The sequence below is a fragment of the Faecalibacterium prausnitzii genome, from assembly GCF_049532945.1.
Lineage (GTDB): Bacteria > Bacillota > Clostridia > Oscillospirales > Ruminococcaceae > Faecalibacterium > Faecalibacterium prausnitzii_N.
The window spans coordinates 1196507-1311849 of sequence record NZ_CP186691.1 but is presented as its reverse complement, the minus strand read 5'-3'; the positions used below and the strand labels follow the sequence as shown (position 1 = coordinate 1311849).

Genomic DNA, 115343 nt, shown 5'->3' with positions numbered 1-115343 from the left:
GCGCGGAGCATAGCGGTAGTGCATTCCTTTTGCAGCACACGGCCATTGCCCAGACCGTCGAACCGGGCGGTCAGGTCGAACACCGGGATGGGCTTGCGGCCGCAGGCCACCAACGCCCGGCAGAGCATCTGGCGGAACCGGCCTGTCTCGCCGGTCTCGCGGACCAGAATGGCACCCGCCAGCCCCTCAATGGGCTGCTGGACGCCCGGCGAGTTGACGCAGAACAGCACCTTCGGCCCCGTTTCGGTGGAGGTGCAGAACTGTTTTACCGCCTCGGCGTCGCGCAGGCAATCGCACTCGGCACGGTAGAAATGGGCATTCGGATCCACGGTGCGGAGGAACTCTTCCAGCTGTTCCTGCACCTCGTCGAGGTAGTCCTCCGACTCAAAGATGGCCAGATAGCGGCCCTGGGTGTCGGTCAGGACGCGGGGCATCAGGGCGATGGGGTTCTCGGCCTGCCGCACCGACCAGTTGATCTCATCGTATTGTGCGCTCAGCGCGTTGGTCTGCGCGGGCAGGTGCAGGTTCTTGATCCGGGCGCGGAGCAGGTTCATCTGCCCTTCCTGCGGCCAGAGCATCGCGGCGTAGTTCGACGGCACCGGCAGGGTGCCCAGCGCCATTCCCTTGCCGACCGTCATCCGGGAGACGACCGTCCCCTCGAAGAGTTCCGCAGCCGCCTGGCATTTCTGGTCGGTGCTGTTGGGCACTGTCAGGCCCAGCAGCTTTGCCTCCGGGCACAGACGGAGCAGCCGCTGGGCCGATTTTGCCCAGCAGGCCGCCGTCACTTCATGGTAGCAGTCGAAGATCAGGTAATCCGGCTTGCGTGAGGCCAGCCGGACCCACTCCTCGGCCGACGCCTCGGCCAGCACACCGCAGTCGCAGAAGATGAGGTTCTCCGGCAGCACACCGTCGTTGTAGCGGCGGACATCCTCCCTGCGCAGGGTCAGCCGCGCCGCACCGTACACCAGCCAGATGAACGACGCCTGCGGATGGTCCGCGATGAGCTGCCATGCAATGCAGCTCTTGCCCGTGCCGGTGGCATGTTCCACCGCCGCTTTTCCGTTTTGTTCCAACGCAGCGGCAACCTTTGCATATGCCTCCGCGTTGACCTTGTTCAAACTGATCGGCATCGTTTTTCTACCTCCAGGATCGATCTTCTTGCAAAGAATTTTTCTTATAAATCTATTATGGCAAAAAGCACTTTCTTGTCAAGCATTCCCGGCAAAAAAGAAGATTTCGGATAAAAAATACGATATTTTTTCCATTATTTTTTGGTCATCCCAACCAACTTCCGGCATAGCTTCGGGCATCCTCAAAACGAAACACCGCACAAACACCGAGCGCAGCCCTCCCGCAATACCCTGTTTTTCCGCAGCACAGCGCCTCCGCCTGCGAAATGTTCCGCCGCCCCGGAGGCAGCTGCAAACACAAAGACCGCCTGCCGAACGTTTCCTTCAGCAGACGGTCTTCAGTTGCGCCAGCGTGAGTCGAACACGCGGTGGGGGAGTCAAAGTCCCCTGCCTTACCGCTTGGCGATGGCGCATTGTCGTGAGTATAAGTATAGTAGAATGTTCCCCATTTGTCAAGCAAAAACATCGTTGACAAAACCGGCCCGGTCCCTTATGATAAAAGAAAAACGAAAGGGGGATGGTCTATGGGCCCCTGGTATTATGAGGTCGTCAGCTTTGACGGCGACTATGTCAACCTGCGCCGCACCGACATCGCCAGCGACGAGCTGAACCCCGTTGCGCTGGCGCTCCTGCCGCCGGAGATCGAGGTCGGCAGCAAGATCAAGTGCGAATACTTCCAGTACGAGATCATCGGCTGAACGCAGAAGAACGCCCGGAGTGCAGATCGTGCGCTCCGGGCGTCCGTTTTTGCTCTTCAGTTGCGGTAGCAGCGGTCCTGACCTACCAGCCAGTCCTCACACAGGCGCTGGGCTTCCTCCACGCTGCGGCTGACACAGTGGAACAATGCACCGTGGAGCGAGCAGTAGGAGTAGCGGACTTTGGGCACCCCATTGGGATCTCGGAATTTTTCACAGCGTTCCTGTCCGGGCATCAGAAAAAGTTGTTCCATAAAGCCGCAGCTCTCCTTTGTTTGATTTTTGGTGTGCCGTGCACACACTGCGTTCTATTGTAGCACTTCCCGCCGCCGGGCGCTATTCGCTGTTTCCACAAAAAACAGGACGGAACTTCGGGGCTTCTTCCCTCTTGACAATTCCAGATCTTGTGATAAGAAGCAGGCTGCAGCTGCTTTCCCTCTTGTAAAATCCGGCCAAAACGGTTATGATAGAACCAAATAAAAAACAAAGGAGCATCAACCTATGCGTGCTTATGAGCGACTGTTAAAATATGCCCGCGTTTACACCACCTCTGACCCCAATTCCGGCACCCACCCCTCTGCCGAACGGGAATTCGACCTGGCCCATATCCTTGTGGAGGATATGAAGGCCCTTGGCATGGAGGATGCCCATGTGGACGAGCACTGCTACGTCTATGGCACCCTGCCTGCCACGCCCGGCTGTGAGGATCAACACGCTCTGGGCCTGATTGCCCACATGGACACCGCACCGGACGCTTCCGGTGAGAACGTGAACCCCATCCTGCACGAGAACTACGATGGCCGCGACGTAACTCTGCCCGCCACCGGCATGGTGATGAAGGTCTCCACCTTCCCCTTCCTGAAAGACCTGAAGGGCGAGACCCTCATCACCTCAGACGGTACCACCCTGCTGGGTGCCGACGATAAGGCCGGTGTAGCGGAGATCCTGACCGCCGCCGAGACCCTTATCGCCGAGGGCCGCCCCCACGGCAAGCTGTGTATCGCCTTTACTCCGGATGAAGAGATCGGCGAGGGTGCAGAGCTGTTCGATATTCCGGGCTTCGGTGCCGACTTTGCCTATACGGTGGACGGCGGCGATGCCGGCTCCATTGAGTACGAGAACTTCAACGCCGCTTCCGCCACCGTGACCATCCGCGGCTTCTCGGTGCACCCGGGCACCGCCAAGGACACCATGATCAACGCTTCCAATGTGGCCATGGAGTTTCATCAGGCGCTGCCCATCACCGCCCGCCCCGAAACGACCGAGGGCCGGCAGGGCTTCTACCACCTGTGCCAGATGTACGGCGATGTGACCACCGCAAAGCTGGGCTACATCCTGCGCGACCACGATGCCGCAAAGCTACAGTTCAAGAAGGACAACATGCTGGATATTGCCGAATTTTTGAACGGAAAGTACGGCGAAGGCACTGTGACCGTGGAGATCAAGGACAGCTACCGCAACATGCTGGAAAAAATCAAGCCGCATTTCCACTTAGTAGAGACCGCCCGCAAGGCCATCGAAAAGGCCGGTCTGACCCCGGAGGAAGTCCCCGTCCGCGGCGGCACCGACGGTGCTATGCTGAGCTGGAAAGGCCTGCCCTGCCCCAATCTGGGCACCGGCGGCTTCAATTTCCACGGCGTATGCGAGTGCATCACCGTCGAGCGGATGGACAAGGCAGCCGAAGTCCTGCTGAATATCGTGGAGATCTACAGCAAGTAAATACAAAGACAGCAAAAAAGGAAGAGCGGCGGTGTCGCTCTTCCTTTTTTGTTTGTCAGCCCACGTTGATATGCCCCACCGGCATGATCTTCCGTTTGTTGTCGTCCGGCTTTGCTGTCAGGCTCATGGCCAGCGACACCGGGCCGACACGGCCCATGAACATGACCAGCATATACAGCAGCTTGGCCCCGACATTCAGCTGGCTGGTAACGCCCACCGAAAGGCCAACTGTGCCAAAGGCAGAGCAGGACTCGAAAATAGCGTCAATGACCGACACAGCGTCCGAGGTGTTATAGAACACCACCACAGCCGAGCCCAGCGATGCCACGATGCCCAGCATGATGATGGTCAGTGCGCGGTAAACCGTCTTGGACTCGATGTGGTGCTCTGCGATCACACAGTCGTCGCGACCCTGAGCCACACTGCGGATCGTCAGGATGATCACAGCGAACGTAGTCACCTTCACGCCGCCGCCGGTAGAGCCGGGTGCCGCACCAATGAACTGCAGCACGCTCATCAGCAGTTTGGTGATGGGGCCGCAGGCCGCAAGGTCGATGGTATTCATGCCCGCAGTACGAGTGGACACCGACTGGAACAGTGCCGCCATCAGCTTGCCGGGCACAGAGAGCCCGCCCATGGTGGCCGGGTTCGACCACTCCATCAGACAAATGAGCGCCGCGCCGCCGACCCATAGAATGGCCGAGAACGCCAGCACGACCTTCGCGTGGAGGGACAGGCGGCGTTTTTTGCGAAATTCGCCCAGCTCCACCCATACCATGAAGCCCAGACCGCCGGAAATGATCATGAACATCACAACGGCCTGAACATAGTAATTGTTCACATAGGGTGCCAGTGAGGAATACTGGCCGAACCGGCCAAACAGATCAAAGCCCGCGTTACAGAAAGCCGAGATGGCCGTGAACACGCTCACCCAGATGCCTTCCAGCCCGAACTGCGGCACAAAGGCGAACAGCAGCAGCACAATGCCAATGGCCTCGAACAGGAATGCCAGCCGGATGACGATCTTCAGCACCTCGGTCGCCTGCGAATAGCCGCTGGCCGAAACGCTCTCGCCCAGCAGCCGCAGATCGCGGAAGCCCATGCGCCGCTTGGCCGCCAGTGCAAAAAAGCTGGTCAGCGTGACCAGGCCCAGGCCGCCGACCTGAATGAGCAGCAGGATCACCGCCTGCCCGAACATCGTGAACTGCGTCCACGTATCCCGCACGACGAGGCCTGTCACGCAGGTCGCACTCGTTGCGGTAAACATCGCATCCACCACACCCAGCCGCCCGCTGCGGCTGGCGATCGGCAACGTCAGCAGCAGCGTCCCCAGCGCGATCACCAGCACAAAGCTCCCGCAGATGATCTGTGTCGCGTTGCTGCCCACCAGCCAACCTTTGGGGTGGTTCTTCTTTTTTCTGGTTTTTCCCATGAAGTGCTCCTTCTCCCGCACCGGCAGCCTCTGCGCTCCCGATGCAGCATCGTTCTTGCCTCCCCCGTTCCGGGGTCGGCATCTCCCTTATAGGATACACCTTTTTTCTTTTTCGTTCAACTTGATTTTCTCTCCAACTTGCGGTATTATAATGAGGTGTGGTTCTGTCTCTATACCTCAGCTGGATAGAGGGTTCGCCTCCTAAGAATTCGGTCAACCTGATACCTTGGGTGCAGAAGTGATTGCTCTAATCAAAAGCAAGACCGGGAATCGAAGTTTTCTCAACAATTTTTGATGCAACAAGTTTAACACCGTTCCGGTTGCAACGCAGTCGGTCACTTCGTTGTGAAAAGCATTCCACACATTTGTTTCCAAGTGCGTTGAATTTCAAAAAATCAACGATAATACATAATATGCCTCAGTAGCTTAGCTGGATAAAGCGCCTCCCTCCTAAGGAGGAGACCGCAGGTTCGAATCCTGTCTGGGGTATCCCTTTATGAAAATGCGAAGGTCATTTTTCCATGTGAAAGACGATCTTCGCATTTTTCATTTTGAACCTATCACCAAAATTAGCCAGCTAATGCCATTAGCAGAATTTTCAGTTCCAGCTAATAAAATCGGCTTTCCAGCTAATGAAGCCTCATAAAGCGCCTTTTGAACCCTGTTTTCTGGCTCTCTGCTAAGATTGGTAAACGCTTTCCTGTAAATCCATGTAAATACAAGATAATCTGTGTGAATCTATTTTCCACCTTTCTGCTGGAAGCCGTGCAAAACACTTTTCTCCATACATAGCGCGTTCACTCGCTGTTCTCTCGGAACAGAAAGAGGAACGCGCTTTTTTGTTTTCGGGCCGAACTTCCCGAATCCACCAAAGGAGGGTTTACCGATGAAAAAAGTTCTGACCGTCACGATCGACGGTATCCGCTACCATGCTTCCCGCCCGGCAGATTGCCGGCACTGCTTCTTCTGGAAGAATCGAAAGAAGGGCTGCGTTCTCGGCAAAGAGAACTGCTACTACCTGATCGAGCCGCCCAAAGGCCCCAGCAAGTGCGAAGGGTGCCCCTACAAGCGGGCAAAGCCCTGTGTGCTGGTTCCCTGCTACAAAGACCTGATGGCACCGCTGGAGAAACGAGGTGATGCCAAGTGAGCCACAAGCGAAACGAAGCCCTGCGCCATGTTCAGCACTCCATGCACCATGTGATCGCCGCTGGCGAAGGTTCCGACCGTGCCCCGGACAGTTGCAAGCTGTGCCCGTACTATCGACCCGATTTCAAGTTCCGCACCTGCCTGTATGCCCACTGCCCTTATAAGAAGCAGGTCAATGTATTCCGTTCCACACCTGAAAAATGGGATATTCTCTATGCCCGAAAAAAAGCCGACAAGAACCGCAGACCTTGATTACTTCTATGGGCAGTCCAGCGAGCTGTTCTCCTTCTACCGGATTCCCAAGCTGTTGTTTCAGGATAGCCGCTTCCAACCGCTTTCCACAGATGCCAAAACCCTGTACGGTATCCTGCTGGACCGCATGAGCCTTTCAGCCCGGAATGGTTGGTTGGACAAAGCTGGGCGGGTGTTCATCATCTATACTATGCAGGAGGTGCAGGATTCACTGGGCTGTGCCGATAAAAAGGCGACCAAGCTGCTGCGAGAACTGGAAGAGTACGGCCTGATTGAACGCAAACGGAGGGGGCTGGGCAAGCCCGATCTCATCTATGTGAAGAATTTTTCGTCAGAATCGTCAAAACTACGCTTTCTGAATCGTGATAATGACGATTCTGGAGTCGTCCAGAATACGCTTCAAGACCCGGCCAAACTACGATGTAATAAGACTGATAGAAATAACACAGAGGTAAGCGATACTGATCCTATCTATTCCGATGAAAACGACTGGATGAGCAAACGCGCCCAACTGGAAGAATATTTTTCACATTCTTTGGAGGTAGACCTTCTGCTCCGGCTTTGCCCGGATGATGAGGATACCATCTATCAGATCGTGGATTTGCTGGTGGACACCTGTGCCACCAACCGCAAGACGCTGCGCATTGCCGGGGACGATAAGCCCGCCGAGGTGGTACGCAGTCGGTTTATGAAGCTGAACGCTGACCATATCTACTTTGTGCTGAAGTGCCTTGCAGAGAACAGCAGCCCAATCCGAAACATGAAACAATATCTGCTCGCTTCTCTGTACAACGCACCCACCACAATGCAGCTTTTCTATCAGAACCAAACCAACCATGACTTAGCGATGCGGAGGTGATGAAAATTTCAAAGAAAGCAACCACGATTGCCATCGTCAACCAGAAAGGCGGCACCGGCAAGACCACCACCTGTGAAAATCTGGGCATCGGTCTGGCGATGGAGGGCAAAAAAGTCCTGTTGGTGGACGCTGACCCGCAGGGCAGCTTGACCATCAGCATGGGCTGGCAGCAGCCCGATGAACTGCCCACTACCCTTTCCACCCTGATGGCAAAAGCCATGAACGACCAGAGCATTCCGCCCGGCGAAGGTATCCTGCACCATGCAGAGGGCGTTGACCTGATTCCGGCAAACATCGAACTGGCAGGGATGGAAGTGTCTCTCGTTAACTGCATGAACCGGGAGAAGATGCTCAAACAGGTGCTGGAAGGCGCAAAGCGCGACTACGATTTCATTCTGCTGGATTGCACCCCTTCCCTTGGGATGCTGACCGTAAATGCACTGGCGGCGGCAGACACCACCCTGATTCCGGTGCAGGCGCAGTACCTGTCTGCAAAGGGTCTGGAGCAGCTTTTGCAGACTGTGCAGAAAGTCCGGCGGCAGATCAACCCCAAGCTGAAAATTGAGGGCATCCTGCTGACTATGACCGACAGCCGCACCAACTACGGGCAGCAGATTGACAACCTGATTCGAGGTGCCTATGGCAGCAAGATCAAGGTGTTCGACCAGACCATTCCCCGGTCTGTCCGTGCTGCGGAAATCAGTGCCGTGGGTAAGAGTATTTTCCAGCACGACCCCAAAGGCAAGGTGACAGAAGCCTACCGCTCTCTGACAAAGACTAACTATTAAAAGTCAAGCCCTAAAATAAAAAAATCCGCCAACCATCCGCTGCCCATGACAAACATCATTCAAATGCTGGCCTTGGAGTAGCGAGGGTGACGGAGAGAACAGCAAAGCAAGCCCAGCCAACCCTCGCAAAAACAGAATAGCATTTGAATGCTTCGGTTTGTCAAGGGTTCGCTGCGCCAGCTAAGTTGTTCTTAGGTTTAACTCAAGCTCTGGAGAAAATCAAGTGATGGCAAGATATGCTTTACCGGACTTCTGCAAAGCGTAAATAAGTCGTACGAGTTTCTTTGTGGCATGAGATAGGGCAACATTGTAGTGCTTGCCTTCAGCTTGCTTTTTGGTAAGGTATTCAGTAAAAACAGGATTCCAGTAACAGACGTATTTGGTTGCAGTGTAAAGAGCGTATCGAAGATAACGAGAGCCACGCTTTTCCATGTGTGCATAGCAGTTTGTGAGTTTTCCTGACTGGTATGTGGACGGAGAACATCCGGCATAAGCCAAAACTTTATCAGGAGAGTTGAAATTTGAAAAATCCCCCACCTCTGCAAGAATCATCGCAGCAGAATAAAATCCCATTCCGGGAATCGAAAGGATTGGCGGTTTCAATTCATCCATGATTTTCCGAATGGCATCTTCTATTTCGTTGATTTCGGAGGTGAGTTCTTGAATGAGCTTAATGGTGTGCTTTAATTCCAAAGACTTAGCAGGCATAACAGAACCAATGGATGTTCTGGCTGCATCTCGGATATGAGTAGCTCGGTCTTTTCGGTAATGGCCTCTGGATGTTGTCACGAGGATGTTAGCCAATCTGGTCAGATGAGCTTCTGAAATCTGCTTTGCACCGGGATATTCACTGAGAAGAGCATAGATTGAAGTGCCGTGGATAGACGAAACAAGCTGTTCTAATTCTGGAAACAGGATCGTAACCAATCTGGACACCGACTGCTTTAGTTTGGCGCGTTCCTGAACTTTATCAAATCGGTATCTCGTGAGTGACTTTAGTTCTTCGTTGTGATATGCTGTATCTGTGTAGGACTTGAGGTCTACATCGGACAATAGCATAGTTGCAATCGTTTTTGCATCCACACGATCGGTTTTAGTTTTGCGAAGACTGAGGCTCTTTCGATACAGGTTGGTATGCAAGGGATTCATGACATAGACGGGCAGGTCGTTGTCAAGAAGAAACCCAAGGATATTGCAGCTGTAATGTCCGGTAGCCTCAAGCCCTACTTTTATTTTGTCTGATTTTTGAGTACAGTCTTTAATCGTTTGCAGCAGCCTTTTAAACCCATCTAGGTTGTTGGGGATGGTAAAGCAGTCAGCGAGGGTTGTTCCTTCTGAATCAAGGATGCAGCAGTCATGCTTATCTTTGGCAACGTCAATTCCAACACAGATCACTTTTGATACCTCCGCTATAGTATTTAATGCTGCTTAGGACCACAGACTTCTTTGCAGTTGTAACCTCGTTCTAAATAAACCGTCTGGCGGTATCTAACTGATTAACATTTCAACAAAGAAGCTGTGGTTGGAGCCTTTGTCAAACCGTCTTTGCGGTAGGAGGTGTTCACCAATCCACAGCATCCTATACAGTGTAGCATACCGCTGGAGAGCGGTCTATAAATACTACTCTTTTATAATACGAGGAGGTGATGGCGAATGCCGAAAAACAGCTTAAACGTGTCGCTGAAAGGGGCAGATGACATCTTCTCCACCGAAGAATCCCGACAGGAACAGCAGCGGGAACAGGTTCAGCAAATTCCCATCGGGGAGCTGTTCCCTTTCAAGAACCACCCCTTTAAGGTCTTGGATGATGAGTCCATGCAGCGCACGGTGGAAAGCGTAGAACAGTACGGCGTGCTTTCTCCGCTGATTGCACGCCCACGCCCGGAAGGTGGCTACGAGATCATCTCTGGGCACCGCCGTCAGCACGCTGCACAGCTTGCTGGGCTGGATGCCCTGCCTGTCATTGTCCGTCACATGGATGATGATGCCGCAGTTTTGCTCATGGTGGACAGCAATCTCCAACGTGAAAACATCTTGCCCAGTGAAAGGGCTTTCGCTTACAAAATGAAGCTGGAAGCAATCGAGCGAACTGTTGGACAACCCAAAAATGTGGGACAAGTTGTCCCAGATTATTTCGGGAAACGCAGTACAGAGATTGTTGCTGAAGGAACAGGCGAAAGTTATAAGCAAGTCCAGCGTTTTATCCGCCTGACCAACCTTATCCCCGAACTGCTGGACATGGTAGACGAAAAGAAAATCGCTTTTAATCCCGCTGTGGAGTTGTCCTATCTGGACGAAAGCCAACAGCGGGATTTTTTAGAAGCGATGAATGACACCCAGAATGCGCCGTCCCTTTCTCAAGCGCAGCGGCTCAAAAAGCTGGCGCAGGAAGGGCACTTCTCGTATGACGTTGCCTTTGCAGTCATGGGCGAAGAGAAAAAGGACGAGCTGGACAAGGTGGTCATCAAAAACGACACCCTGCGGAAATACTTTCCTCGCAGCTACACCCCGAAACAGATGGAGGACACTATCATCAAGCTGCTGGAACAGTGGCAGCGCAAACTCCAGCGGCAGAACGAACGCTGACTTATACCGTAACGAAAGACCCGATGGGGCCTTTTTCTTTTGCAAACAAAAGGAGAAAAAACACTATGAACACTACTATTGATCTCAAGACCGCAAAGACCATCGAAGCCATGAACCAGAAGATCAACCACATGGACAATGCTGTGACCGACTTCTTCAACAAGATGAGCGATGTGCTGGAGCGGCAGCTCGGCGATGATGAAGTTTACGCCGCCGTGATTGCCCCGGAGATCGAACTGACCATCACCCCGCTGGCAAACGTTCGCAGTTACCTGCCTTGCTTCGATGAAACTGATTCCTGCTACAGCATCAGCGAAGATGTGCCGCTGGCACTCTGCTACGATCCTCGTCAGGTCATTACGCTGGCTGGCAAGCGTTACCTGTCCGGCGCAGTCATCTTTGTACGCTATGACACCGATGGCAACTTTGTTGCCCTTACCACCAGTGACCTGTACCTGATCCAGTGTTATCTGGGCGAGAACAGTGTTCCTCTGATGGCTGGACGCGAGAAGATGGTCTGCATCTGCATTGACTGAGAGATGCAGCATGGATACTGAAATGGCCTGCTATGAGAGTTTCGCAGAAGTCACGGAGGACTTTTACTGTTCCGCCGTTGATGTTTTGAAGATTCTGGTTCTCCGTCTGCACGACTACCATGCTCGTTGCTTCCATTCTCTGCGGGATGCTCTGTACAACTATTTTTCTACCGATGCCGCACCGCATACTCATACCAATGTTTTCACTAAGCATACCGTTGTCGCGTCTTGCGCTCCCCGTCCTCCCTGAGAGGATTCTTCTCACAGTTCAGTCAATGCAGGGGGTTCGCTATGAATTATATTTATTCGTTTATCATTTTTGAAGCCGGTGCCTTTTTCGGCTTCTTTGTGGCAGCTCTGTTGAACGCCGCCCGTGCCGGGCAGGAGATCACTATCAAATTCGAGGAGGAAGATAATGGAGCAGAACGAGAACACTCTGTCGGTGCTGAAAATTGCACCGGGACAGTATCCGCAGCAGGTCGAGATCGATAACGACCTGAAAGCCTTGCAGCAGGCGGTGGGCGGCTCCATCGGCGCAAGCTACCCTTTTGAAGATCCGGTCGCCATCGTCTACAACGATGATGGCAAGCTCATGGGTCTGCCGCTGAACCGTGCCCTGTGGGACGAGGACGGGCTGATGTACGATGTTATTGCCGGAACCTTTCTGGTGGTGGGGCTGGGAGAGGAAGATTTTGTGTCGCTCTCTCCGGAGCTGGCTCAGAAGTATGAAGAAGAATTCCATCAACCCGAAGCTTTTCTCCCTCTGGGGCGTCGCCTGATGGTCATTCCGGTGCCGGATGAATCGGTTCAGAATGACGCAGAAAAGGCCGTAAACAAGCCCCCGGTGGAACATGACCGCTAAGACGATTTTCTGCACAGGAGGTGGTAACGATGCAGGAAGAAATCGAGCATAAGACGGTCAACCTTGCCATCTCGACCACAAAACTGTCCGCCCGCACCCTGCTGCGCGGAATGCAGTTTCTGTTGCGGCAGTATGACAAGCACGCTTCGCAGGGCAAGCAGTCCATGAAGCGGTTGGTACGGCAGAACCGTGGCGTGACCAATGTGGAGATTCAGAAAACCGGCATCAAGGATTTTGACCGCTATGCTAAGCGGTATCACATCGACTACTCCATCCAGAAAGACCTGTCCTGCACGCCGCCCCGATATCTGGTCTACTTCAAGGCACAGGACACGGACGCTTTGAGCGCAGCATTCAAGGAATATTCGGCATCGGTGCTGGATAAAACCAAGCGTCCTTCCGTGCTGGCAAAGCTGCACGATCTGGCGCAGTCCGTTGCAAATCTGCCGGACAAAGTGCGGCACAAGCAGGAGGAGCGCGGCCTATGAGCAAAAAGAAGCTTTCCAAGCTGCTGGCGCTCTATCTGCCCTATGTGGTAATTGGCTTGCTGGCCACCAATCTGGGCGAGGCGTGGCGGCTGGCCGTGGGCAAGGAACTGGGCGATAAAATCGTATCGCTGATGGATACGCTCCCGGCTGCATTTTCCAATCCGCTGCCCAGCCTGCACCCGTTTGACCTGTTCATTGGTCTGTGCTGCGGTGCTGGAATGCGGCTGGCGGTGTACCTGAAAGGCAAAAACGCCAAAAAGTACCGGCATGGCATGGAGTACGGCTCTGCCCGGTGGGGCACACCCAAGGACATTGAGCCGTTCATGGCTCCGAAGTTTGCCGACAATATCATCCTCACCAAAACAGAACGGTTGATGATGAGCAATCGCCCACCGGACCCCAAGAACGCCCGGAACAAAAATGTGCTGGTAGTCGGCGGTTCCGGCAGCGGTAAGACAAGGTTCTTTATCAAGCCGAATCTGCTGCAATGTGATTCCAAGAATTTTCCGGTATCATTCGTGGTTACAGATCCGAAAGGTAGTATCGGCGTGGAATGTGGAGAAGCCCTGTTAAAGCACGGCTACAAGCTAAAATTCTTCAACACCATCAACTTTTCCAAGAGTATGCGCTATAACCCCATGGCGTACATCCACAGTGAAAAGGATGTTCTGAAACTCGTGACCGCACTGATGACCAACACCAAAGGTGAAGGTCAGGGCGGCGACCCTTTCTGGGACAAGGCTGAACGGCTTTTGCTGGTTTCACTGATCGCGTACCTCCACTACGAAGCCCCTGTCGAGGAGCAAAACTTCGCAACGCTGTTGGAAATGCTCAACACCATGCAGGTCTCGGAAGATGATGAAACTTACCAGAATCCGGTAGACCTGTTGTTTGAGGATCTGGGCAAGAAAAAGCCCAATTCCTTCGCTGTGCGCCAGTACAAGCTCTATAAATTAGCTGCCGGCAAGACGGCCCGTTCGATACTGATCTCCTGCGGTGCCCGGATGGCACCTTTCGACATTCAGGAAGTCCGGGATGCCACCATGTACGATGAGCTGGAGCTGGACAAGCTGGGCGACCGGAAAACGGCATTGTTCCTGATTATGAGTGATACCGACAGTACCTTCAACTTCTTGATCTCCATGATCTACACGCAGCTTTTCAATCTGCTCTGCGATAAGGCAGATGACCAATACGGCGGCAAACTGCCCGTCCATGTGCGGTGCTTGATTGACGAATGTGCCAACATCGGTCAAATTCCGCAGCTGGAAAAACTGGTGGCTACCATCCGCAGCCGTGAGATCTCGGCGTGTCTGGTCTTACAGACCCGCAGCCAGTTGAAAGCCATCTACAAGGACAACGCCGACACCATTGTCGGCAATATGGATTCGCAGATCTTCCTCGGCGGCAGCGAGCCTACCACCCTGAAAGATCTTGCCGAAGCACTAGGAAAAGAAACTATCGACAGCTACAACAATTCTGATACCCGTGGCAATAGCCCAAGCTATGGCACCAACTATCAAAAACTCGGCCACGAACTTATGAGCCGGGATGAACTGGCGGTGCTGGATGGCGGCAAGTGCATCCTGCAGCTTCGTGGTGTGCGCCCATTTTTGAGCGACAAGTACGACCTGACCCAGCACCCGAACTACAAGTACACCTCCGACTATGACCCCAAGAACGCACTCGATATCGAGAAGTTCTTGAAACGAAAAGAAAAAATCCACCCGGATGATACCTTCATCATGGTGGATGCCGATTCACTCCCGCCCGCCTGATAAGACGAGCGGTTATTTTTTACCCATTGACCCAACAGGTACACCGGAAAATCGGCCTTCGCCGTGGCTTTCGGCTTTTTGCAAACGGATTTCAGGTGTGTGCAGGGTCACTTTTTTCAAAACAAAGGAGATTTTACTATGGAATTCTTTAACAGTGCAGTGGACGTTCTGAAGACTCTGGTTGTGGCACTGGGTGCCGGTCTGGGCGTGTGGGGTGCCGTCAACCTGATGGAAGGTTACGGCGGCGATAACCCCTCCGCCAATGCTCATGTACGGTAGAGAAGCACAAAGCAAAACAAGGATAGCCAGCCCTGCCACTATTCCGAAGTCAGGGGAACGCAATAGAAAAATTCATAGCTGTATGCTATACTTAATTAGCATTTGAACATATCAAGCTGACACAGCAATCTCTTTACTTGCCGTTAATGCGCGTCTACCAATAGTCCGTACAAAGCAAGAGTAGCGTAAAGGTATAAAAATTTCAAACTTCTTTGTAACGAAATTCCGATTTCTCCGTCTAACCTATGAAGCTGAAGGAGGTGATGACAAGTATGGACTATGAAAAGCTCTATAAAGCCTACTATTTACAGGTATACTCGTATACTATTTCTCTTGCCAAAAATCGTGAGATAGCAGAGGAAATCACGCAGAACACATTCTATAAGGCAGTTTCTACAACATCACAATTCAAAGGTAAGTCAGATGAATTGACATGGCTCTGCTCCATAGCAAAAAACCTTTACCATGATGAAATGCGAAGCCGTCAGCGAGTAGCTGATGTGAGTGAAATCAATGACTTGCCATCAAATGAAAATGTTGAGAACTCAGTTGCAGATTCTGACATGGCGTTCCGCATACACCTCGTTCTTCACCGTTTGGAAGAACCATACAAAGAAGTCTTTCAGCTTCGCGTATTCGGGGAACTATCTTTTTCACAAATCGCTGCAATTTTTGGAAAAACAGAATCATGGGCGAGAGTTACTTATCATCGTGCAAAGCTAAAAATTCAAGAAAGGATGGATGAAAAGCATGAGTAAACAATGCGATATTGTTCGAGATATTCTTCCGCTGTATGTTGACGGTGCTTGCAGCGAAGCAAGCGCAGAGATGGTAAAAGAGCATTTGAACGCCTGTGCTGACTGTAACGTAATTTATCAGAAATTGCTTTCTCACACGAGCGAAGATGTTCTTCACGAAGAAAGCGAAAGCGTTATTATGCGCCATGAGGCAAAAGAAAAGCAGAGAGGCAGAAAAAAGATAACGATTGCTGTTCTCGTTTCCATCGCTCTTTGTATCATTGCAATTTTTACAGCTCTCTTTCTGTTACCTATAAACATTGCTTATGAGCCTGTCAAAATCGACTTCCCATTTGAGGTTGAAGATGTCGAAAACGTTGAAATGTACCACTATGACGGAGTGCCTGCATCAGCAGAAAAGAAAGTAGTTGTTGCTGAAAATGATATAAAGACCCTGTATGATAAGTTCAAGGGCTTATCCCTAAAAGACAAAACGACTGAGGAAACTGCCGGAGCAGATGTGACCAGCTTTAGATTTAACCTCTCAGATGGAACAAGCTACGATTTGATTTACGCCTGCTATGGGGTTAAAAACGGCGAATTGAAGTCAGCAGCAGGCGGTTTTAAGTATTTCACAAGTGCGGATATCGGCTCTTATTGGAACAATTTGAATACGGAACTTGAGGCAATTCCTATCAATGAGAGTGAATTGCCGTGAGCAGATAGCAAACCCAGCCGAGCCTGTCAACGGTCAAGATGAACGGCGCAAATGCGCCGCCGTTGACAGCCCCGCCCGTCTTTGCTGTTCGGTAATCAAGAGGGCGACAGCACAAGATGCTGCCGCCCTCTGCCATTATTCAGAAAGGGGGATTTTCCATGACCGAACACGAAAAGTATCAAGAACATATCCGGCATACACACGATGCCTTTTGCAAGACTGTTATTCGCCACGCTGCCATAGACGCAGCCCGGAGCATACGGAGCCGCCGCAAGCGGGAAATCTCGCTTGAATATCTGATAGAAGAAAAACACTATCCATTCAGTACCACAGATAAATACTTTGCGGAGCAATCCGGCATGACCAGCTATCCGCTTTTCGTCTGTGGTCAGATGGTGCTTTTGGAAAGTCCAGAGCTTGCCGCAGCCCTGTCCGCACTATCACAGATGGAACAGGAAATCATTTTCTTGTACTACTTCCAACGATTGACGCATAGGGAGATTGGACGGAGATATGGACGGGCTGGCAACACAACCGGGCGGCGTATTCAGATGATTTTACGGCGGCTACGGGCAGAGTTGGAGGGTTTGTCCTATGAGCCAGCTACTTCCTTATGAGACAATCGTTAAGGCAAGCGAGGGCGACCCGGAAGCTGTTGCCGCCGTCCTATCCCATTATGCGGGATATGTCCGCTCTTGTGCGAAAATGGACGGACAGATTAACACGGATATGCAGGAGCATATCGTCAGGCAACTGATAGAAAGCCTGTTGAAGTTCCGCTTTGACCGCTAAACAGAAAAGTTGTATAATTAGAGCCTGACAAATTAAACTTCAATGAGGGTAGAGCAAATGGAACAGATTATCAATTATAGAGACATACCCACAGATAAAAGGATTGACATATTAAATGCTCTTGAGCGAATAGGTTTTTTTCCGGCATACGGCGGCGTGAGAACAATGCAGCAAATTATGGAAAAGTCAGTTCCAGGTTCAGGCCCACAATTCTATTTCGTTTTCCGTGAAAATGAGTTGATAGGGTACAATTTTCTCATTGGGGACACTAAGAAATATAAAGCGTTCCCATGGCTTGCTATTAGCAATATGGATGAGCAGAAGTTGACTGTTTGTGAAGAACTGATGAAAATACAAATTGCCTTTTTTGAAGAACTCGGAATGCAAAAGATAGCAGATCATTGCGTTAGGATTATGGAAGATTACAGAAAAGGAATTGGAAAGCGGAAAGAAAGCGATTGCAGATAAATTCCATTTGAAAAACGGCTGACAATTTAATACCGCCGCCCATCACAGCGGCAGATAAGCAGTAAATCTTGAAAAGGTTTACTGCTTTTTTTGCGCCCATTTTCAAAAATCTTTGGCAAACCACACCGCCGGATTGTTGTAGGGAGCAGACAGGGAAAATAAAAAAATTTCCGCTGCGTTTGCCAAAACGCACCCTTTTCACCGTTGTAGTGGTGAACAGCGGGCAGAACACGCCGCCGCAATCGCTATATTGGTGGAGCAAGCCAGTATATCCGCAGACCAGAGCCGCCGAGGAAAGCGGTAGTTTTTTAGAGCAAGATTCTACCACGGTGCCAAAATCCGCATATCTGCGGTTTTGCCCCCTTTGGTAAATCTTGTTGGGGAGTGCCTTCCCCAAACCCTGCTTATGCGCCCTGTCGGGCGAGAAAGGAGGTCAACGCTTGAAGAAAAAATACAACACACCCCACCGCTGCCATGTGGTCAAAACCCGCATGACCGAGGAAGAATACGCCGACTTTACCGAGCGGCTGAAACACTATGACATGAGCCAAGCCGAATTTATCCGGCAAGCCATTACACGGGCAACCATACGCCCCATTGTTACCGTTTCCCCGGTCAATGATGAATTGCTTGCCGCTGTCGGGAAGCTGACCGCCGAATACGGCAGGATCGGCGGCAACCTCAATCAGATTGCCCGGTATCTGAACGAATACGGTGTGCCGTACAACGCCCTGTCCGGCGAAGTCCGAGTCGCCATTTCCGACCTTGCTGCCTTGAAGTTTGAAGTCTTGCAGAAAGTAGGTGACGCTGTTGGCAACATTCAAACATATCAGCTCTAAAAATGCGGACTATGGCGCAGCCGAGCAGTACCTCACCTTTGAGCATGACGAGTTTACCATGAAGCCCACCCTTGATGAAAACGGGCGGCTTGTCCCCCGTGAGGACTACCGCCTTGCCACGCTGAACTGCGGCGATGAAGATTTTGCCGTAGCCTGTATGCGCTCCAATCTCCGCTATGGCAAAAACCAAAAACGGGAAGATGTGAAAAGCCACCACTATATCATCAGCTTTGACCCACGGGACGGGACAGACAACGGCTTGACCGTAGACCGGGCGCAGGCGTTGGGCGAGGAATTTTGCCGGAAGCAGTTTCCCGGACACCAAGCCATTGTCTGCACCCACCCGGACGGACACAATCACTCTGGCAACATTCATGTGCATATCGTTATCAATTCTCTGCGGATAGAGGAAGTTCCGTTCCTGCCTTACATGGACAGACCGGCAGACACCCGCGCCGGGTGCAAACACCGCTGCACAGACGCAGCTATGGAATATTTCAAGTCCGAAGTCATGGAGATGTGCCACCGGGAAAATCTGTATCAGATTGACCTCTTGCATGGCAGCAAAAACCGCATTACTGAGCGTGAGTATTGGGCGCAGCGGAAAGGGCAGGCAAAGCTGGACAAGGAAGCTGCCGCCTTGCCAGCAGAGGAGCAGCCAGCCAAGCCCACGAAGTTTGAAACAGACAAGGAAAAATTGCGGCAGGCCATACGCACCGCGCTGTCCTCTGCCGCAAGCTATGGCGAGTTCGCCGCCGTTCTCTTGCAACAGGGCGTGACTGTCAAGGAGAGCCGGGGGCGGCTGTCCTATCTCACGCCGGACAGAACCAAGCCCATTACCGCCCGGAAGCTGGGGGATGATTTTGACCGTACCGCCGTCCTTGCCCTTTTGGAGCAGAACGCCCACAGAGCCGCCGAACAGACCACACCCATACCCGAATACCCCCGCAACATAAGGGAGCGTTTGCAGGGCAAAAAAGCTGTCCAAACCACCCCGGAAAAGGACGGTTTACAGCGCATGGTTGACCGGGAAACGAAACGAGCCGAGGGCAAGGGCGTAGGCTATGACCGCTGGGCGGCAGTCCACAATCTGAAACAAATGGCGGCTACCGTTGCCGCCTACGGGCAGTACGGCTATTCGCCGGAGGAGCTGGACGCAGCCCTTGTATCCGCCAATGCGGATTTACAGGACAGCACCGCCAAGCTGAAAGCCTTGGACGCTGCTATCCGGGAGAAAAAGGAGCTTCAGACACAGGTGCTTGCCTATGCCAAGACCAAGCCTGCCCGTGACGGTCTGAAAGCGCAGAAAACGGAAAAAGCCCGCAGCGCCTACCGGGAACGGCACGAAAGCGATTTTATCATAGCGGACGCAGCCACCCGTTATTTTCGGGCGCATGGCGTTTCCAAGCTGCCAAGCCATAAAGCCCTGCAAGCGGAAATCGAGCAGCTTACCGCCGAAAAGAACGCCCATTACAACGAATACCGGGAGAAAAAAGCCCGTGTCAAGGAGCTGCATACCGTGAAAAGCAATCTTTCTCAAATCCTGCAAGGCGAGAAAGACAGAGAGAAAAAGCACGAACATGAGCGTTAAAAACCGCCCCGAAACGATACCAAAACGGGGATATGCCCTGCACCCTATCCGCAATACTGCCCACCTTTGAAACGGGGCGCACAGCGCAGGAAATCCCCGAAAATGACACCGAGAAACTACATTTTTACCGACCTATCCGCTTATACCAGCGGAAACGGCAGAAAGGAGCGAGAAATGCCACGCATGAGCAAAAAGCGGCGGTTGGAATGGAGCTTTTTCCTCAACCACCGAAACCGTATTACCTACAATGACCTTTGCCGGGGCTGCACACACGGCTGCAAGCAGAGCTTCCGGGCGATTATCGTCCTTTGCCCCCGGTATTTCTCTAAGAGATGGAAACACAGGGAGGACACCGCCAATGGCAGATAACCGCAAATATTACTACCTCAAACTGAAAGAAAACTTCTTCGACAGCGATTCCATTGTGCTGTTGGAGGACATGAAAGACGGGATTTTGTATTCCAATATCCTCTTGAAGCTGTACTTAAAATCGCTGAAATACGGCGGCACTTTGCAGCTTGACGAGAATATCCCCTACACCGCCCAGATGATAGCCACGCTGACCCGTCACCAAATCGGGACGGTGGAACGGGCATTAGCCATCTTCCAGCAGTTAGGGCTTGTGGAGCAGCTTGATTGCGGGCTGCTTTATATGACCGACATCGAGCTGATGATCGGTCAATCCTCTACCGAAGCGGAACGGAAACGCGCCGCAAGGCTTGAAAATAAGGCACTTTTGCCGCCGCGGACAAATGGCGGACATTTGTCCGACATTTGTCCACCAGAGATAGAGATAAAGAAAGAGATAGATATAGAGATAGAAAAAGAGAGAGAGTTAAAGGGACAAGCCCTCGCCCGTAGCTATGGCAGATATGAGAATGTATTTCTGACTGATACGGAGCTTTCCGAACTGCAAGCAGAACTGCCCGACAAGTGGGAGTATTACATTGACCGGCTATCCGGCTATATCGCTTCCACTGGGAGGAAATACAAGAACCATGCAGCCACTATCCGCAGATGGGTGGCTGACGATACCGCTAAAGCTGCCCCGAAAAGGGGCATACCCGATTACAGCTACAAGGAGGGCGAGAGCTTATGAGTAATCTGTTTACAGAACGAGTTTTGAATATGGCGGCTGTTACCCCACAGCCGGAGGACTACACAGGTGAGGACGGTCTGCTCTACTGCGGCAAGTGCCGGACACCGAAAGAAGCCTATTTCCCGGATGATAAGGCTACCCTGTTTGGGCGTGACCGACATCCGGCTGAATGTGACTGCCAGCGGGCGCAGCGCATGGAGCGTGAAGCCGCCGAACAGCGCAGAAAGCACCTTGACACCGTGGAGGACTTGAAACGCCGGGGCTTTACCAATCCTACCATGCAGGAATGGACTTTCGCCAACGACAACGGGAAATGTCCGCAAATGGAGATTGCACACTTCTATGTGGAGCATTGGGAAATCATGCGCGAGGAAAATATCGGCTATCTGCTTTGGGGCAGCGTCGGCACAGGCAAAAGCTACCTTGCCGGATGTATCGCAAACGCCCTCATGGAGAAAGAAATCTCCGTCCGCATGACGAACTTCTCTGCGATTTTGAATGACCTGACCGCCAGCTTTGAGGGGCGCAACGAGTATATCGAGCGTCTTTGCCGTTTTCCTCTGCTTATCCTTGATGATTTTGGAATGGAGCGTGGCACAGAGTATGGCTTAGAGCAGGTCTACAATGTGATTGACAGCCGCTACCGCAGCCGCAAGCCCTTAATCGTTACCACCAATCTGACATTGGACAGCCTGCAAAATCCGCTGGACACCGCCCATGCCCGGATTTATGACCGACTGCTTGAAATGTGCGCCCCTATCCTCTTTACGGGAGAGAACTTCCGCCGTGAAACGGCGCAAGCCAAGCTGAACAGACTAAAAGAATTGATGAAATGAAAGGAGTTGCCTATGGCAGAGAACAAGCAGAACACCACCCCGGAACGCCGCCCGGACTGTGTGACGGAAATCCGCATGGGCAACTCCGTCCTTACCGTTTCCGGCTTCTTCAAGCAGGGCGCAACCGACACCGCAGCCGACAAGATGATGAAAGTGCTGGAAGCGGAAGCCGCCGCAGGACACAAAGCCCAGCTTTCGCCCTAACGCTACAAGCCGCACAGAAAAAACGTCATTTTGACGGGCGGTAAAGAAGCAGAAGCCGCTATACAGACAGCCGCCCCATGTGGTACAATCAAGGTACGGAATAGTGGGGCTGGCTGTCGGAAACGGAGGATTTTATGTTAAGACAGACCAACCAACAACCAATTACCGCCCTTTACCCAAGACTATCCCATGAGGACGAGCTGCAAGGCGAAAGCAATTCCATTTCCAATCAGAAGCGTATCCTTGAAACCTACGCAAAACAGAACGGCTTTACCAATCTGCGCTGGTACACCGACGACGGTTTTTCCGGCGCGAACTTCCAAAGACCCGGATTTCAAGCCATGCTTGCAGACATTGAAGCCGGGAAAGTGGCTACCGTTATCGTAAAGGATATGTCACGGTTAGGGCGAAACTACCTGCAGGTGGGAATGTATACCGAGATGATTTTCCCACAAAAAGGCGTCCGCTTTATCGCCATCAACGATGGAGTAGACAGCGCACAGGGCGACAACGATTTTACCCCGCTGCGTAATCTTTTCAACGAATGGATGGTGAGAGATACGAGCAAAAAAATCAAGGCAGTTAAGAAAGCAAAAGGCATGAGCGGTAAGCCTGTTACCAGCAAGCCCGTGTACGGCTACCTCATGGACGAGGACGAAAATTTCATCATTGACGAGGAAGCCGCCCCGGTAGTCAAGCAGATTTACCAGCTTTGCCTTGCCGGGAACGGTCCGACCAAGATAGCCCGTATGCTGACCGAGCAGGAAATCCCCACGCCGGGAACGCTGGAATACCAGCGCACAGGCAGCATACGCCGCTACCACCCCGGCTATGAATGTAAGTGGGCGACCAATACCGTTGTTCATCTGTTGGAAAACCGGGAATACACAGGCTGTCTTGTGAACTTCAAGACGGAAAAACCGTCCTACAAGATGAAGCACAGCATAGACAACCCCATTGAGAAACAGGCGATTTTCGAGAACCACCATGAGCCAATCATCGACTTGCAGACATGGGAACGGGTGCAGGAGTTACGCAAGCAGCGCAAACGCCCCAACCGCTACGATGATGTGGGCTTGTTCTCTGGTATGCTCTTTTGCGCGGACTGCGGCAGCGTCATGTATCAGCAGCGTTACCAGACCGATAAGCGGAAACAGGACTGCTATATCTGCGGGAACTACAAAAAACGCACCCATGACTGCACCGCACATTTTATCCGCACCGACCTTTTGACTGCGGGCGTTCTCTCCAATCTACGGAAAGTGACGAGCTATGCGGCAAAGCATGAAGCCCGGTTTATGAAGCTGCTGATCGAGCAGAACGAGGACGGCGGCAAACGCCGGAACGCCGCCAAGAAAAAGGAACTGGAAGCTGCCGAAAAGCGTATCGGTGAACTTTCCGCTATTTTCAAGCGGCTGTATGAGGACAGCGTAAGCGGTCGCATTTCTGACGAGCGTTTCACGGAGCTTTCGGCAGACTATGAAGCCGAACAGCAGGAATTGAAAGAGCGTGTTGCCAGAATACAGGCGGAGCTTTCCAAAGCACAGGAAGCTACCGTAAACGCAGAAAAGTTTATGAACATTGTCCGCAAGCACATGAACTTTGAAGAACTGACCCACACCCTCTTACGTGAGTTTGTAGAGAAAATCGTTGTGCATGAGTGCAGCTACGATGAAAACGGCACACGCAGACAGGATATTGAGATTTACTATTCTTTCGTCGGCAAGGTGGACTTGCCCGAATGACTGCCCGCCCTATCCGATACCAAAGACAAGTATCGGATAGGAACGGCAAAATTTTTTACACTTCTATTACTTCTTTATCACACATAAGCAAAGAGTCAGGGCATGAAGCAGCTCATGGCTGGCGGCGGTGTTGCCCTGATCGGCATCACCCTGATCCCCCTGCTGAGCGGTCTGTTCGGCTGATCTTTTCCGGGCGGCGATTGCCGCCCCGTACATATTTACTTGCAAGCATTTCCAGCCCCTCCGTGGCAAACGGATTCTTATTATAAAGAGGAAACGCATTGCAAATCGAATATTCACCTTTACTCTGAAAGGACGGTGCTATTTATGCAGATTCTGACTCACATTATTTTTCTGCTCAACCTGCTCAAGACCCTTATCAACCATTTTTCTTGATAGGTGGTGGCGCTGAGTGGAAACAGTTCTCAAAGCAATCTCTGATTGGATCAAGTCGCTGCTGACAGCGGCGATCATGTCCAATCTTTCCGGCCTGTTCGATGATGTGAACACGCAGGTGGGCAACATCGCACAGCAGGTGGGCACCAAACCATCCAGTTTTGAACCGCGCGTTTTCGCTATGATCGAAGCCCTCTCCCGGAATGTGGTGCTGCCCATTGCAGGTGTGATTTTGACCTTCATTGCTTGCTATGAATTGATTCAGATGATTACTGAACACAACAATATGGCACAGTTTGAACCGGCATTGATTTTGAAGTGGATTTTCAAAACTGCCATTTCGGTTTGGATGATCTCGAATACGTTTGACATCATCATGGCGGTGTTCGACGTGACGCAGCAGGTGGTGGCAAATTCCAGCGGCATTATTTCTGGCAACACGCGGGTGAACGACATCGGGCTTTCCATGCTGCAATCCAGCATGATGCAGATGGACGTCGGCCCCCTGTTCGGGCTGTTCTTGCAGTCCTTCTTCATCGGTATCACCATGCGCATCCTGTCCATCGTGATTTTCGTCATCGTCTACGGAAGAATGATTGAAATCTACATGATGGTCAGTCTGGCTCCGGTGCCCATGGCAACATGGGGCAACCACGAGCAATCCCATGTTGGACAGAACTATCTTCGTTCTCTGTTTGCGCTGGGATTTCAGGGCTTCCTGATCCTGATCTGCGTGGCGATCTACGCTGTTCTGCTCCAGAATGTTGCAATATCCGGGGATGCCATCAACTCGATCTGGAGCATCGTGGGGTACACGGTGCTGCTCTGCTTCTCGCTGTTCAAGACCAGCTCTGTCGCCAAAACTCTGCTGGGTGCCCATTGATTGGAGGTGAAATTTTGGCAGCTTATATTTCCGTGCCGCGCGATTTCAGCAAGGTGAAGTCCAAAGTAGCCTTCAACCTGACCGCCCGGCAGCTTATCTGTTTTGGTGCAGCGGCAGTCGTAGGCGTGCCGCTGTTCTTTGTTCTGCGGGACACCGCTGGCAATTCCGGTGCTACCCTCGGCATGATGGCGGTCATGCTGCCCATGTTCTTTCTGGCCATGTATCAGAAGAACGGTCAGCCCGCCGAAAAGATCCTGCGGTACTACTTTCAGGCGCGCTTTGTTCGCCCGAAGGTGCGTCCGTACCAGACCCGCAATTACTATGCACTGCTTATGAAGGGAGATGACGCCCATGATTCCGTTTCTGAAAAAGAATAAAGACGGCAAAAAGCCGCCCAAGCCCACAGTGCCCCGCACGGCACAGGAGAGCATCCCGTTCCAGCGGATGTTTGAGGACGGCACCTGCCGTGTCCGTCCCGGCTACTACACCCGCACCATCCAGTATCAGGATATCAACTATCAGCTGGCGCAGCAGGAGGACAAGACCGCCATCTTTGAGGAATGGTGCTCTTTTCTCAACTTTTTCGACAGCTCTATCCACTTTGAACTGTCTTTCGTGAATACCGCCACCGATTCGGCAGACTTCGAAAAGTCCATCCGCATCCCGTACCAGCAGGATGGCTTTGACGATGTGCGCGCCGAGTACAGCCAGATGCTGCGGCAGCAGCTTTCCAAGGGCAACAACGGCCTGACGAAAACGAAGTTTCTGACCTACGGCATCGAGGGCGACAGCATGGCGCAGGTCAAACCTCGGTTGGAGCACATCCAGAACGACCTGATGAACAACTTTCACAGGCTGGGCGTTCTGGCAAAGCCGCTGGACGGTACGGAGCGTCTGCGGCTGATGCACGGGATGCTGAACATGGATGGAGCCAACAAGTTCCACTTCAACTGGAAAGACCTTGTGCCCAGTGGTCTGTCCGTAAAGGATGCCATTGCCCCCACTGCGCTGGCGTTTAAGAACAGCCGCACCTTTCAGATGGGCGGCATCTTCGGAGCGGTCAGCTTTCTGAATATCACGGCTTCTGACCTGAGCGACCAGTTGCTGAAGGATTTTCTGGACATGGATTCCAGCCAGATCGTTACCATGCACATCCAGTCCGTTGACCAGAACAAGGCCATCAAAACCATCAAGCACACCATCACCGAACTCGATAGATCAAAGATCGAGGAGCAGAAAAAAGCCGTCCGCGCCGGATACGACATGGACGTGTTGCCGTCCGATTTAGCGACTTACGGGCGGGATGCAAAAGCCCTGCTGAAAGAATTACAGTCGCAAAACGAGCGGATGTTCCTTGTCACTTTTCTGGTGCTGAACACCGGCAAGACCGAGCAGGAACTGGAAACCAACGTGTTTCAGGCGGTCAGCATTGCGCAGAAGCACAACTGCGAACTGTGCCGTCTTGACTTCCAGCAGGAGCAGGGGCTGATGAGCAGCCTGCCACTGGCAGACTGCCAAATCGAGATCCAGCGGGGTCTTACCACCAGCAGCACAGCGATTTTTGTGCCGTTTACCACACAGGAACTGTTCGACAACGGCAAGGAAAGCCTGTATTATGGCTTGAACGCCCTGTCCAACAACCTGATTATGGTGGACCGCAAAAAGCTGAAGAACCCCAACGGTCTGATTTTGGGCACTCCCGGCTCCGGTAAATCCTTCAGCGCAAAGCGTGAGATCTGCAATGCGTTCCTCGTGACGGACGATGATATCATCATCTGCGACCCAGAATGTGAGGTGCGACACGAAGTCGCGTAATGTATTGTGTATAAACACTGCTCTATCCATTTGGAGTAACCCTACTGTGACCTGCACTGGTCAAAAGCCGGCGTTGGGAAGCTCACAGGACAATATGGGAAATCTGCCAGCCTAAAGCGGATGTACTGTTAGGGTAAAGAATGCTATGTCGAACGTAATGTGAATCATCGTAAGGATCGTTACAGGGAATAGGTGAAATAAGGCTGATACACCTACACCAAAAGGTGTTGGAGGTGACCGAGGGGCCTTTCGCTACCCCGAAGCAAATGGACACAAATCCTCCCGGTTCAAAGATGGCGGCTAAGGCATTCGAGAATTATGCATTACGTGGAACGTGGAAAACCCTATGCGTTCCTTGAACAAAGGTATCGACCTCGCAAGAGGAAGAAATGGCGCAGAGGGTATGAGATGGAATAAAAAGCGAAAGGTTCACTGTAACGGTGAGCATAGGGGTTCAAAATTTGCCCTGACCTGAAAGGGTGCTGACTTATTCCGGGTATTTCATGGCAAGATTGGAGGTATTCCTGTGAACGATAAGTATTCAACGACGGAAGGTAAAACTTCTGAGAAGCTGTCGGACGAAGCTATGTTGAGTGCCCAATGGAAAAACATTGACTGGCATAAGGCAGAGCGGGAAGTCAACAGGCTACAAATCAGGATTGTCAAGGCAACTCAGCAAAAAGACTACAACGCAGTAAAACGACTTCAGTATCTTCTGACACATTCCTTTTACGCCAAAGCACTGGCTGTCAAGCGTGTCGTAACCAACGACGGGCGCAGAACTCCCGGTGTGGATGGTGTTCTCTGGAACACTCCGGCGAAGAAAATGGCAGCGGCTCTATCGCTGACAGATAAAAGGTATCGTGCACGTCCTCTCCGTAGAGTGTATATCGAAAAGAAGGACAAGAAGAAAAAACGTCCGTTGGGGATTCCCACGATGTATGACCGCGCAATGCAGGCTCTTTATGCTTTGGCACTGGAACCGGTGGCGGAAACAACAGCAGATGGGAAATCCTTTGGTTTCCGAAAAGGAAGATGCGCACAGGATGCCTGCGAATATCTGTTCAATGCACTGTCGCGCAAGCACATTTCTCCGAAGTGGGTTTTGGAGGGTGACATCAAAGGTTGCTTCGACCATATCAGCCATGATTGGCTTCTGGCGAACATCCCCATGGACAAGAACATTTTGAAGCAGTTCTTAAAGGCGGGATTTATCTATCAGCGCGAACTCTTTCCTACCGAGGAAGGAACTCCGCAAGGTGGTATTATCTCCCCCATTCTGGCGAACATGACGCTGGATGGTATCGAGAAGAAGCTGGTCGAACGCTTTCACACGAACGCGCTCGGTAAGGTCGATTTAAGATTTAAGAATGCCCACAAAGTAAACTTCGTCCGCTATGCAGACGATTTTGTGGTCACAGCGGCAACACCTGAACTGGCTCTTGAAGCAAAGGAGCTGATTCGAGAGTTTCTCGCTGAACGCGGATTGGAACTTTCTGATGAAAAGACCGTTGTCACCAACATTGACGATGGTTTCGACTTCCTCGGCTGGAACTTCAGAAAGTATAACGAAAAGCTGATTATCAAGCCTTCCAAAAAGGCGGTCAAGGCTATCGTTTCCAATATCTCTGACACGATTCTCCGCAGAGGAAAAGCGTGGCAGCAAGATGTTCTGATTATGAAGTTGAATGAACAAATTCGAGGTTGGACTAATTACCACCAGTCCGTATGCGCAAGTGATGCGTTCGCGCATCTGGACTATGTCCTGTACGAACTGCTGTGGCGATGGGCTAAAAGACGGCACCCAAAGAAGAACAAGTGGTGGATTTCCACGAGATACTGGCATCGTGTCGGTAATCGGAACTGGGTGTTCTCTACGGAAAACAAGGAGCTGATACGGGTGGACAGCACAGCCATTGTGCGACATACCAAGATAAAAGCTACTGCAAATCCGTTCCTCGATGAGGCGTATTTCCAAAAAAGGAAATTCGATAAAGGAATGCACCGGCTGACTGGAAAATTCAAGATGATTTGGAAAAACCAGAACGGACTGTGCTACCACTGCGGAATGCCGATGGATGTAACGGAAGAAAGAGAAATCTTCTACCTTGCACCAAAGGCAAAGGCTGGCATGGAAGATGTTCGCAATATGCGCTACGTTCATTGCACCTGTCAGCGTATTTATGCTGAGAACCGCTTGAAGAAGTGATGAAATGCTTGAGCCGTATGACGGGAAACTGTCACGTACGGTTCTTAGGCGGGAAGGCGGTGGTAACACCGCTGACCCAGCCGATTACGCTCCGCTGGTGGAGCGTCTGCATGGGCAGGTCATCCACATCAGCCCTGCCAGCACCCAGTATATCAACCCGATGGACATCAACAGCAACTACTCGGAGGAGGACAACCCGTTGGCTTTGAAAGCCGACTTTGTGCTGTCCCTGTGCGAACTGGTGGTCGGCGGCAAAGAGGGCTTGCAGCCGGTGGAAAAGACGGTCATTGACCGCTGCGTCCATGTGGTCTACCGCAAGTATTTCGAGAACCCCATCCCGGAAAATATGCCGCTGCTGGAAGACCTCTACAATGCACTGTTGACGCAAGACGAACCGGAAGCCCGCCATGTGGCGGCTGCGCTGGAAATCTACGTCAAGGGCAGTTTGAACATTTTCAATCACCACACCAACGTAGATATCAATAACCGCATCGTCTGCTTTGACATCAAGCAGCTGGGCAAGCAGCTCAAAAAGCTGGGTATGCTCATCGTGCAGGATGCCGTGTGGGGGCGTGTGACCGCCAACCGCAGTGCCGGAAAATCCGCCCGGTACTATGCAGACGAGTTCCATTTGCTCTTGAAGGAAGAGCAGACTGCTGCTTATTCCGTTGAGATTTGGAAGCGTTTCCGTAAGTGGGGCGGCATTCCGACAGCCCTAACGCAGAATGTCAAAGATCTGCTGGCAAGTCCCGAAGTATCGAATATTTTTGAAAACTCGGACTTTGTGTATATGCTCAATCAGGCCAACGGAGACCGGCAGATTCTCGCAAAGCAGCTCAACATCTCGCCCCATCAGCTTTCCTATGTGACCCACTCCGGCGAAGGTGAAGGGCTGCTGTTTTTCGGTAACGTGATCCTGCCCTTTGTTGACCACTTCCCGAAAGACCTTGAACTCTACCGCATCCTTACGACCCGCCTTTCCGAAGTTGCGGAGGCGCAAAAGCATGAGTGAGAAACAGCCGAAGCTGAAATTCGAGGAGGAAAAGGAGCGCACGGCTACACGCTCCCCTCCGAAAAAGTCTAAAGTGGAGCAGTCGGTGCCCAAAAAGCAGAAACTGAAACAGGATGCAGACAAAGCTGCGGAGAAATCCCAGCATCTGCGTTTTGGCAAAGCCGAGATCACCCCGGATGAAGCATCCCGCATGACAAAGCAGCAGAAACGTGCTATGTATGCCGCTGCCGCCGCCCGGTCTGCGGTGCATCGGGAGGTTGACCAGTACGAGGACGATAATGTGGGCACGCAGGCTTTAAGCGAGGGCGAAAAGGCAGCAGGAAATGTCCGGGATATTTCCAAGAGCATCTATGCCCGGAAGCTGAAAAAGAAAGCCAAGATGCAGGGCAAGAAGGGTGCCAAAACCGCACAATCTTCCCCACAGAAGCCGACTGCGGCACAAGATGCAGGCGCATCCGGCACCGGCGAGGGCGGCTCCAACTGGCTTTCACGCTGGAAACAGCGGCAAGAAATCCACAAAAGCTACTATGCCGCTGCCCGTTCGGGCACGGCGGCGCAGACCGCAGGCGGCAAAGCGGCATCCAACGGTGCATCTGCCACCCGATCCGGCGTGGAGCAGGTCATCGACAAAGGAAGATCGGTGGTCAGCACCGCAGTCAACGGCATTGCCAATTTTGCAAAAAGCAACGCGCACGTTCTTTTGATCGTGGGCGTTTTTCTTTTGCTCTTGCTGCTGGTCATGTCGGCATTTTCGTCCTGTTCCATTCTGTTTTCCGGCACCACGCAGGTATCCGGTCAGACCATTTACACCGCAGAGGACCGGGACATCCGGGGAGCCGAAACCGACTACAAGAAGCTGGAAAAGGAACTGGATAAAAAGATCAAGCGCACCCCCACCGACCACCCCGGCTATGACGAATACCGATACCATCTGGATGCTATTGAACATGATCCTTGGCAGCTCACTTCGTTCCTGACTACTCTTTATGACGACTACACCCGCAGCGAGGTGCAGGCAAAACTCAAGGAGACGTTTGCCAAGCAATACAAGCTGACCACATGGGTGGAAGTCCAGACCCGGTACCGCACGGTAGTGATGATTGACATTTTTACTGGCATCCCCTACACCGTGCAAGTCCCCTATGAGTATCGAATTTTTCACACAAAGCTGGTGAATAAAGGGCTGGAGGTCGTTATCCGGGAGGAACTGGACAACGACCAATGGAAACGGTACGAGATCTTTCAGGATACCTTGGGTGGTCGGCCTTATCTGTTCAACGGCGGTCTGCCGCCCGGTGGCTCCGATGGCTCTGGCGCGCCGGGCATTGATTATCAGGTTCCGGCAGAAGCCCTGACGGATGAGGAGTTCGCCGCCATCTACAAGGAAGCCCAAAAGTATGTGGGCACGCCCTACGTCTGGGGCGGCTCCACCCCGGAAACCGGGTTCGATTGCAGCGGTTATGTCTGCTGGGTCTACAACCAGAACGGGTATAACGTGGGCAGGACGACCGCCAACGGTTTATGGAACAAGAGCCAGCACATCAGCGAAGCCGAAGCAAAGCCCGGTGACCTTGTTTTCTTCGAGGGAACGTATGATACTCCGGGAAAAAGTCATGTGGGCATCTACCTTGGCAACGGCATGATGGTCAGCGCTGGAGACCCCATCAAGTACGCAAACATTCATTCGTCCTACTGGCAGAAATATCTGTCCGGTTTTGGGCGGCTCTCAAAATGATTGGAGGAAGAAATGAGCGAAAAACTCGATAAGCTGCGCGCTTCTCTGGAAAAGGAAAGGGAGCGTCGCATTAAGATCAACACTCGCATTGAAAGCCTTGAACGGCGGATTCAGGAAGCAGAAGCTGCCGAGGTCAACGAGATGGTGCGCACCGCCAAGGTCACGCCGGAACAGCTTGCCGCCCTGCTGCGCCAGTCTGCAACTTCCACCCCGACCCCGGCTGCGTTGTCCGCAGTCGGTGCTACGTTCAACAAGGAGGAATCTGATAATGAAGATGATGAATAAGTTCTGTGCCCTGATGCTGTCGGTGGCACTGTGCGCTGGCATGGCGGCTCCTGCTTTTGCCTATGGCGGTGAGCCTGTGGAGGAAGTGGAACAGCCTGTCCTGACTTCTACCACCGATGAAGAAGATGTTGTCACCGTGACCGATGAGGAAACCGGTGCCCTGACCCCGGAGGGCAATCTGACGCTGGTGGATGATTACCACACCAGTTATTCGGATGGCTCTGGTCAGCAGTTCATCACGCTGGTGTCGAAGTCAGGCAATACGTTCTATTTGGTCATCGACCGCAACGCCAAGGGGGAAAACACCGTTCATTTCATGAATCTTGTGGATGAAGCCGACCTGCTCTCCCTGATGGAAGATGAAGATGCCGAAGCCTATACCGCCGAAAAGGAAGCGGCGGCGCAGGCAGAACAGGAGCGCAAACAGGCCGAGGAGGATGCGAAAAAGGCTGCGGAAGAAGCGGCGGCATCCGGTTCTGAACAGACTGGTGGCAACAAAGTTACGAAGTATGCTGCCACATTCTTAGGCGTACTGGCACTGGTCGGTTTGGTTGCTGGCGGCGGCATTTACACCTTTATGAAGCAGAAGCAGAAAAAGCAGGCAGAAAAAGAAGCCCTTGACCCCGATGCAAACTACACTGAGGACAAGGGCGACTTTGAAATCCCTGTGGAGGATGAGCCGGAGGAGACCGGCGAGGAGGATAACGCAGAAGAATAATTCTATTGGCGGCGTTTGCCGCCTTACATATTGCAATCCGAAACAGATTGGAGGGATTCTTATCGCAAAATTGATCGTGGCGGAGAAACCGTCCGTCGCCATGTCCTATGCCAAAGTCCTCGGTGCCACCAGCCGTCAGGACGGCTACCTTGAGGGCAACGGCTATCTGGTCAGCTGGTGCGTGGGGCACTTGGTGGAGCTGGCACCACCCAATGTCTACGATGCCAAGTACGTCAAGTGGAGCATCGCAGACTTGCCCATCCTGCCGCAAAAGTGGCAGTATCTGGTGTCTGCGTCCACCAAAAAGCAGTTTGGTATCCTGCAAAAGCTGATGAATCGCCCGGACGTAGACAGCATCGTGAACAGTTGCGATGCAGGACAGTGCGGTTGGGTGACTTAAGAGAAAGGAAAAAGAGACCTCATATCGTTGAAAATCAAATCCAAAAATCATTTAAGGAGCAATTCAAATGAAACGAAATCAGTATTTCGACCATAATCACTCTCAAAAAGCGCTTTACTGCCGCTACAACATGGACACCAACCGGGTGGAAGCCCAATTTAATGATGGCACTATCGTCAATTTCGCATTATTGTAATAACAGATTGCTTCTTCCATGAATGGTAATATTATCATCAAACTTTTGGAAGAACTATAAATGTCCGAGGTGCCTTTGATTTCGACAGAAAAACAGGCTGAATTGTTACAAAGCTCGGACATTTCAAAAATTTTTTGAGAAATGGCGAAAAAAGCGGGGCAGCACACGCCGCCCCGCCGATCCCATACGGTTATTCCATCGCCCGCATTTGTTCGATCAGGGATTGCTTTTTCTGTCTGCGGATTGTCCATACAGACAAGATCAGTTCCATTCCGAACAATACCAGAATGAACAGTCCCATTTCCAAAACCGGGAATTTGTAAGGCACTACATTTCCGGCAAAAGCTCCTATACTCATTTTTCTGCAAGCAAAGATGGAAGCCGGAAGCCCAACGATCAGCGTCGCCAATGTTGCAAAGAGCGCATAGCACAGCCCCTCACAGATGTTCATTTTACATAGCTGTTTTTGTGTTAGGCCGATAGAACGCAGAATACTGTTTTCCTGCTTTCGGGCTATCTGGTTAGAGAGTGTCGTATTGATAAGGTTGATAACGCCAAAGAGAAATACCAACCATGAAAGTATCTCCATACTGCCAAACGCAAAAGAATTTGTCATTTCTTCATATTCAATCACTGTATTGATTTCATCTAAGGCAATATTACTATGGCTGGCAACAATATTTTTCAATTCAGCTCCCACATAGTCCGTTTTTTTAGCGTCATTTACAATGCTCCATGAATAGTCAAAAGAGGTGATTTCCGGGTGCAGTTCGTGGAACAACGCTTCTGGTGCAAAAAGAGTTGCCCCATCTAAGTGCATCCTGCCATGTCCTGAATATACCTTTGCAGGAGCGTATAACCCCGATATGGTAACAGAAACGGATGGCTGTTCTTCTCCCAAAGAAATCTCAACCGTTGAACCAACACCCATATCCTCATTCTGCTTTAGCACATTATAGTCAATTACAATACTACGGGAATCTGTTGGCATGGTTCCCTCTGTCAGAGCCGCTTCAACTGCCGCATAATTCTGGTCGGTCAGCATATCGCACATACCACCAGCTTGATGAATCTCTGTTTTATAAGTTGCATGGAGAGATTGCCTGCTTGGAATTATATCTGTAACGCCATCAATAGATAAGATTTTCTGCTTTAATTCCTCATTCAATGGATTTCCCGCTGCCATAACCTTTTCTTCTGTCATTTCAGAATCCAAATAAATTTTATAGTCGCCGTCTGGGAAAAACTGTCTTGCAAGCGCCTCTGGTGAGCGCAGCAAAACAATGGAGGATACCACAAGCAGGATAATTCCGCCCAAACTCAATGAGGCTACAATAGCAACGGTCTTTTTTCGGTCACGCCTAAAATTTGCAATTCCCATTGAAACAGGATTGAGCTTGATATTCTTTTTCCGGCTGCGGATGTCCTTTTGCGCCGGGGTAAAACGGACGGCTTCAATGGGGGAAATCCCTGCCGCAATTTTCACCGGCTTACGGATGGAAACAGATATCATGATCCAACTGCTTATAAGCGTTAAAATAACCGTTGCCACATAGGAAACAGCGTTAAAACCCTTGGAAAACAGGAGGAAACCGCCGCATACGCCCAGCACTGTGCCAATCAGAATCCCGATACTGCCGAGTTTGCGTCCCTCGTTCTTTACAATCCGCTTGATTTGCTTTGGTGTCGCACCAATCGTCCGAAGCTGCCCGTAGCTTTGGATTTTGTCATTGATGGAGATACGGAAGATACTCTGGATCACAATATAGCCGCCAATCAGAACAAGGGCAATCACACCTGCCATCAGTGCAAAATCAAAGGATTTAGAAGCATAGGCAAAATACTTACTGTTCATTTTGGGCATAGGAAGCTGATATTCCTCCGCAATCTCCCTGCAATAAGAGGTCATCAGTTCTTCGCCCAACTGGTCGCTGTTTTTGAAATGGACATAGGCGCGATAGCCAGCCGGGTCAAACCCGTTCCATTCTGTCAGGGCAGCGTTGGAAAGAATGATAGCGCAGGTATTCGCTTCTTTTTCATTTACGCTGTCCGTAATGCCGGTAACGACATAATCACCATGAAAACTCTCTGTATCTAAGGTCACAGTGTCCCCGATCTTGGCATTGTTTCCATAGGTGGAAAGAAAGTATTCGCTTACAACAACTTCATTTGCTTTTTCAGGAACCCGGCCCTCTAACAACTCCATCTGCGCCTTGGCAATCTCCATCATTTGCGCGTCGCAATACACATAGGACGCATGATAGCCCTGTTCTGAAAGTTCCTCACCCAGCATATAGTAGCCGCCTACGCGCTCAAACTCCGGCAGTCCTTTCAGGGTTTCAATGTCGTTTTCCTCTACGCCCAGCCAGACCGCCTCATAAGTATCGACAACCTGATTGCGCTGCATTTGTGTCAGGGAGGTAGACACAATTCCCGTAAAGCAGATCAGAAATGCCGCCAGCGCAACGGCAATCACCACCATCAGATTCCGGCGCTTCTCGCTTTGCAAACTTTTCTTTGCCAGCTTCTTTGTAATGGCGCTGGTATCATTCTCAAAAGGCCATGTCATAGCCTGCCACCTCCTTACTCCACAATCTTGCCGTCCTCAATGCGGACAATCCGATCTGCAAGACGGGCAATGTCGTCATTGTGCGTAATCATCACAACAGTTTGCCGGAACTCTGCACTGGTGCGCTTGATAAGCCCCAGCACCTCGGCGCTGGTCTTGCTGTCAAGGTTACCGGTTGGCTCATCGGCCAGCACAATAGCCGGTTTGGTAATCAGAGCGCGGGCAATCGCCACACGCTGCTGCTGTCCGCCAGAAAGATTATTCGGCATATTTTTCAGTTTATCTTCCAGTCCCAGCAGGTGTACGATCTCGTCCAAAAATTTCTGATCCACCGTGTCCCCGTCCAGCTCCACCGGCAGGACGATGTTCTCATACACATTCAGGATGGGAACAAGGTTATAGTTCTGGAAGATAAAGCCGATGTTGCGGCGGCGGAAGATGGTAAGCTGTTCATCGTTCTTCTTTGCCAGTTCTTCGCCCCGGACGATCACGGTTCCGCTGGTGGGAGTGTCCAGCCCGCCCATCATGTGAAGCAGGGTGGACTTGCCGCTACCAGAGGTTCCCACAACAGCCACAAACTCGCCGTCCTCCACGGAGAAATTTACGCCGTCAAGGGCGCGGGTAATGTTCGGTTCTGTACCGTAATACTTTTTCAGGTCAATCGTCTGTAAAACGCTCATATTCAAAACTCCTTTCAAGGCTTCCTACCTGTTGATGAGTGTATTGTAAAACCCAAATGTCCGCGAAATGTTACAGCGGCTAAAAAAATTCATTGAAAATTGAGGTGAAATGTTACAACGCTCGGACATTTCATTTTATCTCTGCACTTCGGGCCAACTTGACCCGAAGCAGAAAGTTTCTCTCAACGCAAGGGAAGCATAATGGAAAATTTCGAACCCTTGCCCGGCTCCGAAACCACTTTGATATAGCCACCCTGCCGCGTTACGATCTCGCGGGCCAGATACAGGCCAATGCCCACACCCTGCTGTTCGTGTACTTCTTCCTCACGATAGAAGCGCTGGAAGATAGCGGCCTGATTGCTTTCGGAAATGCCCTTGCCAGTGTCGGTCACTTTGATTTCCACATACATTTCCCACAGCACCACAGACACAGCGATTTTCCCGCCTGCCGGGGTGTACTTCACCGCATTGTCCAGCAGGTTAAAGAGGGCTTCCGATGTCCACTTGCTGTCATGGGAAACGGTCAAATCCTCCGGGCAGTCCACGGACACGGCGATTTCCTTTTTCTCCGCTGCATACACGATCCCACTCATGGCCTGTGCCACGGTATCAAAGAGGCGGCTCGGTTTCTTGTCCAACTGGATCACGCCTGTTTCCAGACGGGAGGTTTTCACAAGGGCCTGAAAGAGAAAGTCCAGCTTATCCGTCTGGCTGCGGATTCCCCGGATAAAGTCGGTGCGCTCTGCCTCGGCCATAGGCTTTTCCAGCAGGGTGTCCGTCGCCATTTTCAGATTGCTTACCGGCGTTTTCACCTGATGGGAAATATCCGATACAAGGGTCTGTAACTCCTGCCGTTCCTCGTCCACCCGGCGGCGGTTCTCCTGCATGATCTGGTAAAGCCTTGCCAGCCGGTGTCCGATTCTGGCAAGCTGGGTTTCGCTGTCCTCTGGCCGCTGGGGCGCTTCATTTCCGGCAATCATGTGGTCTAAGGTCTGGCACAGGTCAGCGGTAAACTGTGATAACCGTTTTCCAAACGCCTGCGTCAGTACAAAAATCCCTACAAGGGCGCACAACAGCAGCGCCCCGCCCGTCAGCAGCACCACCGTCTGTTTTGTCACAAGAAAAAGGGCTATGGTGATCCCGGACATGGAGAGGGCAAACCCTATTGCCACCCGGCCAAACAGCCGCTTTACCGAGAGGTTTTGAAACTTCATTTTGCCTCGCCTCCCGTCCATTGATAGCCCATGCCGTAAACGGTCTTGATGTAGGGCGCGCCGCCGTCGGATTCAATCTTGCTGCGAATCCGGCTGATAGAAGTTGTCAGGGTGTGTTCGTCTACAAACCTTTCGTCTATATCCCACAGCTTTTCCAAAAGCTGCCCACGGGTCAGCACTTGCCGGGGATTTTTGCGGAACAGGTTCAGCATTTTGTACTCCATCGGGGATAGGGTCAGGGGCTTGCCATTTAAGGAAGCCGTCTGTTCCGAGAAGTCCAGAAACAGCCGCCCGTCGTCGTAAATGTCCTTGGCCGGTTTGTGGTGTTCCAGCATGGCGAACATGGCTTTGATTTTCCGCTGCAAGGCCCCGATCACAAAGGGCTTTGTGATGTAGTCCACCGCGCCCACCTCATAGCCCCGTATCTGGTCGCTCTCCTGATCGTTGGCGGTCAGGAAAATCACGATGGTATCCGGGTGCTGGGGCTTTATCAGCTTGCACAGTTCAAAACCGTTCCCGTCCGGCAGGTTGATGTCCAGCAGCACTAAATTAAATTCCCGCTGGCGGATGGCTTCGGCTGCGGTTCTGGCATTTAGGGCAGAAGTCACGCCGTAGCCGTCTGCGGTTAGGTTATAGGCCAACATCTTATTCAAAAAACTGTCGTCCTCGACAATTAAAATCTGCTTCATATCCTCACTTCCTTTGCTTTTTGCAGATAGTATAACAGGCAAATGTCCGTGAAATGTTACAAGGACAAATATATTTATCATTTTACAGCTTTTTTATGTGTACTGCAATTTTATAAAAGAAAGGACAGCAGTATCATCAAATTGCTGTCCTTGCGGTTTATTATAGCTGGTAGTGTATAAGCGTGGGTTCATCATATTTGGTGTGGTATCTTTAACTATGGGAAACTCCCCGCTCCCATTTTAAAACTGCTTTATCCGTAACATTTAGCTTTTGTGCAAGTTCCAGTTGTGTCCACCCCCCTTTCCTTTCTTAATTCCGAGATGAACGTACCAAATTTTTGACTATCCATGTCGATTGTCCTTTCTCTTGAACTGTCTCAATCCATATCACGTTTTCCGATTTATTTCCACCTACGATTTGTAGAGTCCTTCATTTACTTCTCTACTTTCTGTTTACTTTAAGAAAATGATCGTAACAGCGTCCATGTTTTCGCTCGCCACTTTTCCAATGGATTATGACAGTTTTAGCGAGAGATTATCCATATTGATTATGTGTAGTGTACCATGAACCAACAAAAATATCGAATGTCACTAATGCTGTAAAGGAGCGTGATGCCATGACCCAACCCAAAACTGACCTAGCCTATCTCCGCAGCGAAAAAGCCAAGGCAGAGCAGAAGCTGCGCTCTTGTCAGCACCGAGAGAAAATTCTTGAACGCCAGATGTCAGAGCTGAATCGGAGAGAGCGTGTGCATCGTCTTTGCACCCGTGCCGGAATGCTGGAAAGTTTTCTGGTCTGTCCGGGAGAGCTGACCGATGATCAGGTGATGGAGCTTCTGAAAATCTCGTTCCGTCAACCGGAAGTCGTGCTGGCACTTGCAAAGATGGTGCATGATGTTCACGAACGCAGCAACGTCCAAAACCCTTTAGAATAAAGGGCGCAATTATACACCGTTCCGGTGAAATTGCGGTCTTGCAGACGGCTCGATGAAATCGAAGCTGGCGTTTGTGCGCCAGCCCGATTCCATCCCAAGGAAAACTGCATTTTCCTTGCGCTGCTTTGCAGCTATCCTTTTGCGGCTCCCGCCTGAGACCGAAGCGCACAGCACTCCGCTCCAAGGCGGCGAGCAAAACCGAATACGATTCCAGACCGTTCACCAAGAGCAATCTTGCTGGGCGGTCTTTTTGTTTGGGGGTGATGCCTATTCCGTGTCCGCATTTCAAAATTACCATCGTTAAGCGCAGCCAAGGGCAGTCCGCTGTTGCCGGGGCCGCTTACCAGAGCGGCGAACGGCTGTTCAGCGAGTACGACCAGAAAACGAAATTCTACAACAAGAAGAAAGAACTTGTCCATGCCGAGATCATGCTGCCATCCCATGCGCCGCCCAGATATGCAGACCGGGCAACGCTCTGGAACGCAGTGGAAGCCGTGGAGAACCAGTGGAACTCCCAGCTTGCACGGCGCATCGTGCTGGCGTTCCCAGTGGAGGTGCCGAAAGAGCAGTATCTGAAAATGATTCGGGATTTTTGTCAGGAGCAGTTTGTTTCCAAAGGGATGATTGCTGACTTTGCCATCCACGACAAGGGAGATGGAAACCCACACGCCCACATTCTGCTGACGCTCCGGGCAATGGACGAACACGGCAAGTGGCTTCCAAAAGCCCGCAAGGTCTACGACCTTGACGAGAACGGTGAGCGCATCCAACTTCCTTCTGGCAACTGGAAGTGCCATAAGGAAAACACGGTGGACTGGAACGACCAGAAGTATGCAGAGGTCTGGCGGCATGGTTGGGAAACCATCACCAACCGCTATCTGGAAGCAGCTGGCAGACCGGAACGTGTTGACTTGCGCTCCTTTGAACGACAGGGCATCCAGCAGATACCGACCGTGCATCTCGGCCCTGCTGCGCACCAGATGGAAAAGCGTGGAGTGGAAACCTTTCTCGGAAACCTGAACCGGGACATTCGTGCAGCCAACAGCCTGATGCAGTCCATCCGCAGCGCCATCCGTGGGCTGCAACGCTGGATTGCAGACCTGAATGAAAAGAAGCAGCTTCTTCTGGACGCTCTGGAAAAGGCGAAGGAGCCCACACTGTCCGATCTGCTGGTGGACTACTTCAATCTCCGCAGCGAACAGCGCAGCGATTGGTCTGGCAAGGCAAAACTGAAATGCACTGTCCGAGACTTTGAGGAAGTCAAACGGGCGGTGGACTACCTGAAAACCCATTCTCTGAACACCGTTGAGGATTTGAACCAAGCCATTGACAGCTTAAATCAGACTGCCGCTCCTCTCCGCAGGCAGTTGAAGCAAAACGAAAACCGTATGCGGACAATTGCCCAGATAAAAGATGCTGCCGCCGTCCATGCCAAGCTGAAGCCCATCCACGATACCTTTATAAAGAAGAACTTCAAGCTGACCAAGGACGCTTATGCCGCCCAGCACAAAGAGGAACTGGACACCTTTAATAAAGCTGTCCGCACCCTGATGAAGCTGAACGGCAACACAGCGGTGGATTTTTCGGCATTGAATGCCGAATTTTCTGCGCTGCAATCCGGCAGCGCAGAGCTGCGCACCCAACTGGAAACCTTGCAGCCGGACATCTCCGCCCTGAAAAATATCCGCAAGTATATCGACATGGTGCTGAATAAGCAGCAGCTTTCCGCACCGGGCGGCAAGACCCCGGAGAAGAAATCAGTGCTGAAACAGCTGGAGCAGCTTCAGCAGAAAAAGTCCAACTACAAAACGATTTCTACCACCCCAAACCGCGAAGAATCGCTCTAAACGATCTTTCTGTCACCGATATGCCGTTGCAATCAGTGGCAGAAGTACATAATTCATTTGTTTTTTGCTGGCTTTTGGCTATTCTCGCTGGCTAGTGAGTAGAGGCGTACTTTTAAGGCAGAAATTTTCTCCAACACCCCCCATTTTAGGCCACTTTTTCTGTTAATAGTAGAAGCGCCTCTTTGAAAGCCGGTCATTTGTGACCTTTTTGTTAATTCTCAAAAAGATGGTTGTCTTTGGGCTGTTTTCGTTGCCTACCTATTGAGAGGATTTTTTCAAAAGCGGAGATTTGGTCTCAAGAATTACAATTCAATTACAAGTTTCTCACCAATGCTACGAAACAGGCGTTCTCGATGCCTACCAAGTGTAGGGCATCTTTTTCAAGACCATTCTCGGACTATTATGACGTTTTGTTTACAAAATTGCTTGCAATGCTACGAAATGGCCTTTTTCATCGGCTACCAAGTAGAAGGATGTTTTTCGTCCGTCAAAGTCCAGAAATCTTCCATATGTTCCTTGACAAGTGAATAGTTCAATCGTCCGGTACTTCACAAAAGGTACTTCTGTAACTCGCAGCCCGGTCATAACGAAGACGGGGTGGCTGAAACGCCAATGGTGCGGTGCAAGTCCGCCGCCGGACGATTCCCCACTCCTAGGGAAGTCGAGGACCAATATGGGAGACCTTAACTTATTAACGCAGTTGAGCACTTGTTTCGTGCTTTTCTGCGACTGGAGAATTGGAACCCACCAATTCTCGTTACATACGCTTTGTTTCCGATTTCTGCTTCAGCTGGAGGTGATCAACATTTCAGAATATCTTACCACGCAAACTCCGCTGCCGCCGTTTCTCCCATACCCACGCTTTCTTTTGGAACTTGACCTGAGCCAGACTGCAAAAATGACTTATGCGCTGCTGCTCGACCGTGCCACGCTCTCGCAGAAAAATCTCTGGACAGATGAACGAGGTTTCGTGTTTGTCATTTTTACGATTTGCTCTTTGGCTGAGCAGCTAGGGCGCAGCACGGTCAGTGTTTCCAGTGCGCTTAAGGAATTGGACGCTGCGGGATTGATTGAGCGCAGACGAACGCGGTTTTCTTCGCCCAATCACATCTTTGTAAAAATTCCAAATGTTGAATAGTTCTGCGTTTTTCACGATTCAAGAACCGCCAAAATCACGATTCTGCGATGCAGATTCTTAATGGCATCTGCAAAAGAGATTTTTCCTATGCAGTATAGCAGCCTTTAAGACTGTATCAAAGAAAACTTTCACCTAACCAACGTAATAAAACAAAAAGAGAAAAACGAATAGAATCCATCCATTCCTTTCCGTATTTGCACCACATGAATGAGGAGGTCTGCCCTTGAACAAAGAAAAATCTGAGAAGAAGCCCACTACACGCAAACGTGCGCCGAGAAGTCCGAAGTCTGTGCGCCTGATCGTGGAACGCCATTATATCGGCAATGTGCCGATGAATACGCTTTTTCAGCGGCTTGCGGAAGAAGAAATTCGTAAAACTGCCGAATCGTATCTCGCCGCTGGTTAATTGGACGTTTTACTGCGGAAAAGGGCTTGCATCATCACGCAGCATCCGCTACAATGTGATTGATGAGGTCTCTTTTCCATTATGGAGGTACACATGGAAAAGGACAAAAAAGTAACTGCTTTATACTGCCGGCTGTCAAAAGATGACGGTTCAAACAGCGAAAGCCTGAGCATCCGCACTCAAAAGGCGATGCTTATGGAGTATGCCACACGCAACGGTTTCGGGAATTGCCAGTACTATGTCGATGATGGTTACAGCGGTACGAACTCTGACCGCCCTGCCTTTCAGGAACTTCTGGATGATATCCGGGAAGGAAAGGTGGCAACAGTCATTACCAAAGACCAGTCCCGACTTGGACGCAACCACATCGAAACCGGAACGTATATGGAAATCTTCTTTCCTGAGCACGGTGTCCGCTATATTGCAATCAACGATGGTTATGATTCCAACGAGCAATCTCAGATGGATATTGCCCCGTTCCGAAACATCATCAATGAAATGTACGCCAAAGACACTTCCCGAAAAATCAAGAGTGCCCTTTGGACACGCAAGAAAAGTGGAAAGTATATCTCCAGCGGCGCACCGTTTGGCTACCAGAAAGACCCTGCCGACCACAATCACCTTGTGATTGACCCGAACACCGCCCCTGTTGTTGAGTACATCTATTCAATGGCAGAGGAAGGGCTGGGGCTTCACCGCATCGCCAAGCGGCTCCACGATGAAAAAGTTTTGAAGCCGTGTTACTACAAGAAGGAGATGTTTGGCCGCTTTATTGATGATGAAAAGATGTATGATTGGGACAGTGCCTATATCAGTCAGGTTCTGCACAGCCCGGTCTACGCCGGACACATCATCTACGAAGCCAAGCCCACCGTGTCCATGAAATCCAAAAAGCGACGTTATATTCCGTTTGAAGAACGTGCCATCGTTCCGAATACACATGAAGCAATCATCCCACAAGACCGTTGGGAGAACGTGCAGCGCATCCTTTACAGCCGTTCTGGCTGCTTTATGTGTGATAAGACCGACTACGACAATATTTTCAAGGGAATTATCCGCTGTGCAGACTGCGGCAGAACGATGTTAGTCAAGGTTGAGCACAGGCGCAAACGCAACAGCGTTCTGGAACAGACCTTTTATTGTTGCAGCACTTATCGGAAATATGGTGCGAAAGCCTGTGACTCTCATAATTTGGAAGCCCGTGTTCTGCATGAAGCTGTCTTTGCGGACATTCAGGCACACGCAAAGGCCGCTGTGAGTAATCGGGAAGCCCTTGTGAAGAAGATTGCAAATCAGATGCACCTCCGGGTGTCCTCTGACCGGGCGCAGCACAAACGGGATTTGAAGCAGTGTAAAGCACGAATCGCAGAAATCGAAGACCTGTATGCAAAACTTTATGAGGACGTATCAAAGGGACTTCTCCCGGAGAAACGTTTTCAAATGCTTGCAGATCGCTACGACAAAGAACAGGCTGAACTGACCGAGAAGATTGAGCAGTACGAGCGGGAAGGCCGTGCTGAACACGGTCAGCTGGACAAGATTCAGGATTTTATTGATGAAGTCAGCAAGTACGCTGGTATCACCGAACTGAACTATAAGATTCTGCATCAGCTGATTGACAAGATTCTGGTATCCAAAGCGGAAAAGGTTGATGGCGAATACGTCCAGAAAATCCAGATTTTCTACCGCTTTATCGGCCCATTGGATGCCATCGAGTAACAATGTCAGAAAAGTCACCTCCGAGAACTATCCTACAGATTCCGGACGTGAGGGCGAACTGATCTTCCGCTTAGTGTATCAGCAAGCCGGGTGCAAAAAGCCTGTTTCCCGCCTATGGCTGTCCAGCATGGAGGAAAACGCCATCCGGGAGGGCTTTGCCCACCTCAAACCGTCAACTGAATACGATGCGCTGTACAACGCAGCACTCTGCCGGGAACGCGCCGACTGGATGGTCGGCATCAATGCATCCCGGCTTTTTTCGTGTCTGTACAACCAGCCCTTGGCAGTGGGGCGTGTTATGACCCCGGTGCTTGCTATGACGGTACTGCAGGAAGCCGCCATCGCTGCCTTTGTGCCAGAGAAATTCTACACGGTTGCCCTGACCCTTGCAGACGGCGGCACCGCATCCAGCAAACGATTTGCACAGAAAGCGGATGCTGAACTACTGCTTTCCAAATGCCGAAAGGAGGGACGTGTCACAGTGCAGAAGATGGAACGCAAGGAAAAGTCCGAAAGTCCGCCGCAGCTCTACGACCTTACCGCATTGCAGCGGGATGCAAACCGTCTGCTGGGGTTTACGGCACAGCAGACCTTGGATTATGCCCAAAGTCTTTACGAAAAGCGGCTCATCACCTACCCCCGCACGGACAGCCGATTTTTGACGGAGGATATGGCGGCATCCCTGCCGGGGCTGGTGACGAACACGGGCAAGGCGTTTGCTGTGGAAGAGCCGTTTCCCATCCATGTGCAGCAGGTCATCAACGGCAGCAAAGTCACCGACCACCATGCGCTGCTGCCTACGAAAAGCATGGCAAAAGCAGACCTTGCCGCCCTCCCTGCCGGGGAGCGGAACGTCCTGCGGCTGATTGCCGCACGGCTGCTCTGTGCCGTAGGTGAGCCGCACCGCTATGCGGAAACCACACTCACCACCATCTGCGCCGGGGAGGAGTTCTCCGCAAAGGGCAAGGTGGTGCTGTCCGAGGGATGGAAAACTGTGGAACGGAAAATGCTGGGGGATCTGCTTGGCAAGCAGAAAGAAGCGGTTGTTCTGCCGGATGTGAAGGAGCAGAGCCAGTGCAGCGTTGCCGGTGCCGAACTGAAAGAGGGTCAAACGTCCCCGCCGAAACCCTACACGGAAGATACTCTCCTGTCAGCTATGCAGGCAGCGGGTGCAGACAGTATGCCGGAGGGCGTGGAGCGTCAGGGCATCGGCACTCCGGCGACTAGAGCCGCAACCATTGAGAAATTGGTACAGAAGGGCTTTCTGGAGCGCAAAGGCAGCAAGAAAACCAAGGTGTTACTGCCCACGGATAAGGGAAAAGCCCTCATTACCGTGATGCCCGAAGAAATCCAATCCCCGGAAATGACCGCCGATTGGGAAACAAAACTGCTGCAAATCGAACGCAGCGAAATGGAACCGAGTGAATTTATGACTGAAATTAAAGAGATGATCTCCTCGCTGGTAACGACCACCGAGGCTGCGAAGGGAGCGAATGCACTTATGAAAAACAAAATTATTGGTGTCTGCCCGAACTGCGGTAAGCCTGTCGTGGAGCGTGAAAAGGGCTGGTTCTGCGAGAACCGGGAGTGCCGTTTCGTGCTGTGGAAGGATAACGCTTTTCTGAAACGGCTCGGCAAACGCATGGACGCTCATGTGGCAGACAAGCTGCTTCGGGACGGTCGTGTGCGCCTGAAGGACTGCAAGAGCGCCAAGGGCAAGACCTACAATGCTATCGTGCTGCTGTCCTGTGAAGCCGATGGCCGCAGCAAGTTTTCGCTGGAATTTGAAGGTGGGTGCTGATGGAGCAACGAAAAGAAGCGGTCTACCTTATCAACGATGAACGCTATCTCCACCTCCGGGAAAACGGTGCAGGAGTCGGCTTTGCCACCTACAACAAGGTGACCGGCGAGCCGCTGGAAAGCGGGCAGATTTCCGAAAAGAACCTGCCGCCCGATGGCAGGAACGCCATTCCTGCCGCCCGGAACTGGTATCTGTTTGAACTTTCGGACGATGACCGCAAGGTCATCCAACAGGAAAGCGTAAAGATCCTCGAAAACATCCCGCAGGCGGGCATCGGCAGGCGGCGCATCTGGGAGCCGGAAACGCTGCCGAAGGATATTCGTCTCATCAACAGCCACTATGATGACCTCTATCGCATTCCAGATGGCGGCGTGATTCAGGTGGATTACCCGGATGGGCGCAGTTTTACGGCACGGGTGGAACATCTGGATGATTATCACTTTGACATGGGCGGTCTGGGCAATGTGTTCCACATCTGCCAGTTTGCCGAGGTCATGGAACGGAACCATGCCGACTTCTACCCGGAAATTCAGACACAAGACGAGCAGGCGGCATGGGAACTGGGCGGCAAAGGCTATCTTGCCATCCAGTCCTGTGAGGATGGATGGGACTACACCCTCTACCACAGCGATTATTCTGTGATGGACGGCGGGCAGTTGGATGCCCCGGAACTGACCATTCAGGAAGCCCGTGAGCAGATTCTGGAAGCGCACCACATGGAAAAGGGGCGGCGGCTGTTGCAGGACTACGATGCCGCCATGGACAAAGTTGCGGAAACCGAGGAACTGAGTGCAGACCATCGCTCTTCCACACTGGAAAAGCTGGCAGAACTGGCAAGCGATACGTCTGCGCCAAAATCGTCTGCACGTTCTGCGCCAGAACTGTGAGGTGGACGATGCAGCAAAAGTGGAACCAGAATTTTGACGGTGAACCCATGACGGACATCCCGCAGAAATTTCTGAACGCAGGGTGCGATGTTTATATGGTGATGCAGCTGCGGCATGACGAAAAAATCCTCGATGAAAGATTTGCTTCCATGCGGGAACTGCATCGTTGGGGCAAAACGCCCGACCCGGAGCATTACGAGGTCACCTACTATGCTGATTTGCCCGTCATGTGGCAGGATGTGCCGGACAACGAGGTTCTGGAAGAACTGTTTCAGATGTTCAACCTCTCCCGTCCGCAGGATTTTGAGGGGCACAGCCTGTCGGTCAGCGATGTGATCGCACTCAAACGCAATGGCGAGGTGTCTGTGCATTATGTGGACAGCATCGGCTTCAAAGATTTACAGGGGTTTCTGGACAAGCAGCCGGAACGCCCTTCGGTGCTGATGAATCTCAAAGAGAAGTGCGATGCCCCGGAGTGCAATCCCACCGCCTGCCGGAAAGCGAGGGCTGAACATGAACTTTAACCATGAGGAACTCATGCTGATGATGCTCTACAACACCGGCACCCGGCTGGGGCTTATCCACGAACTGCGGCTCATGCAGTGCTACCTGATGCCGGATGAGACCGCCCTGCGGGAGTTGTCGGAGGGTGTTATCGAAAAGCTGAAACTGCTGACCGATGCGGAGTTTGCCGAACTGGAATTTCCCCCGGACTGACCTTTGCCGCCTGCGGGCGGCGTACATAGGCTCTTTTACAATGGGATTCGGTGTGGTATACTGAACTCGACAACTCGGAATTTGTCTTGACTTTATAAAATTCCCCGCCTGATTTGCCCCGTTCATTGTCCAGATAGTACATATAGCAGTGGTCACAGCCCTCACTGTATTTGCGGCAGCCATGCCAGGGATTCCAAATATCACTGCTCATACCGATTCCTTTCCAGTTCGCAAATCAGACTGTGAGGCATTCTTCGTGGCCCACGTACCGCACCAATCCCATAGGCTTTCAGCTTCTCAAACGGGAGAAAAGACGGGTTGTACTGATCCAGCTTTTTCAATCTCATCACATGGTTCATATGTACGTTGCCATCATCATAATGGTAAGGAATATTGACTTCTGTAGCTTCGCACCGATATAGAACAGCGGAAACCGGGGCCGTAACATATAGACAGACAACATCGCCAACGGCTACTTCCTCCTGTTTATAGCCTTGGTCAGTAGTTTGATACTATGTACGAACTTTCTGCGTACTTGCTTTCGTTTTCGGATACCGTACAATATTTATACAATGAATCGTCAAGAGAGGAGGCAACAAGGTGACTTCTTTAACCATAGAACAAAAAAGAGTGGACATATACCCAAGCGCAAAGCCGGGCAGCCCAGTTATCTATCTCAACACCTTTTCCAATGCCGTTAACAGTGTGTATAAAAACCTGATGGCGCTCGGCTGCCCAGATTTCAGTCTGGTGGCGGTCAGTAAGCTGAAATGGGATCATGACATGACACCGTGGTATATGGGGCCGATCTCTAAACACGATACGCCCTGCACCGGGGGTGCGGATGATTACCTGAAACTGCTTCTGGATGAAATTATGCCGGAAGCGGAAGCACTCCTTCCCGGTGCGCCCGCCTGGCGGGGCCTCGCCGGTTACTCGCTGGCCGGGCTGTTCACCCTCTACGCTCTCTACCAAACAGATGTGTTTGCCCGCGCAGCGAGTATGTCAGGTTCCTTCTGGTTTGAGGGCATCATGGAATATGTGTGCTCCCATGAGATGAAGCGCAAACCTGACTGTCTGTATTTTTCTCTCGGAGACAAGGAGAGCTCCACCGATAATCCGATTTTGAACGTTGTGCATCAGAATACGCAGGAGATAGAAACACTGTGCCACGGGAAAGGCATCGAAACCACCTTCGTACTGAACAGTGGCAGCCACTATCAGGCGTGCAACAAGCGCACAGCGGCTGGCATTCACTGGATATTAAATAGATAAACCGACAAGGAGATAAAACGATGGATACGATTTATTCGCTTTTTCAGAAAGTAGTTAAAGAACATGAAAATGCCCCGGCTATCATTGAAAACGACCGCACCATGACTTTTGGAGAGCTGTCCAACATGGTGGATATGATCACGTGCAGCTTTCCGCAGGAAGTACACAGCATCGGCATCGTCATGCGTCACCGAACCGAGATGATTGCCTCGATTCTGGCGGTACTCAAATGCGGCGGCCGATACGTCCCAGCCGAGCCGGATTTTCCCACCGGGCGCATCCATGACATGATGACCGAGGCACAGGTGGATTTTGTGCTGACGGAACACGCCTTTGCGCCCAAACTGAACAGTTTCCCCATCCGCTATACAGATTGTGAGATCTGCGGCGTGGAGACGCCCTCCTGGAAGCGCAACGCCGTGGAGGACCCGGAACGCCCCGCCTATGTGCTGTATACCTCCGGCACGACCGGGCGGCCCAAAGGCGTCTGTGTTACCAACCGCAATGTCTGCCACTATGTGCGCGCCTTTGCGAATGAGTTCCACCCCGGCCCCGGCGATGTCATGCTGCAATATTCCGTCTGTTCCTTTGACATCTTTGTGGAGGAAGTGTTCACCAGCCTGCTGAATGGCGCCGCTCTGGCCATCCCCTCTGACGAGGACAAGGCCGACATCCATGCGTTGATGGCTTTTGTGGAACGCCACCATGTGACTATGATCAGCGGCTTTCCGTATCTGCTGGCAGAAATGAACCACCTGTCTGTCATTCCGTCCTCTCTGCGGCTGCTTATCAGCGGCGGCGATGTGTTGCGGGGCGTTTATGTGGATCACCTGCTGGACAAAGCAGAGGTTTACAACACCTACGGCCCCTCCGAGACAACGGTCTGCGCCTCCTATTACCGTTGCAATAGTGGAACTGTGTTGGCGGACGGTACCTATCCCATCGGTCATCCTGTACTGGGTGCGCAGATCAGGATTCTGGATCAGTCTGGCAACGCGGTTGCCAAAGGGCAGACGGGTGAGATTTGCATTTATGGCGGCGGTGTATCTCTGGGCTACATTGGCGACCATGCCGAGGAAAACAGAGCTTTTGAGCGGCAGCCGGACGGCAGCACCATGTACCGCAGCGGCGATTTGGGCTATATCCTGCCGGATGGCAACATTGCATTCCTGCACCGCAAGGACGACCAGATCATGATTTACGGCAAGCGGGTGGAACTTGCCGAGGTGGAGTCCCGGCTCTATCGGTGCAAGGATGTGCAGCAGGCTATTGTCCGGGCTTTTACCGACGAGGATGGACTGTCCTATATGACCGCCTATGTGGTGCCTTCCGACAATAAGCTGAAAGTCTCGGAAGTAAAAAAAGAACTGTCTGAAAATCTGACTTCCTTTATGATCCCAGAGTTCTTTGTGAAGATGAAGCAGATTCCTTTGAATATCAACGGTAAGCCGGATGTGTCGAAACTGCCGGTGGTAATGAAAGCGGGGGCATTATAATGGAGATTCAGATCCGGCAGGCCACGATCCAGGACCTGAATGTATTGATGCAATGGCGAATGGAAGTCTTGCATGAGGTATTCTCCATCCCCTCGGAGCGGTCTGTAACAGAGCTGGAATCGGAAAATCGCCGCTACTATCAAACAGAACTGCCGCAGGGCGGACATATTGCCTGCTTTGCCTACGTAGGGGAGGAAATCGTCGGCTGCGGCGGGATATGCCTCTATCATGAGATGCCCTCACCGGACAATCTAAACGGGAAATGTGCCTACCTGATGAACATTTATACCCGGCCGCAGTTTCGCGGACACGGCATAGGGAACAGAATCGTCAGGTGGCTTGTAGAGCAGGCTCGTCAGCGGCATATTTCAAAAATTTATCTTGAAACCTCAAACAAAGGCAGGCCGCTGTATCAAACAATCGGTTTTGCCGATATGAAGGATATGATGAAACTGTCCCGTGAAAAATAAGCAAAATCAAAGGAGCATACATACAATGGAGCCAATCATCTGAAACGTTGAAGTAAAAAGCGTCCTCACAAAATCCAATTTGCCTGTGAGTGATTATTCGGTCAATTCTTATGTGGGCTGTGGCCACGGCTGCAAATATTGCTACGCATCTTTTATGAAGCGTTTTACCAATCACCCGGAGCCCTGGGGAGAGTTCATCGACGTTAAATTTTGGCCGGAAATCAAACACCCGGAGCGGTATGCAGGGAAAGAACTGTTTCTCTGTTACGTGACCGACCCATATCAGCCGCTGGAGGAAACCGCCTGCCGCACCCGCGCCATTTTGGAGCAGATGCAGGGCAGCGAATGTAGCCTCAGTATTGCTACCAAGTCTGACCTGGTGCTGCGTGACCTTGACCTCATTAAAACATTCCCCAATGCGCGGGTATCCTGGTCGATCAAACACACTGGACGAAGATTTTCGCGCTGATATGGACAATGCAGTGAGCATTGAGCGGCGGCTGGCCGCTATGAAAGCATTCCATGATGCTGGTGTGCGCACCACCTGCTTTATCTCGCCGATTTTCCCCGGCCTCACCGACCTGCCCTCCATCATCCACCGGGCGAAGAATCAATGTAATTTGGTCTGGCTGGAAAACCTAAACTTGCGGGGCGGTTATAAGAAAACGATTTTTGACTATATAACGGAAAAACATCCAGACCTGCTGCCGCTGTACGATACCATTTACAATAAAAAAGAACGCAGCTACTGGTCAATGCTGGATGCGCAGATGCGGCAGTTTTGCCAAGAGGACGGGCTACTGTATGTCCGGGATGATGATTCCATCAAACGCCCGTTCAACGATCCGCCTATCGTGGTCAATTATTTTTTCAACGAAGAGATTATCCCTCGGCCAAAATGCAGAAGAACAGGTAATCAAAACTATATAGTAACATGCAGAAAGCTAGAAGTTGTAGAGGTGAGGTTATGAAACGCGCAGAATTAGAATCAGACATATAACGCCGAGACAGATTATCCGTGGCTCAAGTATCCGAATTATGAGGTGTTCCGGCATTGTAATAATCGGAAGTGGTTTGCTCTGATTATGGATGTACCAAAGAACAAGCTGGGGCTGCAAGGCGAAGAAATGCTGGAAGTGGTCGATTTCAAATGTGACCCAATTCTGATTGGCACACTACGAGAGGAGCCCGGCTTCTTCCCGGCGTATCACATGAGCAAGGATAGCTGGATTACTGTTGCACTGGATGTGCAGCGTATCAGATGACAAAATCAAAATGTTGCTTGATATGAGTTATGAAGCAACGATACCCAAAACATGCAAAAAGAGATACTGATAAATTCCCGTTTACCACCCAAGAACATCCATGAGAGAGGAGTGACCGTTATGAAGGAAAACAGAAAACTATTAAAAGAAGTGCTCAAGGACATCCGGCACGACATGACCGATGAGGAAGTGCTGAATCTGCTGGCAGACAGTAAGATCTCCGTCAGTCCTGAAAGCGAAAAAGAAAAGTATACGCTGGGGCAGCGTGCAGCGGATTCCATTGCAAAATTTGCCGGAAGCTGGGCGTTTATCTTTTCCTTTACCGGTGTTCTGATCCTTTGGATGGTGGTCAACACGGTGCTGGCTGCCAAGGCATTTGACCCGTATCCGTTTATTCTGCTGAATTTGGTACTGTCCTGTGTGGCGGCGATTCAGGCACCGCTGATCATGATGAGCCAGAACCGTCAGGAGGAAAAAGACCGCCGCAGAGCGGAAAATGACTATAAAGTCAACTTGAAGACCGAGATCATGATCGAGGACCTGTACGATAAAGTAAACGCCATTCTTGCCAAGCAGTCCGCACTGGAAAAGCGGCTGCAAAACGATGGCAAAAATCATACAAAGCAGCAGGAAAACAACTGAATCCTAGCTTTTTTGCGCCAAAATGGGATAAGCCGGAAAGAAAACGGTGTGCGATTTCATCTCCCGGTGTTGATTTTTGTCTCATTGTGGTAATGGGGGAAAGACAGATACAAGATATTGTTGCAAAAGTATTATTTTTTCGTGAATATTAGCGCTCTTATATTGACAGTGCTAAAAAACAATGCTATAACAGTGGCGTGCTCAGGAGGAAGGGCAAAAGGAGAGCCGCTAGGCTCCCCGGAAAGCCCTTCTGAATGGACGCTTCAGATTTTTTGCCCCGACCCGAACGCCGGGATTGGAGGAATGATTTATGCTTATGCCGACTGTTTTCCATGAAAACCTGTTCGATGATTTCTTCGATCCGTTCTGGAATGACGCTGCACTGGAACGTATGATGAACCGTGAGGCGCGTGATACCTTTGGTAAGCGTGGTGCAAACATGATGAAGACCGATGTCAAACAGACGGACAACGGCTACGAAGTAGCGGTTGACCTGCCGGGCTGCAAGAAGGAAGACGTTCAGATGGATCTGAACGACGGCTACCTGACCATTCAGGCAGTGCGCAGCCACAGTAATGACGAAAAGGATAAGAAGGGCCGCTATCTGCGGCACGAATCCTTCTCCGGCACCTGCGCACGCAGTTTCTACGTGGGCGATGTGAAGAAGGAAGACATCCACGCAAAGTTCGAGGATGGCGTCCTGCACGTCGAGCTGCCTGCTCCTCAGCAGACGAAGGCTTTGCCTGAGAACCCGAATCTGATTGCAATCGAGTAAAACGCCGGTCGTGTGCGCCAAGGCACAACGCACATAAGATGCCCCCGGAGAGCCGCAACAAGCCCTCCGGGGGCATTTTTTGTTTCCCGGTATTTTTCCGCAGCGGCAAGCCTTCGTCAAAACTCCGGGTGCCATTCATCCCGGATGCCAATGTCAGCACAGATGATTTTTCCGCACAGCGGCGCAGAAGCTTCTGCCATATGCAAAGGCTTATAACTGTCGAAGGTTACGGTCAAATCTGCATGGGCAGCACCCTCGGCAACCTCCCCGGTATCCGTGTTGATGCCGCTGGGCAGGTCTACAGCCAGCACAAAGGTGTCGCTCTTATGCAGACGGCGTATCAGCCCGCAGGCAGCAAGACCGGAAGGCCGAAGTGCACCATGGAACCCGGTGCCATAGAGAGCATAGCCAATGGACACCAAAAAAAGATCACCCATCGACCGCCTGCTGGAGATGGCAGAAAAGTTTGCCGCAAAACACGAATAAACTACCATAGATTCCATAAGCGAGTGACCTGAAAAGGCCGCTCGCTTTTTTGTTTACAACGAGATTGAAGGGAGGAACGCTATGCCAAGCAAAACCGAAGAATATCTCGCCCTTGCCCAGCGCACGGCCAACGGCTTGACCCGGTACTGGGAAAGCTGGACGGACTACCTGACCACCGCATCCCGGCTGTACAAGTACCCCTTTGCAGACCAGCTGATGATCTACGCCCAGCGCCCCGATGCCACCGCCTGCGCCGACTATGATGTTTGGAACAGCCGAATGAACCGCTATGTGCGCCGGGGAGCCAAGGGCATCGCCCTGCTGGACGAATCCAGCGGATTTCCTCGTCTGCACTACGTCTTTGACGTAAGCGACACCGGAGTGCGCCGCAATTCCCGTGACCCGGAGGTGTGGCAGTACAACGATGATCTGAAACAGCCTGTTTCGGAAATGCTCGCCGCTATCTACGGCATCAGCGGAGAGCGTGTTAGCCAGCAGCTTGCCGATGTTGCCGGAAAATTGGTGGCGGATTACTGGGACAACAACGGCGGCGACATCCGTGCCATCGTTGACGGCTCGCTCCTGATGGATTATGATGAAGCCGGGGTGGAGATGCAGTTCAAAAGCGCAGCAGCAATGAGTGTCACCTACACGCTGCTGGAACGCTGCGGCTTTGAGCCTGCCGGGTGGTTCGACAAGGACGATTTTCAGGCAATCTACAATTTCTCTACCCCGGATGCCGTCTTTGCCCTCGGCGCAGCCGTCAGCGACATGAGCCGGGAAGTCTTACGCCAAATCGAACGCACCGTAAAAACAACCATTCGCCGCAGAAACAACGAAAGGAGCCAATATGAATATGAGCAGCAATCTGAACTACACGCAGACCGGGGATTATCTTCTCCCGAACCTGACCCTGCATCAGCCGAAGACCTCGCTGGGCAAGTACGGCAGGCTGCGCCGGACGTATCTGATGAATCATCGCCCAGTGCTGTACAACACGATGCTCCTGAACGGGAGCCTGTACCCGCACCTGATGGAGGTGGAGCAGACGGCAGAGAGCCAGATGCAGCAGACCATGGAACAGCTTCTGAAGCAGAACCCGGCCCCGGACAAGGAGCAGAATCAGATGGCATGGGTGCAGCACATGAACAGCCTGCGGGCACAGGCCAAGGAACTGGTGCTGACGGAACTGATTTACAGCTGAGTTTCTTCGATGCCCACATCCCCACCGAAGCCCAGCAAATTGAAAAAATCGACCGAGCGGAGAGCGAAAAAACGCCCTCCGCTTTTGTTTTGTCGCAGGCTGAAATTGAGAACGAACTGCGCAAGCACGGTTCGGGATTTATGGGCGGTAAACAGCGCATTATGGCTCTGTACCAGACCCAGCTTGACCGAAATCTCCGTGCCAAAGCGTTGGCAAAGGAGTACGGCATTGGCGGGCACTCCCATGATTATTTGGACGGAAGCCGGGGCTTCGTCAACCACGACGGGAGAGGACTGGAATTTGACCATTACCCTGAGCACCAGAAAATCATCCTGAAATGGGCACAGGTGGAAAAGTATATCGACCTGATGATCCAGTCCGACCGCTACCTGACGGACAAGGAGAAGGAACACTACACGCCCCCTGCCCCTGCGCCGGTCAGCGTAAAGCCAGATGCCGCCCTGACCCATGCCAAAAACCTGATTCGGGATTTCTGTCTGGAGGAATACGACTCCGAGCCGGACTTTTCCGACCTGTCCAAAATCGGCGTTGCCTACACCAATGCCACAGACGAGGAAATTCCCATTCAGGTCAACGTCGATCTGGTGGGATACCGTGTGGAGCGGTATCTGGGCGAAGTGCTGATCGACGAACGGCAGTACGAAAGTCTGGAAGATCTGACCGAAACCGAACTGGAGGCTCTGGATTTTTCGGAATTGGTCAGCATTACGGACGAAGAACTGGAGCACTACCACAGCAAAGCAGAGGAACGCCCGGCACTGTTGCCGTTGGATGCCGCCTCCGAGTACAACGCCCTGAAGGAACAGCACCCGGATGCGCTGGTGGGCTTTGAGCAGAACGGACAGTTTGAGTTTTACGGCGAAGATGCCCGGAAGGTCTGCGAACTTGTAGGCGGGAAACTGCTGGAGAAGGAAACTGCGCTGGGCACCGTTCCGGTCACTGGTTTCCCCACCGACCAGTGGGCATACCGTGCCAAGCAGCTGTGGCAGTGCGGCGAGAACGTCTATCTTGCCGGGCTGAACGAGGATGGCACCCACCACCAGACCAAGTACCTGCGCCGGGAGGATTATCTGCCGCTGGGTGCTACCATCCACATGGAAGGGCGAACTTTCCGGGTTGATACGGTGAATTTTGATAAAGACAGCGTGACCCTACAGGATGTGGCACTGGCAGAAATGCGGATGCCCATTTTCCGGGAAGCGCCGCTGGCTGTTGTCCGGGAGTTGTACGAGGAGCAGGATATGATGGAATCCCCCCTGCCCGATTACAAGGTCGGTGACAATGTTGTGGTCGAACTCCTCACTCGAACTATTGAGGGGAAAGTTGGCTATGTTGGCGAAACCGATGTGCGCATCGACACCAGTGCGCACGGTCAGTCATGGGATAACGAAGTTGTCAATAAGCAACAATTCGAGGAGGGCTTGCGGCAGAATGAACAGGTTACTACGCGGCCAGATGATACTGTAAAAACGGTTGCCATATACCCTGCTGAAGAAAACCGTATGCCTTATGATATTGTGATCCAGACGATTGGCTCAAAATCACCTACTCTGGATGCAGTTGAACCGGAACGATCCACACTTGAACTTGCCGGGAATTTCCACATCACGGACGACCATCTGGGCGAGGGCGGCGCAAAGCAGAAATATGCCCGGAACATTGAAGCCATCCGCACCCTGTTCAAGCTGGAACAGGAGCACCGGGGTGCCACTGCCGAGGAACAGCAGGTGCTTTCCCAGTATGTGGGCTGGGGCGGTCTGGCGGATGCCTTTGACCCCGGTAAAGATAGTTGGGCAAAGGAATATGCAGAACTGAAAGGGCTGCTCTCTGAGGATGAATACGCCGCCGCCCGTTCCAGCACTCTGAACGCCCACTATACCTCTCCGGTGGTGATTCGCGCTATTTATGATGCTGTGGAAAAGATGGGCTTCCAGTCTGGAAATATCTTGGAGCCTTCCATGGGTGTGGGCAACTTCTTCGGAATGCTGCCGGACAGCATGGCAGACAGTCGGCTGTACGGCGTGGAACTGGACAGCATCACCGGGCGCATTGCGAAAAAACTGTATCCGCAGGCCGACATTACCGTGGCTGGCTTTGAAACCACCGACCGCCGTGATTTCTACGATCTGGCGGTGGGCAACGTGCCCTTTGGTCAGTACAAGGTCAACGATAAGGCGTACAACAAGCTGGGATTTTCTATCCACAATTATTTTTTTGCGAAAGCCATCGACCAAGTGCGTCCGGGCGGCATTGTGGCGTTTGTGACTTCTCGTTATACCATGGATAGCAAGGACAGCACCGCCCGCAAGCACATGGCAGAGCGTGCCGATCTGCTGGGTGCTATCCGTCTGCCGAACAATGCGTTCAAGGCCAATGCAGGCACAGATGTTGTCAGCGACATTATCTTTTTGCAGAAGCGTGACCGCCCTGCGGACATCGAACCTGCATGGGTGCAGTTGGGCAAGACCGAGGATGGCTTTGCCATCAACCAGTATTTCGTAGACCACCCGGAGATGGTTCTAGGTGAACTGACGATGGAAAGCACTCAGTACGGCAAGGAAGAATGTACTGTGCGCCCCATTGAGGGTGCAGTGCTGGCAGACCAGCTTGCAGAAGCGGTACAGCACATCGAGGGACAGTACACTGCCGCCGAGGTGGATGCTCCCGACATTGCCGAGGAAGAAACCGCCCGGCGTACCCTGCCTGCCGACCCGGACGTGAAGAATTTCAGCTACACCGTAGTGGACGGCGAAGTTTTCTACCGGGAAAATTCCGTGATGACGCAGGTAGAACTGTCCGACACCGCCAAGGGACGTGTCACCGGCATGGTGGAACTGCGGCAGATCGTCAATGACCTGATCGACCAGCAGTTGAACGACTACCCGGACGAGGACATCAAGGCAACGCAGGAGCATTTGAACGCCACCTACGATGCTTTTACCGCAAAATACGGTCTGCTGAACGACCGCAAAAATGGGCGGCTGTTTGAGCAGGATTCCTCGTATTATCTGCTGTGTTCGCTGGAAAATCTGGACGAGCAGGGGCAGCTCAAGAGCAAGGCGGCGATGTTCACCAAGCGCACCATTCGCCCGGAGCGCACCGTCACCAGCGTGGATACCCCCAGCGAAGCGTTGGCGGTGTCCATCGGGGAACACGGCAAGGTGGATTTGCCCTATATGGCAGAACTGCTGGGCACTCCCGGTGAGTACGGGCGCATCACCACTGAACTGTCCGGCGTGATCTTCAAGGACCCTGCCGCCGACCCCACCGACCCGGAAGCGGGCTGGCAGATGGCAGACGAGTACCTGTCCGGCGATGTCCGGGCAAAGCTGCGGATGGCGCAGTTTGCCGTCGAGACCAACCCGGAATTTGCGGTCAATGTGGATGCGCTGACTAAGGCACAGCCCAGAGAACTGGAAGCATCTGAAATTGATGTGCGCTTGGGTGCCACATGGCTTGACCCGGATATTATCCAAAAGTTTATGACCGAGACCTTCCAGATTCCCTACTATCTGCGCCATGCAGTCAAGGTGAGATATTCTCCTTATACCGCAGAATGGCGTGTGGAGGGCAAAACGGCTACGGGGCGGGGCGACATTATCTCCTCCGAGACCTACGGCACATCCCGTGCCAACGCCTACAAGATTTTGGAGGAGACCCTGAACCTGAAAGACGTCCGCATCTACGACACCATCGAGGATGCCGAGGGCAAGCCCAAGCGTGTGCTGAACAAGCGGGAGACCATGCTGGCGCAGCAGAAGCAGCAGGTCATCAAGGATGCTTTCGCCAACTGGGTCTGGCAGGACCCCCAGCGGCGCATTGCGCTGGTAAAACAGTACAATGAGTTGTTCAACAGCACCAGACCCCGTGAGTATGACGGTTCCCACATTCACTTTGTTGGCATGAACCCGGAAATCACCCTTCGGGAACACCAGCGCAACGCCATCGCCCATGTGCTTTATGGCGGTAATACGCTGCTTGCACATGAAGTTGGTGCGGGCAAGACCTACGAAATGGCGGCGTCTGCTATGGAAGCCAAACGGCTGGGGCTGTGCCAGAAATCGCTGTTTGTGGTGCCCAATCACCTGACGGAGCAGTGGGCATCGGAGTTTCTGAACCTCTACCCCAATGCTAAGCTGCTGGTAGCACGGCGCAAGGATTTTGAAACTGCCAACCGCAAAAAATTCTGTGCCCGCATCGCCACCGGGGACTACGATGCCGTCATCATCGGGCATTCGCAGTTTGAGCGCATACCGCTGTCCTTTGAACGGCAGGAGCGCATCATTCAGGAGCAAATTGATGAAACGCTTGCCGCCATCAACGAACTGAAAGCCCACGCAGGTGAGAATTTCTCCATTAAGCAGATGGAAAAGACCCGAAAAACGTTGGAAACCAAGCTGGAAAAACTGCGCTCCGATGAGCGCAAGGACGATGTAATCACCTTTGAGCAACTGGGCGTTGACAGGCTTTTTGTGGACGAGAGCCATTTTTACAAGAACCTCTTTTTGACCACAAAAATGCGGAATGTCGCAGGATTATCCACCAGCGAAGCGCAGAAATCCAGCGATATGTTCGGCAAGTGCCGCTATCTGGACGAGATCACCGGCGGGCGTGGCGTGGTGTTCGCCACGGGAACGCCCGTGAGCAATTCCATGACCGAACTGTACACGGTCATGCGGTATTTGCAGTACAGCACCTTGCAGCAGAAAAAGCTGACCCACTTCGACTGCTGGGCATCCACTTTTGGAGAGACCACCACTGCAATCGAGCTTGCGCCCGAAGGCTATACTTTAATAGGACGATAAACGTGATTGTCCTAAATTGAAAGATTCCATAAGAAAGGAGGTAGAACAAATGCCTAAAAAGCCAAAAATCACCGCACTCTATGAGCGTTTGTCAAGAGATGATGATCTTGCTGGTGAATCGAATTCCATCACCAACCAAAAGAAATATCTGGAAGATTACGCCCAAAAGAACGGCTTCAAGAACATCCACCATTTTACAGATGATGGCTTTTCAGGTGTGAATTTCAATCGTCCCGGCTTTCAATCTCTAATAAAAGAGGTAGAAGCAGGAAATGTCGAAACGCTTATTGTGAAGGATATGAGCCGCTTAGGACGAAATTATCTGCAAGTCGGTTTTTATACAGAAGTTCTGTTCCCACAGAAAAACGTCCGATTCCTTGCAATCAACAACAGCATCGACAGCAACAATGCTTCAGACAATGATTTTGCTCCGTTTTTGAACATTATGAACGAATGGTATGCCAAAGACACGAGTAATAAAATCAAGGCTGTGTTCGATGCCCGGATGAAGGATGGAAAACGTTGCAGCGGCTCTATTCCGTATGGATATAACCGTTTGCCGAACGACAAGCAGACACTTGTTGTTGATCCGGTGGCATCCGAAGTCGTAAAGCGCATTTTTCTTCTTGCGAACGCAGGAAAAAGCCCACGGACAATCGCAGAACTGTTGACAGAGGAAAAAGTCCTGATTCCTGCTGCATACGCAAAGAAATATCACCCGGAGCAGTACAATGGGACAAAGTTCTCCAATCCGTACCTGTGGGGCACCTCCTCCGTAAGAACAATTTTAGGTCGGCAGGAATATCTGGGACACACTGTTTTACGAAAATCTGTAAGCACAAATTTCAAACTTCACAAGAGAAAAGAAACAGATGAAGATGAACAGTACGTTTTCCAGAACACGCATGAACCGATTATATCGCAAGAACTTTGGGATAGTGTTCAGAAACGCAGATGCCGAGTGAATCGTGCTTCTGCTTGGAGAACGCACACCAACCGTTTAAGCGGGTATCTGTATTGTGCCGACTGCGGCAGAAGATTGACCTTGCAAACACACTACAGTAAAAAGGATGGGTCTACTCAATATTCTTATCGTTGTGGTGGATATGCAAGTCGGGTGAATGGCTGTACTGCCCATTCAATCAGTGCCGATAATGTTGAAGCCCTGATATTGGCATCGGTCAAACGCTTTTCGAGATTTGTTCTAAAAGATGAAGAAACCTTCGCTTTGGAACTGCAATCACTTTGGAAAGAGAAACGTGAAGAAAAGCCGAAGCAGAACCAATCGGAATTGAAACGTTGTCAAAAACGCTATGATGAGCTTTCTGCCCTTATTCGTAGTCTGTACGAAAATCTTATGTCTGGACTATTGCCCGAACGACAGTACAAGCAGCTGATGACACAGTATGATAGCGAGCAAGCGGAATTGGAATCGCAGATGGAAACGATGAAATCCGAAATTGCCGAAGATAAATCAAGTTCTGTTGATATTCAACATTTCATTTCGCTGATTCGTAAGTGCAAAAATCCAACAGAAATCTCCGATTCAATGTTTAACGAACTTGTCGATAAAATCGTTGTTTATGAAGCCGAGGGTGCAGGCAATGCCCGCACACAAAAGGTTGACATTTATTTCAACTATGTCGGCCAAGTCGATATTGCTTATACCGAGGAAGAACTTGCCGAACTGAAAGCGCAGAAGGAGCAGGAAGAACGGCAGCACATGGAAAAGCAGCGCAAACGTGAAAAAGCCTACCGAGAAAAGCGAAAGGCAAAGAAAATCGCTGAAAACGGTGGCGAGATCATTAAAACCAAAACGTGCCCGCACTGCGGGAAGATGTTTACACCTACGAGCAACCGACAGCTTTTCTGTTCAAGAGACTGCTGGAATCAGGCAAGACAGGAGCAAAAGGAAGCGGCTAGAGAAGCCGAGAGAGGAACTCACTACTACCGGCAGCGCACCTGTGCCGTGTGCGGTCACTCCTACTGGCCTACACACAGCCAGCAGGAATTTTGTTCCGATGAGTGCAGAAGAATCAACCACAACAAGAAAACCTTGGAATTCTATCACAAGAAAAAAGGAAATCTAAAACCAGACCCAGAAGCAACCCCAACGCCGAAACCAAAGGAGGATAATGCAGCATGACTACCTTAAAGAACACGCTCCACGACAGCAACAACGGTCTGGATTACACTATGGTCAACGGCTACTATCTGCCGAATCTGACTGTAGCAGCCCCGACAGAGCAGCACCCCACCGGGCGGTGGGGCCGCTTACATAACAGGTATCTGAAAGAACATCATCCCGTCCGGTACAATCAACTGCTCCTGTCCGGGGAGCTGGATAGCTACCTTGCCAAGCTGGACAAACAGACCGAGGAGCAGCTTGCATTGACCGTCCGGCAGATGCAGGAAGCTGAGGGCGTGACCGAAGCACTGAAAGCCGCCGATCAACTGGAATGGGTGCGCCGAATGAACAGCATCCGCAACCGTGCCGAGGAGATCATCAAGTCTGAGCTGATTTTTGTATAAGGAGGTGCCCACGATGGCTGTGCTGAAATGGATGCTGAAACTTGCCCTTTTTCCGCTGCTTCTGCTGCTGATTCTGGCGCAGTGGGTGGGCATCTTCCTTACGACCTTCTCCACGATCCTGACGAATCTGCTGGCGGGACTGTTTTTTTTCGTGGCGCTTGCAAGCTGGGTCATGAAGCTGGCAGACGGCGGCGAAGTCCTGAAAATGCTGATTACCGCATTTGTGGTTTTCGTCCTGCCTTACATAGCGATAGCAGCTATCGCCAAAATCTCCTTTTTCGCTGAGGAACTCCGAGATTTTCTCCAATCCTGAGTTCAAGACCGCCCTGCACAACGCACGGCGGTCTTTTTGCTACATCGGGTCTGCACAGGGCAGGCCCTTTTTTAATACGGAGGAACAAGCCTATGAAACTGACGTTTGAAGAAAAGAAGCTGCTCTATACCTATGGCTGCGCCGATCTGGAACTGACACGCAAGCGGCTGTACGAGATTGCCGGGCTGACGGTTGACCCCAATCAGAACAAACTGGTGTATGACTTCTGCCGGAAGCTGGAGGACGAAACGTTGGCAGACTGGTACGACCAGATGTTCTACTTTGTCCGTGCTGAGATGGAGTGCTACACCAACATGCTGCTCCTGATGCAGGACATCGAGGAGGACGAGGACTGGGGACCGACCATCTTTGACAAATCCGAGGAGGGAGAACTGATTGACGATGTTTAAGCTGGAGACCATGATCTACGCCAGCGAGGACGGGACTTACAGCGTGTTCACGCTGAATCCTGACTTGCAGAAACAGCTTGATGCCCTTGCAACGCAGCACCCGGAGGTGTGCCAGCGGAAGGCAAGGGGCGAAGCGGGTGGGGTGACGTATCAGGTCAGGAGCGATCTCGTGGAAATTAAGCCCAAGTAGTTTTTTGATTATAGCATAATGTTGCAAAATGCCCTTCAGATGACTTTTATACTGCAAAGTATTTGGAGGGTATACATAAATCTTAACGAATAATCTTGCAAAATGTTTTCAAGGCTGCTATACTAGCACAGAAGAGCTTTAGATGTAAAAAAGATAGAAAGGTACATCTTATATGAAGCAAAAGGCCCCTTATCCTCTTCGGATTGATGATGTCCTAGAGAAAAAAATAAAAAAACTAGCAAAGGACAATGATCGTTCGTACAGAGCACAAATTGAAAATATTTTAAAGAAATATGTTGCAGAATACGAACGAAAAAACGGAGAGATTTCTATTGAAGAGTCTCCAGAAAGCGAGTGATTACTATCAAAACATACAATATAATTGATTTGTTTTCCGGAGCTGGTGGTCTAAGTCTTGGGTTCAAGCAAACCGGGAAAATCAACATTGTGGCTGCTGCCGAAAACAATCCCAATGCACGAAAAACCTACAAGCGTAACTTTGCAGAAGTAAAGAGATTGTACCCTGATGTGAGAACTATTGACTATAACGAGTTAAAAGAAGCCGTTGGACAGGTAGACATCGTTATCGGCGGCCCGCCTTGTCAGGGCTTTTCTAACGCTAATAGGCAACATTCGACGATAATCAGTATGAATAATCGCCTAGTCAAAGAATATGTGCGCGCTATTTGTGAGTTGCAACCAACAGCATTTGTCATGGAAAATGTTGCGATGCTGAAATCTCAGGTTCATCGATTCTTTCTTGAAGAAAATGACATGACCAATGCTAAAATTCTAAATCTGCCCCTTCGAGAAGATAACATCGAAATACTTCCGCAAAACATGAATTTTGAGGGATCACGAGAGTTAATTTTGTTTGCGCCGAATGGTGTTCAATATGCGTGGGCAGAGACTTTTTACAAGACGATAAATCTACTCTATCGATATAGAATAAACCAGCCCAAATTCGATCTTTCGTTGACAAAATATGAAAAGAAGCTGGTTCCGCAACTACAAGAACTGTTCCGCGGCTTTAATGGAACAGAATCTTCAAATCGAATCCAGCAAAAAGATTCCTTCATGGCAATTCAGATTTTGAATTACATTGAGAATAAGGAAAAGCGGGAAGAATCATTTGATAGAGTGATTCAAGCTATCAGAGATTCACTCTTGATTCAAAGAGCACTGCTTAAGGTCAAAGAATTAAGTGATAATAATATCCACGTTTTCGATTATGTTGAAAAAGATGGCGGGCTGTATGCTACAGTTAAATCTTACTCGGTGCTAGATTATTTACAGGGTATACTTGAAAATGAGCCATACAACTATACATTAAAATGTGACACGCTTAATGCAATCAGTTTTGGTGCGCCGCAGCGAAGAGAACGTTTTATCATGGTTGGTCTGAAAAAAGATCTGAATATTGAATATACTTATCCTGAAACTACCTTCACCGAGGGGTCTTATCGAACTGTTCGGGATGCGATTTCTGATATTCAGGACATTGAACCGGGAAAAGAAGTAACGGATTCCTATTTCACTCTTCCGCCGCATCCAGAAGCGCAAGGTTTGGAAAAAGAACTGAGAGGAAGATGTTTACATAACCACATAACAACTGCAACGAGAGAAACTGCACTGTCTCGATTCAAAGCACTAAAGGCGGGAGAAAACTTCCACGATCTTTCCCCCGAATTAAAAACCACCTATAGCAATGCAGAACGAACCCAAAATACGATTTATATGCGTTTGAAATATGATGAGCCCTCCGGAACGGTAGTCAATGTTCGGAAATCCATGTGGATTCATCCTGAACTTGATCGAGCCATATCAATACGAGAGGCTGCAAGGCTTCAAACATTCCCCGATTCGTTTATTTTTGAAGGAACGAAAGATTCCCAGTATCAGCAAGTTGGAAATGCGGTTCCGCCTTTTCTTGCTAAGGCAGTAGCAGAGAGTATTATCAGTATCCTAGATCAGGTTCAATAAAAAAGCGGGTTGCCCTGTCATAGAGCAACCCGCTTTCTTTATTGAACCTCTGTTGACGGAACTTCCTGCTTGGGAGAAGACGGTGTGGAGATTTCCAATGCCTTTGCATGGATTTTCTCGTAGATTCTTTCTTCTGGCAGGCAATCCAAAATATAGATTCCTCCGAGAAGATTCAGGTACTTTGCAAGAAGTCCGAACTGGTCTGTGTTAATTTCTCTTCCGGATTTTCTGACATCAATTATAGCACTCAGAAACGGACGAATAATGGCCGGATTGTTAGATGTATTACGTTCCAGTGCGTGCATGATGTAATCGGAACTTTCACAGATGAACTTTGTCAATTCCCAAGGGTCTTTTCTTTTTTCATCGTATGTCAGCCGTCCAATCCACCACAACCGGGACAGCGCATTTCGGGTAAGAGAACGACGTCCAGCCTTCTGTCCGAAAAAGAAGTGATCTTTTACTGCACTAACAGTACACTTTTGGTCGATTCCCCAACGGTATTGAACATACGTCCAGAAGGGTCCCAAACAAAGTCCAGCCCAAAGCCGCTCATCCGAAGCCTGTGAATCGGTCAAAAACTTCAAATTACTATAGACCCGGATTGCATTTTCCGCTTCTGTAAGAAATGCCTTCTTTGGATCAGCTGACATATCGAGCGAAAAATCTTTGATTTCTTTGAACTTGGTATCGGAGAAGAGAGGCTGATTTAGCTCCTCAGAAAGCCAATCAGACGATGGCTGCTTGAATTTGTTCACCCAGCTATCGAGGTTGCTTTTAATTACATCGATATTATCATAACACACAAATTGCAACTTCATTCATCTTCACCTCCCGATGATGTGGGACTATTAACTAAAAATTTGAAAGCATCACTTAACGGGTCGTTGACTAATTTTTGAGCTAGTTCCATAAAATTCAGCGCATCAAATTGTGTGGATTCAATCTCACAATCGAATTTTGTTGAAAGAGTTTTTGAAAGAACCTTATACCACAATGTATCCGAATTGTTTTCGTTACGTTCATCGGGACTTTGCGCCCGTAGTTGTCCTAGAACATACACAAGCGCAGGGACAACGGTCAACGAATTTAATATGGATTGAGCCTCAGGAAGAGACTGAAGGGCACTGTAATTGGTAAAGTCATCCCAAGGAAGTTTTATCATGATCTTTCGCTGCGACATATCGACAAGCATCTGATGACAACTAGTGTCGGGATTTCGCGTGATACTAAAAATAGACGGTGTATTTGCAATGTCATCAGTGTTTTTTGTGATGTCCAAAACCACCATCTTTCCAACCGCCAAAACACAGCCTGCCTCAATGTCAAAAACTTCACCTTGGTAGTCGTCATGAAAATCCGAACTGCTATAGCCATTTAAGTCTTTAACGGCCACCACAAACGGGCAAATTTGAAGTTTTCCATTCACAGTTTGGCTGAAAAGCGTATATGTCTCACTTAATTGATCTGTCTGAATAACAGTACGGAACCCGGTTTGCGCACATTCAAGATGGTAGACATACTTTGCGTCGCCATTCTTGATGCGCTCTAATAAACTTTGGCATGTCAGCGTTGCAAGAAAGTCCAAACGATAATTATAGCCATCGCGTACAACATCAATAGTCGCATCAAAACTGCCGTTTTTATAGTCATCTGAATACGATGAAAGTACCGGATAAGGATAAAGTTTATACTTGATTTCCATAAGCTTTCACCTCCATGGAGCAGTAGTCATGATAATCCAACTGTATGTCGATGCGCAAAGGCTGGTTGGCAGTGAATACAAGATTAGAGATTCTATTATTTGAAATCTTCAAATCAGGGCAGCTAGCACAGGTTGCACTGACGATGGAAGCTTCGTAATTCTGCGATTCGGCGGACATGAAGACGTCCATAATACCGTTTTGTGCAGAAATCATAGGAGTGAAAACGATAGTATACTGTCCTGTAGCCTTATCACGCAGGACGTTGCGAATACGTGCTGCGGAGATTGAAATGAACTTTTTATGATGCTCAACAGGAGTTTTTCCGCCACCATTCCCGGGATTGCTCCCGCCGCCGTTTCCACCGCCGCCACCATTTCCAGTACTTCCACTACCGCCTTCACCGGGAAGGTCGGTTACAGTGGCATCACCATCTTCATCGTCAGGAGCGTCAACCATGGTTTGTTTGTTGTCAGGGATATTTGCATCCGAGGGTTTGGGCGGTGCCTCAACTACACGAACCTTTATCTCCTTGATTTCATCAGTGATGGATTCGGCTCGTTCCTGATTAGCAGCGTCCTCAGCATCGTTTGCCGACAGATATTCACCAACAGACGGATCGAGTTCCTCTTCTGCAATCTCATCCTTCATCGAATTCAACGAATCCTTCATGAATTTGAGCATTGTTTTCATTAGCTGATTATATTGAGCTTTATTATCCGCTCGCTCTTTTTCCCATGCAAGATGTTGTGGATTTTCAAGGTTTCTCAGATACGAATTGATGGCATCGCCTTCGATGAGCAAGGTTCCCGCAAAGGGAACAATACCATTTATGTTGCCCTTATCCTTAATTTTCATACCGGTCTGACGAATCATAGCGACTCGACGGTTGAATGTAGGTTCAATCATCAACCGGAGTGTCAGGGTTCCACTCGTTGCAGGATCATCCTTAAGTTCAAGCGTAAAAGAACGTGCGTTTTCATTGTCGGTCAACACACGATAGTACTCGTCAGCGTGTTCCTTGAAATATTCCTTATGGGAATCCATCAAATCCGGAAGCGTTTCTTTGTTGATGGTTATGCCATCAACATCTACAACTAGCGAACCGGTATAAATCGCATATAAGAATCCATCCAGAATGGACGCTACCATTTGATGCTCCCAACCCGTTTCGCCAGTGAATCCAGCAATAAAGATGTCAGTACCGGTACATTTTTCAGGTCTGGTATAATTAGGATTCAAGGAGTATTGGTTATACATCGGAGAGTTCTTGTCACATCCATAAAAACCAATTCCCTGAGTTGTTTCTTTCTTTTTATTTTTAAAAGTGGTCAGTCTTGCAACGCCTTGAGAGGCGGAGATATTATCTACGTCATAGGTGCTATAAAAAACTGTACGAAGACTTGAGCAGGCAAATGGTGCGAATTTTCCAATACCAAACGAGCCGCCATTACTACCGGACTTATTAGAAGCACCAGAAGATTTTGTCAAATTACACCATGGTGAATTATATTCATCACGTGAACCTGTCAAACCAGAGGTGTTAAAATCGCTGATTCGAAGGCATTTGATGGTGTTGGCATTCATGTCTTTTAAGGCACGTTTGAAAAAATTTCTCGCTTGCGTGGAATCCTGAATTTTCCAGAAGTCGCGAGATCGTTCAAAGGCATCTTCCAAATTAGAAGAATCCGGAATAGTCTTCGGATTGATTGTGAATGTTTCGAATTCGAGTCTAGCTGGATGAGCATTGTCGAGCCGAGCATCCAACGAATTTTGGCAAATTTCACGAGCAAGAGATTTGATAGGCGTTCCCTTGAACATCTCAACACCGGAATCCGCAATGCCAATGATTTGGCTGTGGTTGTTAGATGGGAAATTCCATTTTGGAGACAAATTAAACATCATGCCCCTCCTTATCTTAAAGTGAAACGAGGCGACTTTTCAGCATCCGTTTTGTTGAATTTTCGTTTCGCTTCTCTTACTTCAATCTCAATCGCTTGAAAAATTTGATCTACATCATCTTGAGTGTATTCATAGAAGGATGTGTTAGCACAATTCCCAAGCAGTTGAAGGGTGTCGATTATCTTGTTGGTTCTTGCTTCTGCAAGACGAACAAACTTTTCGTGCTTGCTTTCTTCCGCTTTGCTCTTCATAAGAATGCCCTCCTTCTATCACCAAGTATAGGCCCATAGAACTATAAAGTCAATAATATTTTGGCAATATTTTTATAATATTACAAAAATATTGCCATTTGGCGGCCCACAAAGAAGAAAAAGAAGCCAATATGCGTCAAAAACAAAAGGAGCGTGATGCCATGACCCAACCGAAAACCAATCTTGCCTACCTCCGCAGCGAAAAAGCCAAAGCAGAGCAGAAGCTGCGCTCTTGCCAGCACCGGGAGAAAATCCTTGAACGCCAGATGTCGGAACTGAATCGGAGAGAGCGTGTGCATCGTCTTTGCACCCGTGCCGGAATGCTGGAAAGTTTTCTGATCTGTCCGGGAGAATTGACCGACGATCAGGTGATGGAACTGCTGAAAATCTCGTTCCACCAGCCTGAAGTCGTGCTGACACTTGCAAAGATGGTGCATGATGTTCACGAACGCAACAACGTCCAAAACCCTTTAGAATAAAGGGCGCAATTATACACCGTTCCGGTGAAATTGTGGTCTTGCAGACGGCTTGATGAAATCGAAGCTGGCGTTTGTGCGCCAGCCCGATTCCATCCCAAGGAAAACTGCATTTTCCTTGCGCTGCTTTGCAGCTATCCTTTTGCGGCTCCCGCCTAAGACCGAAGCGCATGGCACTCCGGTCCAAGGCGGCGAGCACAACCGAATACGATTCCAGACCGTTCACAAGAGCAATCTTGCTGGGCGGTCTTTTTGTTTGGGGGTGATGCCTATTCCGTGTCCGCATTTCAAAATCACCATCGTCAAGCGCAGCCAAGGGCAGTCCGCTGTTGCCGGGGCCGCTTATCAGAGCGGCGAACGGCTGTTCAGCGAGTACGACCAGAAAACGAAATTCTACAACAAGAAGAAAGAACTTGTCCACGCCGAAGTCATGCTGCCGTCCCATGCACCACCCGGATTTGCAGACCGTGCAACGCTCTGGAACGCCGTGGAAGCCGTGGAGAACCAGTGGAACTCCCAGCTTGCCCGGCGCATCGTGCTGGCGTTCCCGGTAGAGGTGCCGAAGGAACAATATCTTCCCATGCTCAAAGAATTTTGCAACGAGCAGTTTGTTTCCAAGGGCATGATTGCCGATTTTGCCATCCACGACAAGGGAGATGGAAACCCACACGCCCACATTCTACTGACCATCCGGGCAATGGACGAACACGGCAAGTGGCTCCCGAAAGCCAGAAAGGTGTACGACCTTGACGAGAACGGTGAGCGCATCCAGCTCCCTTCTGGGAACTGGAAGTGCCACAAGGAAAACACCGTGGACTGGAACGACCAGAAGTACGCTGAGGTCTGGCGGCATGGCTGGGAGACCATCACCAACCGCTATCTGGAAGTAGCGGGCAGACCGGAACGTGTTGACCTGCGCTCCTTTGAGCGACAGGGCATCCAGCAGATACCGACCGTGCATCTCGGCCCCGCTGCACACCAGATGGAAAAGCGCGGGGTGGAAACCTTTCTCGGCAATCTGAACCGGGATATTCGAGCCGCCAACAGCCTGATGCAGTCCATCCGCAGTGCAATTCGTGGTCTGCAACGCTGGATCGCAGACCTGAACGAAAAGAAGCAGCTTCTTCTGGACGCTCTGGAAAAGGCGAAGGAACCCACACTGTCCGACCTGCTGGTGGACTACTTCAATCTCCGCAATGAGCAGCGCAGCGATTGGTCTGGCAAGGCAAAACTGAAATGCACTGTCCGAGACTTTGAGGAAGTCAAACAGGCGGTGGACTATTTGAAAGCCCATTCTCTGAACACCATCGAGGATTTGGACACCGCCATCTCACATTTGAACCAGACCACCGCTCCTCTCCGCGGGCAGTTGAAGCAGAACGAAAACCGTATACGGGCAATCGCTCAGATCAAGGACGCTGCTGCCGTCCATGCCAAGCTGAAACCTATCCACGACACCTTTATCAAGAGGAACTTCAAGCTGACCAAGGACGCTTATGCCGCCCAGCACAAAGAGGAGCTGGACACCTTTAATAAAGCCGTCCGCACCCTGATGAAGCTGAACGGCAGCACCGCGGTGGACTTTTCGGCATTGGATGCCGAATTTTCTGCGCTGCAATCCAGCAGCGCAGAGCTGCGCACCAAACTGGAAACCTTGCAACCGGACGTCTTTGCCCTGAAAAATATCCGCAAGTATATTGACATGGTGCTGAATAAGCAGCAGCTTTCTGCACCGGGCGGCAAGACCTCGGAAAAAGAATCGGTGCTGAAAAAGCTGGAAGAAGTCAAGGCAACGCAGACCACAAAGAAAACGGAAACGAAAAATCACACACAGGAGCTTTAAGGAGGAAGTAGCATGACCTACACCCAAGCCCAGATCGACAAAGCCAATGCGGTGGATCTGGAAAAATTTCTCCGGGCACAGGGCGAAACGCTGGTGCGCAGCGGAAAAGAGTACCGCTGGAAAGCCCACGACAGCCTGACCGTCTGCGGCAACAAATGGTTCCGGCACAGCCAGAGCAAGGGCGGCTTTCCGGTGGATTTTGTGATGGAATTTTACGGCAAGTCCTTTCCCGAAGCGGTGCAGATGCTGACCGGAGAGACGGGCGAAGTCCAGCCGGAGGCTGACCCCGCCCCCTCTCCGGCGTTTCGTTTGCCGCTGCGAAACGTCACCAATGCCAACATCTTGAATTACCTGACGCAGGAGCGGAAACTCAGTCCATCACTGGTGAACTTCTTCATCGCCGCCGGAGATATTTACGAGGATTCCTCCCACCACAACGTGGTCTTTGTGGGGCGGGATGCAGACGGGCATCCCCGCTACGCAAGCAGCCGTGGGATCCATGAGAAGTTCCGGCAGGATGCAGCCGGCGCAGAAAAGGCGTTTGGCTTTGCTCATCGTGGCACCGACAAACAGTTGCTGGTCTTTGAAGCCCCCATCGACCTGCTGTCCTTCATCGAACTGTTCCCGAAAAACTGGCAGCAGCACAATTATCTGTCGCTGGGCGGGGTGTCGGGCAAGGCGCTGCAGCAGTTTCTCTCGGAACGCCCAGACGTGGAGCGGGTGTTCCTCTGTCTGGATGCCGACAAGGCTGGAGAGGATGCCTGCAAGCGGCTGACGGCGCTGCTGCCGGACACGGTGAGCGTGACCCGCATCCAGCCCTGCATGAAGGACTGGAACGATGTTCTGGTGCACCGGGCAGAGATCCCGAACCGCAATTATTTCAAAAGCATTGTGCTGAAAGAGCCGTCAAAACCGGAAACGGTGAAGATCATCCGCATGAGCGACGTGGAGCTGACCCCGGTGGAGTGGCTTTGGAAGCCATATCTTCCCTTTGGAAAACTCAGTGTGCTGCAAGGCAATCCGGGCGAGGGCAAGACTTATTTTGCCATGCACCTTGCAGCTGCCTGCACCAACGAAAAGCTGCTGCCCAACATGGAGCACATGGAGCCCTTCAACGTGATCTACCAGACCGCCGAGGAAGGTCTGGGCGATACGGTCAAGCCCCGCCTGATCGAAGCCGGGGCAGACCTTGACCGGGTGCTGGTCATTGATGACAGCGATGTGCAGCTGACGCTCTCCGATGAACGAATTGAAAAAGCCATTATCGAGAACAATGCCCGACTGGTCATTATCGACCCGATCCAGGCGTATCTCGGTGCCGATGTGGACATGAACCGGGCGAACGAAGTCCGGCCCATCTTCATGCGGTTGGGACAGGTAGCGCAGCGAACAGGCTGCGCTATTTTGCTGATTGGGCATCTGAACAAGGCCGCTGGAATGCAGAGCTTGCAGCGGGGCCTCGGCTCCATCGACATTGCTGCCGCCGTGCGCAGCGTCATGTTCATCGGCAAGCTGAAGCACGACCCCACCATGCGCATCTTGACCCACGAGAAAAGTTCTCTTGCCCCGCCGGGAGCGTCACTGGCGTTCTCTCTGGGGGACGAGGATGGCTTCCGCTGGGTCGGCGAGTACGACATTACCGCAGACGAAATGCTGTCCGGCATCGAGCCGCAGCGGGAAACCAAGACCCAGCAAGCCAAAGACCTGATCTGTTCCCTGCTTGCCGGAGGAAAGCAGGTGCTCAGCGAGGACATCGACAAGGCGGCTCTGGAAAGGGGCATCCCCGGCAGAACCGTCCGGGATGCAAAACGGGGACTGGGCGACGCCCTGAAAAGCAAGATCGTGGAAGGCCGCAAAAAGGTCTTTTGGATGGAATAAGCCATTTGGCTGGCAGAAAATTTTGGTTGGCAAGAAAATCATGGTACACCCACAGTTGCCAGTCTGCCAGCCAAATTCAGAAAATGACGATAAAAGGAGAAATCGAATGGAAAATCAGAATTCGAGTTATTCGGTGCAGATTGGCAAAACCACCTTTATTGTGTGCGTGAAGCAGTCCGAAACCGCCAAAAAGCCGATTGAAAAGATGTTCAAGGATATGTGCAGACATGAGGTCACAAGGGACTTCCTTGCAGACAACCTGATGAATTTAGAAAAATTACCGAAAACCTCTTGACGAAGTCCAGCCCGAGGGCACCGGCTATCGTGCCCGCACCCGGTTTGCAAAGTTCTTCAATCTCCCGGAGTTAATGTCGATGTTAAAGGAGGTTGCGGACATTAAAACATCTGACCAGCTTCATCTGCCTGTGCCCGAAGCAAAGTTTGAGACCGTGGTGGCAAAGCCGTCCGAGATTCAGAAAGAAATGGTGCAAGAACTGAGCAAACGTGCTGCAAAGATCCACTCCGGTGCAGTGGATGCGTCCGTGGACAATATGCTCTGCGTCACCAACGACGGCAGAAAAATCGGCTTGGACGTGCGCCTGATGAACCCCATGCTGCCGGATGACCCCAACAGCAAGCTGAACGTCTGTGTGCAGAACGTGTTGAAGATCTGGGAGGAGGGCAAAGACCAGAAGCTGACACAGCTTTTGTTCTGCGACCTCTCCACTCCGAAAAACGACGGCAACTTTAACGTGTACGATGATATTCGCAAAAAGCTGGTCGTTGCCGGTGTGCCGGAAAACGAGATCGAGTTTATCCACAACGCCGACACCGAAGCCAAAAAGGCGGCATTGTTCTCCAAAGTGCGCTCCGGCGATGTGCGAGTTTTGCTCGGAAGTACGGCAAAGATGGGAGCAGGCACCAACGTGCAGTCCCGGCTCGTGGCGGTGCATCACTTGGATGTCGGCTGGAAACCCAGCGACATGACCCAGCGCAATGGTCGCATCATCCGTCAGGGCAATATGAATAAGGAAGTCAAGGTGTTCAATTACGTCACGGAAGGGACATTTGACAGTTATTTGTTCCAAACTTTGGAAAATAAACAGCGATTTATCAGCCAAATCATGACTTCTAAATCTCCAGTGCGCTCCTGCGAGGATGTGGACGAGCAGGCACTTTCTTACGCCGAAATCAAGGCACTGTGCGCTGGAAATCCGCTCATCAAGGAGAAGATGGATTTAGATGTTCAGGTCGCAAAACTCAAGGTTCTGAAAGCCGATCACCAGAGCCAAAAGTTCCGTCTGCAAGATAAGTTGCTGACCAAATTCCCGGCTGACATTCGGGAAACGAACGCCTATATTGCTGGGGTGAAAGCGGACGCACAGCTTGCCGCCGCCCATCCGCAGGTGCAAGAGGGTTTCTGCGGCATGACCATCAAGGGCGTGACCTACGATGAGAAAAAGACCGCCGGTGAGCGTCTGGTGCTTGCTTGTTCCGAACTGCCCAACGCCGAAGAAAAAGTGATCGGCAGCTACCGGGGCTTTGAACTGTCCCTGCGGTTCGATACCTTCCGCAGTGAATATCAGGCACTTTTGAAAGGGCAGCGGAAGTACACGGTGCCCTTGGGCACCGACCCTCTGGGCAACATTATCCGTCTGGACAACTCCTTGAACAACTTCCCGGAGCGCATTAACTCTGCTGAGAATGAACTAGCCACTCTGCATCAGCAGCAGGCGGCGGCGCAAATCGAAGTGGAAAAGCCCTTCCCACAGGAGGAAGAACTGACAGAGAAGTCCGCACGGCTTGCGGAACTGAACGCTCAGTTGGATGTGGACGAAAAGAGCCACGAGCCGGAACAGGATGAGGAAGAACAGGAGGACGCCCCTCGCCGCCCCTCGGTGCTGGCGGCACTGGAAGAAAAGTCGGACAAGCCGGAGCCGGTGAAGCCCTTTCGCAGTTATTACGACAAGGACGGTGATGCCCGGTGAAGGAAAAGCGGGATGAGATCATTATCCTGAGAACCACTAAAGCCGAGAAGAGCCGCATTTATGAAAAGATGCTGGGCATGGGCATCCGCAGCCTGAGTGCCTATATCCGCAAGATGGCACTGGATGGCTACTGCCTGAACCTTGACCTGCCGCAACTGCGGCGCATGGCGTATCTCTTGCAGATGTGCAGCAACAACCTGAACCAATATGCCAAAGCCGCCAATGAAAATGGTCGGGTCTACGCCGCCGACATGGAGGACCTGCGGCAACGGCTGGATGAGCTGATCGACATTGGTCGGCAGATTCTCTCCCGGCTGGCAGAACTCTAAATTTTTCCCCCGCAGTTGGAGGACTGCGGGACTACATAAGGGGGCGACATCCTTGCAATGCAGTGGTTGCCACCTTTATAATAGGGACAAAAGAAGGGCAGGTGCTGGATATGAGGTTTGTTTTTAAGATGATCGTTCTCCCATTTTGGCTGATTACTGCTTTCCTTGCGCTGATGCTGAAATGGACGCTGAACCTGTCGGCGTTTGTGCTGGCTCTGCCCATGCTGTATATTTTCGGCTGCGGTCTTTATACGCTGTACTGCCGAGAGTGGCTGCAGTTTTTGATCTTGTTGGTGGCGGAGTTTGGATGCTTTGTGTTGATTTTTATGGGCACTTTGATTGCAGATGTAGCAGAGCGTTTTAGTGGCTGGGTTGCCGGATTGTGAGGATGCTATGGAAAGCCAGAAATTAGAGGATTGTTATTCTGAGCACAGCAGCACGATTTTTTCTGAAATGCTGGGTGAGGACGAAGATTATCAGCGACTGAAAAAAGCCAAAATAGCGGCTGAGAAAGCCCTGCAGAGCGTCATCTGCCAAGAAGCATGGAAGCAATACCTCGCCTTAGATGAGATCTGCAACGAGTTGGAATGCGCCCGATATAAGGCGATGTATCTGGCAGGTGTAGCCGATTACGAAAAATTATCCAAATGATCTTGATGCCGCCGATGTGCGGCATTTTCTTTTTGAAAGAGGGTGATGACGCTGGCAGCAACACGGTTAATCCCCATGCGGAAGAACAAAGGCAAGTCCATCGGGGCTTGTTTGCACAGCCACACCAGCTATGTCCAAAACCCGGACAAGACCGAACAGGGCGAGTTGGTCAGCAGCTACCAGTGCAGCCCGTTGACGGTAGACGAGGAATTTCTGCTGACGAAACGGCTGTACGAGCAGGCCACCGGGCGCAGTCAGAAAAGTGATGTCATCGCCTATCAGGTGCGACAATCCTTCAAGCCGGGGGAGGTCACGCCGGAAGAAGCAAACCGCATCGGTTATGAGTTGGCCTCCCGGTTTCTGAAAGGCAAACACGCTTTTATCGTTGCAACGCATACCGATCGGGAACACATCCACAATCACATTATCTATAATTCTACTGCCTTGGATGGGACCCGCAAATTCAAAAATTTCTGGCTTTCCACCTTTGCAGTGCAGCGGTTGAGCGACCTGATTTGTCTGGAGCATCAACTCTCTACCATTGAGTACAAGCCTTATCGGGAACGACAGAAGCGCATCGTCTACCCGCCCAAGGAAAGCAACCGTGACCGCCTGTGCGGAATCATCGACACCATCCTTGCAGAGCAGCCGAAGGACTTTGAAGTTTTTCTTCAAAAGCTGATACAGCAGGGCTACGAGGTGAAGCGTGGCAAGTACACTTCCGTCAAGGGCAAGGGACAGAAACGCTTTATCCGGCTCCGTACTCTGGGCACCGGCTATGACGAGGACGAGATCAAGGCGGTGTTGGAGGGAAAGGCGAAGCACCACCCCTATCAGAAGCAACCTCCCAAAGAGCAGCCGTTCCAGTTGCTGGTTGACATTCAGGGGAAAATGGCAGAGAGCAAAAGCGTTAGTTACAAAAAGTGGGCAACGAAGTTTAACCTGAAAGAGATGTCCAAAACGCTGATTTTTTTGCAGGAGCAGAAAATCGGCAGTGCCGACGAACTGCGGGAGCGTGCAGCGGCGGCAACAGAACGCTATCATGCTATGGGAGATTCCATCAAAGCCGCCGAAACACGGATGGCGGAAATTGCTGTGCTGAAAACGCACATCGTCAATTACGCCAAGACCCGTGAGGTGTACACCGCTTATCGGAAAGCCGGGTACAGCAAAGCATTTCTGGAAGCCCATCGAGAGAAAATCACTCTGCACAAGGCGGCGAAAGCTGCCTTTGACAAAGCCGGGCTTCAAAAATTGCCGAAGGTCAAGGAGTTGGATGCGGAGTTTGCAGAACTACTGACCCAAAAGAAAGCAGCCTACCCGGACTATCGCAAGGCACGGAACGAGATGCAAGAACTGGTTCGGGCACAGAAAAACGTGGAGCGATTTTTTGCGGAAGAAAAAACAGTACAGGAGAACGAGCAAGTTCGATAAGAAAAGATTGCCGGGAGTTGACCGCAAGAGGTCGGCACTCGGCAATCTTTTTTCGTTGGTTCAATCTTTAACGGAATGGTTCATTTCTTTCGATTGTGTATGTTGGTGCGGTCAACAGGTATCCTATGGAGTGTAAAGAACACGATAGGATGAGGTTGCACTATGAAAGAGCTTTTTGGACAGCGACTACGGGAGCAGCGGATACAGCATGGGTTGACGCTGGAACAGCTTGCGGAAAAATCCGAGCTTTCTTCCAACTATATCGGCATGGTAGAGCGCGGCTTAAAGGAACCCGGTCTTGCCACCATCGTTAAACTTCTGAATGCTCTGAACATTTCCGCAGACACATTGCTGTGCGATCTGGTTCCCAGCGCATCCCATGTGACCGACGACGAGGTTTGCAAGCGGCTGGAAGGCTTGACTCCCATCCAGAAAAAAGCGGCACTCGATCTGCTGGACACCTATATCGGCAATCTCCCTTACCTCACAAACGAGGAATAAAATCGCAAACTTTGCAAGCGCATCGGCTGAAATTTAGCCGGTGCGCTTTTCTTTTGCATTCCTTTCGGCTATAATCATTCTTATAAGATGTATTATTTCCTAAAGAGTTGATTTTTTTTGGGGGTGTCAAGATGAGAGAACCACGGTACAGCATTTTAGCCGATATTCAGGATGCAATCGAGCAGGCAAAGTGCGGCAAGCTGGCATTGTACTGGCAGCGTACCATCCAGCGGGAATACCGATGCAAGAAAGCCACCCCTGCCGAACAGCAGGCGTATGAGCAGTTGCAGAGTATTCTTTCCGAAGTGCCGCAATGGAGCGGTGAAGAAGATCTCCGCCATAACATGGAAAACATCGGCGGCAGGGTCTGGTTCTGCCATTTCTGGATTGACCACGATTCCATGGTGCAGTTGACGGAAGATCGCAACGGCGCATTTACTGTTGCCTATGTGCTGGACACGGACGCTTCCACGGAGGTGCGCCGGGAGGCTACACTGCAAGCACAGCAGGAGCTTGCGGAATGTATGCAGAAATGGGGCATTACACTTCTGGATACGCCTGTCCCGGAACAGATGAAGTATGCTTCTCTGGCAGAAGCCACTTCTCGCCTCATGCAAGTCCTCAAAGACCCGGAGAGCATCACCGGGTAAAAAGCGTCCCGCCGGGACGCGCAGCCTGCATTGAAAAATGCAGATCAAAGGGGTTTGGGGCGCTCCCCAACAAGTATTTTGCAACGCAAAAGTCGCTGTTGTATATACGACGGCATTGCTTGCATAAGCTGTGTTCCTTATACGGCGCGGTCTTTCGTTTTATTTGCAGAGAATGGATGTGATCGCTGCACTGGAAGCCATTATGCACCAGAACACTGCGTACTATCAGAGCGATTTTGCCTATGACATCAAGATGCTGCGGGAGACCGCCCGCAGCGACCAGCCGGAAGATAAGCTGCTATTGTGGCTGTCCCGGCCCTCTGGAACATTCTGCTTCCGGGAACGGGATGTGCTGCTCAAAGACACCCAAGCCTACAACACATGGAAATTCTGCGGCGAGCAGACCCGTGACAGGATTCTTGCCTATGCGGTGGAGCTGACCGGTACATCCAACGGAACCGTGCAAGGCAATCTGTATGAACTGGACTACCAGCAGCATTTCCAGCATATCCGGGATGCCGCTCTGCCCGTGGGTGCCAATCGCCTGATCTACGAAAGTGGGATGCGGGAAATTGGCCCCAAAGAGCATTTCGACAGCCGCCCGGACAAATATTTTGGAGAGTTCGTGCGATATGAAATGCAGCCCCGTGACCCGGAACTTCTGCAAGCGGCCATCCGGCAGGAGCAGCGCAGTCGGGAATCTGCACAGCCCGGTGATTTCAAAGAACACCTTGCGGCATTGCACACCGGGCTGATCGAGGACGAGGCTCAGCGCATTGTAGCTGATATGAAGCATCTGGCTGCTCCCAACAGCCCGGACAAAAATCATTTTATGGTGGAGGTGTCGCCCTATTTTACCAAGCTGGCATCCAGCTGGGACACGAACCGGCTGATTGCCATGCTGCCGTATAAATCCCTGCACCTGTCCAGCGTGAAAGACTGTTTCGGTATCTACGCACTGATTGACAAAAACGAGAACCGAGATAAGGGCATCCATAAGCCCGTGCTTCCGTTCGCAAGCAGCTTTCCGAAACAAAACAGGCCGCCAGCTCGAAAAAGGCAGCGGCCCGCAATAAGCAACACGAAAGGGAGGTCTGACACATGAATTTTAGCGTGGAAGAAGAAAATTTGATTTGTATGTACCACACTTCTGACCGCCGCCGGACGATGGCGCGGATGCTGGCCGCCCTGCCGGATATGGACACCGAAATGCGGCAACTGGCAAACAGCACCATTGCAAAATTGGAGCAAATGACCGATGCTGACTTTGACGGGCAGAGGTTTGATTTCACGGGTGAATAATACCGCCAGCTTGACATCCACACATTATTTTCAATCAAAGTAATGTGCCATTGTCAACACAGAAATAGCCGGACACGGTGGCCTTGTGGCTGCTGTGTCCGGCTATTTTTCATGTATCAGTCTTTATCTTTTTTCTCGGTGGGATTTTCCGGCAGTTCGGCGGCATCTTCTACAACGTCGGTCACAAGCTGCTGGAAGTCAAACGCATTTTTTTCTGTAATAACGGGCTTGCCGGTTTCCGCTTCAAGAGCCTGCCGCGCAATGCCGGCCACCTTGCCGCCGCGTTTGGCAACCTGCTTGTTTTCTTCAAAGGTCTGTGGCTTTGCAGTCTTGGAAATATCCGTGGTAGATGCTTCCGCCAGCATGGTCAGCACAAGTTCCAAATCGGTCATATTATCCCGGAGATTTTCTTTTGTTAGACCTTTCAGCCGCTTATACTGTCCTGTGGTCATGCCGGACCATGCACGGGAGATTTCGTCGGTCAGGATAGCGTACTCCTTACCCTTTTGCACTCCGCGCTTCTTCCATTCATCCGTCAGCTCATTTCGGATGCGGATTGCCAAAAGCCGCTGATGAATCCATTCTTCGGAGTAGCCTTTCTTCAAATAGGTATCAAGCGCGCGGTCGATGGCCTGCTCCGGGTCGATGGTTTCCTCGATGCGTTCCTTGCCTACCATTGCCAGCCATGCCTTGAACGGCTCAGCTTTCGGGGACGGGATGGACTGGATGATACGCAAAAGCTGTTCGGTGTTGGCGACATCTGTCTTGTACCGTTTTCCATCAGAGGACAACATTTTCAGTTGTACGATTTTTTCGTACAACTCATTTGCCCCCTCAGCTTTCAGCTTACGCTTAAGGTCGCTCCAATAACGCCGTGGATTGGCTGTTCCAGTTAAAACAGAAATAACATCAATAATCGAAAAATACCATTCTTCCTTTTCTGCATCCCATGCAGTACGGATTTTCTGATCTTCAAAAAGCTGGATAGAGCTGTTATCGTTCACTTCTGCCATAGAGGGTTCCTCGCTTTCGTTGTCTAAGTCTATTTTACATGATTTCGGGCGGAAACGCCACCCGGTCTAAGCGTTTGGGATTCAAAAATCCGAACAATATTTTGTGCAGATTTACCGTTCCTGCATCTGCTCCTTTCCCGGTGTTGTCCGTAGGATGCCGTCCACATTCTGCTTGATGATGTCATATTCCTACATCGTGTTTGGCTTTGCCACGGTCAACATGGCCTCCCTGGCTTTTGAGAAGATCTTCCAGTCCGTGGGCCGGATGAAAGTGACCATGGTAGCCCTCATCGTGGGCTGTGTGGGCAACATTATCCTGGACCCGCTGCTCATCTTTGGCATCGGGCCGTTCCCTGCCATGGGCATTGCAGGCGCGGCGCTGGCCACCGGTATCGGCCAGGCACTGAGCACTGGTATCTACCTCGTGGTGTATGCTTCCACGGAGCTGCCCGTCCGGCTGCGCCGCGCCTGCCTGAAGCTGGACAAAGAGCTGGACACCCGGCTCTACTCCATCGGCATCCCGGCCATCCTCAACCTGGCGCTTCCCTCTCTGCTGGTCACGTTCCTCAACAGCCTGCTGGCCGCGTTCTCAGGCAGCTATGTGGTGGTGCTGGGCATCTACTACAAACTACAGACATTCCTCTACCTGCCCGCCAACGGCATCGTGCAGGGAATGCGTCCCCTCATCAGCTACAACTACGGTGCTGGGGAGCACAAACGGGTACGCCGGCTCTACCAGATCACCCTCATCCTGAGCGCCGCCATCATGGCAGCGGGCACCCTTGGCTGTCTGGTGGCCTCGGAGCCTCTCATGCGGCTCTTTACCTCTACCCCGGAGACGGTGGAAGCCGGAAAAGTTGCTCTGCGGATCATCTGCCTGGGCTTTGTGGTCTCCGCCATCTCCACCACCTCTTCCGGCGCGCTGGAGGGTCTGGGCAAGGGCACGCAGTCGTTGGTGATCTCCCTGTGCCGCTACATCGTCTTCATCATGCTGCTGGCCTGGGTGCTCTGCCGACAGTTTGGCCCTGTGGGCGTCTGGAACGCGTTCTGGGCCACGGAAGTGCTCTCCGCCATCGTTTCCCTTATCGTCTACAAAAAGAGCGTCTGACACGTTTTCCGTATACGCAAAAAAGGCTCCGGGCCTGCACTCCCCTTTCACAGGGAGGCAAGCCCGGAGCCTTTTCCGTTTCAGCCCAAGGGCTGGTTTTTATTTGGTGTGCTGCTCGGTGCTCTGGTCGTCCGATTCAATCGGCGTATCCAGTTCCTCCACGGGGGCAGCGTTCTTTTTGGCCTTACGGGCCTTACGCTTGTGGATCAGCTTCCGTGCGAGGAATGCTGCCACCAGCAGCGCGGCTACCGTGCCGCCGCAGAGCTCCCAGAGCGGGATGCCCTTGGGCACAAAGGCCATGACGATCTCGGTCCCGGCAGCCGTAAAGGTGATGTAGCTGCCAAAGGTATCGGTAGGCACTTTGATCCATTTGCCATCCTGCTGGACATAGACGCTGCCCTGCTTGCCCTGCGGCAGATAGCGGATAGTGTGGGTCTCCTGCCCGTCGTCCGAGAAGTCCAGCAGCCACTGCTCGGTGGCATTGGCCACGCCGGACGGCGTCTGGGAGGTAACGCTCAGGGCATTGGAGCCGCCAAACAGGCCATCCACATAGAAGATCGGACGGCCGTTGATGCGGACATCAATGCTCTTCAGTGCCGGGGTGTAAGAGGTGTACAGCGCCGTGACCACGGTGTCCAGATGGAGGTCATCCAGCACCGGGGTGTTCCACTCGGCAAGGTAACCGTCTTTCTGGGGCAGTTCGGGGTAATCCGCCTCGGTAAACGATGCACCGTAAGTAAAGGTGCGCTGGTCCACGATGTGGCCGTCGGCCATAAAGGTCAGCGTCAGCTTCTGGAAGCCCTTGGGCGCGCCCTCCAGTGCCCGCATGGTATCGTAATCAATGGGCTCTGCCTGACCGGCACGGCTGATGCGGTCAACGCCGCGCAGGGTATCGGAGACAAACAGGTTCCCCGTGAACGTACCATCCTGGCCGCCGGAAATGGCGCCCCAATACTGACCGTCGGTGTTGCTGCTGCTCGTGGAGAGGGCCACTTCGGAGTCATCCCCGTCATCGTCCGGCTCATGGATCTCCACCATGGCGCGGTTATCCTTGATGATGCAGCTGTTGCCGGTCAGGACACTGTCCGCGCCCTGGCCCACGATGCCGCCAATGTACTTGCTGCCAGTCAGCTCACACTTGGCCCAGTTGGAGATCAGCTTTGCGGAGGAATGGCCTGCAATGCCGCCCACCTTGTTGTTGCCATCCACTTTGCCGTAAGCTTCGCAGCCCGTGATGTAGCCCAGATCCATCTCGCCGCAGATGCCGCCTGCCGCCTTTTTCTTGGAGGTAACGGTGCCCTCGTTGACACAGTTCATCACCACCGCGCTGATGGTGTACTCGGTGCGCAGGAGCGAACGGTTCTCATCCTTATCGTCGTCTTCGGGGTCAAGGGTGTTTTCCACCGCCATGGTACCCGCGATGCCGCCCACATTCATGTCGGCTTCCACGGTGCCGCGGTTGGTGCAGCCCTCGATCTTGCCCTCGTTCTGAGCCGTCAGGTTCTCGGACTCATCTTCAAAGATGTTCTTGCTGCCGGGGTCGCTGATCTCTTCCACAGCATCCAGCAGCAGGTTGGAGACCACATTGATCTGGTCGTTGATGGAGCGGAGGTTGCTGGTGAGGGTGTTGCTGGCCGAGAGCATATCCCGGTTGAGGGTGCTCATCTGGTCGGTCATGTTCGTCACAGCGTCAAACAGTTCATCCTTGGTCGCGGTCATCTCGGAAGAGGGGCGCGGCACATGGATGGGATCCTGCTCCGCCAGCCAGTGGACGATATCCGCCGCCTGGCTGGTCATGCTGGTCAGGCCGCTCATGCCCTCCGCCATGATGCCGAGGCTGGCGGACATGTGGCCCAGCGTTGCGCTGGTGAGGGCGGAATCCGTCTTGAGGATATCCAGAGACTTGTCAAAATCATCCGCAGCCTTGCCCAGATCCTGTGCGGCATCGCTCAGGGAATCCAGACCCGCCTGAATGGAGGCATTGCCGGAACTGATGTTGCCGGTGTTGAAGCCCAGCTTATCCAGAATATCTTCCAGATTGCCCAGCTGGTCGCCCACATTGCCAAGCGCGCCGGACATGCTGGTAAGGGCAGAAGCCATCTGGGGATTGCCCTGCTCCGAAACGAGGTTGGCGGTGTTGCCCAGCAGCGCGCCGATCTGCGTGGCCCGGCCTGCCATATTGCCCACGGCGCGGGTGACCTGCTTGCCGGCGGAAGCCAGCTGGCCGTCATCGGCCAGCAGCGTGGCGCTCCGCAGCAGACCCAGGCCGGTGGTCAGCAGCTTCATCTGGCCGCTCATGCCGGAGCCCAACGAGAGGATGCTCATGGCGGAATTCGCCACCTGCAGCAGGGAGATGGCTGTTTTGATGTGATCGTCCACCGCGTCACCGGACACGCTGGAATAGCCGCCCAGAATGGTGCTGATGGCGCTGCTCAGGCCGCTGTCATCCTTGCCCGGCAGCGAGGCGATCAGGTCGTCCAGGCCCTTGCTGATCTGCTCCAGACCCTGCTTGCTGGAATCCAGCGCGTCGCTGGCCTTGTGCGCGCCGGAAGAAGCCTTGGCCAGTGCCGTGGAGGCGGTCAGCATCTCGGCCGCCATCTCCGCGGTGACCCACTTGAGCTGGCCCACGGCGGTGGTCATCTTATCCAGTGCGTCGACACCCGTGTCCATCACGGGCTCCAGCCGGGTAAATGTATCGGAGATGAGGTCTCCCGTGCGGTCCACCTCGTCCGCCACTTCGTCAAAGTAATCGCCTCCCTGCTCCTGCAGACGGCGGGCTGCCTGCACGGCAGTGTCCATCTGAGAGTTCAGGGTGTTGAGGTCGGTATTGAGGAGGCTGGTGCTGCCGTCCATGTCATCGGCCGCGCCGTTGACCATGGTGTGCAGCGTGTCCAGCTCGGTGCGCAGACGGTTGATGGTGCTCTGGTCCAGGTCCAGCTCCACATAGGGCTCTGCCTGGCCGGCAATGCCGCCCACGTCCTTGCGGCCCTGTACCAGGCCCTGGTTGACACAGCCGGAGATCAGGCCATCGGTCCGGCCCACGATGCCGCCCACGTTATAGCCTACATGGGCATAGCCCACGTCGCCCGCGTTGGCACTGCTGAGGATCAGGCCGGAGGAGCGGCCTGCAATGCCGCCGGTATCCGAGGAGACATTGGAGATGTTATTGCTCAGGTCATCGCCCATATCCTTCTTGACCAGCTCCAGCAGGGTGGCCGGGAGGCCCTCCATATCGAGGGCGGACTCCTGATACTCGGAGTTGACGGCGCCCACATTGGTGCAGCCGGTGATGACACCGAGGTTGTAGCCCACGATGCCGCCGGTGGCATACGCACCGCTGACCATGGCACGGGAAGTGCTGTGGTCGATGGTTCCGCTCGTCTCATTGCGGCCCACCAGACCGCCCGCCTCCTCCTCGCCGTGGACAGCACCGGAGAACGTGCAGTTGATGATGGTGCCGTAGTTGGTGCCCACCAGACCGCCTGCGGTCTTCTGGGTACCAGCGGGATTGACCACACCCTTGATGGTAAGGTCCTGAATGGAACCGCCCTCTTCCAGGATGCCGAAGAAGCCGGCTGGAGAATAAGCCCCCACGAGGCTGACATCCGAGATGGTGTGGCCGTTGCCCTTGAACGCGCCGCTGAACGACGCAACGGGGGCCCACTCCGTATCCTCCAGCGAGAGGTCTTCCTGCAGGATCACGGTCTTGCCTTTGGACCACTGATCAAAGCCGCATTTGTCGGCAAAGGCCAGCAGGTCCGAAACACTGTTGATGTAAATGGTATCCGTCGGCGCGGTGTCGGCCGCAAATACCGGCAGCGCCGCCGAAGCCGCCAGCACCAGTGCCAGCAGCGCAGCGGTCAGGCGGTGCAGCAGCCGGGTGCTGCCCGCCGCAGACTCATTCGTCCGCATGGGAGTCGTTTTCATCCTGCACCTCCTGTGAGATTTTACCAGAAAGAACGGTAAGATGTACGTTTCCATCCACAACGGCGTTCATGGTACCGGCCACGGAGCCGTTCACCTCGCCCTGCACCATGCCATTGACACGCACCCGGCCGCTGGCCGTGTTGGTGTGCAGCACCACATGATGCATGGAGAACGAAGTTTTATCCACCAGCTTGCCACCCACCAGCAGGATCTGCGGCAGGACGAACAGCACCAGGAAGATGGAGATGATGGTACCGCGGCCCAGGCACTGGCCGATGCCCACGATGCAGGCATCGGACGTCATCTGACCGATAAGGGTACCGGCCACCGTCATGATGGTGCCGGAAGTGAGGATGGTGGGGAACGCAAAGTTCAGCGTCTCGATCATGGCTGTCTTATGGTCCATCTTATCCCGCAGCTCGTTGTAGCGGGTTGCAATAACGATGGCGTAATCGATGTTTGCACCCATCTGGATGGAGCTGACGATCAGGTAGCCCATGAAGTACAGCGGCGTGTGGATAAAAGCGGGGACGGAGAAGTTGACCCAGATCGCGCCCTCGATGACGAGGATCAGTAGGATGGGCATTGCCACCGACTGGAACGTGAACAGCAGGACGATCAGCACGATCAGCACGGAGACCACGCTGACCACGATGTTGTCGATGGCAAACGACTTCTGGAAGTCGTACTCGTTGGTGGCGTCGCCCGCCAGATAGATGTCGCCGTCCGGGTAATACTTCCGGGCGATGGTGCGCATCTGGTCCGTGAACTCATACATTTCATCCCCGCTCTGGAGGCTGGGGTTCAGGTAGACCAGAATACGGTTGTAATCCGCACCCTGCAGCTGGGCCTTTGCGCTCAGCATCTGGGTCTGGGCATCATGCAGGTCGTTGATCTGATCCTGGTCCAGGCTGACAATGCCGGAATCGACCTCGTCACAGACGTAGAGGAACATATCAATGAGCGGCACACTGTAGTTGGAGAAGTTGCCAATGACCTGGCCGTACTCATCATTTTCCAACGCGTAGCCTGTGTAGACCACTTGGGCCAGCTCGTAATCCAGGCCCGCCATCTCAGAGAACTGGCGGGAAGTGAGCCGGTCTTCCAGCATGTAGCCGTCCATGGCCTCAATGTTGGAAAGGCCGCGGGTGTGGTCCACCTCATCGTGGCTTTCCAGTTCTTTGATCATGGCTGCTTCCACCCGGTAATCGTCGTTCTTTGGTACGACGAGAGCCACCAGGTTGGACTTGGTAAAGTTTTCGTCGATCATGTTATCGGCGATCTGCGTCTCATTCAACACTGGCGTCTTGATCGGGCCGTAGCCATAGGCGTAGGGGCACTGTGTCTGGAAATGGTAGGCAAACACCAGCACCACTGCAAAGACGATGGGAACGATCTTGCGGGTTTTGTAAGCATAGCGGCCCACGAACGAGATCTTGGGCACAAAGTTGCGGTGCTTGGTCTTGCTCATGTAAGGGCCAAACAGCATCAGCAGGCCGGGCATGACCACGAAGACCGACAGCATGGAGAACAGGATGGCCTTGATGAGGCAGATGGCCATATCCGGGCCGATCTTGAACTGCATGAACAGCATGGCCACCAGACCGCCGATGGTGGTCAGGGAGCTGGAACTGATCTCCGGGATACTCTTGGCCAGCGACTCGATGACCGCCTCTTTCAAGGGCAGGGTCTCGTGTTCTTCTTTAAAATGGTTGCAGAAGATGATGGCGTAGTCCAGCGAAAGGGCCAGCTGCAGAATGTTCGTGACCGAGTTGGAAACGAACGAGATGGTGCCCAGCAGGAAGTTGGTGCCCATGTTGAGGATCATGCCCACCACGAAAGTGAGCAGCAGCACGGGAACTTCCGCATAGGTCTGGGAGGTGAAGATCAGCACCACCACAATGATGATGGCAACATACACCATGATGACATTGACTTCACGCTCAATCGTCTCCTCCTGCGTATTGCCCAGCGAGGTGGAAACGTAGATATCGTAGTCTTTCAGGTACTCCTTGACGCTTTCCAGCGTTTCCAGGCACTGGTCGTCGTCCTCGGGGTAATCGAATGTGATGGAGTACAGCGCCGATACATTATTATAATGGGCGGTGGTATCATCGTACTCGATCATCTGGATGCCCCTGAGGCCCGCCAGCTCGTCGTTCAGCTGGTCTGCCTCGTCCGGCGTGATGTTTGCCACCATGACATCGGCAGAACCGTAGGTGGTAAACTCTTTTTCCATAATGTCCAGGCCCATGCGGGTCTCGCTGGTCTTGGGCAGATAGGTGGTCAGGTCGCTTTCCACCTTGACCCAGCTGCGGGAGAAGATGGTGAAGATGGTTCCCAGAATGACGATGAGGAACACAAGGTTGCGCCGCTCAACAATTTGCAGCGCGAGCTTGTGCATAAAATCGTTTTTGGGCTGTTCCTGCTCGGTCATCGTGTTCCCTCCTCTCGGCATTGCATTACTGGAGTTTTGCAAGGATTTCCTCAGCCGTCATACCGCTGGCCAGCAGCTTCTTCAGCACATCTTCTGCTTCGCCTTTCTTTGCTTCTTCCATTGCCTTTGCTTCGGCGGCAGCTTTTTTGTTTTCGGCTTTGGCAAGTTCCTTGGTGGCTGCTTTCAATTCTGCTTTCTTGGCTTTCAGCTGCGTCTTCAGATCATCGAGATTTGCAGTCAGCGTAGCAACCTCAGATTCGATTTTTTCCTTTTCAGCGGTCTTTTCTGCAACGACGGCTGCATAATCAACGTTGGCCTTTACAATACGGGTCTTATTCTTGCTTCCCTTGGGTCTTGCCATAATAATTTCCTCCCATACAGTGAAATAATTTGATACTTACAAGTATATTCCAAATAGTCAGAATTGCAATAGGTAACCTGAGCTGTTTTCAACTGCTACTGTGCCACATCAGAAGGTAGGGCTTCATAATGGCAAGATACTTATCGCGTGCAGAACTTTCGTGCATATGCTTCTTGAGAATCCATCTAGTGAATACCGACACCCTCCATGATCTTTTCTATCCAATTTGTGGAAGAATCATTTTTCTCACTAAATGACCCCAAATAATGTGACGAACTCTCAACCTCTATTATTACACCATCCGGCATTCTGTATTTTTCTAAACTGAGATTCAAACCTTTAAGTGGGATTGTTCTAGCCAGTTGAGGGATAGAAACTGTATGGAGAATATCAATTTTTGATAAACCTCTATACGTTTCTGTCTTTTCGGCTTCACTTAGCAACCGTTCTGCATACTGATTTGAAATAACCTGTATGCGAAATTGTTCTTTTTCATCCTCGGTCATCTCAAGTGGAACGCCGTGCAATGTGTCTACAATATAGGACGAAATTTTAGCGAAGTGCTCGTCAAAATCAGTGGTATTCAAATTTTCTTCCTGATTCACTTCACTCTGCATGTACGGTCACCTCACTTTCCTTTTTTTTAGGCATAAACCAATAAAATATAACACAAAATGCTAAAGCAAACACAACACCAAAAACATTTTGACTCACTCTAAGACTAACCGCTCCTTGTAGTCCATATGTCTCTGCAGCAATGGCTAAAGCACCAAATGTGTTAAATACTGCCTGCCAGCCATATTGTGCTGAAAATCCTACACCGATTCCACCAAGAATTCCTATATATGCATAGATTGACGAAGGAAGCAGAAAATATAATACTGTAAAACATATAACACCTGCAATATTTCCGACAATCCTTTTACGGACTCTGTAGTGCATATCTTCCATAGACGGCAAAATCACGGACATGGCCGCAATACCAGCCCACATTGCACGTGGCATATTACAAAGTTCTGCAATGCAAAGGACAATCGGTACGCATAAAATCTGACATAGCTGCCATTTTGTTCTGGAAGAAGTGATATCAAATTCTTGTATCAGATCTTTCAGATTTCTTTTATAAGTTCTGTTTTTATGATTTCGATAAAATACGAAACAGGTAAGTGCTGCACCTAAAGCCATTCCGACTAATCGCATCTGATAGCTTTTTCCCGTAACATCATAACCATATAGCAGCAGATACCCAAGAACCAATGTAGATTGATTAAACATGGATGGATTATGGCATCCGAACAGAATCAACACAGCCAGTGCCGCAATATTTAACAGCATTCCCAATACCGGTGAAAACTGATTTGCTAAATGCGGACATACAGTCATAATTACAAAGAACAAAGCCAAAAGCATCGTAGATTGTCCGGTGTGGATCCCCAGATCCGCATTCCTAAACACCATGAGACATAATAAGACTACTACACCTACAATGCTGTTCTCATTTCCAAATAGGATGCTGAAAATACTAACAAAGAAAAAACAAAATGCCATTGTAGCAGCTATCTTCACCAGATATACCCACATATGATATAGTTTTTCTTTTAGTGTTTCACTCTTTTTCAACAGGTTTTTAGAACCTGCCTGATTTAACTGCAACTCCTGATAAAATGTCATATAAATCCTCTCATCTTCTAATTTATCTTAAAACTAGATAATCTCATCTTTCTGCTTTGGCAGCTCTATAACAAATCTGCATCCACCATATTCACGGTTTTCTGCTTTGATTGTTCCTCCGGCACTATCTACAATCCGTTTTACAAGTGCAAGACCTAGGCCATTTCCTTCTGCTTTATGAGATCCATCTACCTGATAGAACTTGTCAAATATTCTGGATTTTACATCATCCTCTATTCCTGGTCCTTCATCTTCCAGAATGAACTTAACAGAATCCTGTTCTTGTTTCAGAAACATCGTAATTGTCCCCTTTGAAGGGCTGAACTTAATCGCATTATCTAAAAGATTTATCCAGATATGCATAAAAAGTCCTTCATTCGCAGTATATTTAACTTCCTCCAATTCTACCTGAAAACCAATTTCTTTTTCTGTCCATTTTGTTTCCAATGAAAGAACTGCCTGGCGGATCTGTTCATCCAGACGATATTCTGTTTTTTTCATTGGTATATTCTGATTCTCTAACTTGGATAACAGCAAAATATTACCAACCAATCCGGAAAGTCTTTGGGTGTTAAATAAGATTTTTTCTACATATTCCTCTTGATCCGGAGACAGTTCTTCTCCCTGAAGCAGCATTGTATATCCTTCAATGGCATTAATCGGGGTCTTAAACTCATGAGAAACATCAGATACAAAATCCATCTGCAGCACCTCTGTTGCACGAAGTTCTTTTGTCATAACGTTAAAACTTTGATAAGATTCTCCAACTTCTGCTATACGGCTGTTCGTTTCCAAATGCTGTTCAAAATCTCCCCGAGAAACTTCCTTCATTGCTTTACTAAGTCTTGTAATTGGTTCCAGTAACTTTGCATTAATAAAGGAAGTGATCAGCCCTGCAATCAATGTATTGAAAATCAAAAGCCAGCCAAGCACAGGTATGCTGCCCGGCAGATTAAAAAAATGATTCAAAAAAGCAAATAATAAAGCAGATATGACTGTTGAAAATACAAGTGCCAGCCAGATTGCACCAGTCAGACAGGATCGGATCCGCAATCCTTTTTCTTTCTTTTGTTCCATTATTTTTTCACCACCTTGTATCCAATTCCACGCATTGTTACGATTTCAAAATCAGGGTTATCTTTAAAACGCTCTCTGATTCTTCCTATATGTACCTCTATCGTATGTGGGTCTGCCTCCGTCTCGTATCCCCATACTTCATCCATCAACTGTTGTTTTGTAAATATTCTGCCTGGCGAAGCTGCAAGCTTATATAAAAGCAGGAATTCTTTTTTAGGCAAAACAAGACTTTCCTTATCAGTTGTAACCGTCATTGCATCATAATCAAACTCTGTTGAACCGATCACAATTTTGTGTTCATTCAGTATCTGTGCACGGCGAAGCAGTGCTCCGACTCTTAAAACCATTTCATTCACATTTACCGGTTTTACCATATAATCGTCACTTCCCGAAAGAAATCCCTGGCGCATATCATCAAAGGAACCTTTCGCAGTGATCATAAGCACTGGTATCTGATATCCTGCTGAGCGAAGTTCCGACACCAGTTCATAGCCATCCATAACCGGCATCATAATATCAGAAATGATCAGATCAATATATTCCTTAACCAATACTTCTAATGCCTCTGCTCCATCCGATGCACTTTTGACTTGATATCCATTCTTCTCAAGCACTTTTTGGAATAGCTGGCTTAATTCTTTATCATCTTCTACAATCAATATTTGAAACACGTTTTCCTTCCTCCTTATTAAAACAGATACCTTGCCCATCCAAGCAGATGCTGTACCAAAAAAATTTTTCTCTGACGTTTCTTTGTTAATTCGATTGGCTCTACATGATATGGATCACGATAGGTTCCATCTTCCAATACCTGGCGGGACACTCTTTCATATTCCATCATGCCCTCTTCCAACTGTTTATTAATATCTTTACTGCGAATTACAAGCATCAGTTCCGTATCCAGATATGCACTTCTCATGTCCATATTAAAGGAACCGATTACAGACAGATCATCGTCAATCAGAATACTTTTTCCGTGGTATGAATAACCGCCTTCATATTCCCAGATATTAATTCCTGTACTTAAGATTCTATTTTTGTTTTTCGCATAATCGGCAGCCCCAAATGGATTCCCATTATTCGCAACTGAATTTGTCATGATAGAAAAATCTGAAACGTTCTCTGCAATCTCCTCCCATGTATTATACATCATATCATTACAGATAATATATGGCGTGTGGATCTTCACACGATTTTTTGCATTTTTCATCAATTCTCCCAACTGATACCACACTACTGGTTCTTTGGAACCTGTGTGAATAGGATTTGACACTAATGCAATCTTTTCTGTCTCAAAAGTTTCGTCCGTGTAATCGGTATCGCAGATTCTTTCCTTATTCTCTTCAAAATATTTCTGATAGCCGTTCTGCAGCTCTAAAACTGCGTTCTTTACAGATTTTCTATTTGCCAGTTTTTTATTGTCATGAAAATAATCACTGTCTTCTTGTTCCCATATCGTTTCAAAATACTCTAACAACTGGTTAACTGAATTTTCTTTCTCAGGTTCATCGCAAACCACTAACACGTCTCTGTCATAGTTCTTATGTCCCGGAAAATCACCCAGGAAATAATTGTATGTATTTCTTCCCCCAAGAATATATCTCTTTCCATCTGCAATCAAATATTTATCATGCATTCTACCCATCATTTTCCACGGTTTCAACGGATTGGCCTTATTATACAGTTTAATTTCAACATTCTCATGGGAAGATAATCCATAGAAATACGGATTTCCTTCCATATCAATCCAGCTCTCCATTCCATCTACCAACAGACGAATATGTACACCTCTGTCTGCCGCATCATGCAGTGCTCCTAAGATCAATTTTCCACTTTCATCGGATTGAAATGCAAAAGTAGAAAGAATAATTTCCTTTTTTGCATTCTTGATCAAACGCACTCTTTGTAAAAGCGCTTCTGGATTCTTTTCTATGATTACTGCCCGTTCTGTATTTTCACTGCATTCGTTCCATGACCCATTTTTTGTTTCTTTTTTGGTTGTATTGGACACTTCCGGCTGCTTTTTATATGCAACGCAGATTCCGAGCAATTCATAAAAAGCCACACATAAAAAAATTGCCAGTATAACAAGAAGGATTTTACATATTTTATGCTTTTTCATTGTACATCACTTGATTCCTTTTTATTTCTTATTCTTATTCATTAGCAATACAATACAATAGAAAACTCAATTTAACCTCAACAAGGTTTGTTTTTTCATCCATGCAAAATCTTCTTTGTACAACAGACTGTTAGATATAGCAAAAACGGCCTTTCAAAAACAGTTAACTTCTAAATCAACTGTTTTTTGAAAGGTCGTATCATCAGATTCTTATAGCAATCCAGCAAATAATCTCATAAATAATTGTCCCAGTCGCAAATATGCACTTCGTCCGGTTTGATATTGGTCTGTCACATCACGACATTCTCCCATCGTTCTTATCAGATCATTTTTTATTTCCACAACTGCCTGACAATCTGCCATAAAACAGCCGTTTTCAAAATGGTGATATAAACTTCGATAATCCAAATTAATTGTTCCACAAGTTGCCATACAGTCATCTGCCACACTCATTTTTGCATGACAGAAACCAGGAGTCCACTCATAAACACGAACACCATGTTTAACTAATCCATGATAAAAAGAACGAGTTACACTATAAATGAATTTTTTATCAGGGATACCAGGTGTGATAATTCTTACGTCTACCCCTCGCTTAGCAGCCAGACATAACGCATGCGTCATTTCATCTGTTATGATTAGATATGGAGTCATAAACCAACAATATTTTTCAGCTTTATTTATCATACTGATATAAACTTCTTCTCCGACCTGCTCATTATCCATAGGACTGTCTGCATAAGGCTGAACAAAACCTGTTTGCTGTGCTTTATAATCGTAATGAATAATGTATTTACTAAAATCAGTATCATTCGTAGCTTTTTCACTAACAGCATTCCACATTTCTAAAAATGTCACTGTAAGCGACTGAACAGCATCTCCTTCTAAACGAATACCTGTATCTTTCCACTGTCCATACGGGTGTGTGTAATTAAAATATTCGTTTGCTAGATTATATCCACCTGTAAATCCGACTTTTCCATCAATAACTGTTATTTTTCTATGATCACGATTGTTCAAAAACAGATTTAAACCTGGCATAAACGGATTGAATACACGGCAATGAATTCCTATTGTCTCCATTTTTTTCACAAAATCTGTGTTAATAAAGCCTATAGAACCCATGTCATCGTAGAATACTCTAACTTCCACACCGGCTTTTACTCGCTCTTCCAGAACATCTTGAATCTTATGCCATGCTTCAGCGTCTTCTATCGCATGATATTCCATAAAGATAAACTTTTGTGCTTTCTCCAAATCCTTAAGCTGTGCCTCTAATCCTTTCACTGCTTCATCAAAATACACAATATCCGTATTCTGATAGATTGGATACTGCGAATTTCTTTGTATGTAACTTGCTATATTTCCTGCTTTCGGAATTGTTTCTTTTATTCTGCTCAAACACTCCTGACTGTCCGGAAGCATTGGTAACAATTTGCTATCAATTTCTGCATACCGCTCACGCATTTTATGTGTGCCACCATTCAAACCAATCAACAAATACAGGCCTACACCCATAATTGGGAAAATTAGAATTAAGATGACCCAAGGCATTTTCATAGAGGATGTCTTATTTGATGCGTACAATCCCAAAACCAAGATCCCACTCAAAATCCTTGTAAATAAATTTATGACTTCTGCATATTCATTCAAGCGTGTTACGATAGTAATAATAAAAATCACTTCCAGAAGAATGCAGATTATGGAAAAACACAGCCGTTTTACCCCATTTTTTGTTTTTGCTTTGCCCTCTAAAGTATCTTGTTTCATATATATTCCGCCTTCCTACTTGCTCAGTTTTCTCCCTAAATTTCGTGGAACATACCAATTTTGTCTTTTATTCTCTGCATTTCATTACACCGGACTGGATAAGTTTGGTGCGGATGTCCTCATACAGTGAAATAATTTGATACTTACAAGTATATTCCAAATAGTCAGAATTGCAATAGGTAACCTGAGCTGTTTTCAACTGCCAATGCAAATCTTATTCGGTATGCCCGAAGATCGTCGCAAATGTATTCCTTCAATGGTAACAATCATGGAGATTAGTGTTTATCTGGAGATTACCAGAAGATAAATAGAAGCAGTATTAAAGCCGTTCACCACGCAGATTTTCCAGCGTGGCGAACGGCTTTTTTGCTGCCCCTATATTTACAGGTAGGAGGAATCGAAGAAGTCTTTTAATGTAATTCCTAAACCCTGACAAATTCTTTCAATCGTCTCTACGCTTAACTGCCCTCCCCGACGGGCGGTGGTTTGAATCGTGGAGTACGATATTCCGCATTTCTTTGCCAATACACATAGATTCATATCACGCTCTTGCATCAAATCCTGAACACGCTTGATCGTATCCACGAAAACCCCTCCCATCTTTTTAGTTCAAAACTTTTCCAACGATCTCAAATCTTTGCTCTGGAGATATAAGGATTGGCGAATATTTGGTGTTAAGAGAGACCAAAACCGGTTGGTTATGCACCACGCCATAGCTGTCGGTAAGGAACTCTGCTTGGGATTTGTCTGGGGTATGTTCGTCGTATTTTTTCAGATATCCACAGTCATCATATACGAATATCCCGATTTCCCCGCATTCAAGTTCTTCGCAGCGCTTCACCCATACAATCTGTCCGTTATGATAAGAGTGGAGCCTTTTGCAAGGCCCCGCTCTTATTGCTGCCGTTATGATGAGCAACTTGCCGCAGAAAAGCAGCGCACCGAGCGGGTGACCAAGCGCATTTTGACCAAGGAAGAAATGCCATCATCCGTTCCTTTATCGACTATGCCGGCAGTACGATCACAAAAAAACTGGAAACGCTGATGGCGGGTGGTTGCATCGTTGAGCGTGTGGATGAAAACCTGACCTATGATTATCTGCACGCCTCGGAAGATAACCTCTGGAGTACGCTGTATCTGACAGGGTATGGTCACGCATGCCGCCATAGCAGTCATATTGAAAGACATCCCGCCTGAAAGTGAAGGCTTTACTTTCAGGCGGGACTTTTTGTTTTTTATTATAAAGGCTAGTTCCTGTTCTTTGCGGAGATGGCCACACATTAAAGAACTTTGGCCCCATTGGCCGTCAACTTGAAGGTTGCTCCCAGCATATCGGCAGCCCCGCGGCACATCAGCATCCGCTGCAGGAAAATCTCAAAATATTCGTACATGCTGCAAATATCGGTGTCGATTTGCAGATTCAGCGAGATGACTTTTTTCTCGGTGTTGATCTTCAGGGTCTGGTCTGTGACCGCATAGTTGACCCGGTCATGGATGTCGAAGGATGCTTTGGGCTTTTCCCGCACACGGCTGCGGCGCACATCAGTCTTGTCGCCGATGATGAGTGCTGCCGAGATGGGATCCACGGCCCCGCCGGTGGATTCATCGTGGTTGGAAATGGCGGACACGATGGTGATGCGGTCCGGGACGCTCAGGTCATATTGCTTCAGAATCTCGTTGGCCAGTAGCCCGCCGTATTCGGCGTGACGGCTGCGGTTGATGGCGTTTCCGATGTCGTGCATATAGCCTGCGATCCGGGCAAGCTCGATGTCGTGCTCCGGATAGCCGAATTTTTTCAGGATGTGGGCGGCGGTCTCTGCCACCCGGACACAATGGGCTTGTGAGTGCTCGGTGTAGCCCAGCAGGCCTAGATTCTGGTTGCCTTTTTTCAGCAGTTCGTTGACTTCCTCATTGTGTTTGATGTCTTTATACGTCATGGTTCTCTGCCCCCGATTCATATATTAAAAGAAAGTATCTACTATTGTAAGATGATTTCGAGGCGGTTGCAATCAAATTGCGGTAAAATCTGTGTGCAGAAGCGATTTTACATATTCCAGACACATTCCTGATTTCTGATTTTACATTTGCACGGTACAATAAAAACGTTTGTATCATGCAATCCGAAGCATTCCGGTCAGAGAAAAGGAAGAGGAATATGGAAAACACCTATCATTGCTATGCAAACCGTGAGCTTTCGTGGCTGCGGTTCAACGAACGCGTTCTGGAGGAGGCAGAGGATTCCCGTCTGCCGTTGTGTGAACGGCTGAGTTTTTTGTCGATTTTCCAGAGCAATCTGGATGAATTTTTCATGGTGCGCATCGGCAGCTTGCAAGACCAGATGCTGCTGGACAAAAACGCACGGGAAAATAAGACGAATATGACCAGCGGCGAACAGATCGATGCAGCGCTGGCTTTTATCCACAAGCTGACAGCCCGCCGGGACGCTGCTTATAATGGTCTGCTGGAACAGCTTGCAGAGCAGGGGATCCGTCTGCTGGACTTTGCCCATATGGAGGAAGAAAGCCGTACCGAACTGGAAAAGCTGTTCCGGCAGGACTACCTGCCGCCGCTGTCCAGTTTCATCATCAGCAAAAAGCAGGCATTTCCGTTCCTGAAAAACAAGGGCATCTATGCGGTTGCGGTGCTGAGCACCAAGGCAGAAAAGAAGAAGATCGGCATTGTGCCCTGCGGCAATGAGATCTTCCCCGGCTGGTGCCGGTGCCGGGCCGTACTGGCTGCTTTATCCTGTCGGAAGAACTGATCCTGCACTTCCTGCCACTGCTCTACAAGGGCTATAAGGTCACCAGCAAAACGCTGGCCCGCATCACCCGCAATGCGGATATTGACGCCGACCTGATCTATGACGAAGACCTGAACTACCGGGATCACATGGCCGAAGTGGTCAAGAAGCGCAAAAAGCTGGCACCTGTCCGTCTGGAACTGAGCCGTGAGATCGACGAAGAAATTATCCAGTCCCTGTGCAAAAACCTGAAACTGGACCCCAAGCGGGTGTTTGAATACGATTCTCCGCTGGATCACTCTTTCCTGTTCCAGATCGAGGATCAGCTGCGCAGCCACACCGACCTGTTCTTTGCGCCCCGCCACCCGCAGCCCAGCCCTGCACTGGACGAGCGCAAGCCCATCATTCCGCAGATCCTGGAAGAGGACAAGTTGATTCACTATCCGTATGAGAGCATCCGTCCCTTCCTGCAGCTGCTGCACGAGGCCGCCTGCGACCCGGACGTGGTCTCCATCAAGATGACTCTTTATCGTCTGGCCAACCACAGCAAGGTGGTGGATGCACTGGTGGAAGCCGCCGAAAACGGCAAGCAGGTGGATGTTCTGGTGGAGCTGAAAGCCCGCTTTGATGAGGAAAACAACATCGAGTGGTCCCGCCTGCTGGAACGTGCCGGCTGTCATGTGGTGTATGGCATTGAAGGGCTGAAAGTCCACTCCAAGCTCTGCCTGATCACCCGCAAAACGAAGGAGGGTATTTCCTTCATCACCCAGATCGGCACCGGCAACTACAACGAAAAGACCAGCCGCCTGTACACCGACCTTTCTTTCCTGACCGCATCCAAGGAAATCGGTCTGGAAGCCACCGAAGTGTTCCGCGCACTGGATCAGGGCGAAACGGTGGATTCGGTCAAGAACCTGCTGGTGGCGCCTCATTGCTTACAGAACCGTCTGCTGAATCGGATAGACGGTGAGATCAAAGCTGCCGCCCGCGGCGAGGGCGGCTACATCGGCATCAAGATCAACAGCCTGACCGACAAAGTGCTCATCAACAAGCTCATCGAGGCAAGTCAGGCGGGCGTCTACATCGATATGGTGGTGCGCGGCATCTGCTGCCTGCGTGCCGGTGTCCCGGATGAGACCGAGAATATCCATATCATCAGCATCGTGGGCCGCTATCTGGAGCATTCCCGCATCTACATTTTCGGACAGGGAGAGCGTGCCCGGTACTACATCGGCTCGGCAGACTGGATGACCCGCTCTACGCTCCGCCGCGTGGAAATCGCGGCTCCGGTCACGGCTCCGGCTCTGAAGGCACGTTTGCAGCACATCTTTGACACGATGCTGGCCGACAACTGCAACGCCCGCGTGCAGCAGCCGGACGGCAGCTATGTCCGCCGGATGCCCGGTGCCGATGCCGTGGATTGTCAGGCACAGTTCTACGAGGAAGCCTATCAGGCCAACGTGCACTCCAGTCTGAAGTGAGATGCACTCGGATTTCACACAGATTTGACCGCAGCACGGTTTCTTCGACTGGATTTCGATGATACAATTTTATTGTAGAATGAAATCGCAGAAAGGGAGAATCCTATGGAAGATTTCTGGAAATCCGTGCAGACGATACAGGCAGAACGCGGGGCGGATTACCGCGCCTTCTCTTTGTTCAGTGCAACGCATTGGGCAGAATTGCTGGGAGCAGCGGCGGTCATTTTTCTCTGTGCGGTGATCTACTACCGCTGCAGGGAAGTGACCCGGCATCAGATCCTTCGCGCTGTGTTTGTCCTGATGCTGGCCGATGAGTTTATGAAGCAGGCCGTCCTGCTGTACACCGGTCAATGGAACGTGACCTATCTGCCTCTCCACCTGTGCAGCATCAACATCTTTGTCTGCTGGTACGATGCCATACACCAGAGCCGTTGGAGCAAGGAAATCCTTTATGCGCTCTGTATTCCGGGAGCAGTGGTCGCAATGTTGAGCCCCTCATGGCAGCGGCTCCCGGTCTGGAACCTGCTGCAGCTGCATTCCTATAGCATTCACGTTCTGCTGATCCTCTATCCGGTCCTTCTGCTTGCTGGCGGATTTCGCCCGCAGGTGCATCATATCCGCTGGGTACTGGCGTTTCTGTGTGCAATCGCAACGCCGATCTTTTTCCTGAATCGGCTGCTGAAAACAAACTTTTTCTTTCTCAATGATCCGCAGGGCAATGCGATTACTGCCTTTTTCGCCCACTGCTTTGGAGAACGTTTTTATCTACTGGGCTTTCTGCCGGTTCTTGCTGCAGTCCTGTTGCTTCTTTATCTGCCATGGTACAGGGCAGAGCGGCATCAACGTATGCTCTGTGCAAGAGATCAGGTTATAGCTTGAATGGCTCTGTGCATCAATTGAGTATCTTTCTTTTCTTCTTCGTCCCGTCAAAGTCTGCTGCTTTGACGGGAATTTTTTATATCTGATTTTACAAAGGGTTTACACCGGAATGGTGGCTGTCACAGGACGGACGTGCTATGATAGAATTCGAATTTTTGAAGTGAAACGATATTTTTTGATTGACATAACAGAATCAAGAGGACAGATCATGCAGAAAAACTATGTGCAGGAAATTTTGAACATCATTCATGGCAATATACCTCAGGCTGAACTGGCCGAAAAACTGTCGGATTACCATGAAAAAGATCTGGCGGATGCTTTGGAAGCGCTCATGCCTGCAGAACGCAAGTCGCTTTATCCCATTTTGGGAGTAGACAAAGTGGCTGAGATCTTCGCCTATCTGGACGATGCAGAGCCGTATCTGAAAGAATTATCCAGAGATGAGGCTGCAAAAGTTATTTCCAACATGGACTCGGACGATGCGGCAGATGCGCTGGAAGACCTTGACGAGATAGACAAGGGTGAAATCGTCAACAAACTGGACAGAGATTCGATTGAAGACGTAAAGATGCTGCTTTCTTATAGCGAAGATGAGATCGGCAGCAAAATGACGACGAATTATATCCGCATCAAAAATGATATGACCATCCGGCAGGCTATGAGTGAGCTGGTCAAGCAGGCCGGGGAGAATGACAACATCTCTGTGTTGTACGTGGTGAATGAAAATGAACATTTCTATGGTGCAATCGACTTAAAAGATTTGATTATTGCACGTGCAGAAGATCCTCTTGCGGAACTCATCGTTGGGTCTTACCCCTACGTTACAGATCGGGAAAAAATCAGCGACTGTATCGAGCGCATTGTGGACTATGCGGAGCGCAGTCTGCCGGTGCTGAATGAGGCAGGCAAATTGATGGGTATCATAACATCGTCCGATGTGGTGGAACTGGTTGACGATGAGATGAGCGATGATTACGCAAAGCTGGGTGGTCTGACCGGCGAGGAAGATTTGAGGGAAAGCGTTTTTGAAAGTGTGAAAAAGCGTCTTCCGTGGCTGACCGCTCTGTTATTTCTTGGAATGCTGGTTTCCTCGGTCGTTGGCGCATTTGAATCGGTGGTAGCAGTGCTTCCGGTTGTGATCTGTTTTCAGTCTATGGTGCTGGGTATGGCGGGAAATGTCGGCACGCAGTCATTGGCCGTTACGATTCGAGTTCTGGTAGACGAAAATCTGACGGTATCCAAGAAATTTCAGCTGCTCTGGAAAGAAGTCAGAGTTGGATTGCTGAATGGTACGATTCTGGCCGTAATGGCGCTGAGTTTTCTGGGATGTTATATCCACTTTTTCAAAGGCTACGCTTGGAATACGGCACTTCTGCTGTCTGGCTGTGTAGGCGCATCACTTGTTGTCGCCATGGTCGTTTCCAGTCTGGTGGGCACATTGGTTCCGATGCTGTTCCATAAAATTCATATTGATCCGGCTGTTGCTTCCGGACCATTGATCACGACGATCAACGATTTGGTAGCGGTTGTCGTTTACTATGGCCTTGCAATGGTGGTGCTGATTGATCTGTTCCATCTTGCCTGACTTTCCTCTGGATGGGCTTATTTTCGGATATTTATATCTTCATGAAATCCCTGCTGGATCTTAAGGTTCAGCGGGGACTTTTTGTTGCCAAACTTTTACATGAGATTTACGCCACTGGGATAGTTTGCACAAATCCTTCGTGCTACCATAGAGCAGGTATCAAAAGTAGGAGTGCAAAATATGGAGATCAAGCTCGTTCATGTTACAAAATCCTTTGGCGCAAAGCAGGTGATCCAGCCTACCAGCTTTGTCATTCAAAGCGGCAGCCTGACCACATTGCTGGGACCTTCCGGTTGCGGCAAGACCACCCTGTTGCGGATGATCGCCGGACTGGAAACGCCGGACAGCGGTGAGATCTGGTTTGAGAATCGCTGTGTGTTCTCCTCGGAAAAGAAGATCAATATCCCGCCCGAAAAGCGCGGCCTTGGCTTTGTGTTTCAGGATTTTGCCCTCTGGCCGCACATGACTGTCTTTGAAAATGTGGCTTTTGGCCTGCGGGCGGCTGGCAAGACGGACAAATTGGACGAAAAGGTGAAAAATGCACTCCACGCTGTACAGCTGGATGATTTTGCCCAGCGGTATCCTCATCAGCTGTCCGGCGGTCAGCAGCAGCGTGTGGCATTTGCCCGCGCGATCGTCATTGAACCGGCCTGCATCCTGTTTGACGAGCCGCTTTCCGCACTGGACGCACTGCTGCGGGAAGAGATGCGCTCGGAACTGCGGACGCTGATCACCAAGTTGGGCATTACCGGCGTGTTTGTGACCCACGACCAGATTGAGGCCATGAGCATGAGCGATGCAATTGCGGTCTGTCACGCCGGAAAAATTGAGCAGTATGATACCCCGGAAAAAATCTATTCCCATCCGGCAACGGAGTTCGTGGCACGATTTGTAGGCTCTTCCAACTGGCTCGACCAGAATCATCTGTTCCGCCCGGAACAGGCACAGACGGTTCCCACCGAGCAGGCCGAAAAATACGATGCCGATGTCACGGCGGTGCAGTTCCTTGGCAGCAGCTACCAGCTACAGCTGAACCACAACGGACAGGACTGGACATATATCAGCCCCCGACGGGTCTCGGTGGGCGAAAAGATCTCGCTTTATCTGCCCCGTAGTGCCATCGTTGCCGTCTGAATCAGCTTCCTGCCGCAAGGTGCGGCTTGATGATACATCATTGGAAATGAAAAAGGAGAATCCTTATGCGTAATTATAAAATCAGCCGTCGTAATTTTCTTGCTGTGGCGGGTACTCTGACTGCCGCTGCCGCCTTGACCGCCTGCGGCGGCTCCGCAAGCAGCACGGTTGCTTCCAGCACAGCTTCTTCCAGCGTGGCAAGCGATAGCACTCCCGCTGCCGCATCCGGCACCGGCAAAGTGACGGTCTATATGCCTTCTCCGGCTGGTCTGGCCGATAAGCTGGCCGAGGGCTTTACGGCAAAGACTGGTATCGAGGTAGAGCAGTTTCAGGGCACTACCGGCGAGATCCTCGCTCGTCTGGAAGCCGAAGCCGCAAACCCTGTGGCCGATGTAGTGATTCTGGCTTCCTGGTCGGATGGTCTGTCCATGAAAGCAGATGACAAGCTGGAAAGCTACACCCCGGAAAACGCCGACCTCACCGTGGACGGCTGGCTGGATGACGACAGTGTGCTGTTTGGTTACAGTGCATCCGCTGTGGGCGTTATTTATAACACCACGGTGTTCTCCACGCTTGATGCCGACTGGAAAGACCTTGGCAACGCAGAGTATAAGGATCAGCTGGCCATCCCCGACCCGGAAAAGTCCGGTGCCTGCAAGGACTTTGTGGCAGGCTATGTGGTCAAGAATGGCTGGGATGATTTTCAGGCTATGGCCGACAACGGTATGACGGTCCCCGGCGCAAACAAGGCTGCACTGGAAGCTGTCACCACCGGCGAAGTGGGCATCCTTGTGGCCGGCGTGGACTACAACGCCTATTCTTCCAAGAATAAGGGCGAGCCGCTGGACATCTACTACCCGGCAGGCGGCACCATCGTGAACCCCCGCCCGGCAATGATCCTGAAAACGGCTCCCAACATGGACAATGCCAAGGCATTTGTTGATTATCTGTTCAGCGATGAGGCACAGCAGCTGGTGGCAAATGCTTATCTGCTGCCCGGCCGCACCGACATCAAGTGCGACAAGCGCAGCAATCTGGAGGATATTCCTCAGATCACGCCCGATTGGGACAAGATGATGGCGGAAGCCAGCGATGATGCCGCAAAGATCAACCAGATCTGCGGTGCCAGCAACGGGTAACGCTCCATGAAACAGACGAATCGTAAGGCGGATCTTCCGCTGCTGTTGCTGGCAGTGGTGTTGATCTTTCTGATTGTCTGTCCTGTGGGAATGATTTTTGCCAAGGCGGTCATGCAGAATGGCCGCCTTGACTTTTCTCCCGCTGTGCAGACGCTGTTGAACCCGGAAAACGCCCACATGATCGGCAATTCGCTGCTGTTGGGTGTGCTGGTGGTGCTGCTGTCTACTCTGATTGCCGCACCGCTGGCCTATCTGTTCTCCCGGACAAAGTTTGCCCGCTACCGTGTCTTTGACATCCTCTTTATGATCCCGTTCATGACGCCGCCCTACATTGCCTCCATGGGCTGGATCTTATTTATGCAGAAAAAGGGGCTTTTGCAGCAGCTGATCCCCGCAGCTGCCGGGTGCGAAAAGATCTTCTTCACTCTGGGCGGTTTGGTGCTGGTGATGAGCCTGCACGTTTTTCCGTTCATGCTCACCATGCTCAAAAACGCCATGCTGAATATCCCCTCCAGTCTGGAAGAGGCAGGTGCTGTGTTTGGGGCCGGATTCTCTGCCCGGATGCGCAAGATCTTTCTGCCGCTGCTCTCCGGCAACTACGCCATCAGTGCGCTGCTGGTGTTTGTGAAAACGCTGTCTGAATACGGCACGCCTTCTACGCTGGGCAAGCGCATCGGGTTTGAGGTGTTTACCACCGAGATCCACCGCCACGCCACCGTAGCCCCCATCGACTTTGGCAGTTCAGCCACGCTCTCCTCCGTGCTGGTAGGCATCTGTCTGTGTATGTGGATGCTGCAAAATTACATTACCACGCGCAAAAGTTACAATTTGGTCAGCGGCAAGGGTGCCCGCCGCGTAGAGCAGTCCATGGGCAAAGGAGCCACCGTCGCTGCGTGGGCATACATCGTTCTGGTGCTGCTGATTGCAGTTGGGGTTCCGTACTTCTCGGTCATTTCCACATCTCTCATCAATCTCCGCGGCTACGGTCTGGCACCGGGCAACTTTACCATCGCACATTATGTAGAACTGTTCACAGAGAACGAAAAGGGATTGAGTGCTCTGAAGAACAGCGTTTTTCTTGCGGTCACTTCGGCTACCATCTGTGCAGTGCTGGGCACTCTGCTGGTATTGGCGGTGCGGAAGTCGCACTCCAAACTGCGCAAGGTGGTAGAAGCCATTGGTCTGCTGCCGGAAATGCTGCCGGGTATTGTATTGGTCATTGGAATTATGCTATTCTGGAACCAAATCTACAACATCCTGCCGCTGTACAACACTATGGGCATCATGGTTCTGGCCTATGTGGTGCTGTTTCTTCCCTATACGGTGCAGTACGTCACTTCGTCCTTTACCCAAATCAGTGACAGCCTGATGGCGGCAGGACAGGTGTTCGGCGGAAGCCCGGTTTACATCCTGCGGCGTATCACCCTGCCGCTGATCCGGCAGGGCATCGCCACCGGCTGGATGATGACCTTCATCATCGCTTTCCGGGAACTGGTAACGGCAAGTCTGATCGCTCCGCCCAACACACTGGTGGTCTCCACCTTTATCGTGCGGGAATTTGAGCAGGGCAGCGTTTCGGTTGGCATGGCGATGGCGGTGCTGTGTGTGTTGTTTTCGACCACGGCACTGCTGATCTTGAACACGGTGATCGATCATCGGAAGGTGCATTGAGATGGAACTTTTTATTGCCGGGGGCTGCGGCGAACATGGCCGCAACTGCTTTTATGTGGAACAGAATAGTGCTGCTTTTCTGGTGGATTGCGGTCTGCTGGCTGGCGCAGAGGACGACCTGCCCCGGCTGAATGCAGAGCAGATTCAAAAACTGCGGGCTGTCTTTCTGACCCACAGCCACGCAGACCACACCGGGGCGCTGCCGTGGCTGGCGCAGCAGGGGTATCAGGGGCCGGTCTATGCTACGCTGCCTACTCTGACCCAACTGCCCTTTTCCTTGAATCATATCCAAACGCTGGAAAGTCTCTGCCCTTGCAAAGGCTCCGGCTCTGTGCCGGAACTGCCCGGCCTGCAGGTCACATGGGGGCGTTCCGGGCACTGCGCAGGCAGCGTCTGGCTGCGATTTGAATGGAACGGAAAGAGTATTCTCTTTTCTGGCGACTATGCAGAGCACAGCCCGCTCTACCCCTGTGACCCGCTGCGGAGCCAGACGGCAGATCTGGCCGTTCTGGATGCGGCTTACGGCAGCACGGACGCAGACTGGAACACTTGCGTCAAAAAACTCTGTGTGGAGACCGTGCAGTGCCTGAAACAGACACAGCTCCTGTTCTTCCCGGTGCCGAAATATGGCCGAGGGCCGGAGATCCTTCTGTTGCTGAAACGCTTTGCACCGAATCTGAAATTTTACGGCGATGCGCATTTCCTTCGTCAGCTACAGCAGATCCAGCTGGGTGGACCGTGGCTGTTGCCTGTGCCGCCGCATTTTGCGGACTGGGTGCAGCCGGATGCTTTCCTCAGCCGGGAAAAAAGCGTTGTCTTTCTCAGCGGACCGCAGCTGGCAGGAAAAGCCGGGCAGCGCGCCCGCGAAATGGTGGCGCACGGAGCACACGGCATCATGACAGGCACCCCGGATGCGGGCAGCCTGAGCGCAGAAATGCTGAAAAACGGGCAGATGCTCTTCCTGCGGTATCCGGTGCATCTGGATGCAATGCAGTGCCGGGAGCTTGCGGAAAAGAATCAATTTGGCCGGGTAATCCCATATCACAGCCCGGAGATTGATTGCCCGTGTTTCTTTTTGCTATAATTGTTGCTATGATCGTACTGGCCGATTTGCTCCATCTTGTTTATTAAAAACAAAAAACAGGGTGCGCCCACCCGGACGTACCCTGCCAAAAGCCACAGACAAGAATGATATGTACAGCAGGGAGTTCCTCAGCGGGAACTTCCTGCTTCTCTTTTCCAGCAAGATGAACCTGTTCCACCTGCCATGCAGCAAACTCACGCTGGCCTTCCTCGCTGTTCCAGCAGACAAGGATGGCTGGGTAGAATGCCCGTGCCAAACGATTGATGACTTCATCAGGGTAAATGAGGCACGCTTCGATGGCAGTGTATAAATCGTCAAATGCGGACAGGCTATCCATGATTTTAGCACTCCCGAACTTCGTACTTTTTATGCGACGAGAAGGCTTATGTTTTTTGCGTAGTACAGTATAATAAGCAAAAGTTTATTGTGTGAAAGTGAGGAGCGGCGGCGGATAATATTCTGAATACTATAACCGCCCACCGTAAAGAACGCAACTGGTCACTTTATGATTTAGCAACTCATACAGAGATGAAATCGACCACTATTTCCACACGGTATAATGACAATACGATCCCGTATATTCCTTCAATAGTAATGAGCATGGAGAATAGCGTTTATCTGGAGGTTGCCAAAGGATAAATAGAAGCAGTATTAAAGCCGCTCACTGTGCAGGTTTCCAGCATGGTGAGCGGCTTTTTACTACAAATATGAGGAGTCGAAAAAGTCCTTTAGTGTGATTCCCAAACCCAAACAGATTCTTTCAATCGTCTCTACGCTTAACTGCCCTCCCCGACGGGCGGTGGTTTGAATCGTGGAGTACGATATTCCGCATTTCTTTGCCAACACACACAGATTCATATCACGCGCTTGCATCAAATCCTGAACACGCTTGATCGTATCCACGAAAACCCCTCCCATCTTTTTAGTTCAAAACTTTTCCAACAACCTCGAATCTTTGCTCTGGAGATATAAGGATCGGCGAATATTTGGTGTTAAGAGAAACCAAAACCGGTTGGTTATGCACCACGCCATAGCTGTCGGTAAAGAACTCTGCTTGGGACTTATCTGGGGTATGTTCATCGTATTTTTTCAGATATCCGCAGTCATCATATACGAATATCCCGATATCTCCGCATTCAAGTTCTTCGCAGCGCTTCACCCAGATGGAACAAAGCTTGTTGAAGTATTTATGCCGAGGGATATCGTAATCGATTCTGCTCTTGCGGCAGACAGATGCACTGGATGCCGGAATTTCACAATAGCGCATGAAGCAGCACATCAGATTTTGGCTGATCTGTTTCCGAACGACTACGGAAAAGCAGTCAAGTGCCGTGGGCACATTGCCTATCGGGAGAGAAACGGAAAGGCCTCGTGGGAAGAATGGCAGGCGGATACCCTTGCAGCAGAGCTGCTGATGCCAACATTTCTGATCAATGCCGAAATAGAACGTGTGGCGTTGACTCTGCCAAATGGGATTCTGTACAAATCAGTGTCTGACCCTAACTATGAAAAAATTCTGGAGATGGCTCGACGGATTAGGGTTTCTTGGTCTGCAATCAGGATCAGACTGCAGCAGATGCAGGTTATAAAAGGCAAACCCATCCACTGCCATCCATTGGACATCATGCGATTTGGAGAATGAATATGATTCAGTTAAAGAACCGTCCCTTTGCCGGTAAAGCACCGACTACTACACAGCAGGCAGAATTTAGCATCGGCTGGAGGTTTTGTCCTGTTTGCGGTAATAAGCTATACAAAAAAATTGATGGGTGTTCCGGTACACTGCAAGTAAAATGCAGTAAGTGCAAGGAGACCCTGAGGCTTGATCTGGCGTTCAGACGCCGGTGATTTTCCAGTCATTTTAACAAATACGGGTGCATTGCACCCTGAATATGGACTGTTCGCTCCGAGCAACGGGCCATTGCCGCAAGGCAATGAATGAAACGCGCTCCAAATAGCCGGGCAACAGCTGATTGAGGAATTTTCTTTGAAGGTCCCTCAGTTGGCTGTTGTCCGGCTATTTTTTTAGCCTTCAGGAAGCCTGCTCCCGTAAAAAGGAGCAGGCTTTATGTTTGTCCGTTTTTCGTGGATGCCCCAAGCGGCTAGATATCCGTAGCAACTCCGAGTTTTTGACTTCTCACGCTTTATCGAAAATTTGGAGGTCACACATGAGTTTTGATCCGAATGCTATTGGTAACCGTATTTTTACTTTGCGTACAAATGCGAAGTTATCGCAGGAAAAACTTGCTGAAAAACTTGGTGTTTCCCATCGACACCTCGGCGATCTTGAAAGGGGAAGCTCCAATGGCTCTGTAAAAATCCTGATCGATATTGCAGAATACTTCCATGTCAGTATGGATTATCTTCTTTTGGGTCGAGATCCTTCTAGGGATCAGTTTCAAAATGAACTGCAAGCCGCTATAGATCATCTTGAAAAAATCAAAGGTCTTTTATAATCACTTCAACAAGAAACGCTCCTGCCGGTTTTACACCGGCAAGAGCGTTTCTTGTGTTATTCAAAAATATCGGCAAGGGTAAGCAGCTGTACTTCTCCGCGTTCCTGTGCCTGAAGTAGTCCGTCCGTAAATCCGCCTTTCGAGAAAATGTAGTAGTGGTAGTTTGTTCCCTCCCCAAAGTGTATTTATCGAATTTATATACTCGTAAGTTAGTTTCTTACGAGTATAATACTTCATTTCTTACATAAAGTCAGGAAATATATTTTTGACGGCTCATCGAGAAACAGGAACGATACTTCCTATTTTCCTCAAAAATTGTGAACTCTGAGTTCCTGTTCATTTCGTTCCGCATCGGTTACAATACAGCCATAGCTTCGGCAAGCGTTCAAAGCAGCCCTCAAGCTATCCCGCCCCTTGAAAATTGAACACGCATTCTTCAGTCACGTTCCTGTGATGATGAGCCACGTCCGTAACAAATGCGATGATCTCCCACTGAGGGAATGAGCGGTAGGTTGACGGTAAATGGATGACAGCTTCTCCATAGCTAAGAGCCATCACAGAATAATGATACTTCTGCCTTCGGGCAGCTCGGTGAGAACCACGGAGAGGTGAGAACCCTATGGATTCGGTACGCTGCCGGACGGCTGAAAGATTTCCCACACGAAAACAGAGTTTTCGGTTTCCGGGGATGTCGGGGACAAATACGGAAAGGTATAGAACTATAAATCACAGCAATTTGCTGTTTGAGATAGTAGGGTGGGCTGTGCGAGCAGCCCACTGTTACATATACGGATAGAAAGGAGAAATCCAAATTGGCCACACGAGGTAAAAAAGAGAAAGAGTATCCGCCTATGCCCGCAAACTGGATGTACAAGCGCGGGGATGTCTACATGATGGATCTGAATCCTTACAGCGGTTCCGAGCAAGGCGGCATCCGACCTGCCATTGTTGTCCAAAACGATGACGGTAATTTTTATTCCAATGTTCTTCTGGTCGTTCCACTGACAACACAGATCAAAAAGCGAAATATGCCAACGCATTTTATTCTGCACAATCGTTTTTTGAGTGCGCCATCTATGGCGATTTGCGAAAGCCCGCGCCCCGCAGATAAATCCAGAGTGTTAAGCTACCTTGGGCACCTGTCCAAATATGAAATGCGGCAAGTGTCAGTGTGTCTGCAATACAGCTTTGGGTTCATTGGATACAAGTCATTCCGAAAATACCTTACGGCTCCTCCGCAGGAGGATGTTCTCGCCGCTGCAAAAGAGCTGCTCTCCCAGCAGTTTCAGAATCTTCGGGTGCTGAACAGTCAGCCCCCTGCTCTCGCCAAGCACACAAAAGGCGATCTACATAGCATTGAGCAGATATCGGAAAGGATGCTCTCCACCCCGACGGAATCTTCTGTTGAGTTCATGGTTGCAGAACTGGATGATGCGCTTCAATCGCTTATGTTCCGCTGGAATATCTGTTATGAACGGTATTCCACTTTCCGCTTATCCGATAACGAAAAGAAGAAAATCGGTTCGATTATCCAATCAGGAATTGATTTTCTGCAAAAAAAGAAGGAGGTTCCTTTATGATGAACGCAGTTGTAAAACCTTACCATGAAATGTGCCTGAACAGCAGTGAGCTGATCGTGCCGCGCGACACTTATCAGCGTGCTCTTCACCCCGCTCGTGTTGCCCGTATCGCAAAAGAATTTGACGAGCGGGTTGCCAATGAGCCGAAGATCAGCTTCCGGGATGGTCACTACTATGTGATGGACGGGCAGAACACCATCGCTGCCCGGAAGTTCCTGAACGGTGGTGATGATCTGCAGATTCGCTGCAAGGTCTACTTTAACATGACCGAGCAGGAAGAAGCCCTCCTGTTTGCACAGCAGACAGGCATTTCGGAACGGCTGAGTGCAGGGCAGAAGCTCCGTGCCCTGATTTTTGCAGGGGAGCCTGCTGCCGTTGCATTTCAGCAGGCCACCGAATTGGCTGGCGTTCATCTTTCTTTTGAAGAAGGCCGGGGCAAGCAGCGGATCAGCTGCATCGCAACCGCCTATCACGAATTCATCCGGCTTGGTCCTGAACTGTATATCGAATCCCTTGATGTTTTGCTGAATGCGTGGGACGGAGAACCTGATTCCATGAGTTCTGCAAATCTGCTCGGCATCTGCCGCTTTGTAGAACTGTACCACTCCGAATACAGTAAAAGCCGTCTGATTGCCAAACTGCGGCAGGTCGATGCATTCACGATTTTTCGCCTTGCACGAACCGCAGGCGTAAGCCTTCCCGGCAAGACGAAGTACCTTCAGCAGGTCTATACTATTTATAATGGTGGCAGCCGCCGGGCTGCATTGCCGCTCAAGTTTTAACTTTAAGTATATTTAACGAGGTATTATCCAATGATTATCCATGAAGAACCTTCGCCCAACTCGGTTTCCTCCACTGTTTCCACAGCAAAGGACAGCCGCTGCTATACCGTAGAAGACCTGATGGAAATGCTGCTCCTGAGCCGTCCCACTGTCTACCGTCTACTGAAGCAGAACGAATTTCGCTGGTTCAAGGTAAGCGGCGCTTACCGTATTTCCAAAGCCAGCTTTGAAGCATGGCTCAATGATGGCACTGTTGAACGCAATCCTGCTGTTTGACATCCTCAACATTTCACGCGAAATCTGCTATTCTTTAGCCGGGACGAGAAATCCCGGCTAAACTTTTACATAGATAGAGAGGTGTCTTTCATGGATGATATGCGGAATACTTCGGCTCCCTTATACGGAAAAGCTGAACCTGCCACTACCAAAACCACCATGTCGGTTCGTGAGATGCGGCAGCTTCTCGGCCTTGGCAAAACAGACAGCTATTGGCTGCTTCATAAGAATCTCTTTGAAGTCATTCTGATAAACGACAAAAGGCGTATCGTTATTTCCAGCTTTGAGAAATGGTATGCCAATCAGGTCAAATATCATAAGGTCAATGGTTCGCCACCGGGCGAGGAACTTTGCAAACGGTCCTATTCCGTTCCTGACGCCGCCGAGATATTGAAGGTGAAACCCGAAACGATCTATACACTCATCCGACAGGGCAAGTTGAAAACAGAAACGGCAGACTTCTGTATGAGAATTCCCAAAGAGGACTTTGAGCGGTGGTACCGATCACAAAGTCGCTACCGCACAGCAGCCGACCGTGAGCGTGACCGGGAGATTGAAGCGCAAACCATCTCCATCCCGGAAATGGCAAAACTACTCGGTATCCCACGCAAGAATGTTTATGGGATTCTTGATTGCAAAAAATACCGAGATTGTTTCGTCATTGAGCGCGTGGCCGACAGGCCGCGCATTACCAAAAAAAGTTTTAAGGCATGGCTTAAAAGCCAATCTACATACCAACTTCAAAAACCGAAAAAAGAAACGCATGAGGAGCCGCCGCTAAAACTGCAATGTCCCAAGAATGGGAAATACTACAGTTTTCAGGAAATTCAGGCTTTTTACGGAATCAGCCGCCCAACACTTGACTCGTGGGTTCTCAAAGAAGGAATTCCAACGATGAAGTTGGGAAGGGTAAAACGCATCCAAAAAGATGCTTTCGATGAAGTTCTGAAGTCCAAACGTAAAGTAGAGGAGGATGTATAATGGCTAGCATTGTCAAACGCAATAACCGATACTGCGTTGTCTATACCTACAAACACACTAATGGAACGCTAAAGCAGAAATGGGAAACCTTTACCGACCTTGCAGATGCCAAAAACCGTAAGAAAGAGGTCGAATACAAAGAATCCGTCGGTACCTTTGTGGCACCCCAGTGCCGAACTCTAAAAGACCTGCTTAAAGAATACGTCACCCTGTACGGAAGAACCAAATGGGCACTTTCAACCTATCAATCAAACACTGCACTGATTTCAAACTACATAGAACCGCTTATCGGCTCAATGAAGCTGCAAGATCTCACCACCCGCGTAATTGAGGGATATTATCAGCGGCTGCTTAAATACGAAGCCGTTGACCCTATGTGTGGAAAGCGTCAGCATCAATACGTTTCTCCCGGCACAGTTCGTTCGGTTCACAAAATTTTGAGAAGTGCCTTTGAGCAGGCCGTAAAGTGGGAACTTATGGAAAAGAATCCCTGTATTTATGCCACCTTGCCCAAATACACTGCAAAGAAGCGTGATATCTGGACTGCCGAGACCCTGTTCCATGCCTTAGAAGTCTGTGATGATCCACGGCTCCGGCTTTGCATCAACCTCTCCTTCTCTTGTTCCCTGCGCTTAGGGGAATTGCTCGGTCTGACATGGGATTGTGTGGATATCTCCCCCGAAAGCATTGAAGCCGGGCGAGCCTCCATTTACATAAATAAGGAATTGCAGCGTGTAGATATTGCTTCGCTGAACGCCTTGGAAAATAAAAATGTCATCACTCGTTTTCCCTCGCTGAGTTCCCGCTGCACCACGGTCCAGGTTCTGAAAAGCCCTAAAACAGACAGCAGTATCCGAACCATTTTTCTCCCCAAAACAGTTGCTGAAATGCTTGTCCACTATAAAGCCGAGCAGGACATGACAAAGGACGCACTGGGTGCAGAGTATGCAGACTATAATCTCGTGGTTGCCGGCCCGCTGGGAATGCCGACCGAACAATCCACCATTAACGGTGCATTGAAGCAGCTGATTGAGGAAAACGATCTCCCCAAAGTGGTTTTCCACAGCTTCCGACACTCCAGCATTACATACAAGCTCAAGCTGAACGGCGGCGATATCAAAGCCGTGCAGGGCGATTCCGGTCATGCACAGGCTTCGATGGTCACCGAGCAGTACGCACACATTCTGGATGATGATCGGCGTTTGAACGCACAACGATTCGACGATTTCTTCTATCAGCATCATGGTGCAGAGCCTGAAGTCCTCCCTCGCGCAGAGCAATCCACTCCCAAAGCCAGTCCCGTCGATACAGATGCGGCAGCAGCTCTTGCTAAACTGCTGGCTGACCCCTCTATGGCTACACTCATTAAAAATCTTGCAAAGAACCTATAAGCCTCTATACATAAACAGCGGCAGTTTTCCGTATATGGAAAACTGCCGCTATCTGTTTTAGGATGATCCCGTT

Annotated in this window: 115 protein-coding genes, 2 tRNA genes and 7 pseudogenes (2 of these 124 running past the window's edge); 90 read left to right on the top strand and 34 right to left on the bottom strand. The window is 50.7% G+C overall.

Translation table 11 applies throughout. The features are described 5' to 3' along the window. Positions 1-1130, bottom strand: the 5' portion of a protein-coding gene (locus tag ACNQFG_RS06595; protein ID WP_423406381.1) for a Helicase associated domain protein. The gene continues 1615 nt to the left of window position 1, outside the view; only the first 1130 of its 2745 coding nucleotides appear in the window; the start codon lies at positions 1128-1130; its stop codon lies beyond the left edge, outside the window. Positions 1131-1472: 342 nt separating this feature from the next. Continuing rightward, positions 1473-1543: transfer RNA gene (locus ACNQFG_RS06590), tRNA-Gln, on the bottom strand. A gap of 111 nt (positions 1544-1654) precedes the next feature. On the opposite strand from ACNQFG_RS06590, the gene ACNQFG_RS06585 reads away from it, so the two are divergent. Then, positions 1655-1828, top strand: coding sequence for a hypothetical protein (locus tag ACNQFG_RS06585; protein ID WP_055189802.1), 174 nt, complete (start codon positions 1655-1657; stop codon positions 1826-1828). Between the two features lie 56 nt (positions 1829-1884). On the opposite strand, the gene ACNQFG_RS06580 is transcribed toward ACNQFG_RS06585, so the two are convergent. Next, positions 1885-2079 (bottom strand): DUF3873 family protein, encoded by a 195-nt coding sequence (locus ACNQFG_RS06580; protein WP_423406380.1) that lies wholly within the window; start codon positions 2077-2079, stop codon positions 1885-1887. Between the two features lie 247 nt (positions 2080-2326). On the opposite strand from ACNQFG_RS06580, the gene pepT reads away from it, so the two are divergent. After that, a complete protein-coding gene (gene pepT, locus ACNQFG_RS06575; protein ID WP_423406379.1) occupies positions 2327-3544 on the top strand; it encodes a peptidase T in 1218 nt (405 codons plus the stop codon). Between the two features lie 55 nt (positions 3545-3599). Here pepT and ACNQFG_RS06570 read toward each other — a convergent pair whose 3' ends face one another. Further along, the gene (locus tag ACNQFG_RS06570) at positions 3600-4976 is read right to left on the bottom strand and encodes a TrkH family potassium uptake protein (RefSeq protein ID WP_423406378.1); all 1377 of its coding nucleotides are present in this window, start codon (positions 4974-4976) and stop codon (positions 3600-3602) included. A gap of 415 nt (positions 4977-5391) precedes the next feature. On the opposite strand from ACNQFG_RS06570, the gene ACNQFG_RS06565 reads away from it, so the two are divergent. From ACNQFG_RS06565 to ACNQFG_RS06545, 5 genes are all read left to right on the top strand, one after another. Further along, positions 5392-5465, top strand: a tRNA-Arg gene (locus ACNQFG_RS06565). Between the two features lie 397 nt (positions 5466-5862). After that, positions 5863-6123 carry a hypothetical protein gene (locus ACNQFG_RS06560; RefSeq protein ID WP_154256648.1) on the top strand — a complete coding sequence of 87 codons (261 nt, stop codon included), beginning with the start codon at positions 5863-5865 and terminating at the stop codon, positions 6121-6123. Then, positions 6120-6374 carry a hypothetical protein gene (locus tag ACNQFG_RS06555; RefSeq protein ID WP_005924919.1) on the top strand — a complete coding sequence of 85 codons (255 nt, stop codon included), beginning with the start codon at positions 6120-6122 and terminating at the stop codon, positions 6372-6374. Before ACNQFG_RS06560 ends, ACNQFG_RS06555 begins: the two co-directional genes overlap by 4 nt. After that, on the top strand, positions 6337-7233 hold the full coding sequence (locus ACNQFG_RS06550) for a DUF6017 domain-containing protein (RefSeq protein ID WP_423406377.1): 897 nt from the start codon (positions 6337-6339) through the stop codon (positions 7231-7233). Before ACNQFG_RS06555 ends, ACNQFG_RS06550 begins: the two co-directional genes overlap by 38 nt. Next, positions 7233-8021, top strand: a complete 789-nt coding sequence (locus tag ACNQFG_RS06545; RefSeq protein WP_423406376.1) for a ParA family protein — start codon at positions 7233-7235, stop codon at positions 8019-8021. The genes ACNQFG_RS06550 and ACNQFG_RS06545 overlap by 1 nt, the downstream gene beginning before the upstream one ends. A 219-nt stretch (positions 8022-8240) precedes the next feature. Here ACNQFG_RS06545 and ACNQFG_RS06540 read toward each other — a convergent pair whose 3' ends face one another. Then, positions 8241-9416, bottom strand: a complete 1176-nt coding sequence (locus ACNQFG_RS06540; RefSeq protein WP_156070816.1) for an IS110 family transposase — start codon at positions 9414-9416, stop codon at positions 8241-8243. Positions 9417-9674: 258 nt separating this feature from the next. Between ACNQFG_RS06540 and ACNQFG_RS06535 the strand changes: the two genes are divergently transcribed. The 12 genes from ACNQFG_RS06535 to ACNQFG_RS06480 all read left to right on the top strand — a co-directional run bounded on the left by ACNQFG_RS06535 (position 9675) and on the right by ACNQFG_RS06480 (position 17265). Continuing rightward, positions 9675-10607 (top strand): ParB/RepB/Spo0J family partition protein, encoded by a 933-nt coding sequence (locus ACNQFG_RS06535; RefSeq protein ID WP_423406375.1) that lies wholly within the window; start codon positions 9675-9677, stop codon positions 10605-10607. Positions 10608-10672: 65 nt separating this feature from the next. Continuing rightward, a complete protein-coding gene (locus ACNQFG_RS06530; RefSeq protein ID WP_055192460.1) occupies positions 10673-11143 on the top strand; it encodes a hypothetical protein in 471 nt (156 codons plus the stop codon). A gap of 291 nt (positions 11144-11434) precedes the next feature. Beyond that, positions 11435-11635, top strand: coding sequence for a hypothetical protein (locus ACNQFG_RS06525; RefSeq protein ID WP_081028446.1), 201 nt, complete (start codon positions 11435-11437; stop codon positions 11633-11635). Beyond that, a complete protein-coding gene (locus ACNQFG_RS06520; protein ID WP_055186031.1) occupies positions 11559-12005 on the top strand; it encodes a DUF3846 domain-containing protein in 447 nt (148 codons plus the stop codon). Before ACNQFG_RS06525 ends, ACNQFG_RS06520 begins: the two co-directional genes overlap by 77 nt. 29 nt (positions 12006-12034) lie before the next feature. Then, positions 12035-12493, top strand: coding sequence for a PcfB family protein (locus ACNQFG_RS06515; protein ID WP_015536851.1), 459 nt, complete (start codon positions 12035-12037; stop codon positions 12491-12493). Then, entirely contained in the window at positions 12490-14271 is a 1782-nt protein-coding gene (locus ACNQFG_RS06510) for a VirD4-like conjugal transfer protein, CD1115 family (protein ID WP_423406374.1), read from the top strand. The genes ACNQFG_RS06515 and ACNQFG_RS06510 overlap by 4 nt, the downstream gene beginning before the upstream one ends. A gap of 138 nt (positions 14272-14409) precedes the next feature. Next, positions 14410-14550 carry a Maff2 family mobile element protein gene (locus tag ACNQFG_RS06505; RefSeq protein WP_005924798.1) on the top strand — a complete coding sequence of 47 codons (141 nt, stop codon included), beginning with the start codon at positions 14410-14412 and terminating at the stop codon, positions 14548-14550. A 245-nt stretch (positions 14551-14795) separates the two neighbouring features. After that, positions 14796-15308, top strand: coding sequence for an RNA polymerase sigma factor (locus ACNQFG_RS06500; protein ID WP_003533443.1), 513 nt, complete (start codon positions 14796-14798; stop codon positions 15306-15308). Further along, on the top strand, positions 15301-16005 hold the full coding sequence (locus ACNQFG_RS06495; RefSeq protein WP_117471314.1) for a zf-HC2 domain-containing protein: 705 nt from the start codon (positions 15301-15303) through the stop codon (positions 16003-16005). Before ACNQFG_RS06500 ends, ACNQFG_RS06495 begins: the two co-directional genes overlap by 8 nt. Positions 16006-16121: 116 nt before the next feature. Continuing rightward, on the top strand, positions 16122-16622 hold the full coding sequence (locus ACNQFG_RS06490; RefSeq protein ID WP_004853592.1) for an RNA polymerase sigma factor: 501 nt from the start codon (positions 16122-16124) through the stop codon (positions 16620-16622). After that, on the top strand, positions 16600-16797 hold the full coding sequence (locus ACNQFG_RS06485) for a helix-turn-helix domain-containing protein (RefSeq protein ID WP_005921293.1): 198 nt from the start codon (positions 16600-16602) through the stop codon (positions 16795-16797). The genes ACNQFG_RS06490 and ACNQFG_RS06485 overlap by 23 nt, the downstream gene beginning before the upstream one ends. Positions 16798-16839: 42 nt before the next feature. Beyond that, positions 16840-17265 (top strand): hypothetical protein, encoded by a 426-nt coding sequence (locus tag ACNQFG_RS06480; RefSeq protein WP_005921288.1) that lies wholly within the window; start codon positions 16840-16842, stop codon positions 17263-17265. Here ACNQFG_RS06480 and ACNQFG_RS06475 read toward each other — a convergent pair. Further along, the gene (locus tag ACNQFG_RS06475; RefSeq protein WP_423406373.1) at positions 17210-17662 is read right to left on the bottom strand and encodes a hypothetical protein; all 453 of its coding nucleotides are present in this window, start codon (positions 17660-17662) and stop codon (positions 17210-17212) included. The two genes, ACNQFG_RS06480 and ACNQFG_RS06475, sit on opposite strands and share 56 nt — an antisense overlap. A 43-nt stretch (positions 17663-17705) precedes the next feature. Between ACNQFG_RS06475 and ACNQFG_RS06470 the strand changes: the two genes are divergently transcribed. The 18 genes and pseudogenes from ACNQFG_RS06470 (at position 17706) to ACNQFG_RS06385 (ending at position 33228) form a co-directional block, all read left to right on the top strand. Beyond that, entirely contained in the window at positions 17706-18104 is a 399-nt protein-coding gene (locus ACNQFG_RS06470) for a plasmid mobilization protein (RefSeq protein WP_423406372.1), read from the top strand. Beyond that, positions 18076-19695 carry a relaxase/mobilization nuclease domain-containing protein gene (locus tag ACNQFG_RS06465; protein WP_423406371.1) on the top strand — a complete coding sequence of 540 codons (1620 nt, stop codon included), beginning with the start codon at positions 18076-18078 and terminating at the stop codon, positions 19693-19695. Before ACNQFG_RS06470 ends, ACNQFG_RS06465 begins: the two co-directional genes overlap by 29 nt. A 174-nt stretch (positions 19696-19869) precedes the next feature. Further along, positions 19870-20064 carry a hypothetical protein gene (locus ACNQFG_RS06460; protein ID WP_006573562.1) on the top strand — a complete coding sequence of 65 codons (195 nt, stop codon included), beginning with the start codon at positions 19870-19872 and terminating at the stop codon, positions 20062-20064. Next, positions 20054-20794 carry a phage replisome organizer N-terminal domain-containing protein gene (locus ACNQFG_RS06455; protein WP_423406370.1) on the top strand — a complete coding sequence of 247 codons (741 nt, stop codon included), beginning with the start codon at positions 20054-20056 and terminating at the stop codon, positions 20792-20794. Before ACNQFG_RS06460 ends, ACNQFG_RS06455 begins: the two co-directional genes overlap by 11 nt. Beyond that, the gene (locus ACNQFG_RS06450) at positions 20791-21630 is read left to right on the top strand and encodes an ATP-binding protein (protein ID WP_423406369.1); all 840 of its coding nucleotides are present in this window, start codon (positions 20791-20793) and stop codon (positions 21628-21630) included. Before ACNQFG_RS06455 ends, ACNQFG_RS06450 begins: the two co-directional genes overlap by 4 nt. A 12-nt stretch (positions 21631-21642) precedes the next feature. Further along, the gene (locus ACNQFG_RS06445; RefSeq protein WP_423406368.1) at positions 21643-21834 is read left to right on the top strand and encodes a transposon-encoded TnpW family protein; all 192 of its coding nucleotides are present in this window, start codon (positions 21643-21645) and stop codon (positions 21832-21834) included. 134 nt (positions 21835-21968) lie between these two features. After that, on the top strand, positions 21969-23579 hold the full coding sequence (locus ACNQFG_RS06440) for a recombinase family protein (RefSeq protein WP_423406367.1): 1611 nt from the start codon (positions 21969-21971) through the stop codon (positions 23577-23579). Between the two features lie 87 nt (positions 23580-23666). Continuing rightward, positions 23667-23762, top strand: a pseudogene (locus ACNQFG_RS06435) (Maff2 family mobile element protein); the annotation flags it as partial. Between the two features lie 229 nt (positions 23763-23991). Continuing rightward, the gene (locus tag ACNQFG_RS06430) at positions 23992-24858 is read left to right on the top strand and encodes a VirB6/TrbL-like conjugal transfer protein, CD1112 family (protein WP_423406366.1); all 867 of its coding nucleotides are present in this window, start codon (positions 23992-23994) and stop codon (positions 24856-24858) included. Positions 24859-24872: 14 nt separating this feature from the next. After that, entirely contained in the window at positions 24873-25235 is a 363-nt protein-coding gene (locus ACNQFG_RS06425) for a PrgI family protein (protein ID WP_181967347.1), read from the top strand. Next, positions 25210-26652, top strand: a pseudogene (locus ACNQFG_RS06420) (VirB4-like conjugal transfer ATPase, CD1110 family); the annotation flags it as partial. The gene ACNQFG_RS06425 and the pseudogene ACNQFG_RS06420, both read left to right, overlap by 26 nt. Before the next feature lie 547 nt (positions 26653-27199). Further along, a complete protein-coding gene (gene ltrA / locus ACNQFG_RS06415; RefSeq protein WP_149795379.1) occupies positions 27200-28882 on the top strand; it encodes a group II intron reverse transcriptase/maturase in 1683 nt (560 codons plus the stop codon). 73 nt (positions 28883-28955) lie between these two features. Further along, positions 28956-29894: pseudogene (locus tag ACNQFG_RS06410) on the top strand (VirB4-like conjugal transfer ATPase, CD1110 family); the annotation flags it as partial. Then, complete coding sequence (locus ACNQFG_RS06405) at positions 29887-31629, top strand: C40 family peptidase (protein WP_423406365.1); 1743 nt, start codon at positions 29887-29889, stop codon at positions 31627-31629. The pseudogene ACNQFG_RS06410 and the gene ACNQFG_RS06405, both read left to right, overlap by 8 nt. A 12-nt stretch (positions 31630-31641) precedes the next feature. Further along, the gene (locus ACNQFG_RS06400) at positions 31642-31914 is read left to right on the top strand and encodes a DUF4315 family protein (protein WP_015536499.1); all 273 of its coding nucleotides are present in this window, start codon (positions 31642-31644) and stop codon (positions 31912-31914) included. Next, the gene (locus ACNQFG_RS06395) at positions 31898-32632 is read left to right on the top strand and encodes a DUF4366 domain-containing protein (protein WP_423406364.1); all 735 of its coding nucleotides are present in this window, start codon (positions 31898-31900) and stop codon (positions 32630-32632) included. The genes ACNQFG_RS06400 and ACNQFG_RS06395 overlap by 17 nt, the downstream gene beginning before the upstream one ends. 100 nt (positions 32633-32732) lie before the next feature. Continuing rightward, positions 32733-33020 (top strand): annotated as a pseudogene (locus ACNQFG_RS06390) (DNA topoisomerase); the annotation flags it as partial. A 79-nt stretch (positions 33021-33099) separates the two neighbouring features. Then, positions 33100-33228 (top strand): DUF6061 family protein, encoded by a 129-nt coding sequence (locus ACNQFG_RS06385; protein WP_242852859.1) that lies wholly within the window; start codon positions 33100-33102, stop codon positions 33226-33228. Between the two features lie 190 nt (positions 33229-33418). Here ACNQFG_RS06385 and ACNQFG_RS06380 read toward each other — a convergent pair whose 3' ends face one another. The 5 genes from ACNQFG_RS06380 to ACNQFG_RS06360 form a co-directional block, all read right to left on the bottom strand. After that, a complete protein-coding gene (locus ACNQFG_RS06380) occupies positions 33419-35797 on the bottom strand; it encodes an ABC transporter permease (RefSeq protein WP_098922173.1) in 2379 nt (792 codons plus the stop codon). A gap of 14 nt (positions 35798-35811) precedes the next feature. Further along, positions 35812-36477, bottom strand: coding sequence for an ABC transporter ATP-binding protein (locus ACNQFG_RS06375; RefSeq protein ID WP_007890430.1), 666 nt, complete (start codon positions 36475-36477; stop codon positions 35812-35814). 182 nt (positions 36478-36659) lie between these two features. Continuing rightward, positions 36660-37691: a sensor histidine kinase gene (locus ACNQFG_RS06370; protein WP_423406363.1), complete on the bottom strand. Its 1032-nt coding sequence runs from the start codon at positions 37689-37691 to the stop codon at positions 36660-36662. Continuing rightward, positions 37688-38380 carry a response regulator transcription factor gene (locus ACNQFG_RS06365; RefSeq protein ID WP_007890426.1) on the bottom strand — a complete coding sequence of 231 codons (693 nt, stop codon included), beginning with the start codon at positions 38378-38380 and terminating at the stop codon, positions 37688-37690. The genes ACNQFG_RS06370 and ACNQFG_RS06365 overlap by 4 nt, the downstream gene beginning before the upstream one ends. A 211-nt stretch (positions 38381-38591) precedes the next feature. After that, on the bottom strand, positions 38592-38666 hold the full coding sequence (locus ACNQFG_RS06360; RefSeq protein WP_227623140.1) for a hypothetical protein: 75 nt from the start codon (positions 38664-38666) through the stop codon (positions 38592-38594). A gap of 331 nt (positions 38667-38997) precedes the next feature. Between ACNQFG_RS06360 and ACNQFG_RS06355 the strand changes: the two genes are divergently transcribed. From ACNQFG_RS06355 to ACNQFG_RS06315, 9 genes are all read left to right on the top strand, one after another. Further along, positions 38998-39315: a DUF3847 domain-containing protein gene (locus tag ACNQFG_RS06355; protein WP_055192418.1), complete on the top strand. Its 318-nt coding sequence runs from the start codon at positions 38998-39000 to the stop codon at positions 39313-39315. A gap of 269 nt (positions 39316-39584) precedes the next feature. Further along, the gene (gene mobQ, locus ACNQFG_RS06350) at positions 39585-41162 is read left to right on the top strand and encodes a MobQ family relaxase (RefSeq protein WP_423406556.1); all 1578 of its coding nucleotides are present in this window, start codon (positions 39585-39587) and stop codon (positions 41160-41162) included. A 673-nt stretch (positions 41163-41835) separates the two neighbouring features. After that, entirely contained in the window at positions 41836-42300 is a 465-nt protein-coding gene (locus ACNQFG_RS06345; RefSeq protein ID WP_242699957.1) for a replication initiator protein A, read from the top strand. Positions 42301-42523: 223 nt separating this feature from the next. Beyond that, the gene (locus ACNQFG_RS06340) at positions 42524-42706 is read left to right on the top strand and encodes a hypothetical protein (protein ID WP_005924684.1); all 183 of its coding nucleotides are present in this window, start codon (positions 42524-42526) and stop codon (positions 42704-42706) included. A gap of 81 nt (positions 42707-42787) precedes the next feature. Continuing rightward, on the top strand, positions 42788-44425 hold the full coding sequence (locus ACNQFG_RS06335; RefSeq protein ID WP_423406362.1) for a recombinase family protein: 1638 nt from the start codon (positions 42788-42790) through the stop codon (positions 44423-44425). Further along, complete coding sequence (locus ACNQFG_RS06330; RefSeq protein ID WP_423406361.1) at positions 44412-46226, top strand: DNA topoisomerase; 1815 nt, start codon at positions 44412-44414, stop codon at positions 46224-46226. The genes ACNQFG_RS06335 and ACNQFG_RS06330 overlap by 14 nt, the downstream gene beginning before the upstream one ends. Beyond that, positions 46226-47113, top strand: coding sequence for an LPD16 domain-containing protein (locus tag ACNQFG_RS06325; protein WP_423406360.1), 888 nt, complete (start codon positions 46226-46228; stop codon positions 47111-47113). The genes ACNQFG_RS06330 and ACNQFG_RS06325 overlap by 1 nt, the downstream gene beginning before the upstream one ends. A gap of 8 nt (positions 47114-47121) precedes the next feature. Continuing rightward, positions 47122-47637, top strand: coding sequence for a YodL domain-containing protein (locus ACNQFG_RS06320; RefSeq protein WP_423406359.1), 516 nt, complete (start codon positions 47122-47124; stop codon positions 47635-47637). Further along, positions 47627-47830 (top strand): transposon-transfer assisting family protein, encoded by a 204-nt coding sequence (locus tag ACNQFG_RS06315; protein WP_097779582.1) that lies wholly within the window; start codon positions 47627-47629, stop codon positions 47828-47830. The genes ACNQFG_RS06320 and ACNQFG_RS06315 overlap by 11 nt, the downstream gene beginning before the upstream one ends. On the opposite strand, the gene ACNQFG_RS06310 is transcribed toward ACNQFG_RS06315, so the two are convergent. Beyond that, positions 47766-48041, bottom strand: coding sequence for a DUF5131 family protein (locus ACNQFG_RS06310; protein ID WP_423406358.1), 276 nt, complete (start codon positions 48039-48041; stop codon positions 47766-47768). The genes ACNQFG_RS06315 and ACNQFG_RS06310 overlap by 65 nt on opposite strands. Positions 48042-48430: 389 nt before the next feature. Between ACNQFG_RS06310 and ACNQFG_RS06305 the strand changes: the two genes are divergently transcribed. From ACNQFG_RS06305 to ACNQFG_RS06275, 7 genes and pseudogenes are all read left to right on the top strand, one after another. After that, positions 48431-49105, top strand: a complete 675-nt coding sequence (locus ACNQFG_RS06305; protein WP_215674047.1) for an alpha/beta hydrolase — start codon at positions 48431-48433, stop codon at positions 49103-49105. 20 nt (positions 49106-49125) lie between these two features. Then, positions 49126-50601, top strand: a complete 1476-nt coding sequence (locus ACNQFG_RS06300; RefSeq protein WP_215674048.1) for an amino acid adenylation domain-containing protein — start codon at positions 49126-49128, stop codon at positions 50599-50601. Next, complete coding sequence (locus tag ACNQFG_RS06295; RefSeq protein ID WP_005924656.1) at positions 50601-51071, top strand: GNAT family N-acetyltransferase; 471 nt, start codon at positions 50601-50603, stop codon at positions 51069-51071. Before ACNQFG_RS06300 ends, ACNQFG_RS06295 begins: the two co-directional genes overlap by 1 nt. A 79-nt stretch (positions 51072-51150) precedes the next feature. After that, positions 51151-52042 (top strand): annotated as a pseudogene (locus tag ACNQFG_RS06290) (radical SAM protein). A 72-nt stretch (positions 52043-52114) separates the two neighbouring features. After that, positions 52115-52336: an MmcQ/YjbR family DNA-binding protein gene (locus tag ACNQFG_RS06285; RefSeq protein WP_226815879.1), complete on the top strand. Its 222-nt coding sequence runs from the start codon at positions 52115-52117 to the stop codon at positions 52334-52336. Positions 52337-52387: 51 nt separating this feature from the next. After that, positions 52388-52978, top strand: coding sequence for a DUF1003 domain-containing protein (locus ACNQFG_RS06280; RefSeq protein ID WP_005924646.1), 591 nt, complete (start codon positions 52388-52390; stop codon positions 52976-52978). A gap of 310 nt (positions 52979-53288) precedes the next feature. Continuing rightward, positions 53289-53753, top strand: a complete 465-nt coding sequence (locus tag ACNQFG_RS06275) for an Hsp20/alpha crystallin family protein (protein WP_005924644.1) — start codon at positions 53289-53291, stop codon at positions 53751-53753. Between the two features lie 116 nt (positions 53754-53869). Here ACNQFG_RS06275 and ACNQFG_RS06270 read toward each other — a convergent pair whose 3' ends face one another. After that, positions 53870-54190 (bottom strand): NAD(P)H-hydrate epimerase, encoded by a 321-nt coding sequence (locus ACNQFG_RS06270; RefSeq protein ID WP_423406357.1) that lies wholly within the window; start codon positions 54188-54190, stop codon positions 53870-53872. Positions 54191-55089: 899 nt separating this feature from the next. Between ACNQFG_RS06270 and ACNQFG_RS06265 the strand changes: the two genes are divergently transcribed. The 9 genes from ACNQFG_RS06265 (at position 55090) to ACNQFG_RS06225 (ending at position 65697) form a co-directional block, all read left to right on the top strand. Beyond that, positions 55090-55443 carry a TnpV protein gene (locus ACNQFG_RS06265; RefSeq protein ID WP_423406356.1) on the top strand — a complete coding sequence of 118 codons (354 nt, stop codon included), beginning with the start codon at positions 55090-55092 and terminating at the stop codon, positions 55441-55443. 161 nt (positions 55444-55604) lie between these two features. After that, a complete protein-coding gene (locus tag ACNQFG_RS06260) occupies positions 55605-60269 on the top strand; it encodes a DEAD/DEAH box helicase family protein (RefSeq protein ID WP_423406555.1) in 4665 nt (1554 codons plus the stop codon). A 49-nt stretch (positions 60270-60318) separates the two neighbouring features. Beyond that, positions 60319-62415, top strand: a complete 2097-nt coding sequence (locus ACNQFG_RS06255) for a recombinase family protein (protein WP_423406355.1) — start codon at positions 60319-60321, stop codon at positions 62413-62415. Next, complete coding sequence (locus tag ACNQFG_RS06250) at positions 62412-62801, top strand: TnpV protein (RefSeq protein WP_423406354.1); 390 nt, start codon at positions 62412-62414, stop codon at positions 62799-62801. Before ACNQFG_RS06255 ends, ACNQFG_RS06250 begins: the two co-directional genes overlap by 4 nt. 13 nt (positions 62802-62814) lie before the next feature. Beyond that, the gene (locus tag ACNQFG_RS06245; RefSeq protein WP_249241699.1) at positions 62815-63114 is read left to right on the top strand and encodes a hypothetical protein; all 300 of its coding nucleotides are present in this window, start codon (positions 62815-62817) and stop codon (positions 63112-63114) included. A gap of 92 nt (positions 63115-63206) precedes the next feature. Beyond that, positions 63207-63524, top strand: a complete 318-nt coding sequence (locus ACNQFG_RS06240; RefSeq protein ID WP_316539497.1) for a hypothetical protein — start codon at positions 63207-63209, stop codon at positions 63522-63524. Beyond that, entirely contained in the window at positions 63517-63714 is a 198-nt protein-coding gene (locus ACNQFG_RS06235; protein WP_423406554.1) for a hypothetical protein, read from the top strand. The genes ACNQFG_RS06240 and ACNQFG_RS06235 overlap by 8 nt, the downstream gene beginning before the upstream one ends. Before the next feature lie 172 nt (positions 63715-63886). After that, the gene (locus ACNQFG_RS06230) at positions 63887-64072 is read left to right on the top strand and encodes a hypothetical protein (RefSeq protein WP_113621358.1); all 186 of its coding nucleotides are present in this window, start codon (positions 63887-63889) and stop codon (positions 64070-64072) included. Further along, complete coding sequence (locus ACNQFG_RS06225; protein WP_423406353.1) at positions 64069-65697, top strand: DNA cytosine methyltransferase; 1629 nt, start codon at positions 64069-64071, stop codon at positions 65695-65697. The genes ACNQFG_RS06230 and ACNQFG_RS06225 overlap by 4 nt, the downstream gene beginning before the upstream one ends. A gap of 38 nt (positions 65698-65735) precedes the next feature. Here the strand turns inward: ACNQFG_RS06225 and ACNQFG_RS06220 are convergent, their stop codons facing one another. From ACNQFG_RS06220 to ACNQFG_RS06205, 4 genes are read right to left on the bottom strand one after another with little or no spacing between them, the layout of a single operon-like run. Beyond that, the gene (locus ACNQFG_RS06220; RefSeq protein WP_113621360.1) at positions 65736-66518 is read right to left on the bottom strand and encodes a DUF6339 family protein; all 783 of its coding nucleotides are present in this window, start codon (positions 66516-66518) and stop codon (positions 65736-65738) included. After that, complete coding sequence (locus ACNQFG_RS06215) at positions 66515-67402, bottom strand: hypothetical protein (protein ID WP_423406352.1); 888 nt, start codon at positions 67400-67402, stop codon at positions 66515-66517. The genes ACNQFG_RS06220 and ACNQFG_RS06215 overlap by 4 nt, the downstream gene beginning before the upstream one ends. Continuing rightward, positions 67386-69305, bottom strand: a complete 1920-nt coding sequence (locus tag ACNQFG_RS06210; protein ID WP_423406351.1) for a hypothetical protein — start codon at positions 69303-69305, stop codon at positions 67386-67388. The genes ACNQFG_RS06215 and ACNQFG_RS06210 overlap by 17 nt, the downstream gene beginning before the upstream one ends. Before the next feature lie 8 nt (positions 69306-69313). Then, positions 69314-69553: a hypothetical protein gene (locus ACNQFG_RS06205; protein WP_113621363.1), complete on the bottom strand. Its 240-nt coding sequence runs from the start codon at positions 69551-69553 to the stop codon at positions 69314-69316. A 131-nt stretch (positions 69554-69684) separates the two neighbouring features. Between ACNQFG_RS06205 and ACNQFG_RS06200 the strand changes: the two genes are divergently transcribed. From ACNQFG_RS06200 to ACNQFG_RS06140, 13 genes and pseudogenes are all read left to right on the top strand, one after another. Continuing rightward, positions 69685-70032: a DUF3847 domain-containing protein gene (locus tag ACNQFG_RS06200; RefSeq protein WP_423406350.1), complete on the top strand. Its 348-nt coding sequence runs from the start codon at positions 69685-69687 to the stop codon at positions 70030-70032. A gap of 268 nt (positions 70033-70300) precedes the next feature. Then, on the top strand, positions 70301-71872 hold the full coding sequence (gene mobQ, locus ACNQFG_RS06195; protein WP_423406553.1) for a MobQ family relaxase: 1572 nt from the start codon (positions 70301-70303) through the stop codon (positions 71870-71872). Between the two features lie 12 nt (positions 71873-71884). Beyond that, a complete protein-coding gene (locus tag ACNQFG_RS06190; RefSeq protein ID WP_423406349.1) occupies positions 71885-73750 on the top strand; it encodes an AAA family ATPase in 1866 nt (621 codons plus the stop codon). 106 nt (positions 73751-73856) lie between these two features. Next, complete coding sequence (locus ACNQFG_RS06185; protein ID WP_097779733.1) at positions 73857-74045, top strand: transposon-encoded TnpW family protein; 189 nt, start codon at positions 73857-73859, stop codon at positions 74043-74045. Between the two features lie 79 nt (positions 74046-74124). Further along, positions 74125-75738, top strand: a complete 1614-nt coding sequence (locus ACNQFG_RS06180) for a helicase-related protein (protein ID WP_423406348.1) — start codon at positions 74125-74127, stop codon at positions 75736-75738. Continuing rightward, a complete protein-coding gene (locus tag ACNQFG_RS06175) occupies positions 75735-76067 on the top strand; it encodes a plasmid mobilization protein (protein ID WP_270834680.1) in 333 nt (110 codons plus the stop codon). The genes ACNQFG_RS06180 and ACNQFG_RS06175 overlap by 4 nt, the downstream gene beginning before the upstream one ends. Positions 76068-76177: 110 nt before the next feature. Beyond that, positions 76178-76453, top strand: coding sequence for a hypothetical protein (locus ACNQFG_RS06170; RefSeq protein WP_423406552.1), 276 nt, complete (start codon positions 76178-76180; stop codon positions 76451-76453). 7 nt (positions 76454-76460) lie between these two features. Beyond that, positions 76461-76718, top strand: coding sequence for a hypothetical protein (locus ACNQFG_RS06165; protein WP_423406347.1), 258 nt, complete (start codon positions 76461-76463; stop codon positions 76716-76718). 75 nt (positions 76719-76793) lie between these two features. Continuing rightward, entirely contained in the window at positions 76794-78152 is a 1359-nt protein-coding gene (locus ACNQFG_RS06160) for a relaxase/mobilization nuclease domain-containing protein (protein WP_423406346.1), read from the top strand. A 162-nt stretch (positions 78153-78314) separates the two neighbouring features. Next, on the top strand, positions 78315-78653 hold the full coding sequence (locus tag ACNQFG_RS06155) for a helix-turn-helix domain-containing protein (protein ID WP_423406345.1): 339 nt from the start codon (positions 78315-78317) through the stop codon (positions 78651-78653). 131 nt (positions 78654-78784) lie between these two features. Continuing rightward, entirely contained in the window at positions 78785-79303 is a 519-nt protein-coding gene (locus ACNQFG_RS06150) for a hypothetical protein (protein ID WP_423406344.1), read from the top strand. A gap of 172 nt (positions 79304-79475) precedes the next feature. Beyond that, positions 79476-80401, top strand: a pseudogene (locus tag ACNQFG_RS06145) (hypothetical protein). Positions 80402-80404: 3 nt separating this feature from the next. Further along, complete coding sequence (locus tag ACNQFG_RS06140) at positions 80405-80605, top strand: transposon-transfer assisting family protein (protein ID WP_117506273.1); 201 nt, start codon at positions 80405-80407, stop codon at positions 80603-80605. A 116-nt stretch (positions 80606-80721) separates the two neighbouring features. Here the strand turns inward: ACNQFG_RS06140 and ACNQFG_RS06135 are convergent, their stop codons facing one another. Then, complete coding sequence (locus ACNQFG_RS06135; protein ID WP_423406343.1) at positions 80722-81618, bottom strand: BRO-N domain-containing protein; 897 nt, start codon at positions 81616-81618, stop codon at positions 80722-80724. Between the two features lie 154 nt (positions 81619-81772). On the opposite strand from ACNQFG_RS06135, the gene ACNQFG_RS06130 reads away from it, so the two are divergent. Further along, the gene (locus ACNQFG_RS06130; protein ID WP_423406551.1) at positions 81773-82726 is read left to right on the top strand and encodes an MATE family efflux transporter; all 954 of its coding nucleotides are present in this window, start codon (positions 81773-81775) and stop codon (positions 82724-82726) included. Positions 82727-82825: 99 nt separating this feature from the next. Here the strand turns inward: ACNQFG_RS06130 and ACNQFG_RS06125 are convergent, their stop codons facing one another. The 12 genes from ACNQFG_RS06125 to ACNQFG_RS06070 all read right to left on the bottom strand — a co-directional run bounded on the left by ACNQFG_RS06125 (position 82826) and on the right by ACNQFG_RS06070 (position 98028). After that, positions 82826-86653, bottom strand: coding sequence for a GLUG motif-containing protein (locus tag ACNQFG_RS06125; protein ID WP_227612051.1), 3828 nt, complete (start codon positions 86651-86653; stop codon positions 82826-82828). Beyond that, the gene (locus ACNQFG_RS06120; RefSeq protein ID WP_055189758.1) at positions 86625-89090 is read right to left on the bottom strand and encodes an efflux RND transporter permease subunit; all 2466 of its coding nucleotides are present in this window, start codon (positions 89088-89090) and stop codon (positions 86625-86627) included. Before ACNQFG_RS06120 ends, ACNQFG_RS06125 begins: the two co-directional genes overlap by 29 nt. A gap of 25 nt (positions 89091-89115) precedes the next feature. Continuing rightward, a complete protein-coding gene (locus ACNQFG_RS06115; RefSeq protein WP_423406342.1) occupies positions 89116-89451 on the bottom strand; it encodes a hypothetical protein in 336 nt (111 codons plus the stop codon). 185 nt (positions 89452-89636) lie between these two features. Further along, positions 89637-90056 (bottom strand): hypothetical protein, encoded by a 420-nt coding sequence (locus tag ACNQFG_RS06110; protein ID WP_242821977.1) that lies wholly within the window; start codon positions 90054-90056, stop codon positions 89637-89639. Position 90057: 1 nt separating this feature from the next. Further along, positions 90058-91122, bottom strand: coding sequence for an FUSC family protein (locus ACNQFG_RS06105; protein WP_117929845.1), 1065 nt, complete (start codon positions 91120-91122; stop codon positions 90058-90060). Between the two features lie 33 nt (positions 91123-91155). Then, positions 91156-92199 carry a HAMP domain-containing sensor histidine kinase gene (locus ACNQFG_RS06100; protein ID WP_005929825.1) on the bottom strand — a complete coding sequence of 348 codons (1044 nt, stop codon included), beginning with the start codon at positions 92197-92199 and terminating at the stop codon, positions 91156-91158. Beyond that, the gene (locus tag ACNQFG_RS06095; protein ID WP_005929827.1) at positions 92199-92909 is read right to left on the bottom strand and encodes a response regulator transcription factor; all 711 of its coding nucleotides are present in this window, start codon (positions 92907-92909) and stop codon (positions 92199-92201) included. Before ACNQFG_RS06095 ends, ACNQFG_RS06100 begins: the two co-directional genes overlap by 1 nt. Continuing rightward, on the bottom strand, positions 92888-94321 hold the full coding sequence (locus ACNQFG_RS06090; RefSeq protein ID WP_423406341.1) for a phospholipase D family protein: 1434 nt from the start codon (positions 94319-94321) through the stop codon (positions 92888-92890). The genes ACNQFG_RS06095 and ACNQFG_RS06090 overlap by 22 nt, the downstream gene beginning before the upstream one ends. Before the next feature lie 210 nt (positions 94322-94531). Beyond that, positions 94532-96091: a cardiolipin synthase gene (gene cls, locus ACNQFG_RS06085; protein ID WP_113992749.1), complete on the bottom strand. Its 1560-nt coding sequence runs from the start codon at positions 96089-96091 to the stop codon at positions 94532-94534. A 381-nt stretch (positions 96092-96472) separates the two neighbouring features. Then, positions 96473-96676, bottom strand: coding sequence for a helix-turn-helix domain-containing protein (locus ACNQFG_RS06080; RefSeq protein ID WP_223386064.1), 204 nt, complete (start codon positions 96674-96676; stop codon positions 96473-96475). A gap of 321 nt (positions 96677-96997) precedes the next feature. Further along, positions 96998-97267, bottom strand: coding sequence for a hypothetical protein (locus ACNQFG_RS06075; RefSeq protein WP_207686083.1), 270 nt, complete (start codon positions 97265-97267; stop codon positions 96998-97000). Between the two features lie 104 nt (positions 97268-97371). Continuing rightward, positions 97372-98028 carry an HD domain-containing protein gene (locus tag ACNQFG_RS06070; RefSeq protein WP_015536750.1) on the bottom strand — a complete coding sequence of 219 codons (657 nt, stop codon included), beginning with the start codon at positions 98026-98028 and terminating at the stop codon, positions 97372-97374. A 176-nt stretch (positions 98029-98204) separates the two neighbouring features. On the opposite strand from ACNQFG_RS06070, the pseudogene ppk1 reads away from it, so the two are divergent. The 7 genes and pseudogenes from ppk1 (at position 98205) to ACNQFG_RS06035 (ending at position 107804) form a co-directional block, all read left to right on the top strand. Further along, positions 98205-100312 (top strand): annotated as a pseudogene (gene ppk1 / locus ACNQFG_RS06065) (polyphosphate kinase 1). 105 nt (positions 100313-100417) lie between these two features. Then, positions 100418-101191 (top strand): TIGR02206 family membrane protein, encoded by a 774-nt coding sequence (locus ACNQFG_RS06060; RefSeq protein WP_423406340.1) that lies wholly within the window; start codon positions 100418-100420, stop codon positions 101189-101191. 208 nt (positions 101192-101399) lie between these two features. Next, positions 101400-102776 (top strand): magnesium transporter, encoded by a 1377-nt coding sequence (gene mgtE / locus ACNQFG_RS06055; RefSeq protein ID WP_423406339.1) that lies wholly within the window; start codon positions 101400-101402, stop codon positions 102774-102776. A gap of 180 nt (positions 102777-102956) precedes the next feature. Further along, complete coding sequence (locus ACNQFG_RS06050; protein WP_112115029.1) at positions 102957-103910, top strand: ABC transporter ATP-binding protein; 954 nt, start codon at positions 102957-102959, stop codon at positions 103908-103910. A 65-nt stretch (positions 103911-103975) separates the two neighbouring features. Then, positions 103976-105049 (top strand): ABC transporter substrate-binding protein, encoded by a 1074-nt coding sequence (locus tag ACNQFG_RS06045; RefSeq protein ID WP_423406338.1) that lies wholly within the window; start codon positions 103976-103978, stop codon positions 105047-105049. Between the two features lie 6 nt (positions 105050-105055). Next, positions 105056-106720: an ABC transporter permease gene (locus ACNQFG_RS06040; protein ID WP_423406337.1), complete on the top strand. Its 1665-nt coding sequence runs from the start codon at positions 105056-105058 to the stop codon at positions 106718-106720. Between the two features lies 1 nt (position 106721). Further along, entirely contained in the window at positions 106722-107804 is a 1083-nt protein-coding gene (locus ACNQFG_RS06035; protein WP_112115026.1) for an MBL fold metallo-hydrolase, read from the top strand. 43 nt (positions 107805-107847) lie between these two features. On the opposite strand, the gene ACNQFG_RS06030 is transcribed toward ACNQFG_RS06035, so the two are convergent. From ACNQFG_RS06030 to ACNQFG_RS06020, 3 genes are all read right to left on the bottom strand, one after another. Continuing rightward, positions 107848-108141: a transposase gene (locus tag ACNQFG_RS06030; protein WP_423406336.1), complete on the bottom strand. Its 294-nt coding sequence runs from the start codon at positions 108139-108141 to the stop codon at positions 107848-107850. Between the two features lie 362 nt (positions 108142-108503). Continuing rightward, on the bottom strand, positions 108504-108677 hold the full coding sequence (locus ACNQFG_RS06025) for a helix-turn-helix domain-containing protein (RefSeq protein ID WP_255658672.1): 174 nt from the start codon (positions 108675-108677) through the stop codon (positions 108504-108506). 49 nt (positions 108678-108726) lie between these two features. Continuing rightward, positions 108727-109071 (bottom strand): hypothetical protein, encoded by a 345-nt coding sequence (locus tag ACNQFG_RS06020; protein WP_423406335.1) that lies wholly within the window; start codon positions 109069-109071, stop codon positions 108727-108729. Between the two features lie 18 nt (positions 109072-109089). Here ACNQFG_RS06020 and ACNQFG_RS06015 point away from each other — a divergent pair, with 18 nt between their 5' ends. From ACNQFG_RS06015 to ACNQFG_RS05985, 7 genes are all read left to right on the top strand, one after another. Further along, on the top strand, positions 109090-109446 hold the full coding sequence (locus ACNQFG_RS06015) for an ImmA/IrrE family metallo-endopeptidase (protein WP_423406334.1): 357 nt from the start codon (positions 109090-109092) through the stop codon (positions 109444-109446). 526 nt (positions 109447-109972) lie between these two features. Continuing rightward, positions 109973-110260 carry a helix-turn-helix domain-containing protein gene (locus ACNQFG_RS06010; RefSeq protein WP_005928332.1) on the top strand — a complete coding sequence of 96 codons (288 nt, stop codon included), beginning with the start codon at positions 109973-109975 and terminating at the stop codon, positions 110258-110260. Between the two features lie 812 nt (positions 110261-111072). Further along, positions 111073-111840 carry a type II toxin-antitoxin system PemK/MazF family toxin gene (locus tag ACNQFG_RS06005; protein ID WP_249253779.1) on the top strand — a complete coding sequence of 256 codons (768 nt, stop codon included), beginning with the start codon at positions 111073-111075 and terminating at the stop codon, positions 111838-111840. Beyond that, a complete protein-coding gene (locus ACNQFG_RS06000) occupies positions 111837-112622 on the top strand; it encodes a DUF6551 family protein (protein WP_005928324.1) in 786 nt (261 codons plus the stop codon). The genes ACNQFG_RS06005 and ACNQFG_RS06000 overlap by 4 nt, the downstream gene beginning before the upstream one ends. Before the next feature lie 30 nt (positions 112623-112652). Beyond that, positions 112653-112898, top strand: a complete 246-nt coding sequence (locus ACNQFG_RS05995; protein ID WP_423406333.1) for a helix-turn-helix domain-containing protein — start codon at positions 112653-112655, stop codon at positions 112896-112898. A gap of 90 nt (positions 112899-112988) precedes the next feature. Next, positions 112989-113879, top strand: coding sequence for a helix-turn-helix domain-containing protein (locus ACNQFG_RS05990; protein WP_005928318.1), 891 nt, complete (start codon positions 112989-112991; stop codon positions 113877-113879). Next, positions 113879-115270, top strand: a complete 1392-nt coding sequence (locus ACNQFG_RS05985) for a tyrosine-type recombinase/integrase (RefSeq protein ID WP_112090681.1) — start codon at positions 113879-113881, stop codon at positions 115268-115270. The genes ACNQFG_RS05990 and ACNQFG_RS05985 overlap by 1 nt, the downstream gene beginning before the upstream one ends. A 57-nt stretch (positions 115271-115327) precedes the next feature. Here the strand turns inward: ACNQFG_RS05985 and ACNQFG_RS05980 are convergent, their stop codons facing one another. Next, positions 115328-115343: the end of an AbrB/MazE/SpoVT family DNA-binding domain-containing protein gene (locus ACNQFG_RS05980; protein WP_015536742.1), read on the bottom strand. Its footprint extends 389 nt past the window's final position; the window shows 16 of its 405 coding nt (coding positions 390-405); its start codon lies off the right edge, out of view; its stop codon occupies positions 115328-115330.

Coding starts and splice junctions, on each gene's coding strand:
- ACNQFG_RS06585 (WP_055189802.1), top strand. CDS start 1,655: ATGGGCCCCTGGTATTATGAGGTCGTCAGCTTTGACGGCGACTATGTC.
- ACNQFG_RS06580 (WP_423406380.1), bottom strand. CDS start 2,079: ATGGAACAACTTTTTCTGATGCCCGGACAGGAACGCTGTGAAAAATTC.
- pepT (WP_423406379.1), top strand. CDS start 2,327: ATGCGTGCTTATGAGCGACTGTTAAAATATGCCCGCGTTTACACCACC.
- ACNQFG_RS06570 (WP_423406378.1), bottom strand. CDS start 4,976: ATGGGAAAAACCAGAAAAAAGAAGAACCACCCCAAAGGTTGGCTGGTG.
- ACNQFG_RS06560 (WP_154256648.1), top strand. CDS start 5,863: ATGAAAAAAGTTCTGACCGTCACGATCGACGGTATCCGCTACCATGCT.
- ACNQFG_RS06550 (WP_423406377.1), top strand. CDS start 6,337: ATGCCCGAAAAAAAGCCGACAAGAACCGCAGACCTTGATTACTTCTAT.
- ACNQFG_RS06545 (WP_423406376.1), top strand. CDS start 7,233: ATGAAAATTTCAAAGAAAGCAACCACGATTGCCATCGTCAACCAGAAA.
- ACNQFG_RS06535 (WP_423406375.1), top strand. CDS start 9,675: ATGCCGAAAAACAGCTTAAACGTGTCGCTGAAAGGGGCAGATGACATC.
- ACNQFG_RS06530 (WP_055192460.1), top strand. CDS start 10,673: ATGAACACTACTATTGATCTCAAGACCGCAAAGACCATCGAAGCCATG.
- ACNQFG_RS06525 (WP_081028446.1), top strand. CDS start 11,435: ATGAATTATATTTATTCGTTTATCATTTTTGAAGCCGGTGCCTTTTTC.
- ACNQFG_RS06520 (WP_055186031.1), top strand. CDS start 11,559: ATGGAGCAGAACGAGAACACTCTGTCGGTGCTGAAAATTGCACCGGGA.
- ACNQFG_RS06515 (WP_015536851.1), top strand. CDS start 12,035: ATGCAGGAAGAAATCGAGCATAAGACGGTCAACCTTGCCATCTCGACC.
- ACNQFG_RS06510 (WP_423406374.1), top strand. CDS start 12,490: ATGAGCAAAAAGAAGCTTTCCAAGCTGCTGGCGCTCTATCTGCCCTAT.
- ACNQFG_RS06505 (WP_005924798.1), top strand. CDS start 14,410: ATGGAATTCTTTAACAGTGCAGTGGACGTTCTGAAGACTCTGGTTGTG.
- ACNQFG_RS06500 (WP_003533443.1), top strand. CDS start 14,796: ATGAAGCTGAAGGAGGTGATGACAAGTATGGACTATGAAAAGCTCTAT.
- ACNQFG_RS06495 (WP_117471314.1), top strand. CDS start 15,301: ATGAGTAAACAATGCGATATTGTTCGAGATATTCTTCCGCTGTATGTT.
- ACNQFG_RS06490 (WP_004853592.1), top strand. CDS start 16,122: ATGCTGCCGCCCTCTGCCATTATTCAGAAAGGGGGATTTTCCATGACC.
- ACNQFG_RS06485 (WP_005921293.1), top strand. CDS start 16,600: ATGAGCCAGCTACTTCCTTATGAGACAATCGTTAAGGCAAGCGAGGGC.
- ACNQFG_RS06480 (WP_005921288.1), top strand. CDS start 16,840: ATGAGGGTAGAGCAAATGGAACAGATTATCAATTATAGAGACATACCC.
- ACNQFG_RS06460 (WP_006573562.1), top strand. CDS start 19,870: ATGCCACGCATGAGCAAAAAGCGGCGGTTGGAATGGAGCTTTTTCCTC.
- ACNQFG_RS06455 (WP_423406370.1), top strand. CDS start 20,054: ATGGCAGATAACCGCAAATATTACTACCTCAAACTGAAAGAAAACTTC.
- ACNQFG_RS06450 (WP_423406369.1), top strand. CDS start 20,791: ATGAGTAATCTGTTTACAGAACGAGTTTTGAATATGGCGGCTGTTACC.
- ACNQFG_RS06445 (WP_423406368.1), top strand. CDS start 21,643: ATGGCAGAGAACAAGCAGAACACCACCCCGGAACGCCGCCCGGACTGT.
- ACNQFG_RS06440 (WP_423406367.1), top strand. CDS start 21,969: ATGTTAAGACAGACCAACCAACAACCAATTACCGCCCTTTACCCAAGA.
- ACNQFG_RS06405 (WP_423406365.1), top strand. CDS start 29,887: ATGAGTGAGAAACAGCCGAAGCTGAAATTCGAGGAGGAAAAGGAGCGC.
- ACNQFG_RS06400 (WP_015536499.1), top strand. CDS start 31,642: ATGAGCGAAAAACTCGATAAGCTGCGCGCTTCTCTGGAAAAGGAAAGG.
- ACNQFG_RS06395 (WP_423406364.1), top strand. CDS start 31,898: ATGAAGATGATGAATAAGTTCTGTGCCCTGATGCTGTCGGTGGCACTG.
- ACNQFG_RS06385 (WP_242852859.1), top strand. CDS start 33,100: ATGAAACGAAATCAGTATTTCGACCATAATCACTCTCAAAAAGCGCTT.
- ACNQFG_RS06380 (WP_098922173.1), bottom strand. CDS start 35,797: ATGACATGGCCTTTTGAGAATGATACCAGCGCCATTACAAAGAAGCTG.
- ACNQFG_RS06375 (WP_007890430.1), bottom strand. CDS start 36,477: ATGAGCGTTTTACAGACGATTGACCTGAAAAAGTATTACGGTACAGAA.
- ACNQFG_RS06370 (WP_423406363.1), bottom strand. CDS start 37,691: ATGAAGTTTCAAAACCTCTCGGTAAAGCGGCTGTTTGGCCGGGTGGCA.
- ACNQFG_RS06365 (WP_007890426.1), bottom strand. CDS start 38,380: ATGAAGCAGATTTTAATTGTCGAGGACGACAGTTTTTTGAATAAGATG.
- ACNQFG_RS06355 (WP_055192418.1), top strand. CDS start 38,998: ATGACCCAACCCAAAACTGACCTAGCCTATCTCCGCAGCGAAAAAGCC.
- ACNQFG_RS06345 (WP_242699957.1), top strand. CDS start 41,836: ATGGGAGACCTTAACTTATTAACGCAGTTGAGCACTTGTTTCGTGCTT.
- ACNQFG_RS06335 (WP_423406362.1), top strand. CDS start 42,788: ATGGAGGTACACATGGAAAAGGACAAAAAAGTAACTGCTTTATACTGC.
- ACNQFG_RS06330 (WP_423406361.1), top strand. CDS start 44,412: ATGCCATCGAGTAACAATGTCAGAAAAGTCACCTCCGAGAACTATCCT.
- ACNQFG_RS06325 (WP_423406360.1), top strand. CDS start 46,226: ATGGAGCAACGAAAAGAAGCGGTCTACCTTATCAACGATGAACGCTAT.
- ACNQFG_RS06320 (WP_423406359.1), top strand. CDS start 47,122: ATGCAGCAAAAGTGGAACCAGAATTTTGACGGTGAACCCATGACGGAC.
- ACNQFG_RS06315 (WP_097779582.1), top strand. CDS start 47,627: ATGAACTTTAACCATGAGGAACTCATGCTGATGATGCTCTACAACACC.
- ACNQFG_RS06310 (WP_423406358.1), bottom strand. CDS start 48,041: ATGAGCAGTGATATTTGGAATCCCTGGCATGGCTGCCGCAAATACAGT.
- ACNQFG_RS06300 (WP_215674048.1), top strand. CDS start 49,126: ATGGATACGATTTATTCGCTTTTTCAGAAAGTAGTTAAAGAACATGAA.
- ACNQFG_RS06295 (WP_005924656.1), top strand. CDS start 50,601: ATGGAGATTCAGATCCGGCAGGCCACGATCCAGGACCTGAATGTATTG.
- ACNQFG_RS06280 (WP_005924646.1), top strand. CDS start 52,388: ATGCAAAAAGAGATACTGATAAATTCCCGTTTACCACCCAAGAACATC.
- ACNQFG_RS06275 (WP_005924644.1), top strand. CDS start 53,289: ATGCTTATGCCGACTGTTTTCCATGAAAACCTGTTCGATGATTTCTTC.
- ACNQFG_RS06270 (WP_423406357.1), bottom strand. CDS start 54,190: ATGGGTGATCTTTTTTTGGTGTCCATTGGCTATGCTCTCTATGGCACC.
- ACNQFG_RS06265 (WP_423406356.1), top strand. CDS start 55,090: ATGAATATGAGCAGCAATCTGAACTACACGCAGACCGGGGATTATCTT.
- ACNQFG_RS06260 (WP_423406555.1), top strand. CDS start 55,605: ATGGCTCTGTACCAGACCCAGCTTGACCGAAATCTCCGTGCCAAAGCG.
- ACNQFG_RS06255 (WP_423406355.1), top strand. CDS start 60,319: ATGCCTAAAAAGCCAAAAATCACCGCACTCTATGAGCGTTTGTCAAGA.
- ACNQFG_RS06250 (WP_423406354.1), top strand. CDS start 62,412: ATGACTACCTTAAAGAACACGCTCCACGACAGCAACAACGGTCTGGAT.
- ACNQFG_RS06245 (WP_249241699.1), top strand. CDS start 62,815: ATGGCTGTGCTGAAATGGATGCTGAAACTTGCCCTTTTTCCGCTGCTT.
- ACNQFG_RS06240 (WP_316539497.1), top strand. CDS start 63,207: ATGAAACTGACGTTTGAAGAAAAGAAGCTGCTCTATACCTATGGCTGC.
- ACNQFG_RS06235 (WP_423406554.1), top strand. CDS start 63,517: ATGTTTAAGCTGGAGACCATGATCTACGCCAGCGAGGACGGGACTTAC.
- ACNQFG_RS06230 (WP_113621358.1), top strand. CDS start 63,887: ATGAAGCAAAAGGCCCCTTATCCTCTTCGGATTGATGATGTCCTAGAG.
- ACNQFG_RS06220 (WP_113621360.1), bottom strand. CDS start 66,518: ATGAAGTTGCAATTTGTGTGTTATGATAATATCGATGTAATTAAAAGC.
- ACNQFG_RS06215 (WP_423406352.1), bottom strand. CDS start 67,402: ATGGAAATCAAGTATAAACTTTATCCTTATCCGGTACTTTCATCGTAT.
- ACNQFG_RS06210 (WP_423406351.1), bottom strand. CDS start 69,305: ATGATGTTTAATTTGTCTCCAAAATGGAATTTCCCATCTAACAACCAC.
- ACNQFG_RS06205 (WP_113621363.1), bottom strand. CDS start 69,553: ATGAAGAGCAAAGCGGAAGAAAGCAAGCACGAAAAGTTTGTTCGTCTT.
- ACNQFG_RS06200 (WP_423406350.1), top strand. CDS start 69,685: ATGCGTCAAAAACAAAAGGAGCGTGATGCCATGACCCAACCGAAAACC.
- ACNQFG_RS06190 (WP_423406349.1), top strand. CDS start 71,885: ATGACCTACACCCAAGCCCAGATCGACAAAGCCAATGCGGTGGATCTG.
- ACNQFG_RS06185 (WP_097779733.1), top strand. CDS start 73,857: ATGGAAAATCAGAATTCGAGTTATTCGGTGCAGATTGGCAAAACCACC.
- ACNQFG_RS06180 (WP_423406348.1), top strand. CDS start 74,125: ATGTTAAAGGAGGTTGCGGACATTAAAACATCTGACCAGCTTCATCTG.
- ACNQFG_RS06170 (WP_423406552.1), top strand. CDS start 76,178: ATGAGGTTTGTTTTTAAGATGATCGTTCTCCCATTTTGGCTGATTACT.
- ACNQFG_RS06165 (WP_423406347.1), top strand. CDS start 76,461: ATGGAAAGCCAGAAATTAGAGGATTGTTATTCTGAGCACAGCAGCACG.
- ACNQFG_RS06160 (WP_423406346.1), top strand. CDS start 76,794: ATGCGGAAGAACAAAGGCAAGTCCATCGGGGCTTGTTTGCACAGCCAC.
- ACNQFG_RS06155 (WP_423406345.1), top strand. CDS start 78,315: ATGAAAGAGCTTTTTGGACAGCGACTACGGGAGCAGCGGATACAGCAT.
- ACNQFG_RS06150 (WP_423406344.1), top strand. CDS start 78,785: ATGAGAGAACCACGGTACAGCATTTTAGCCGATATTCAGGATGCAATC.
- ACNQFG_RS06140 (WP_117506273.1), top strand. CDS start 80,405: ATGAATTTTAGCGTGGAAGAAGAAAATTTGATTTGTATGTACCACACT.
- ACNQFG_RS06135 (WP_423406343.1), bottom strand. CDS start 81,618: ATGGCAGAAGTGAACGATAACAGCTCTATCCAGCTTTTTGAAGATCAG.
- ACNQFG_RS06130 (WP_423406551.1), top strand. CDS start 81,773: ATGCCGTCCACATTCTGCTTGATGATGTCATATTCCTACATCGTGTTT.
- ACNQFG_RS06125 (WP_227612051.1), bottom strand. CDS start 86,653: ATGAAAACGACTCCCATGCGGACGAATGAGTCTGCGGCGGGCAGCACC.
- ACNQFG_RS06120 (WP_055189758.1), bottom strand. CDS start 89,090: ATGACCGAGCAGGAACAGCCCAAAAACGATTTTATGCACAAGCTCGCG.
- ACNQFG_RS06115 (WP_423406342.1), bottom strand. CDS start 89,451: ATGGCAAGACCCAAGGGAAGCAAGAATAAGACCCGTATTGTAAAGGCC.
- ACNQFG_RS06105 (WP_117929845.1), bottom strand. CDS start 91,122: ATGACATTTTATCAGGAGTTGCAGTTAAATCAGGCAGGTTCTAAAAAC.
- ACNQFG_RS06100 (WP_005929825.1), bottom strand. CDS start 92,199: ATGGAACAAAAGAAAGAAAAAGGATTGCGGATCCGATCCTGTCTGACT.
- ACNQFG_RS06095 (WP_005929827.1), bottom strand. CDS start 92,909: ATGGGCAAGGTATCTGTTTTAATAAGGAGGAAGGAAAACGTGTTTCAA.
- ACNQFG_RS06090 (WP_423406341.1), bottom strand. CDS start 94,321: ATGAAAAAGCATAAAATATGTAAAATCCTTCTTGTTATACTGGCAATT.
- cls (WP_113992749.1), bottom strand. CDS start 96,091: ATGAAACAAGATACTTTAGAGGGCAAAGCAAAAACAAAAAATGGGGTA.
- ACNQFG_RS06075 (WP_207686083.1), bottom strand. CDS start 97,267: ATGACTGCTATGGCGGCATGCGTGACCATACCCTGTCAGATACAGCGT.
- ACNQFG_RS06070 (WP_015536750.1), bottom strand. CDS start 98,028: ATGACGTATAAAGACATCAAACACAATGAGGAAGTCAACGAACTGCTG.
- ACNQFG_RS06060 (WP_423406340.1), top strand. CDS start 100,418: ATGGAAGATTTCTGGAAATCCGTGCAGACGATACAGGCAGAACGCGGG.
- mgtE (WP_423406339.1), top strand. CDS start 101,400: ATGCAGAAAAACTATGTGCAGGAAATTTTGAACATCATTCATGGCAAT.
- ACNQFG_RS06050 (WP_112115029.1), top strand. CDS start 102,957: ATGGAGATCAAGCTCGTTCATGTTACAAAATCCTTTGGCGCAAAGCAG.
- ACNQFG_RS06045 (WP_423406338.1), top strand. CDS start 103,976: ATGCGTAATTATAAAATCAGCCGTCGTAATTTTCTTGCTGTGGCGGGT.
- ACNQFG_RS06040 (WP_423406337.1), top strand. CDS start 105,056: ATGAAACAGACGAATCGTAAGGCGGATCTTCCGCTGCTGTTGCTGGCA.
- ACNQFG_RS06035 (WP_112115026.1), top strand. CDS start 106,722: ATGGAACTTTTTATTGCCGGGGGCTGCGGCGAACATGGCCGCAACTGC.
- ACNQFG_RS06030 (WP_423406336.1), bottom strand. CDS start 108,141: ATGGATAGCCTGTCCGCATTTGACGATTTATACACTGCCATCGAAGCG.
- ACNQFG_RS06025 (WP_255658672.1), bottom strand. CDS start 108,677: ATGCAAGCGCGTGATATGAATCTGTGTGTGTTGGCAAAGAAATGCGGA.
- ACNQFG_RS06020 (WP_423406335.1), bottom strand. CDS start 109,071: ATGCGCTATTGTGAAATTCCGGCATCCAGTGCATCTGTCTGCCGCAAG.
- ACNQFG_RS06010 (WP_005928332.1), top strand. CDS start 109,973: ATGAGTTTTGATCCGAATGCTATTGGTAACCGTATTTTTACTTTGCGT.
- ACNQFG_RS06000 (WP_005928324.1), top strand. CDS start 111,837: ATGATGAACGCAGTTGTAAAACCTTACCATGAAATGTGCCTGAACAGC.
- ACNQFG_RS05995 (WP_423406333.1), top strand. CDS start 112,653: ATGATTATCCATGAAGAACCTTCGCCCAACTCGGTTTCCTCCACTGTT.
- ACNQFG_RS05990 (WP_005928318.1), top strand. CDS start 112,989: ATGGATGATATGCGGAATACTTCGGCTCCCTTATACGGAAAAGCTGAA.
- ACNQFG_RS05985 (WP_112090681.1), top strand. CDS start 113,879: ATGGCTAGCATTGTCAAACGCAATAACCGATACTGCGTTGTCTATACC.